Origin of the sequence: Aminobacter carboxidus (genome assembly GCF_014863355.1) — a bacterium.
Lineage (GTDB): Bacteria > Pseudomonadota > Alphaproteobacteria > Rhizobiales > Rhizobiaceae > Aminobacter > Aminobacter carboxidus.
On sequence record NZ_JACZEP010000001.1, the window covers coordinates 742,078 to 857,420 of the forward strand.

At 63.0% G+C, this 115,343-nt stretch carries 93 protein-coding genes and 2 pseudogenes (2 of these 95 only partly in view); 41 read left to right on the forward strand and 54 right to left on the reverse strand.

Features of this window, described 5'->3' with window-relative positions:
* Window positions 1–484, forward strand: partial view of a nuclear transport factor 2 family protein gene (locus tag IHE39_RS31055; RefSeq protein ID WP_343070054.1) — the 3' portion only. Its footprint begins 389 nt before the window's first position; the window shows 484 of its 873 coding nt (coding positions 390–873); the start codon falls outside the window, past its left edge; the stop codon is at window positions 482–484.
* 23 nt (window positions 485–507) lie between these two features.
* Here IHE39_RS31055 and queF read toward each other — a convergent pair whose 3' ends face one another.
* Window positions 508–969 (reverse strand): preQ(1) synthase, encoded by a 462-nt coding sequence (gene queF, locus IHE39_RS03505; protein ID WP_184768720.1) that lies wholly within the window; start codon window positions 967–969, stop codon window positions 508–510.
* A gap of 113 nt (window positions 970–1,082) precedes the next feature.
* On the opposite strand from queF, the gene IHE39_RS03510 reads away from it, so the two are divergent.
* A complete protein-coding gene (locus IHE39_RS03510; RefSeq protein ID WP_192565520.1) occupies window positions 1,083–3,128 on the forward strand; it encodes an oxidoreductase in 2,046 nt (681 codons plus the stop codon).
* Here the strand turns inward: IHE39_RS03510 and IHE39_RS03515 are convergent.
* Window positions 3,118–4,017, reverse strand: coding sequence for a LysR family transcriptional regulator (locus IHE39_RS03515; RefSeq protein ID WP_184768722.1), 900 nt, complete (start codon window positions 4,015–4,017; stop codon window positions 3,118–3,120). The genes IHE39_RS03510 and IHE39_RS03515 overlap by 11 nt on opposite strands.
* A gap of 118 nt (window positions 4,018–4,135) precedes the next feature.
* Between IHE39_RS03515 and IHE39_RS03520 the strand changes: the two genes are divergently transcribed.
* Complete coding sequence (locus tag IHE39_RS03520; RefSeq protein WP_184768723.1) at window positions 4,136–5,338, forward strand: acyl-CoA dehydrogenase; 1,203 nt, start codon at window positions 4,136–4,138, stop codon at window positions 5,336–5,338.
* Window positions 5,339–5,600: 262 nt separating this feature from the next.
* A complete protein-coding gene (locus IHE39_RS03525; protein WP_184768724.1) occupies window positions 5,601–6,074 on the forward strand; it encodes a cupin domain-containing protein in 474 nt (157 codons plus the stop codon).
* Between the two features lie 51 nt (window positions 6,075–6,125).
* Here the strand turns inward: IHE39_RS03525 and IHE39_RS03530 are convergent, their stop codons facing one another.
* On the reverse strand, window positions 6,126–7,241 hold the full coding sequence (locus IHE39_RS03530) for a mandelate racemase/muconate lactonizing enzyme family protein (RefSeq protein ID WP_192565521.1): 1,116 nt from the start codon (window positions 7,239–7,241) through the stop codon (window positions 6,126–6,128).
* Window positions 7,242–7,397: 156 nt separating this feature from the next.
* Here IHE39_RS03530 and IHE39_RS03535 point away from each other — a divergent pair, with 156 nt between their 5' ends.
* The 6 genes from IHE39_RS03535 to IHE39_RS03560 all read left to right on the forward strand — a co-directional run bounded on the left by IHE39_RS03535 (window position 7,398) and on the right by IHE39_RS03560 (window position 12,584).
* Window positions 7,398–8,585, forward strand: a complete 1,188-nt coding sequence (locus IHE39_RS03535; RefSeq protein WP_192565522.1) for a glycine C-acetyltransferase — start codon at window positions 7,398–7,400, stop codon at window positions 8,583–8,585.
* Between the two features lie 54 nt (window positions 8,586–8,639).
* Window positions 8,640–9,674 carry an L-threonine 3-dehydrogenase gene (tdh, locus tag IHE39_RS03540; protein ID WP_192565523.1) on the forward strand — a complete coding sequence of 345 codons (1,035 nt, stop codon included), beginning with the start codon at window positions 8,640–8,642 and terminating at the stop codon, window positions 9,672–9,674.
* A gap of 114 nt (window positions 9,675–9,788) precedes the next feature.
* Window positions 9,789–10,292, forward strand: coding sequence for an HPP family protein (locus IHE39_RS03545; protein ID WP_184768728.1), 504 nt, complete (start codon window positions 9,789–9,791; stop codon window positions 10,290–10,292).
* Window positions 10,293–10,406: 114 nt separating this feature from the next.
* Window positions 10,407–11,276, forward strand: a complete 870-nt coding sequence (locus tag IHE39_RS03550; protein WP_192565524.1) for an MBL fold metallo-hydrolase — start codon at window positions 10,407–10,409, stop codon at window positions 11,274–11,276.
* Window positions 11,277–11,290: 14 nt separating this feature from the next.
* Window positions 11,291–12,034, forward strand: coding sequence for a fumarylacetoacetate hydrolase family protein (locus IHE39_RS03555; protein WP_192565525.1), 744 nt, complete (start codon window positions 11,291–11,293; stop codon window positions 12,032–12,034).
* Between the two features lie 13 nt (window positions 12,035–12,047).
* Window positions 12,048–12,584, forward strand: a complete 537-nt coding sequence (locus IHE39_RS03560; RefSeq protein ID WP_184768731.1) for a DinB family protein — start codon at window positions 12,048–12,050, stop codon at window positions 12,582–12,584.
* A 45-nt stretch (window positions 12,585–12,629) separates the two neighbouring features.
* On the opposite strand, the gene IHE39_RS03565 is transcribed toward IHE39_RS03560, so the two are convergent.
* From IHE39_RS03565 to aztA, 6 genes are all read right to left on the reverse strand, one after another.
* A complete protein-coding gene (locus tag IHE39_RS03565) occupies window positions 12,630–12,968 on the reverse strand; it encodes a protein tyrosine phosphatase family protein (protein ID WP_192565526.1) in 339 nt (112 codons plus the stop codon).
* 97 nt (window positions 12,969–13,065) lie between these two features.
* On the reverse strand, window positions 13,066–14,286 hold the full coding sequence (zigA, locus tag IHE39_RS03570) for a zinc metallochaperone GTPase ZigA (RefSeq protein ID WP_192565527.1): 1,221 nt from the start codon (window positions 14,284–14,286) through the stop codon (window positions 13,066–13,068).
* A 108-nt stretch (window positions 14,287–14,394) separates the two neighbouring features.
* Window positions 14,395–15,594, reverse strand: coding sequence for a zinc metallochaperone AztD (gene aztD / locus IHE39_RS03575; RefSeq protein ID WP_192565528.1), 1,200 nt, complete (start codon window positions 15,592–15,594; stop codon window positions 14,395–14,397).
* A gap of 140 nt (window positions 15,595–15,734) precedes the next feature.
* A complete protein-coding gene (gene aztC / locus IHE39_RS03580; protein WP_192565529.1) occupies window positions 15,735–16,670 on the reverse strand; it encodes a zinc ABC transporter substrate-binding protein AztC in 936 nt (311 codons plus the stop codon).
* 23 nt (window positions 16,671–16,693) lie between these two features.
* On the reverse strand, window positions 16,694–17,560 hold the full coding sequence (gene aztB, locus IHE39_RS03585) for a zinc ABC transporter permease AztB (RefSeq protein WP_192565530.1): 867 nt from the start codon (window positions 17,558–17,560) through the stop codon (window positions 16,694–16,696).
* 8 nt (window positions 17,561–17,568) lie between these two features.
* Window positions 17,569–18,414, reverse strand: coding sequence for a zinc ABC transporter ATP-binding protein AztA (aztA, locus tag IHE39_RS03590; protein WP_192565531.1), 846 nt, complete (start codon window positions 18,412–18,414; stop codon window positions 17,569–17,571).
* Between the two features lie 209 nt (window positions 18,415–18,623).
* Here aztA and IHE39_RS03595 point away from each other — a divergent pair, with 209 nt between their 5' ends.
* Entirely contained in the window at window positions 18,624–18,968 is a 345-nt protein-coding gene (locus IHE39_RS03595) for a RidA family protein (RefSeq protein WP_055979001.1), read from the forward strand.
* A 94-nt stretch (window positions 18,969–19,062) separates the two neighbouring features.
* Here IHE39_RS03595 and IHE39_RS03600 read toward each other — a convergent pair whose 3' ends face one another.
* The 3 genes from IHE39_RS03600 to IHE39_RS03610 all read right to left on the reverse strand — a co-directional run bounded on the left by IHE39_RS03600 (window position 19,063) and on the right by IHE39_RS03610 (window position 21,655).
* Complete coding sequence (locus tag IHE39_RS03600) at window positions 19,063–19,398, reverse strand: hypothetical protein (RefSeq protein WP_192565532.1); 336 nt, start codon at window positions 19,396–19,398, stop codon at window positions 19,063–19,065.
* 127 nt (window positions 19,399–19,525) lie between these two features.
* Complete coding sequence (hutC, locus tag IHE39_RS03605; protein WP_343070055.1) at window positions 19,526–20,290, reverse strand: histidine utilization transcriptional repressor HutC; 765 nt, start codon at window positions 20,288–20,290, stop codon at window positions 19,526–19,528.
* Window positions 20,291–20,302: 12 nt separating this feature from the next.
* On the reverse strand, window positions 20,303–21,655 hold the full coding sequence (locus IHE39_RS03610; RefSeq protein WP_192565533.1) for a formimidoylglutamate deiminase: 1,353 nt from the start codon (window positions 21,653–21,655) through the stop codon (window positions 20,303–20,305).
* Window positions 21,656–21,752: 97 nt separating this feature from the next.
* On the opposite strand from IHE39_RS03610, the gene hutI reads away from it, so the two are divergent.
* The 11 genes from hutI to IHE39_RS03665 all read left to right on the forward strand — a co-directional run bounded on the left by hutI (window position 21,753) and on the right by IHE39_RS03665 (window position 42,565).
* A complete protein-coding gene (hutI, locus tag IHE39_RS03615; RefSeq protein ID WP_184768738.1) occupies window positions 21,753–22,982 on the forward strand; it encodes an imidazolonepropionase in 1,230 nt (409 codons plus the stop codon).
* Window positions 22,979–24,523 (forward strand): histidine ammonia-lyase, encoded by a 1,545-nt coding sequence (gene hutH, locus IHE39_RS03620; protein WP_192565534.1) that lies wholly within the window; start codon window positions 22,979–22,981, stop codon window positions 24,521–24,523. The genes hutI and hutH overlap by 4 nt, the downstream gene beginning before the upstream one ends.
* Window positions 24,520–25,347 carry an N-formylglutamate deformylase gene (gene hutG / locus IHE39_RS03625; RefSeq protein WP_192565535.1) on the forward strand — a complete coding sequence of 276 codons (828 nt, stop codon included), beginning with the start codon at window positions 24,520–24,522 and terminating at the stop codon, window positions 25,345–25,347. The genes hutH and hutG overlap by 4 nt, the downstream gene beginning before the upstream one ends.
* Before the next feature lie 11 nt (window positions 25,348–25,358).
* Window positions 25,359–27,032: a urocanate hydratase gene (gene hutU / locus IHE39_RS03630; protein ID WP_184768741.1), complete on the forward strand. Its 1,674-nt coding sequence runs from the start codon at window positions 25,359–25,361 to the stop codon at window positions 27,030–27,032.
* 71 nt (window positions 27,033–27,103) lie between these two features.
* Complete coding sequence (locus tag IHE39_RS03635) at window positions 27,104–28,429, forward strand: YjiH family protein (protein ID WP_192565536.1); 1,326 nt, start codon at window positions 27,104–27,106, stop codon at window positions 28,427–28,429.
* The gene (locus tag IHE39_RS03640; protein WP_192565537.1) at window positions 28,429–28,998 is read left to right on the forward strand and encodes a HutD/Ves family protein; all 570 of its coding nucleotides are present in this window, start codon (window positions 28,429–28,431) and stop codon (window positions 28,996–28,998) included. Before IHE39_RS03635 ends, IHE39_RS03640 begins: the two co-directional genes overlap by 1 nt.
* A 114-nt stretch (window positions 28,999–29,112) precedes the next feature.
* Window positions 29,113–29,685, forward strand: a complete 573-nt coding sequence (locus IHE39_RS03645; RefSeq protein WP_184768744.1) for an NADPH-dependent FMN reductase — start codon at window positions 29,113–29,115, stop codon at window positions 29,683–29,685.
* Window positions 29,686–30,023: 338 nt separating this feature from the next.
* Window positions 30,024–38,579, forward strand: a complete 8,556-nt coding sequence (locus IHE39_RS03650) for a glycoside hydrolase family 94 protein (protein WP_184768745.1) — start codon at window positions 30,024–30,026, stop codon at window positions 38,577–38,579.
* A gap of 243 nt (window positions 38,580–38,822) precedes the next feature.
* Window positions 38,823–40,589 carry a glucan ABC transporter ATP-binding protein/ permease gene (locus IHE39_RS03655; RefSeq protein ID WP_184768746.1) on the forward strand — a complete coding sequence of 589 codons (1,767 nt, stop codon included), beginning with the start codon at window positions 38,823–38,825 and terminating at the stop codon, window positions 40,587–40,589.
* Between the two features lie 108 nt (window positions 40,590–40,697).
* Entirely contained in the window at window positions 40,698–41,462 is a 765-nt protein-coding gene (locus IHE39_RS03660) for a heme ABC transporter permease (RefSeq protein ID WP_192565538.1), read from the forward strand.
* 26 nt (window positions 41,463–41,488) lie between these two features.
* Complete coding sequence (locus IHE39_RS03665; protein ID WP_192565539.1) at window positions 41,489–42,565, forward strand: NAD(P)H-dependent flavin oxidoreductase; 1,077 nt, start codon at window positions 41,489–41,491, stop codon at window positions 42,563–42,565.
* Between the two features lie 20 nt (window positions 42,566–42,585).
* On the opposite strand, the gene glpK is transcribed toward IHE39_RS03665, so the two are convergent.
* From glpK to IHE39_RS03745, 16 genes are all read right to left on the reverse strand, one after another.
* Entirely contained in the window at window positions 42,586–44,079 is a 1,494-nt protein-coding gene (glpK, locus tag IHE39_RS03670; protein WP_192565540.1) for a glycerol kinase GlpK, read from the reverse strand.
* Window positions 44,080–44,170: 91 nt separating this feature from the next.
* Complete coding sequence (locus IHE39_RS03675) at window positions 44,171–45,895, reverse strand: ABC transporter substrate-binding protein (protein ID WP_192565541.1); 1,725 nt, start codon at window positions 45,893–45,895, stop codon at window positions 44,171–44,173.
* 74 nt (window positions 45,896–45,969) lie between these two features.
* Window positions 45,970–46,251: a DUF2160 domain-containing protein gene (locus IHE39_RS03680; protein ID WP_055979040.1), complete on the reverse strand. Its 282-nt coding sequence runs from the start codon at window positions 46,249–46,251 to the stop codon at window positions 45,970–45,972.
* Between the two features lie 13 nt (window positions 46,252–46,264).
* Entirely contained in the window at window positions 46,265–47,083 is an 819-nt protein-coding gene (locus IHE39_RS03685; RefSeq protein WP_184769187.1) for a carbohydrate ABC transporter permease, read from the reverse strand.
* 112 nt (window positions 47,084–47,195) lie between these two features.
* Window positions 47,196–48,062, reverse strand: a complete 867-nt coding sequence (locus IHE39_RS03690; protein ID WP_115732541.1) for a carbohydrate ABC transporter permease — start codon at window positions 48,060–48,062, stop codon at window positions 47,196–47,198.
* A gap of 2 nt (window positions 48,063–48,064) precedes the next feature.
* Window positions 48,065–49,132 (reverse strand): ABC transporter ATP-binding protein, encoded by a 1,068-nt coding sequence (locus IHE39_RS03695; protein ID WP_192565542.1) that lies wholly within the window; start codon window positions 49,130–49,132, stop codon window positions 48,065–48,067.
* A 9-nt stretch (window positions 49,133–49,141) separates the two neighbouring features.
* Window positions 49,142–50,224, reverse strand: coding sequence for an ABC transporter ATP-binding protein (locus IHE39_RS03700; RefSeq protein ID WP_184768752.1), 1,083 nt, complete (start codon window positions 50,222–50,224; stop codon window positions 49,142–49,144).
* A gap of 37 nt (window positions 50,225–50,261) precedes the next feature.
* On the reverse strand, window positions 50,262–51,791 hold the full coding sequence (gene glpD, locus IHE39_RS03705; RefSeq protein WP_184768753.1) for a glycerol-3-phosphate dehydrogenase: 1,530 nt from the start codon (window positions 51,789–51,791) through the stop codon (window positions 50,262–50,264).
* Window positions 51,788–52,270, reverse strand: coding sequence for a hypothetical protein (locus tag IHE39_RS03710; protein WP_192565543.1), 483 nt, complete (start codon window positions 52,268–52,270; stop codon window positions 51,788–51,790). Before IHE39_RS03710 ends, glpD begins: the two co-directional genes overlap by 4 nt.
* 158 nt (window positions 52,271–52,428) lie before the next feature.
* Window positions 52,429–53,721, reverse strand: coding sequence for an NCS2 family permease (locus tag IHE39_RS03715; RefSeq protein ID WP_184768755.1), 1,293 nt, complete (start codon window positions 53,719–53,721; stop codon window positions 52,429–52,431).
* Window positions 53,722–54,029: 308 nt separating this feature from the next.
* A complete protein-coding gene (locus tag IHE39_RS03720; protein ID WP_192565544.1) occupies window positions 54,030–55,115 on the reverse strand; it encodes an ABC transporter ATP-binding protein in 1,086 nt (361 codons plus the stop codon).
* A complete protein-coding gene (locus tag IHE39_RS03725; RefSeq protein WP_192565545.1) occupies window positions 55,112–56,041 on the reverse strand; it encodes a PfkB family carbohydrate kinase in 930 nt (309 codons plus the stop codon). The genes IHE39_RS03720 and IHE39_RS03725 overlap by 4 nt, the downstream gene beginning before the upstream one ends.
* Window positions 56,042–57,058, reverse strand: coding sequence for an SIS domain-containing protein (locus IHE39_RS03730; protein ID WP_192565546.1), 1,017 nt, complete (start codon window positions 57,056–57,058; stop codon window positions 56,042–56,044).
* A 5-nt stretch (window positions 57,059–57,063) separates the two neighbouring features.
* Complete coding sequence (locus tag IHE39_RS03735; RefSeq protein WP_192565547.1) at window positions 57,064–57,909, reverse strand: carbohydrate ABC transporter permease; 846 nt, start codon at window positions 57,907–57,909, stop codon at window positions 57,064–57,066.
* A complete protein-coding gene (locus IHE39_RS03740) occupies window positions 57,909–58,793 on the reverse strand; it encodes a carbohydrate ABC transporter permease (protein WP_192565548.1) in 885 nt (294 codons plus the stop codon). Before IHE39_RS03740 ends, IHE39_RS03735 begins: the two co-directional genes overlap by 1 nt.
* A gap of 156 nt (window positions 58,794–58,949) precedes the next feature.
* The gene (locus tag IHE39_RS03745) at window positions 58,950–60,185 is read right to left on the reverse strand and encodes an extracellular solute-binding protein (protein WP_192565549.1); all 1,236 of its coding nucleotides are present in this window, start codon (window positions 60,183–60,185) and stop codon (window positions 58,950–58,952) included.
* A 241-nt stretch (window positions 60,186–60,426) separates the two neighbouring features.
* Here IHE39_RS03745 and IHE39_RS03750 point away from each other — a divergent pair, with 241 nt between their 5' ends.
* The 3 genes from IHE39_RS03750 (at window position 60,427) to IHE39_RS03760 (ending at window position 64,677) form a co-directional block, all read left to right on the forward strand.
* Complete coding sequence (locus tag IHE39_RS03750) at window positions 60,427–61,641, forward strand: ROK family transcriptional regulator (protein ID WP_192565550.1); 1,215 nt, start codon at window positions 60,427–60,429, stop codon at window positions 61,639–61,641.
* A 280-nt stretch (window positions 61,642–61,921) separates the two neighbouring features.
* Window positions 61,922–63,274: an 8-oxoguanine deaminase gene (locus IHE39_RS03755; protein WP_115732530.1), complete on the forward strand. Its 1,353-nt coding sequence runs from the start codon at window positions 61,922–61,924 to the stop codon at window positions 63,272–63,274.
* Between the two features lie 68 nt (window positions 63,275–63,342).
* Window positions 63,343–64,677, forward strand: a complete 1,335-nt coding sequence (locus IHE39_RS03760) for a uracil-xanthine permease family protein (protein WP_246470629.1) — start codon at window positions 63,343–63,345, stop codon at window positions 64,675–64,677.
* Window positions 64,678–64,721: 44 nt separating this feature from the next.
* Here the strand turns inward: IHE39_RS03760 and IHE39_RS03765 are convergent, their stop codons facing one another.
* From IHE39_RS03765 to IHE39_RS03805, 9 genes are all read right to left on the reverse strand, one after another.
* Window positions 64,722–65,258, reverse strand: coding sequence for a M20/M25/M40 family metallo-hydrolase (locus tag IHE39_RS03765; RefSeq protein ID WP_192565551.1), 537 nt, complete (start codon window positions 65,256–65,258; stop codon window positions 64,722–64,724).
* 105 nt (window positions 65,259–65,363) lie between these two features.
* A complete protein-coding gene (locus IHE39_RS03770) occupies window positions 65,364–66,170 on the reverse strand; it encodes an ATP-binding cassette domain-containing protein (RefSeq protein ID WP_192565552.1) in 807 nt (268 codons plus the stop codon).
* Window positions 66,163–67,200: an ABC transporter ATP-binding protein gene (locus IHE39_RS03775; RefSeq protein WP_192565553.1), complete on the reverse strand. Its 1,038-nt coding sequence runs from the start codon at window positions 67,198–67,200 to the stop codon at window positions 66,163–66,165. Before IHE39_RS03775 ends, IHE39_RS03770 begins: the two co-directional genes overlap by 8 nt.
* Before the next feature lies 1 nt (window position 67,201).
* A complete protein-coding gene (locus IHE39_RS03780) occupies window positions 67,202–68,098 on the reverse strand; it encodes an ABC transporter permease (RefSeq protein ID WP_192565554.1) in 897 nt (298 codons plus the stop codon).
* Window positions 68,095–69,102, reverse strand: a complete 1,008-nt coding sequence (locus IHE39_RS03785; protein WP_184768768.1) for an ABC transporter permease — start codon at window positions 69,100–69,102, stop codon at window positions 68,095–68,097. Before IHE39_RS03785 ends, IHE39_RS03780 begins: the two co-directional genes overlap by 4 nt.
* Before the next feature lie 57 nt (window positions 69,103–69,159).
* On the reverse strand, window positions 69,160–70,731 hold the full coding sequence (locus IHE39_RS03790; RefSeq protein ID WP_192565555.1) for an ABC transporter substrate-binding protein: 1,572 nt from the start codon (window positions 70,729–70,731) through the stop codon (window positions 69,160–69,162).
* Between the two features lie 82 nt (window positions 70,732–70,813).
* Entirely contained in the window at window positions 70,814–74,665 is a 3,852-nt protein-coding gene (locus IHE39_RS03795; protein WP_192565556.1) for a hydantoinase B/oxoprolinase family protein, read from the reverse strand.
* Between the two features lie 17 nt (window positions 74,666–74,682).
* Window positions 74,683–75,420, reverse strand: coding sequence for an IclR family transcriptional regulator (locus IHE39_RS03800; RefSeq protein ID WP_192565557.1), 738 nt, complete (start codon window positions 75,418–75,420; stop codon window positions 74,683–74,685).
* A gap of 223 nt (window positions 75,421–75,643) precedes the next feature.
* Complete coding sequence (locus IHE39_RS03805) at window positions 75,644–76,798, reverse strand: M20 aminoacylase family protein (RefSeq protein ID WP_192565558.1); 1,155 nt, start codon at window positions 76,796–76,798, stop codon at window positions 75,644–75,646.
* A gap of 159 nt (window positions 76,799–76,957) precedes the next feature.
* Here IHE39_RS03805 and IHE39_RS03810 point away from each other — a divergent pair, with 159 nt between their 5' ends.
* Both IHE39_RS03810 and recQ read left to right on the forward strand, forming a co-directional pair.
* Window positions 76,958–78,136, forward strand: coding sequence for a M20 aminoacylase family protein (locus IHE39_RS03810; protein ID WP_192565559.1), 1,179 nt, complete (start codon window positions 76,958–76,960; stop codon window positions 78,134–78,136).
* Between the two features lie 240 nt (window positions 78,137–78,376).
* Entirely contained in the window at window positions 78,377–80,176 is a 1,800-nt protein-coding gene (gene recQ / locus IHE39_RS03815) for a DNA helicase RecQ (RefSeq protein WP_192565560.1), read from the forward strand.
* Between the two features lie 372 nt (window positions 80,177–80,548).
* Here recQ and IHE39_RS03820 read toward each other — a convergent pair whose 3' ends face one another.
* The 13 genes from IHE39_RS03820 to IHE39_RS03880 form a co-directional block, all read right to left on the reverse strand.
* Window positions 80,549–80,914 carry a helix-turn-helix domain-containing protein gene (locus IHE39_RS03820; protein ID WP_192565561.1) on the reverse strand — a complete coding sequence of 122 codons (366 nt, stop codon included), beginning with the start codon at window positions 80,912–80,914 and terminating at the stop codon, window positions 80,549–80,551.
* Window positions 80,915–81,213: 299 nt separating this feature from the next.
* Complete coding sequence (locus tag IHE39_RS03825) at window positions 81,214–82,161, reverse strand: substrate-binding domain-containing protein (RefSeq protein WP_184768776.1); 948 nt, start codon at window positions 82,159–82,161, stop codon at window positions 81,214–81,216.
* 66 nt (window positions 82,162–82,227) lie between these two features.
* Entirely contained in the window at window positions 82,228–83,232 is a 1,005-nt protein-coding gene (locus IHE39_RS03830; protein WP_192565562.1) for an ABC transporter permease, read from the reverse strand.
* A gap of 3 nt (window positions 83,233–83,235) precedes the next feature.
* Window positions 83,236–84,762 (reverse strand): sugar ABC transporter ATP-binding protein, encoded by a 1,527-nt coding sequence (locus IHE39_RS03835; RefSeq protein ID WP_434781291.1) that lies wholly within the window; start codon window positions 84,760–84,762, stop codon window positions 83,236–83,238.
* A gap of 2 nt (window positions 84,763–84,764) precedes the next feature.
* The gene (locus IHE39_RS03840) at window positions 84,765–85,940 is read right to left on the reverse strand and encodes a Gfo/Idh/MocA family protein (protein WP_192565564.1); all 1,176 of its coding nucleotides are present in this window, start codon (window positions 85,938–85,940) and stop codon (window positions 84,765–84,767) included.
* A 12-nt stretch (window positions 85,941–85,952) separates the two neighbouring features.
* The gene (locus tag IHE39_RS03845; protein WP_192565565.1) at window positions 85,953–87,008 is read right to left on the reverse strand and encodes a sugar phosphate isomerase/epimerase family protein; all 1,056 of its coding nucleotides are present in this window, start codon (window positions 87,006–87,008) and stop codon (window positions 85,953–85,955) included.
* Between the two features lie 165 nt (window positions 87,009–87,173).
* A complete protein-coding gene (xylA, locus tag IHE39_RS03850; RefSeq protein WP_192565566.1) occupies window positions 87,174–88,484 on the reverse strand; it encodes a xylose isomerase in 1,311 nt (436 codons plus the stop codon).
* A gap of 89 nt (window positions 88,485–88,573) precedes the next feature.
* Window positions 88,574–89,599: a LacI family DNA-binding transcriptional regulator gene (locus IHE39_RS03855; RefSeq protein ID WP_192565567.1), complete on the reverse strand. Its 1,026-nt coding sequence runs from the start codon at window positions 89,597–89,599 to the stop codon at window positions 88,574–88,576.
* A gap of 460 nt (window positions 89,600–90,059) precedes the next feature.
* A complete protein-coding gene (locus tag IHE39_RS03860; RefSeq protein ID WP_210327467.1) occupies window positions 90,060–91,661 on the reverse strand; it encodes a GMC family oxidoreductase in 1,602 nt (533 codons plus the stop codon).
* Window positions 91,662–91,674: 13 nt separating this feature from the next.
* On the reverse strand, window positions 91,675–92,424 hold the full coding sequence (cnbZ, locus tag IHE39_RS03865) for a 2-amino-5-chloromuconate deaminase CnbZ (RefSeq protein ID WP_192565568.1): 750 nt from the start codon (window positions 92,422–92,424) through the stop codon (window positions 91,675–91,677).
* A gap of 124 nt (window positions 92,425–92,548) precedes the next feature.
* A complete protein-coding gene (locus tag IHE39_RS03870; RefSeq protein ID WP_192565569.1) occupies window positions 92,549–93,412 on the reverse strand; it encodes a fumarylacetoacetate hydrolase family protein in 864 nt (287 codons plus the stop codon).
* A 118-nt stretch (window positions 93,413–93,530) separates the two neighbouring features.
* Window positions 93,531–94,973: an aldehyde dehydrogenase family protein gene (locus tag IHE39_RS03875; RefSeq protein ID WP_192565570.1), complete on the reverse strand. Its 1,443-nt coding sequence runs from the start codon at window positions 94,971–94,973 to the stop codon at window positions 93,531–93,533.
* Between the two features lie 22 nt (window positions 94,974–94,995).
* Complete coding sequence (locus IHE39_RS03880; protein ID WP_184768787.1) at window positions 94,996–96,156, reverse strand: amidohydrolase family protein; 1,161 nt, start codon at window positions 96,154–96,156, stop codon at window positions 94,996–94,998.
* Window positions 96,157–96,342: 186 nt separating this feature from the next.
* Between IHE39_RS03880 and IHE39_RS03885 the strand changes: the two genes are divergently transcribed.
* The 6 genes from IHE39_RS03885 to IHE39_RS03910 all read left to right on the forward strand — a co-directional run bounded on the left by IHE39_RS03885 (window position 96,343) and on the right by IHE39_RS03910 (window position 102,305).
* Entirely contained in the window at window positions 96,343–97,587 is a 1,245-nt protein-coding gene (locus tag IHE39_RS03885; RefSeq protein ID WP_184768788.1) for an ABC transporter substrate-binding protein, read from the forward strand.
* Between the two features lie 146 nt (window positions 97,588–97,733).
* Entirely contained in the window at window positions 97,734–98,618 is an 885-nt protein-coding gene (locus tag IHE39_RS03890; protein ID WP_192566039.1) for a carbohydrate ABC transporter permease, read from the forward strand.
* Window positions 98,611–99,438: a carbohydrate ABC transporter permease gene (locus IHE39_RS03895; protein WP_192565571.1), complete on the forward strand. Its 828-nt coding sequence runs from the start codon at window positions 98,611–98,613 to the stop codon at window positions 99,436–99,438. Before IHE39_RS03890 ends, IHE39_RS03895 begins: the two co-directional genes overlap by 8 nt.
* A 10-nt stretch (window positions 99,439–99,448) precedes the next feature.
* Window positions 99,449–100,528: an ABC transporter ATP-binding protein gene (locus IHE39_RS03900; RefSeq protein WP_192565572.1), complete on the forward strand. Its 1,080-nt coding sequence runs from the start codon at window positions 99,449–99,451 to the stop codon at window positions 100,526–100,528.
* Entirely contained in the window at window positions 100,522–101,211 is a 690-nt protein-coding gene (locus IHE39_RS31060; protein WP_192565573.1) for a TetR family transcriptional regulator, read from the forward strand. Before IHE39_RS03900 ends, IHE39_RS31060 begins: the two co-directional genes overlap by 7 nt.
* A complete protein-coding gene (locus IHE39_RS03910; protein ID WP_192565574.1) occupies window positions 101,208–102,305 on the forward strand; it encodes a D-TA family PLP-dependent enzyme in 1,098 nt (365 codons plus the stop codon). The genes IHE39_RS31060 and IHE39_RS03910 overlap by 4 nt, the downstream gene beginning before the upstream one ends.
* Before the next feature lie 52 nt (window positions 102,306–102,357).
* Here IHE39_RS03910 and IHE39_RS31205 read toward each other — a convergent pair.
* From IHE39_RS31205 to IHE39_RS03920, 3 genes and pseudogenes are all read right to left on the reverse strand, one after another.
* A pseudogene (locus IHE39_RS31205) lies at window positions 102,358–102,485 on the reverse strand (5-dehydro-4-deoxy-D-glucuronate isomerase); the annotation flags it as partial.
* A gap of 1 nt (window position 102,486) precedes the next feature.
* Window positions 102,487–105,672 (reverse strand): efflux RND transporter permease subunit, encoded by a 3,186-nt coding sequence (locus IHE39_RS03915; RefSeq protein ID WP_192565575.1) that lies wholly within the window; start codon window positions 105,670–105,672, stop codon window positions 102,487–102,489.
* Window positions 105,669–106,907, reverse strand: coding sequence for an efflux RND transporter periplasmic adaptor subunit (locus tag IHE39_RS03920; protein WP_192565576.1), 1,239 nt, complete (start codon window positions 106,905–106,907; stop codon window positions 105,669–105,671). The genes IHE39_RS03915 and IHE39_RS03920 overlap by 4 nt, the downstream gene beginning before the upstream one ends.
* A 50-nt stretch (window positions 106,908–106,957) precedes the next feature.
* Between IHE39_RS03920 and IHE39_RS03925 the strand changes: the two genes are divergently transcribed.
* Together IHE39_RS03925 and IHE39_RS03930 are read left to right on the forward strand one after the other, a co-directional pair.
* Window positions 106,958–107,182 (forward strand): hypothetical protein, encoded by a 225-nt coding sequence (locus IHE39_RS03925; protein ID WP_192565577.1) that lies wholly within the window; start codon window positions 106,958–106,960, stop codon window positions 107,180–107,182.
* Window positions 107,183–107,480: 298 nt separating this feature from the next.
* Window positions 107,481–107,723, forward strand: coding sequence for a DUF1344 domain-containing protein (locus IHE39_RS03930; protein WP_184768797.1), 243 nt, complete (start codon window positions 107,481–107,483; stop codon window positions 107,721–107,723).
* Between the two features lie 126 nt (window positions 107,724–107,849).
* Here IHE39_RS03930 and IHE39_RS31065 read toward each other — a convergent pair.
* Window positions 107,850–108,061, reverse strand: a pseudogene (locus IHE39_RS31065) (Asp/Glu racemase); the annotation flags it as partial.
* Between the two features lie 462 nt (window positions 108,062–108,523).
* Between IHE39_RS31065 and IHE39_RS03935 the strand changes: the two are divergent.
* The 6 genes from IHE39_RS03935 to IHE39_RS03960 form a co-directional block, all read left to right on the forward strand.
* Window positions 108,524–110,101: a nickel ABC transporter substrate-binding protein gene (locus tag IHE39_RS03935; protein WP_184768798.1), complete on the forward strand. Its 1,578-nt coding sequence runs from the start codon at window positions 108,524–108,526 to the stop codon at window positions 110,099–110,101.
* Between the two features lie 11 nt (window positions 110,102–110,112).
* Entirely contained in the window at window positions 110,113–111,048 is a 936-nt protein-coding gene (locus IHE39_RS03940; RefSeq protein WP_184768799.1) for an ABC transporter permease, read from the forward strand.
* Complete coding sequence (locus IHE39_RS03945) at window positions 111,039–111,947, forward strand: ABC transporter permease (RefSeq protein WP_184768800.1); 909 nt, start codon at window positions 111,039–111,041, stop codon at window positions 111,945–111,947. Before IHE39_RS03940 ends, IHE39_RS03945 begins: the two co-directional genes overlap by 10 nt.
* Window positions 111,940–112,935, forward strand: a complete 996-nt coding sequence (locus tag IHE39_RS03950; protein ID WP_192565578.1) for an ABC transporter ATP-binding protein — start codon at window positions 111,940–111,942, stop codon at window positions 112,933–112,935. The genes IHE39_RS03945 and IHE39_RS03950 overlap by 8 nt, the downstream gene beginning before the upstream one ends.
* Window positions 112,932–113,969, forward strand: a complete 1,038-nt coding sequence (locus IHE39_RS03955) for an oligopeptide/dipeptide ABC transporter ATP-binding protein (protein WP_192566040.1) — start codon at window positions 112,932–112,934, stop codon at window positions 113,967–113,969. Before IHE39_RS03950 ends, IHE39_RS03955 begins: the two co-directional genes overlap by 4 nt.
* Before the next feature lie 663 nt (window positions 113,970–114,632).
* Window positions 114,633–115,343, forward strand: the 5' end (the start) of a protein-coding gene (locus IHE39_RS03960; protein ID WP_184768802.1) for an ABC transporter substrate-binding protein. 849 nt of this gene lie beyond the right edge of the window; the window shows 711 of its 1,560 coding nt (coding positions 1–711); the start codon lies at window positions 114,633–114,635; its stop codon lies off the right edge, out of view.

Consider the following 115,343-nt stretch of genomic DNA (forward strand, 5'->3'; position numbering starts at 1 on the left):
GATGATGCGTGCTATTGAGGCCAGCCAACCCAACGCCGAGGCCGCCATGAAAGCTGCTTTTGCAACTGCCATCCTGCCCTTGCTGGTCACCCCGGCACTTGCCGGCACTGCCGTCGAGGCGGTCAAGCCGTTTTATGACCATGTCGGGCTCGAACTCGATCCGGCCGAACGCGGCCGCTTCGTCGATCCGGCCAAGGCGGTGCTTGACGCGCGCGACCAGCTTGAGAAATCGGAGCAGGGTGACTGCCTTGATGCCAACATGCCGCTTGACAGTGCTGTCTACGACAAGGCCGAGCTCGACAAGAGCCTGAAGATCATCGGGTCCGAAACAGGCGACTCAGCAATCGTGGTCGCTGCCTTCACGGCGGCGGGCGAGCCGCATCGCATGCAGTGGAAACTGAAGAAGGTCGATGGCGAATGGAAGGTCGCCGACCTGTTGTCGGTGACCAACGAATGGGCGCTCAGCCAGTATCAATGCCAGTGAGCGCCCAGACCAGTTCGATGCGTTCAGCCGCGTCCGCGATAGGGCGCAACACCCGTTTCGGGCAGCCACACGCCCTCCGGCGGCTTGCCGGTCTGCCAGAACACGTCAATCGGGATGCCGCCGCGCGGATACCAGTAGCCGGCGATGCGCAGCCACAAAGGCTTGGTCGCAGCAACGACGCGGCGGCCGATCATGACCGTGCAATCCTCGTGAAAGGCGCCGTGGTTGCGGAACGAGACCATGAACAGCTTCAGCGACTTGGATTCGACCAAAAGCTTGTCTGGGGCGTAGTCGATGACGATGTGGGCGAAATCCGGCTGGCCGGTCACCGGGCACAGCGAGGTGAATTCCGGGCAGGTGAAGCGTACGATGGCGGGCGGGCCGCCGATGCGGTCATAAGGCACGGTTTCGAGCACCGCGGTCTCGGGCGACGCCGGCGTCTGAACATGGGTTCCAAGCTGGGTGAGGGTGTCGGTGATGGTCATTGGGTGGCTCTTCTGAAGTGGCCTGGCTCATTGCCGGGACAGTGGCATGCGCCAGACTGCCTGGGTCAGATTTTCGAGTGGCGTGTATTAGCGCCTGACAATGCGGGAAGGCAATGACCAGCAACGATCCGCTTCTCCAGCCCTACCAGCTCAAGCATCTGCGGCTCAAGAACCGCATCATGTCGACGAGCCATGAGCCGGCCTATTCCGAGGACGGCATGCCCAAGGAGCGCTACCGGCTCTACCATGCCGAGAAGGCCAGGGGTGGCATGGCTCTGACCATGACCGCTGGTTCGGCCATCGTCTCGCGCGACAGTCCGGCTGCCTTCGGCAACCTGCATGCCTATGACGATGCCATCGTGCCTTACATGGCCGAGCTTGCCGACGCCTGTCACGAGCACGACTGCAAGGTGATGATCCAACTCACCCATCTCGGCAGGCGCACCGCCTGGAACAAGGCCGACTGGCTGCCGGTGCTCAGCGCCTCGCCGGTGCGCGAGGCGGCCCACCGCACATTTCCCAAGGCCGCCGAGGACTGGGACCTCGACCGCATCGTCGCCGACTATGCCTCCGCCGCCCAACGCATGCAGGCGGCCGGGCTCGACGGACTGGAATTCGAGGCCTACGGCCATCTGCTCGACGGCTTCTGGTCGCCGGCGACAAACCACCGCGACGACTGTTATGGCGGTTCCCTCGACAATCGCCTGCGCTTCACCTGGCGGGTGATTGATGCGGTGCGCTCGGCCGTCGGGCCGGATTTCCTTGTCGGCATCCGCATGGTCGCCGACGAGGACATGGACAAGGGTCTTACGCGCGACGAGGGCGTTGAGATCGCCCAGCGGCTGGCTTCGTCAGGAAAATTCGACTTCCTCAACATCATCCGCGGCCATATCGACACCGATGCGGCCTTGACCGGCGTGATCCCTATTCATGGTATGGCCTCTGCGCCGCATCTCGATTTCGCCGGCGAGGTGAGGGCCGCGACGAAGTTCCCGGTGTTCCACGCCGCGCGTATTTCCGACGTTGCCACCGCTCGCCATGCGATTTCGGCTGGCAAGCTCGACATGGTCGGCATGACACGCGCCCATATCGCCGATCCGCACATCACCGCCAAGGTAATGGCAGGCGAAGAGCACCGGATCAGGCCCTGCGTCGGCGCCACCTACTGCCTCGACCGCATCTATGAGGGCGGCGGCGCGCTCTGCATCCACAATGCCGCCACCGGCCGCGAGGCGACGATCCCGCATGTCATTTCCCGCACCGACGGGCCGCTGCGCAGAACCGTCGTGGTCGGCGCCGGCGCTGCCGGGCTGGAGGCGGCACGGGTCCTTGGCGAGCGCGGCCACAAGGTGACCGTCCTTGAAGCCGCGAGCCAGGCCGGCGGGCAGGTGCGGCTTGCCGCCCAGAACCCGCGCCGGCGCGAGCTGATCGGCATCGTCGACTGGCGCCTCGCCGAGCTGGAGCGCCTCGGCGTCGAAATCCGCTACGACATCTGGGCAGGAAGCGACGACGTGCTGGCGCTCGATCCCGACGCAGTGGTGATCGCGACCGGCGGCCTGCCGCAGAACCCGCCGCTCGATGCCGGCGGCGAGCTTGTGACATCGAGCTGGGACATCATCGCCGGCAGTGTCAAACCGGCGGAAAACGTGCTGCTTTACGATGACAATGGTGGCCATCAGGGCATGACCGCGGCCGAACTGATCGGCAAGGCCGGCGCGAAACTCGAGCTGTTGACGCCTGAGCGCTTCTTCGCGCCGGAGATCGGCGGCATGAACCATGTGCCTTACATGGAGGCTTTTCATCGCAACGGCGTGAAGATCACCATCAACACGCGGCTGCAACAGGTCCGGCGCGACGGCAACCAGTTGGTGGCGACGCTGTCGTCCGACTTCGCCAAGGGCTGGAGCGAGGAGCGCCGGATCGACCAGATCGTCGTCGAGCATGGCACGCTGCCGCTCGACGAGCTTTATGTCGAGTTGAAGCCGCTGTCGAAGAACGTTGGCGCCATCGACTACGAGCGCCTGATCCATGGCGGCGACATTTTTCCAGACAAGAACCCGGACGGCCGATTCCTGCTGCTGCGAATCGGCGATGCCGTGCAGGCACGCAACATCCACGCCGCCATCTATGACGGCATCCGCTTCGGCCTCAGGATCTGACCGGCTGGGCCTCTGAAGTCAGCCAGCGGACGAATTCGCGAAGGCCCGGGCGATCCTCGCTGCCGGGGCGGAAAGCGAGCCGGTAGGGCACTTCGCCAGCGAGGCGGTTGGGCGAAGCCATGACCAGTCTGCCTGAAGCGAGTTCGCGCTCGGCCAGCACTTCCGGCACCAGGGCGACGCCGAGGCCGGCGACCGCGGCCTCGACGACCATCGAGAATTGTTCGAAGCGGTGGCCGCGCAATGTGGTGCGCGGGTCGATGCCGGCTGCCTGAAACCACTGCAGCCACAGCGTCGGTCGGGTCGACTGCTGCAAAAGGGGCAGGGCTGCAAGCTCGGCATCGTCGAGCGCGGCGCGTCCGTCGAGCAGGGTCGGTGAAGCCACGACGACGAGTTCCTCGTCGAACAGGCGCACGACACCCGGCTGTCCCGGCTCCGCCGGGCCGCGCTGGATCGCGGCGTCGAAGGGTTCCGTCTCGAGGTCGACCATCTCGAGCCTGACCGCAAGGTCGATGGCGACCTGTTGGTGGGCGGCGTGGAAGCCGGCAAGCCTGGGGATCAGCCAGCGGTCGGCCAGCGTCGGCAGCACAGCGATGCTCAGCACGTCGGACTGGCCGCCGAAGGCCATGGTGCGTACCGCTGCCTGGTGCAGGGCGTCGAGGATGGTTTCGGCATCGCGGGCGAAGCGTCGGCCGGCGTCGGACAGCGCCAGCCGCTGTCTTACCCGGTGGAACAGCGCCACGCCGAGTCGGTCCTCCAGTTGGCCGATCGAGCGGCTAACCGAGCTCTGCGTCAGGCCGAGCTGATCGGCAGCACGAATTGTCGTGCCGAGGCTGGCGCAGGCGCGAAACGCCTCAAGCTCTGCAATCGTTGGGACGTAGCTGCGGCGCATCGCCTGGCCTCAGGTCGAGTTGATCGAATTTACGCATAAACTATGCGAGATTACTTGTTAGCGAAAAGCGCTGAAGCAGTCTAGGATGGCCGGAAATCACCCATTCTCCGGAGGAACCATGAGCGCATCCACACCGGCCGGCGGCGGCAGCTTTGTCTGGGCCGACCCGTTCCTGATTGAAGACCAGCTGACTGAAGACGAGCGTATGGTGCGCGATGGTGCGGCCGCATTTGCTGCCGACAAGCTCGCCCCGCGCATCGAGGAAGCCTATCTCGACGAGAAGACCGATCCGGCGATCTTCCGCGAAATGGGCGAGGCCGGGCTGCTCGGCATCACCGTTCCCGAAGAATATGGCGGCCTAGGTGCCAGCTATGTCACCTACGGCCTCGTCGCCCGTGAAGTCGAGCGCGTCGATTCGGGCTATCGCTCGATGATGTCGGTGCAGTCGTCGCTGGTGATGTATCCGATCTATGCCTATGGCTCCGAGGAGCAGCGCAAGAAGTATCTGCCCAAGCTCGCTTCGGGCGAGTGGATCGGCTGCTTCGGCCTGACCGAGCCGGATGCCGGTTCCGACCCGGGCGGCATGAAGACCCGCGCCGAAAAGACCGCCAATGGCTACAAGATTTCCGGCTCGAAGATGTGGATCTCCAACGCGCCCATCGCCGACGTCTTCGTCGTCTGGGCCAAGTCTGCCGCTCACGACAACCAGATCCGCGGTTTCGTGCTCGAAAAGGGCATGAAGGGACTTTCCGCGCCGAAGATCGGCGGCAAGCTGTCGCTGCGCGCCTCGATCACCGGCGAGATCGTCATGGAAGGCGTCGAAGTCGGCGAAGACGCGCTGCTGCCGAACGTTTCGGGCCTGAAGGGGCCGTTCGGCTGCCTCAACCGCGCTCGCTACGGCATTTCCTGGGGCGTCATGGGGGCTGCCGAAGACTGCTGGCATCGTGCCCGCCAGTATGGCCTCGACCGCAAGCAGTTCAACAAGCCGCTGGCCGGCATGCAGCTCTACCAGAAGAAGCTGGCCGACATGCAGACCGAGATTGCGCTTGGTCTCCAGGGTTCGCTACGCGTCGGCCGCCTGATGGACGAGCACAAGTTCGCTCCGGAAATGATCAGCCTCGTCAAGCGCAACAACTGTGGCAAGGCGCTCGACATCGCGCGTGTCGCACGCGACATGCACGGCGGCAACGGCATCCAGATCGGCTACCACGTCATGCGCCACGCGCAGAACCTGGAGACGGTCAACACCTACGAAGGCACGCATGACGTGCATGCGCTGATCCTGGGCCGCGCCCAGACCGGCCTGCAGGCTTTCTTCTAGGGCTCAGCCACATTCAGAAACCGCTTCAAGCGGCCGCGAAGCAACGCTTTGCGGCCGCTTTTCTTTTTGGGTAGCGAACCGTATTCGAGCGCAATACGAACTTCGCTTTTAGGTTTAGTGGTTGCGAATATATTTCGACTTACGCGCGAATTGTTTCATTGGGTTGAAACAGTAGCCCCGGCTGCCGACCTCAAACGGTTACATCGCGCCGATAACTCCCATTCTGGCCGGCTGTTTCGCCGGGTTGCGGGGAGAACAATCTGTGAGCGCCCAGACCAAGGCTGAGAACGCCAACCAGATCTTGTGGTTCGGCGACAATCTCATGACCATCCGCGTGCCGGCGAGTGCCGGTGACGACCAGATCAGCGTTATCGAATGCCGCATGCCGCAAGGCGAAACCACACCGCTGCATGTCACGCTCAGCGGCGACGAGGTCATTCACATCCTCGAAGGCACGATGCGGTTTCACGTCGACGGCAAGGCCTTCGCCGCCCATACCGGCCAGACGGTGATGGCTCCCAAGGGTCTCCCGCACAATTTTCAGGTCGAATCCACCGACGGCGCCACTTGCCTCATCGTCACCCAGAGTGGCGAGTTCGAGCAGATGGTTCGTCAGATGAGCCTGCCGGCAGAGAGCCTGCCGCCGAGGGCCGAGCGTACGCCTGAAGCAACGCAGCGTTTCTTCGAAACCTGCGCGCAACACAACATCGAGGTCGTCGGCGCCGCGCTACCATAGCGCCGACACCCGGCTGGGCGGGTGCGGGGGCGTGTCCGTCCAGCCATCTCTTCAAACGTTGCAGGCAAACAGCGGTTCGCCGAACACATCAGGGTCGACCTCCAGACCGAGACCCGGTCCGCCGGGAAGGGCCATCATGCCATCGGCAATGGCGAACGCGCCGCGCGCGTTCGAGACCGTCACCCAGTTGTGGAAGTCGACTGTGTGCTGCCTGAGATGTTGGGGCGTCGACAGTAGCAGGCCTGAGTAGGCCGCCGTGTCGATCTGTGCGCCGCCAGTGTCTTCGATCGTCACCTTTAGATTCTTGGCTATCGCAATGTCGCGTAACAGCTTGGCCTTGGTCAGGCCGCCGACGCGCGCCAGCTTGACGGTGATGCCGTCGACAAGGCCGTCGCCGATCGCCCGAATGAGCACGTCAGCGCCGTCGATGGTTTCGTCGAGCACCAGCGGTCGGTCGGTGGCGCGGCGGATGGCCAGGTTCTCCTCATAGCTCGCACATGGCTGTTCCAGCGTGTAGTCGAGGTTTCTCGTCGCCATCAGGAAACGTCGCGTCTCGGCCGTGTCCCAACTCGCATTGGCATCGCAGAACAGCACAGTGTCGGCGGGAACCGATGCGCGTACAGCCTCAAGCCGCGCGATATCTTCATTGACACCCAACCCGACCTTGACCTGCAGGCGGCGATAGCCTTCAGCGATGTATTTTTGTGCCCGTGCCGCCATGGCGTCCGGTGCCTGCTGGGCGATGGAGCGATAGAGCTCAAGGCTTTCGCCTTCGGCCCCGCCCGACAGGGCTGCCAGCGACAGCCCGGACCGCTTTCCGGCCAGGTCCCACAGCGCCATGTCGATCGCCGACTTGGCATAAGGATGCCCCTTGAGCAGCAGGTCCATGCGCCGGTTCAGCGCCTCGATGCCAGATGCGTCGCAACCGAGCAGTTGCGGCGCCAACTCCTTCATCGCCTCGCGGGCGCCGGAGGCGAAAGCGGGATCGTAGAAGCTGCCGAGCGGCGCCATCTCGCCATAGCCCCTGGCGCCGTCAAAGCTGGTGGTCTCGACGATGGTCGAATCGAAACCTTCCGCACTGCGTCCACCGGAGCAGCGATAGGTGCCGTCGCGAAACGGCTGCCATTGCCGGAACAGTCGGATGGTCGAAATTGCAGCGTCGTTCATGCCGTTTCCCACGAATGGCCCAGAAAATCGGATTGAGCTTAGCGCGCGATCGACAGTCCCGAAGCGAGGGAAGCGGCGAGCGGCCAAGTCGTATTTGTGATAGCGTTTCTTCCAGCTTCGGCGGAATTTCCGGCAGCAAGCAGGGAGCAGATGCGCATGAGCGGCAATTTTCTTTCCCATATCTCATCCGAACTTGAGGCACTGAAATCTGCGGGGCTCTACAAGTCCGAGCGCGTCATCACCTCGACCCAGAGTGCCGAGATCGAAGTCGGCGGCGAAAAGGTGCTGAACTTCTGCGCCAACAATTATCTCGGCCTTGCCGACAGCCATGAACTGCGCGACGCGGCCAAGAAGGCGCTTGACCGCTATGGCTACGGCATGGCTTCGGTGCGCTTCATCTGCGGCACCCAGGAAGAGCACAAGGAACTGGAGGCGAAGCTGTCAGCCTTCCTCGGCATGGAGGACACGATCCTCTATTCCTCCTGTTTCGATGCCAATGCCGGCCTGTTCGAGACGTTGCTCGGCGAAGACGACGCCATCATCTCCGATGCCCTCAATCATGCTTCGATCATCGACGGCGTGCGCCTGTCGAAGGCAAAACGCTTTCGCTACGCCAACAACGACATGGCCGCACTCGAGGAGGAGCTGAGGAAGGCCGAGGGCAGTCGCTTCAAGCTGATCGCCACTGATGGTGTGTTTTCGATGGACGGCATCATTGCCAATCTCAGAGGTGTCTGCGACCTCGCCGAGAAATACGGAGCAATGGTGATGGTCGACGACAGCCATGCCGTCGGCTTTGTCGGCAGAAATGGCCGCGGCACGCCCGAGCATTGCGGCGTCGAGGGCAGGGTCGACATTATCACCGGCACACTCGGCAAGGCGCTCGGTGGCGCCTCCGGCGGCTACACCGCGGCCAAACGCGAGGTCGTCGACTGGCTGCGCCAGCGTTCGCGGCCCTATCTCTTCTCCAACACGCTTGCGCCTGCCATCGCCGGCGCCTCGATCAAGGTGCTCGACATGATCGCCGGGGGCGGGGCCTTGCGCGAAAAGCTCGATGCCAATGCTCGGCACTTCCGCTCGGGCATGGGCAAGCTCGGCTTCACGCTCGCCGGCGCCGACCACCCGATCATCCCGGTCATGCTCGGCGATGCGACGGTGGCCCAGGAGATGGCCGCCCGGATGCTGAAGCGCGGCATCTATGTCATCGGCTTTTCGTTCCCGGTGGTTCCCAAGGGCCAGGCGCGCATTCGCACGCAGATGTCGGCGGCGCATTCGACAGCCGATATTGACCGCGCGATAACGGCGTTTGGCGAGGTCGGGCGTGAGCTCGGGGTGGTTTCCTAAGGCAGCGGAACGGTCAAAAGCGATTCCGGATCAAGCGATTCCAAGGACAAGACGATGTCGAACATGATGCGAGCGCTGGTAAAGGCGAAGGCTGAACCGGGTATCTGGATGGAGGAAGTGCCGGTGCCGGAGGTCGGCCCCAACGACGTGCTGATCAAGGTCAGGAAGTCGGCGATCTGCGGAACTGACGTGCACATCTACAATTGGGATCAATGGGCGCAGAAGACCGTGCCGGTGCCGATGGTGACAGGGCACGAATTCGTCGGCACCGTCGCTGATTTTGGCGCCGAGGTGAAGGACTACAAGGTCGGCCAGCGCGTCTCGGGCGAAGGCCATATCGTTTGCGGCCATTGCCGCAATTGCCGGGCCGGGCGGGGACATCTGTGCCGCAACACGCTTGGGGTCGGCGTCAACCGGCCGGGCTCCTTCGCCGAATATGTCGCCATTCCACAGCACAATGTCGTGCCGATCCCCGACGATGTCTCCGACGAGATCGCCGCGATCTTCGACCCGCTCGGCAATGCGGTACACACCGCGCTGTCCTTCGATCTCGTCGGCGAGGACGTACTGGTCACCGGTGCCGGGCCGATCGGCATCATGGGCGCGCTGGTCGCCCAATGCGTCGGCGCCCGAAAGGTCGTCATCACCGACATCAACCCGACCCGGCTGGCGCTGGCCCGCAAGATGGGCATCCATCACGTCGTCGACGCCTCCAGGGAAAAGCTGCGCGACGTGATGCGCGAGGAAGGCATGACCGAGGGCTTCGACGTCGGCCTCGAAATGTCGGGCTCGGCTGTCGCCTTCCGCGACATGATCGACACCATGAACAATGGCGGCAAGATTGCCATTCTGGGCATCGCCCCGACCGGTTTCGAGATCGACTGGAACAAGGTCATCTTCAAGATGCTGCATCTCAAGGGCATCTACGGGCGCGAAATGTTCGAGACCTGGTACAAGATGATCGCGCTGGTCCAAGGGCCGCTCGACGTCACCGGCCTCATCACCCACCGCATCGGCATCGACGACTATCAGGCCGGTTTTGACGCCATGCGCAGCGGCAATTCCGGCAAGGTTGTCATGGATTGGTAGTGAGACTGATCGGGAAAGATTTTTCACTGTGGAGCGAAAAAACCGAATAAAGCCACGTTGCCAGCCGAAGCCGGTATTTGCTATTGAAGCGGGCCCTTCGGCCTGGAAACACAGATGCGCCGTCACATACGCACCCTTACTGCCCGGCATGAGCCGAAAGGACAGATGATCTCGCACGTCAAGTCGGGATCGGGCGCGATTGTCGGCCTGGCGGCTGTCGGCGGCCTGGCATCGGTCACCGGCCTGCCGATGCTGATCGCGCCGCTGGGCGCAACAGCGGTTCTGTTGTTTGGCCAACCGGCCAGCCCGCTGGCGCAGCCGATCAACATTTTCGCCGGCTACTTCATTGCCACGCTGATCGGCGTCGCGGCCGCGATGGCTTTCCCCGGCCTGTGGGAAGTCTCGGCCGTGGCGGTCGGTGTTTCGATTGCCTTGATGCTGATGTTCCGAGTCACCCACCCGCCGGCAGGCGCCATCCCGCTTGTTGCAACAGCCGCGCCCTATCAGGGCAGCACGCTGTTCATCGTCGTGTTGTTGAGCTGCATCAGCCTGCTGCTGCTGGCGCTTGTCCATCACTGGATCCCGCCACGCGCGCAATATCCGCGCCGCGTCGATTGACGCTTTGATCTTGCCTCGGCCATCGCCGGCGCTCTAGCTTGGGCGCAAGGTAGGCATGGGGTATCGCATGAGGCTTGAAATCCAAATCACAGCTGTTCTTTCTGGCTACTGCGCATGAGCGACCGTCTCGTCCTGCTCGGCACCAAGGGCGGCCCGGCGATCAGGCCAGGTGGGCCATGGCCGACATCGACGCTGCTCGAGCTCGGCGGCCGCATGATCGTTGTCGACTGCGGGCTCGGCGTGACGCGTGGAGTGACCGACGCGGGTCTCAGTCTCAAGGCGCTCGACCTGATTTTTGTCACGCATCTGCATTCCGACCACGTGCTCGAGCTCGGGCCATTGATCCACACCGCCTGGACGGCCGGGCTTGCGACGCCGGTCAGGCTTTTCGGGCCTGTTGGATTGAATCGATACTGGCAGAGTTTCGTACAAGCGCTTGAATTCGACATCGAAATCCGGATCCTCGACGAAGGACGTCCCGACCTGCGCGCGTTGGTCGAGGTCGTGGAATTCGGCGAGGGCGATGTCCTGCATGACGGTGATCTGTCGGTCACTGCCTTGCGCGTAGACCACCCGCCGGTGACCGAGTGCTTTGCCCTGCGCTTCGAGAACCGGGGCACGAGCATCGTCTTCTCCGCCGACACCGCATTCTTCCCGCCATTGGCGGATTTCGCGCGCGGCGCCGATATCCTGTTGCACGAAGCGATGCTGGCGGAAGGTGTCGAGCGCCTCGTGGCACGCACCGGCAACGGCGCGCGGTTGCGCGAACATCTGATGGCAAGCCACAGCCTGGCGAGCGAGGCGGGCACCATCGCCGCGCGTGCCGGCGTCGGCCGCCTGGTGCTCAACCACCTCATTCCGGCCGACGATCCCGACATCGGCGAGGCCGATTGGGTCGAAGCTGTCAGGAAAACATGGAATGGTCCCTTGACGATTGGCCGCGACGGGCTTGTTGTGACTGACAAGGGCGAAGACGCCCCCTAACCGGGAGGACGTGCATGAAACTGGCGACGCTGAAGAACGGTTCGCGTGACGGGAAACTGGTCATCGTCTCGCGCGACCTGACGCGATACACCGATGCCTCGTTCCTGGCACCCAACCTGCAGGCGGCGCTCGACGACTGGCGCCGGATCTCCCCGCATCTCGCGGCCCTGGCCGGCTCGCTCGAAATCGGCGCGGTGCCGTCGTCGCGGTTCCACGAGCACGACGCCCACTCGCCCTTGCCGCGCGCCTACCAGCGGCTTGGCGGCGGCGATGCCTTTGCCGGTCCGCGCGACCCGATCGAACTGCCCGGCAAGATCCGTGACGCCAGTATCGAAGCCGCTGTCGCCGTCATCGTCGGCGACGTTGCCATGGCGGCCACCGAAGAGGCGGCGAAGGACGCGGTGGCGCTGATCGTGCTTTCCACTGATACCATTCTGGATGGCGGCCAGGCCGGTACCTCAGCCTTGTCACCTGTCGCGGTCACGCCCGATGAGCTGGGAGACGGATGGGACGGGGCGGTGCACCTGCCGCTGATTGCCGGCGCGCGCAACGTCACCTCGGTCTGGACCAGCTTTCCCAAGCTGATCGCGGGAGCGGCCGCAACCCGCGCGATCGGCACCGGTGCCATTGTCAGGGGCGCGGTCGAAACGCTGTCGGTCTCGCTCGGCGACACGCTGCGCGTCGAGATGAAGGACAAGGCCGGCCACTCGATCTTCGGCGCCATCGAACGCCAGGTCGGCAGGTTCGAGCCGGCCTGAAGCCGCTGCCCGGATGGAGTTGACCAGCCATTTCAGCCGCATGGCGCGGAACAATCTGTGGTCCAACGACCGCATTTATCGCGCTGTGCTGGCCCTGCAGCCAGGCGAGCTCAATGCCGGGCGGACGAGCTTTTTCCCTTCGCTCAAGGAGACGCTGAACCACATCCTGGAAGTCGACCTGTTCTATCTCGACATGATCGAGGAGGGCGGCGAGGGCCAGAAGCTGTTCGACCGATACGTTGCCTACGACACGGCGCAGGCCCTTGCTGCGGCACAGGCCGAATTCGACCGGCGGTTGGTCGCCTGTTGTGATGGTCTGGGCGCAGCCGATCTGGACAGGCGGGTGCTGTCGGATCGCGGCAAGGCCGGCCAGATCCCCGAACGCATCGGCGACCTGCTGGCGCATCTGTTCATCCACCAGATCCATCATCGCGGCCAGGTCCATGCGATGCTATCGGGCACATCGGTTGCCCCGCCGCAGCTCGACGAGTTCTTCCTCGACTACGACCTGCGCTTCAGGGGCGAAGAGGTCGAACGGCTGGGGATTTAGCAGGGCAAGACGCGTGTCGGTGACCGCGTCTTGCCGGTTGGCCGATCAGCCCTTGCTCTGCTGGATCGCCATGTAGAGATTGGTGCAGCGGGTGCCCGAACGGCAATAGGCGAAGACCGGGCCGTCCATCTCGTCGAGCGCGTCGGCCATGTCGGCAACATTGTCGCCGGTCATGGCGCCGCTGATGACGGGGATGTAGCGGAAGGCGAGGCCGGCGGCTTCGACAGCAGCCTTGACGCTGTCAGCGGAAGGCTGGCCGGGCTGTTCGTCGTCGGGCCTGTTGCAGATGACGCTCTTGAAGCCGGCGGCCTTGATGGCGGCAACCTCTTCTGGCGTGATCTGGCCGGAAACCGAGTAGTCGTCGGTGATCTGGCGGTATTCCATTTTCGTCCTCGCAGGTTTTGTTGGCCGCTCTGGCGGCGTGTCGGCGCCAGTCTTGCCACTGCTGGCGCTGCGGGGCAACTCCTGTTGGGCTCTGGTGTCAGGCAGCCGGGCGATGCCAGGACGGGAAGGGGTCAGCGAGATCGCGCCACTTGCCGGGCGTGAAGGACGATGCCTCGACCAGGCAGGCATCGAGTTCGGCCCGGATCCGCACCTCGTTCATTGGATGGCAACCGATGAAGACGATCTCCTGGCGTCGGTCTCCCCAGGCGGGATCGAGATAGGGTTTCATCGCCGCGTGCCATTCAGGATGGTCAGGCCACTGTCCCCGCGGCACAGCCGACCACCACAGCCCTCGCTTGCCGGTGCGCACCAGCGCCCCGGCCTGGCTGATCTCGCCGACGAAATCGGGCCGGGTGGCAAGCCAGAAGAACCCTTTGGCGCGGACGACGCCGGGCCATTGCCGGTTGATGAAACCGTGCAGTTTCACCGGGTCGAAAGGCCGCCTTTCGCGATAGACGAAGGAGTGGATACCGTATTCCTCGGTCTCGGGAATGTGCTCGCCGAAACCGTTCAATTCCTTGAACCACAAAGGATGCTGCTCGGCCTTGTCGAAATCAAACAGGCCGGTGCCAAGGATATTGTCGATCGGCACGCGGCCGAAATTGGTTTCGATCAGCTGGGCATCGGGGTTGAGGGCGCGGACGATCTTGCGCGCGGCGTCGCGGTCAGCGGCATTGGCGGCCGACGCCTTGTTGAGCACGACGACATCGGCAAACTCGATCTGCTCGACGAGAAGGTCGACCAAGGCACGATCATCGCCGGCGCCGGCCTGTTCGCCGCGATCACTGAGGAAGTCGGATGACGCGTAGTCCTTGAGCAGGTTGGCGGCGTCGACAACCGTCACCATCGTGTCGAGGCGGGCGACATCCGACAGGCTGTCGCCGTTCTCGTCGCGGAACTGGAAGGTCGATGCGACGGGCAGGGGCTCGGAAATGCCTGTCGATTCGATCAGCAGGTAGTCGAAGCGGTTCTGCCGGGCGAGCGCACGCACCTCCTGGAGCAGGTCGTCGCGCAAGGTGCAGCAGATGCAGCCATTGGTCATTTCGACCAGTTGCTCGTCGGTGCGCGAAAGATCGGCGCCGCCATCGCGAACGAGTGCCGCATCGATGTTCACCTCGCTCATGTCGTTGACGATGACGGCCACGCGAAGGCCGTCGCGGTTGTTCAATATGTGATTGAGAAGCGTGGTCTTTCCTGCACCGAGGAAACCGGAGAGCACTGTTACGGGCAATCGCGCCGGCTTGTTTGGGACGGGCATTTGTCACTCCCTTCGATGTGGGTGGAATGGTCCGGCGATGGACGCCCCCGCCGGCCAGGATATGGAGGAACGGTCCGTCGGCGGATGCCGCCGCCGGACCAGCGCTGGTCAGTGCGTTTCGCCAGAACCGCCGACGGCAACGAGGTTGAAGGGCTTGCCTTCAAGCGCGATGTCGTCGCCCCGCTTGAAGCTTTCGGCATCGACGACGTGCAGCACGCTCTTGAGCGGGTCCGAAACGACGATCCGGCTGCCGGCGACTGCGATGCGCGGGCGCGGATCGCTCCAGTGGCCGTCCATGCTGTAGGGCTCCGTCAGCTTGAGCGACGCGTCGATCTTGCCGGCGACCACGTCGATGCGGTGAAGCTGGCCATCCTCGGTGAAGACATAGGCGAATTTCGCCCGCACCGGATCGACAGTGAAATGCACCCTGCGCGTCGGCAGTTCGATCAGCCGGAAGGCATCCTCGGATTTCGGGTCGATCAGCACGACAGCACTTGGACCGTAATTGCCGAGGAAATACTGCAGGCCACGTCCGCCGACGAGCGTCGTCGATTTGCCAGCCGGCAGCCGCTCGCCGTATGGCAGCATCTCCATCGACGGCGCACCACCGCTTTCCTTGACCACCAGCAAGCCCTTGGCGCAGGCGATGGCCAGGAGATTGCCGGAAGCCGCCTCGCCATGCAGGTCAGGGCACGCATGCACGTCGCCCACCGTCGCGCCCGAACGGTCGGTGACGCGGATGCCAACAGGCAGTTCATCAGGCTTTTCGAAGTTCGGTTCGGTCGTCAGTGCGTAGTCGCCGATCGCGACCGCAACGCCATGGTGAGGCGCGCTGGTGGCAACCTCGCGCACCGCCGGCTTGCCTTCGAGCACGTTGGTTTCGCTGACGATGCGGGCCACGCCTTCGCCGTCGAAGAACAAGGCGATGTCGCCGCCGTGGTCGACGAAATGCGACGGCTTCTTGCCCTCGAAGGTGACGTCGAGCAGTTTGGGCGCCTCGACCTTGATGTCGCCGTGGTCGCCATGGTCGCCGAACGAGATGCCGCTCGACAAGACCGAGATCGTGTCGCCCTTGCCTTGGACGGCAAAGACCGTGCGTCCGCTGTCGGAACGATAGAGGCTTGTCGGCACTTTGACGTTGAAGGTCTCGATCGCCTTGCCGGTTTCCATGTCGAGGGCATGCACGACCGGCGCGGCATGATCGGAGACAAACAGCCGCCATGCCGTTTGTTCCTCGGCGAAGGCTGGAGCAGCGGCGAGGCCGAGCAGAACGGCAAGCGCAGATGTCGTGGCGAGCAGGTGTTTCATGTTTTCCTCATATAATGTTATTACATAACAAGCAGGGCTAGAGAAACGGCGAGGTTCTTGGCCCCGCCTTCACGCAGGCTGGTTGATGGGTACAGATGGTTGGCGAGGGTGCCGAGGCAGCCCCCGTTGATGGCGTCTGGCTAGCTGCCGAGGATCGCGCCCTTGATGGTGGCGATGTTGGTTTTCATCATGTCGATGTAGGTCGCGGCCGGGCCATCGGCCTTGGACAGCGCGTCGGAATAGAGCGTGCCGCCGACCTTCACGCCGGTTTCAGCTGAGATCTGCTCGACGAGGCGCGGGTTGGTGATGTTTTCGACGAAGATCGCCGAAGCCTTGTCGCCACGAACCTGCGAGATCAGTGCTGCGACATCGGCAGCGGAGGCTTCAGCCTCGGTGGAAATGCCCTCGGGTGCCAGGAAGGTCAGGCCATAGGCGTTTTCGAAGTAGCCGAAGGCGTCGTGCGAGGTGATAACAGTGCGCTTCGCCTCAGGGATCGACGCTACCGCAGCCTTCACCTCGGCTTCAGCGGCGTCGAGTTTGGCGGTGTAGGCATCGGCATTGGTCTTGTAGGCGTCGCAGCCGGCGGTATCAGCAGCGCAGAAGGCGTCGGCGACGTTCTTCACGTAGATCCTGGCGTTGGCGATCGACTGGAAGGCGTGCGGGTCGAGGTCGCCGTGATGGTGGTGATCGCCACCTGCCTCGGCTGCATGTTCATGCTCTTCCTTCATCTTGATCGGTTCGACGCCCTTGGTTAGTTCGACGACCGATGCCTTGGTGGCGCTCGCCTCGACGAGGCGCTGCAGGAAACCTTCGAACTGCAGGCCGTTGACCAGCACGACGTCGGCTTTCGACATCTTCACCGCATCGGCAGGCGAGGGTTCGTAGACATGGGCATCGCCATCCGGGCCGACCAGCGTGGTCAGTTCGATGCGGTCTCCACCAACATTTTGGGCGAAATCGCCGATGATCGAGAAACTTGCCACGACCTTCAGCGGTTCGGCAGTAGCCGAAGTCGCATTCAAGGATGTTAATGTTATAACGCTCATCAGCGAGGCGAAGCCAATTGTCCTGAGCATATGTCTCTCCATGTTGAAGCGGATCAGGCGGTGCGGTGGCGGTGGCGGCGAAGCCGGGTGTTGAAGACGCCGCGGGTGCCAAAAAGGATGGACGCGAGGTAGATCGCGCCGGCCGACAGGATGATGGCCGGGCCCGAGGGCAGGGAGGCGTGATAGGATACCAGCAGCCCGGCAACGCATGAGATGGCGCCGAAGCTGAAGGCCAGCGCACACATTGGTTCGACGCGCGCGGTCCAGAAGCGCGCCGCCGCCGCCGGCAGCATCATCAGACCGACCGAAAGAAGCGTGCCGAGCGCCTGGAACCCACCGACGAGGTTGAGCACGACGAGGCCGAGGAAGATGAAGTGGACTGGCGTGCCGAGCCGACTGACCGAGCGCAGGAACAGCGGATCGAGGCATTCAGCGACCAGTGCGCGCCAGAAGATGGCGAGCGTAAGCAGCGTCAGGCCCGAAATCAGCGCGATCAGCGTCAGCGCGTCGTCGTTGAGCGCCAGAACGGTGCCGAACAGCACATGCATCAGGTCGACGCTCGAGCCGCGCAGCGACACGATCAGCACGCCAAGCGCCAGCGAGATCAGGTAGAACGCCGCCATCGAGGCGTCTTCGCGCTGAACTGTGAAGCGCGACACCGCACCTGCGCCGAGCGCCACGATGACGCCGGCGATCAGCCCGCCGATGGTCATCGGCACGATCTGCAGGCCATAAAGCAGGAAACCGGCGGCGGCACCGGGCAGGATGGCGTGTGCCATGGCATCACCAGTCAGGCTCATGCGACGAAGCATGAGGAAGACGCCGACCGGGCAAGCGCCCAGCGCCAGCATCAGCGAGCCGGCAAGCGCGCGCTGCATGAAGCCAAATTCGACGAAGGGAGCGATCAGGAAATCATACATGGCGAAATTCACGCTGCCCGGGGACCGGATTCGTGGTCTGGATGATCGTGGACTTCGCCGTGATCATGATGGTGATGCTCGTCATGCCCATGTGCGTGTGAATGCGCATGCGCGTGACCGTCGTCCGGCTCACACCAAGGCGCATCGTCGTGCCAGGCCTCATCGAAACGACGGGCCCTGAGCAGGTTTTCCGGCCGCAGCACTTCTCGGGTTTCGCCCCAGGCAACAGGCCTGCGGGCAAGCAGCAGTGTGTGGGGAAAGTGCGTACGCACCAGTTCGAGATCGTGGGCGACGACCATCACCGTGCGGTTTTCGCCGTGCCAGCGCTGGATCAGCTTGATCAGGTCGCCGACCGTCTTGGCGTCGACCGCATTGAACGGTTCGTCGAGTAGGATCAGGTCTGCGTCCTGCACCAGCACTCGGGCGAACAGGGCGCGCTGGAGCTGGCCGCCTGATAGCGTGTCGATGGCGCGCTTTTCGAAGCCTTCAAGGCCAACGGCCATCAGGGCTTTGGAGACGGACTCGCGGTCTTCCCTGGAATGGCGACCAAGCAGGCCGCGCCGGGGCCATAGTCCTAGCGAAACCAGATCGACGACGCGGGCGGGAAAGCTGCGATCGAGCTCTGACTGCTGCGGCAGGTAGGCGACGCGCTTGCCTGACGTGACCGTGCAAATTCCGGCCATCGGCTTCAGCACACCGACAATGCCCTTCATCAAAGTGGACTTGCCGGAGCCGTTGGCGCCAACGACTGCCGTTAGTGAACCGGACCTGATCGAACCGGTCAGGTGATGCACAGCCGGATGGCTGTTGTAGCCAAGTGTCAGGTCCTTGAATGTCAGGCAGGCGTCGGTCATCGGCTCGTCATGCTCTGCGGCTGCGAAGTCGTCATTGGATATGTGATGTTATTACATTAGTCAACGACGCCAGCGGCACTATCCGGTGGATTTGCGCGGCAAACCCGGTGAGCAAGGCGACTGGTCCATGGAATTCGACCATTGCGGCCTTGCGCCGAGGGGTCAGCAAAATCTAAGAAGGCGCCACCCCTAACGGAAGGAGACCACCCATGAGCGTTCGTCGTATCGATGTCGGCCCCCGCATGAGCCAGATCGTTATCCACAACAACACCGTCTACCTGGCTGGCCAGGTCGGCGCCCCAGGCGAAAGCGTTGCCGCGCAGACCAAGGCCATCCTGGCCGAGATCGACGCGCTGCTGGCCAAGGCCGGCACCGACAAGACCAAGATCCTGCAGGCGATCATCTGGCTCGACGACATGTCGACCTTCGCCGAGATGAACTCGGTCTGGGACGGCTGGGTGCCCCAGGGCAACACGCCGGCGCGCGCCACCGGCGAAGCCAAGCTGGCTGGTCCGGAATACAAAGTCGAGATCATCGTCACGGCCGCCGCATAAGCGATTATTGTCGGGCTTGATGCCAACAAATGAACGCCGCGCTTCCTAGGGAAGCGCGGCGTTTCTGTTTCCGGACCTGGGCGGCGTGGACAAACTAACGGTGTCTGGCGAACAGGTCCCGCTGAGCTTGGTTGACCGAGCCATCGTCCCAATCGATTTCGCGCTTCGACAGCGGCATATGGTTTCGCCGATGCTGATTGTCGTAGAACAAGGTGCCATGGATTCCGAGGGCATCGCGCTTCAGGACGGGGCGGCTCCAAAGCTGCGCCAAGACTGAGCCTGCGGTTTTCTTGCCAAGCCGCTCGATCAGGTCTTCGACCAACTCCATATCGCGTCCGGCCGGGAAGATGGCGGCAAACGCCTCCTCGGTTGCCTGGAACACGCTAAAGGTAGTGTTCTCAGCGCCGTCGATGATTTGGATGTTTTTCATGAGGTGCATTTAGACACGCGACATCAACGGCGACAATCGAACCTGATTGGCGTGAGCCCCGTTTTAGCGAGGTACGACTGAACTGCATCTTGCCGCTGCTGGATACTGCTCAAATTGTCAAAACCGCCTAGCTGTCTGACGGAGTGAAGCGGGCCACCACGGCGTGCGCGTTGGCCGGATAGGTGAATCGCACATGGGTGACAGGGCGCTCGGCGCTCCACGTCCGCCGTTCGATGATCAGGCACGGCGCGCCGCTGGCGAGGCCAAGGTCGGCGGCTGTCTCACTGTCGGCTGCCGCGGCACGAATGACGTGTTCGGCCGCACTCCATGGCACCTGTCCGATCAGCCACGGTCCGGGCGCCGACTTCAGGAATTCCTGGTCGGCCGCTTCAGGCACGGCGGCGAGACTGATCAGCCGATCCTCGACGCAGAACGGCCGGACACCGGCATAGTGCAGACACTGCAAAGCCAGAACCTGCCCCGCAACCGAAGGGCCAGGTCCGAGCCTTTCGCGGTCGACGGTTGTGGCTCGTCGTTTGGTCTGCGCCATCAATTCATAGCGATAGGGCAGGCCGAGTGCTTCGACTTCAATACGGATGTCGTGAATTTCAAGCACCGCTGCCTGAGATTGCGGCCGGCGCACGAAGCTGCCGGAGCGGCGGCGGCGCTCGATCAGCCCGGATTTGGCGAGCTGTGACAGCGCCTTGTTCACGGTCATGCGTGAACAGTCATATTCGGCGGTCAGCTCATGCTCGAACGGGATGCGGTAGCCGGGCTCCCACTCGCCGGAGACGATGCGGTCCCTGATGTCGTTGAGGATGCGCTGGTAGAGCGATGTCGATGCATCGACGCCGACCGGCTCTTCAACAACCTCCGCTATCGAATCGGGCACCAATCGCTCCTGTTACGCCGCAGTCAGCTCCATCATCACATTACGAAACCTGGCCGCAATAGCATCGCGGCGGAAATGTGCGCCGTCGGCCACGACTTTGCGGCCATTTGTCCAGACACAGTCGACTTTGCCGCCTCCAGCGAAGATCCAGGCGTCGAGGATGGCGTCTTCCGACTTGCCGGCAAGCGTCGGCTGGGCGGGGTCGAGCGAGACGAAATCGGCAGCCGAGCCCGTTGCAAGTCCTGCCGAACCTGCGCCAAGCGCCTGGGCGCCGCCGCCAAGCGCCGCATCGAACAGGGCGCGGCCTGTCGACTGGCCTGAGGTCGCGAGCACGTTGCGGGCGCGATGGGCGAGGCGCTGCGAATATTCGAGCATCCTGAGTTCGCCGTCGACGCCGATCTCGACATTCGAATCCGAGCCGACGCCATATTTGCCGCCATGCTCGACGAACAGCGGTGCTGCAAAGACGCCGTCGCCGAGATTGGCCTCGGTGATCGGGCACAGGCCAGCAACCGCGCCAGACCTGGCCATCGCGATCGTCTCTGCCTCGGTCATGTGGGTGGCGTGGATCAGGCACCAGCGCCTGTCGACATCGGCGTGGCGCAGCAGCCACTCGACCGGCCGAGCGCCGGACCAGACGACGCAGTCTTCGACTTCCTTGACCTGTTCGGCGATGTGGATGTGGATCGGGCCCGTGGTCAGGGCGGTGACAATGGCCAGTTCGTCAGGCGTTGCGGCGCGCAGGCTGTGCGGCGCAAGGCCAAGAACCGCGCCGTCGATGCCCTTCAGCGCTTCGTCGCACTTCTCAAAAAGCTGTGCGAAGCGATTCGTATCGTTGATGAATCGACGCTGGCCGTCATTGGCAGGTGCGCCGCCAAAGCCGGAATGGGCGTAGAACACCGGCAGCAATGTCAGCCCGATGCCGGTGTCGACGGAGGCCGCGGCGATGCGTTCGGCCATCTCGGCGATGTTGGCATAGGGGCTGCCGTCTCGGTCGTGATGGAGATAGTGGAACTCGCCGACGCGGGAAAAACCCGCCTCCAGCATTTCGACATAGAGCTGTGCGGCAACCGCCTCGACCTGTTCGGGCGTCATGTTGAGCGCGAAGCGGTACATCACCTCGCGCCAGGACCAGAAGCTGTCGGACGAGGGCCCGCGGATTTCGGCGAGGCCGGCCATGCCGCGCTGGAAGGCGTGGCTGTGCAGATTGGGCATGCCGGGCAGGACGATCGCGTGGCGCTCGTCGCCTGGCTGTGCTGCCGTGCCTGTTTCCACCGTGTCGATGCGGCCCCCGGCCAGTGTCATCCGCACGTTGCGTTGCCAGCCGTCGGCCAGAAGCGCCTGTTCCGCAAAGATCGTCGCCACCAGAATCTCCTCACCTCTTTCGTGTCGCACGATAGCACTTGCATCGCGTTCCTGATATGTATATACATAATCGCGGTTGGAGGAAACGAAAAACATCATGGCTGGCGAGCAATCGGCGACATCGGCAAGAATCTGGCGCAATGCGCGGCTGGCGACGCTGGCTGAAGCTGCGGCCGATCTCGGCGTTGTCGAAAATGGCGCGATTGCTGCCCGTGACGGCCGCATCGTTTTCGCCGGAGCTGAGGCTGATATGCCTCGGGCTCTGCGCGACGGCGCCGAGATCATCGATTGCCATGGTCGCTGGATCACGCCGGGCCTGATCGACTGCCACACCCACCTCGTTCACGCAGGCAATCGTGCCAACGAGTTCGAGATGCGGCTTGCGGGCGCGACATATGAAGAAGTGGCGCGGGCAGGGGGCGGCATCGTCTCCTCGGTCAAGGCGCTACGCAGCGCTTCCGAAGCCGATCTAGTCGCCCAGACCTTGCCGCGCCTCGACGCCCTGATGGCTGAAGGTGTGACTACGGTCGAGATCAAGTCGGGTTACGGCCTCGACTTGGAGAATGAAGCAAAATCGTTGCGCGCGGCTAGGAAACTTGCCGAGTTGCGGCAGGTGACAGTGCGCACGACATTCCTCGGCGCCCATGCCCTGCCGGCGGAAGCCAATGGCGACAAGGACGCCTATATCGGCCTCGTTGCCGGCCCGATGCTCGACAAAATCGCGGCCGAAGGCCTCGCCGACGCCGTCGATGGCTTCTGCGAAGGCATCGCCTTTTCGCCAGAGCAGATGGCGCGTGTCTTTGACGCCGCGACGGCAAAAGGGCTTCCGGTCAAGCTGCACGCCGACCAACTGTCCAATCTCGGCGGTGCGGCCCTTGCCGCAAGCTATGGCGCGTTGTCGGCCGACCATCTCGAATACACCGACGAAGCGGGTGCCGCCGCCATGGCGAAAGCAGGCACGGTCGCCGTCATCCTGCCCGGCGCTTTCTACTTCATCAGAGAGACCAAAAAGCCGCCGGTCGGGCTGTTCCGCCAGCACGGCGTGAAAATGGCTGTCGCTACCGACAACAATCCTGGCACGTCGCCGCTGACGTCGCTGCTTCTGACCATGAACATGGCGGCGACCCTGTTTGCCATGACAGTCGAGGAATGCATCGCCGGTGTGACCCGCGAGGCAGCCCGCGCGCTCGGCCTTCAGGCCGAAACTGGCACGCTTGAAGCAGGAAAATGGGCCGACCTTGCCATCTGGGACATCGAAAGCCCGGCCGAACTTGTCTATCGCATGGGGTTCAACCCGCTCCATGCCCGTATCTGGAGAGGGAAATGACCACGCTTGTATTGAACCCCGGCAATGCCACGCTTGCCGACTGGCGCGCCATCTATCGCGGCGCCGTTCCCGAGCTCGATCCGGCCTGCCGCCCCAAAATCAAGGCCAGCGCCGAGACAGTGGCGCGGATCGTCGCCAAGGGCGAGCCGGTCTACGGCATCAATACAGGCTTCGGCAAGCTCGCCAGCGTCCGCATCCCGGCGGCCGATCTCGAAACCCTGCAGCGCAACATCGTGCTCAGCCACGCCGCCGGCGTTGGCGAGGCCATGCCCGTCGCGGTAACGCGCCTGATGATGGCTTTGAAGCTCGCCAGCCTGGCCCAGGGCGCGTCGGGCGTCCGGCCCGGGACCATCGATCTGTTGCAGCAAATGCTTGCCAGGGATGTCATCCCGGTCGTTCCGGCGCAGGGTTCAGTCGGCGCCTCGGGCGATCTGGCACCGCTTTCGCACATGACGGCAACGATGATCGGTGTCGGCGACTGTCACACCCCGCATGGAATCGTTCCGGCCAAGGTCGCCTTCGTCACACACGGCCTTGAGCAGATCACGCTCGGCGCCAAGGAAGGCCTGGCGCTGCTCAACGGCACCCAATTCTCGACCGCCTATGCGCTGGCCGCATTGTTTGAAGCGGAAAACCTCTACCAGTCGGCGCTGGTGACCGGTGCGCTGTCGACGGATGCGGCCAAGGGCTCGGATGCGCCGTTCGACCCGCGCATTCATGTCTTGCGCAAGCACCGCGGCCAGATCGAGACCGCCGACACGCTGCGCAACCTGATGGCGGGCAGCGCCATCCGCGAAAGCCACCGCGTAGGCGACGAGCGTGTGCAGGATCCTTACTGCCTGCGCTGCCAGCCGCAGGTGATGGGCGCTGCCCTGACCTTGCTGCGACAGGCTGCCGACACGCTCGGCACCGAAGCGAACGGTGTCACCGACAACCCGCTGATCTTCACCGAAGACGACACTGCGCTGTCAGGCGGCAATTTCCACGCCGAACCGGTGGCCTTCGCCGCCGACATGATCGCTTTGGCGGTCTGCGAGATCGGCTCGCTGTCCGAGCGCCGCATCGCCATGCTGGTCGACCCGGCTCTGTCGGGCATGCCTGCCTTCCTCACGCCGAAGCCGGGTCTCAACTCCGGCTTCATGATCCCGCAGGTCACCGCTGCTGCCCTTGTTTCCGAAAACAAGCAGAAGGCTTATCCGGCCAGCGTCGACTCGATCCCGACTTCCGCCAATCAGGAAGATCACGTCTCGATGGCCGCCCACGGCGCACGCCGGCTGCTGGGCATGATCGAAAACGCCAATGGCGTGCTCGGCATCGAACTGCTTGCCGCCGCCCAAGGCTGCGACTTCCATGCGCCGCTGGCGTCGAGCGCTGCACTCGAGGCTGTGCGCAAGCTGGTCCGCGCCCAGGTGCCACATCTCGACGATGACCGCCATTTCCATCCCGACATGGAAAAGGCCATCGCGCTGGTTCGCACCGGGGCGGTCGTCGATGCAATCGCCGGCGTTGGCCTACCTGAGATCTCGGGTGGCGAGAGATGAGCGGCACTTCTTGGTTGACGATCCAGCGGGGCGACGCTCCGCTGCTCGTCAGCATTCCCCACACCGGAACGGATTTGGCCGGGCTCGACGATATCTTCGTCTCGCCCTGGCTGGCCCGGCGCGACACCGACTGGTGGATCGAGCAGCTCTACGATTTTGCCGCCGGCCTCGGGGCAACGGTGGTGCGCACGACGGTTTCGCGCTCGATCATCGACGTCAACCGCGATCCCTCGGGCGCCTCGCTCTATCCCGGCCAGGCGACGACCGAACTCTGCCCGACCACGACCTTCGACGGCGAGGCGCTGTACCGGGAAGGGCTCGAGCCGGACGAGGCCGAAGTCGCAAGGCGTCGCGAGAGCTACTATGATCCCTATCACGCCGCGCTGGAAGGCGAGATCGTTCGTCTCAGGACCCTGCACCCCGAGATCGTTCTCTACGACTGCCACTCGATCCGCTCGGTCATTCCCCGCCTGTTCGACGGCAAGCTGCCGCTGTTCAACCTCGGCACCAATTCCGGCAAGAGCGCCGATCCCGTCTTGCAGGAGCAGGTCGCCGCACTGATGGCTGCGAGCGGCAGGCCGTGGGTGGTCAATGGCCGCTTCAAGGGCGGCTGGATCACCCGCCGGCACGGCCAGCCGGGTCAGGGCGTCCATGCCTTGCAGATGGAGCTGTCCTGCCGCGGCTACATGCTGGAGCCGGAAGGCAAGGTCGAGCCGGCCAACTGGCCGACCCGCTACGACCCGGAATTCGCCGCGCCGATGCGCGCGACGCTCACCAAGATCCTCGAAACCGCGCTCGCCTGGGCGGGCAGCCGACACTCCTAGGAGGTTTTCGCATGACCCAACATTCCCGCATCGACAATGCCCGCGTCATCCGCGCCGCCACCGGCACCGAGCTCACCGCCAAGAGCTGGCTCACCGAAGCGCCGCTGCGCATGCTGATGAACAACCTCGACCCGATGGTCGCGGAAAAGCCGGGCGAGCTCGTCGTCTATGGCGGCATCGGCCGTGCCGCCCGCGACTGGGACAGCTACGACCGCATCGTTGCCGCCCTGCGCAAGCTCGAAGGCGACGAGACGCTGCTGATCCAGTCGGGCAAGCCGGTCGGCGTGTTCCGCACCCACAAGGATGCGCCGCGCGTGCTGCTCGCCAACTCCAACCTGGTGCCGCACTGGGCCAACTGGGACCACTTCAACGCCCTCGATAAGAAGGGCCTGATGATGTACGGCCAGATGACCGCCGGCTCGTGGATCTATATCGGCAGCCAGGGCATCGTTCAGGGCACCTACGAGACCTTCGTCGAGATGGGCCGCCAGCATTTCGGCGGCGACCTCGGCGGCCGCTGGATCCTGACCGCCGGCCTCGGCGGCATGGGCGGCGCCCAGCCGCTGGCTGCGACCATGGCCGGTGCCGCGTGCCTTGCCATCGAATGCCAGGCGAGCCGCATCGAAATGCGCCTCAAGACCGGTTATGTCGACGTCCAGGCCAAGGATCTGGACGATGCGCTCGCCATCATCGACAGCGCCTGCAAGGAAAGGAAGGCGATTTCGGTCGCACTTCTCGGCAACGCCGCCGAGATCCTGCCCGAACTCGTCAAGCGCGGCGTCAAGCCGGACGCGGTGACCGACCAGACGTCGGCGCACGACCCTGTCAACGGCTACCTGCCGATCGGCTGGACCGTTGCCGAATGGGAAGACAAGCGCGAGCGCGACCCCAAGGCGGTCGAAAAGGCAGCCCGCGCCTCGATGGCCGTGCACGTCAGGGCGATGCTCGACTTCCACAAGATGGGCATTCCGACCGTCGACTACGGCAACAACATCCGCCAGGTCGCCAAGGAAGAGGGTGTCGAGAACGCCTTCGACTTCCCCGGCTTCGTGCCGGCCTATATCCGTCCGCTGTTCTGCCGCGGCATCGGACCGTTCCGCTGGGCAGCCCTTTCGGGCGATCCCGAGGACATCTACAAGACCGACGCCAAGGTGAAGGAACTGCTGCCCGACAACAAGCACCTGCACAACTGGCTCGACATGGCCGCCAAGCGCATCCATTTCCAGGGCCTGCCGGCGCGCATCTGCTGGGTCGGCCTCGGCGACCGCCACCGCCTCGGCCTCGCCTTCAACGAGATGGTCGCCAAGGGCGAGCTCAAGGCGCCCGTCGTCATCGGCCGCGATCACCTCGACTCCGGCTCGGTCGCGTCGCCGAACCGTGAGACCGAGGCGATGAAGGACGGCTCGGACGCGGTCTCCGACTGGCCGCTGCTGAACGCGCTGCTCAACACCGCCTCAGGCGCCACCTGGGTGTCGCTGCACCATGGCGGTGGCGTCGGCATGGGCTTCTCGCAGCATTCGGGCGTCGTCATCTGCGCCGACGGCACCGAGGATGCCGCCCGCCGGCTGGAGCGCGTGTTGTGGAACGACCCGGCGACGGGTGTCATGCGCCATGCCGATGCCGGCTACGACATCGCGCTCGACTGCGCCAGGGACAAGGGCCTCAACCTGCCCGGCATCCTTTGAAACTGATCGACCTTGCGAGGCGGCACCCCGTGTCACTCGCTTCTTGTTGGCTTACTGGGAGGAGGACCCTCATGACCGATATCACCAGCCATGAAGGCGGATCGCGGGCCGGCGCCGGCCTGAAACTTGTGCTTTTCAGCCTCATTGGCATCATCTTCTTTTTCGTACCGGTCACGATCGGCACTAAATCCACCATCCTCCTTGATCATGCTGCGACCGCGCTGGCAGTCCAGTTGCGCCCCGTGGCGGTTGCCTTCGTCTGTCTGCTGATCGCCTATGGCGCCATCGGCCCGTTCGTCCGCGGTTCCTGGAACAGGAACGTCACCGAAGCGATCTTTTCGGCCCTGCGTGTCCTCGGGCTCGGGCTCTCGGTCATGTATCTCACCGGGGTCGGGCCGGAGACTTTCTTTGCCCCCGACATGTTGCCCTTCCTGTTCGACAAGCTGGTGCTCTCGGTCGGGCTGATCGTGCCGATCGGCGCTTTGGCGCTCGCTTTCCTCGTCGGCTACGGCCTGCTGGAGTTCACCGGCGTGCTTGTGCAACCGGTCATGCGCCCGGTCTGGCGGACGCCGGGCTGGTCGGCCATCGATGCGGTTGCGTCCTTTGTCGGCAGCTATTCGCTGGCGCTGCTGATCACCGACCGTGTCTTCAAGGAAGGCAAATACACCGTCCGCGAGGCGGTGATCATCGCCACCGGCTTCTCGACCGTTTCGGCAACCTTCATGATCATCGTCGCCAAGACCCTCGGCCTGATGGGCAGCTGGAACCTCTACTTCTGGACCACCTTCGTCGTGACGTTCGTCGTTTCGGCAATCACCGCCCGGATCTGGCCGATCACCGGCAAGGATCATCCCGCTGACCGCGACCAGCCGCTACCGGCCGGAAAGTCCCGCATCCAGACGGCGATCGATGTCGGTCTCGACCAGGCCCAGGCGGCTCCGCCGCTGCACGCGCTGCTGCGCGACACCTTCGTCGACGGCCTGCGCATGGCATCGATTATCCTTCCCAGCATCATGGCGGTCGGGCTTCTCGGCCTGCTGGCGGCCAAATACACGCCGATCTTCGACATACTCGGTCTGGCGCTGTATCCCTTCACCTGGCTTGCGCAGTTTAACGATCCGATGCTTGCCGCAAAGTCGATGGCCGCCGGTCTGGCGGAAATGTTCCTGCCGGCGATCCTGCTGAAGGAAGCCGATCTCGGGCTGAGGTTCGTTGCCGCGGTCGTGTCGGTCAGCCAGGTGCTGTTTTTGTCGGCATCGATACCGTGCGTGCTGGCAACGTCCATCCCTCTGTCCTTCCGGGACCTGATCGTCATCTGGTATATCCGCACCGCTCTCAGCATCCTGGTCACCGCTCCGATCGCCTGGCTGGCGATCAGCATGGGCTGGCTGGCGTAATGGCAGCGCGCATCATCCGTCACGCCGACTGCCGCCCCATGCCGTGGAAGAACGGCGGCGGCGTGACGACCGAAATCCTGGCCTGGCCACCCGCGGCCGGGCTCGACGCCTTCGACTGGCGCATCTCCATGGCGCAGGTGGCCAGCGGCGGGCCGTTTTCGGTCTTTGCCGGCATCGACCGGACGCTGACGGTTCTCGCCGGCACAATGCGGCTGACAGCAGGCGACGCCGCGCCGGTGGCACTTTCTCCGCAATCGCAGCCTTATGCTTTCCCCGGCGATGTCGGCACCGAGGCAGCGCTCATCGACGGGCCGGTCCTCGACTTCAACGTCATGACCCGGCGCGGCCGCATCAGCCATGCGGTCGAACGGCTGGCATTTTCGAAGCCGACCGAAATTGCCCAGGGAGAGGGGATCAGCCTGGTCTTCGTCGCCTCCGGCTCGGCGCGCATCGGCGGTCAACCGGTGGCCGCATTCGACACGCTCTACCAGGAAGACGGCACGGCTACGTTGAAGATCGAACCGACTGAGCCTCTGTCGCTGTTGCTGGTCTCCATTCGCCTGATATAACAGGGCAATCTCCAATTTCGTCGTGACATCCGTCTGGAACTGGCAAACTATCCATTGGGGGATGGGTAGGTCAGGCCGGCGATCGATATCGCCAGGCGAAGTGGAGGATGTGCCATGGACACCTACAAGGTTGGCTATTTCATCGGCAGCCTTGCCGCAGGGTCGATCAACCGCAAGCTCGCCAAGGCGCTGGTCAGGCTCGCGCCCAGGCATCTCGAAATGGAAGAGATCTCGTTTCGCGACCTGCCGCTCTATAGCTATGACTACGACGCCGACTTCCCTCCGCCTGCGCGTGCCTTCAAGAAGGCACTTGCCGGCGTCGATGCCGTGCTGTTCGTAACGCCCGAATACAACCGTTCCATTCCCGGCGGCCTGAAGAACGCCATCGACTGGGCGAGCCGGCCTTACGGGACTAATTCCTTCACTCGAAAGCCCTCCGCCGTCATCGGCACCTCGCCAGGCGCGATCGGCACGGCGGTGGCCCAGCAAAGCCTGCGCAGCGTGCTGAGTTTCTGCAACTCGCCGCAGATGAACGCACCCGAAGCCTACATCCAGTTCAAGCCGGGGCTGATCACCGACGACGGCGAGGTGACCAACGAGGGCACCGCCGATTTCCTCAAGAACTACATGGCCGAATTCCATGCCTTTGTGGTCAGGGTCTATACTGTGTTGCCACGAGGCGGGTGAGCCGCTCGGAGCCGTTCTGGTCGCTGCAGGGTTCGGAATTTAGAAGCGAAAACCCCTGTACAACGATGGTTGGCGCGCACCGCCTGAAATATGGCTAAAATTCAGCATGCGAACACGAAAAAGCCCCAATCCTTGCGTTCCGCTCTTCGCCCGGCACTGCTATGAGGCGCGGGGGGAGATTGGCGGCGATGACGCCATATTTTCACTCAATCGCAGTGCAAGAGCGATCAATCGACCTGTTGGTTGCATGCAACCAATTCTTGTTTGAAACGGTTTATGTGGCAGGTCCGCGACGCCGGCAGGCGCTGCGGACTTTCTGTCAGACGGAAATGCTGTACATGAATATTCAGACCGACCCGCGCCGGATCAAAGAAGTAGTGCCGAGCTTTCCGGCCGTGGCCGAACAGCCTATCAGGGCGACGGTCCTGCATGAGGACCGGCTGCGCACGACGGGCGAAAGCATGGCCCGCAAGGAGCTGCGCTCCTATTTCGGTCTCGAGGCATTCGATTTCCACGCCCGCATCCGCGAGAGCGCCAAGAAGATTCTGCAGGTCTATCGCGACACCAATGCCGCGCAGGGCAGGGGCGAGCCTATCACGCCGGCCGCGCAATGGCTGCTCGACAACAATTACCTGGTCGAAGAGACGATCTATCAGGTCAAGCGCGACCTGCCCAAGCGCTTCTACCGCGAACTGCCGACCATCGACCTCGGCAACGGCCAGTCGGTGCCCCGCGCGCTCGCCATCGCCTGGGTCTATGTCGCGCATTCCGACAGCACCGTTTCGGCGCAGATGTTCAAGGCGATCGTCGAGGGCTACCAGGCCGTCGAGCCGCTGCACATTGGCGAGTTGTGGGCGCTGCCGTCGCTATTGCGGTTCGTATTGGTCGAAAACCTGCGCCGCATCGCCGTTCGGGTGAACCGGGCGCGCGAGATGCGGGCCATTGCCAACGACGTCGCCGACCGCTTGCAGAGCGTGCAGGAACAGGACGACGGCCTTGCCCTACTCAGGGCCTATGCGGCGCACGCCCGCGATACGACCTTTGCGACGCAACTGCTCTATCGCTTGCGCGACGGTTCGCAGAACGCCGGCAAGGCCTTGATCTGGCTTGAAAACGAGCTTGAGAAGTCGGGCAGCGACGCCGAAGAGATCATCATCGGCGAACACCACACGCTGTCGAGCGGCAACGTCACCACCGGCAACATCATTCGTGGCCTGCGCCTGATCAACGACCAGGACTGGACCGTCTGGTTCGAGGACGTCAGCCGCGTCGACACGCTGTTGCGCGAGCGCACCAATTTCGCCGAGCTCGATTTCGCATCGCGCGACCAGTATCGCACCGCTATCGAGGAACTGGCGCGTCACTCGAAGCTGTCGGAATTCCAGGTCGCCGAACAGGCAACCGACTTCGCCCTCACCGAAACACCGTCTTCCACCGAGGATCGTGCCGGACTGCAAAAGGAATGCACTGATGTCGGCTTCTTCCTCGTCGGTCCGCGCCGGCAGGAACTGGAGCAGTCGATCGGCTATCGCCCGACCATCGGACGCATCGCCAACCGCGCTTTCCGCAAGACCAACTGGCTCGGCATCGCCCTTCCGGTCTTTGCCCTGACCGTGCTGCTGCTTTTCCTTGCCGGCAATGCCCTGGCGGCACTTGGCCTGCCTACGGCAGCCGTCGTTGTGATGCTGGTGCTGTTTTCGGTGCCGGCCAGCGAGGGCGCGCTCGCCTTCTTCAACACCATCGTGCTGAAGTTCCTCGAGCCGACCCGCCTCATCGGTTACGAATTCAAGGACGGCGTTCCGGCCGAAGCCAGGACACTGGTCGTGGTGCCGTCGCTGATCGGCTCGCGCGACGATGTCGAGGAAAACATCCGCAACATCGAGGTCCATCACCTCGCCAACATGTCGGGCGAGATCCATTTCGCCGTGCTGTCGGATTGGCCCGACAGCCAGGCCGAGATATCGGTCGGCGACCGTGAGATCTATGACTACGCCCGTCGCGAGATCGCCAGGCTCAATCAGCGCTACCCGAGCAAGGGCGCGCCGCTGTTTTACCTGCTGCATCGCCGCCGGCTCTACAATCCGGCACAGGGCTGCTGGATGGGCTGGGAGCGCAAGCGCGGCAAGCTGCACGAACTGAACCTTCTGCTCCGCGGCGACGCCGACACCACCTTCCTGCCGACCGACACGCCGCTGCCCGACAACATCGTCCACGTCATGACGCTCGATGCCGACACGCGCATGACGCGCGGCGTGGTCACCAAGCTGGTCGGCAAGATGTGCCACCCGCTCAACCGGCCGGAGTTCGACGCCGACAAGCGTTTGGTGACGTCAGGTTACGCGATCCTGCAGCCGCGCGTGACGCCATCGCTGACGACGGGTGACGAGGCCTCGTTCTTCCAGCGTGTGTTTTCGGCCCATCGTGGCCTCGATCCTTACGTCTTTGCCGTGTCCGACCTCTACCAGGACGTGTTCGGCGAAGGCACCTTCACCGGCAAGGGCCTCTACCATGTCGACGCGATGGAAGCAGCGCTCAAGGGGCGCATCGCCGAGAACACCATCCTTTCGCACGACCTGCTTGAGGGCGCGCTTGCCCGCTCGGCGCTGGTCACCGACGTCGAAGTGGTCGAGGATTATCCAACCCGCTACTCGGTCGACGCCTCGCGCCAGCATCGCTGGGCCCGTGGCGACTGGCAGCTGCTCGGCTACATCTTCGACCCGAAGTCGGGTGTTCCGGCACTTTCGCGCTGGAAGATGGTCGACAACCTGCGTCGTTCGCTGACGCCGATCTTCTGGGTCATGGCGGCGATTGCCGGCTGGACGCTGCTGCCATTCACCCAGGCCGCCCAGTGGCAGGCATTGCTGATCCTCAGCCTGTTCATGGCGCCGACATTCGACATCATCGATGCCATCTTGCCCAAGAACCGCGAAGCGACTCCGCGCGGCCATTTCAGCGCGCTGGGCCGCGACCTCGCTTTTGGGACGGCGATGGTGGCGCTCAAGGTCGTGCTGATGGCGCATCTGGCCTGGATGATGGGCGACGCGATCATCCGCACGCTCTATCGTCTTTTCGTCAGCCGCGAGAACCTGCTGGAGTGGCGCACGGCCTCGCAGGCACACAAATCGGGCGGCAACGATCTGGCTGCCTACTACCGCATGATGTATGGCGCCGCGATCATCGCGGCGGTCGGCCTGGTCCTGCCTGTCATGACGGATTCGACCGGCGCATTTGTCGCCTTCGCCTTTGCCATCTTCTGGGCCGGTTCGCCGGCTTTCGCCTGGCTGATCAGCCGCTCGGCTGAAACCGAAGACCGGCTGCACGTCGCATCCTGGGACGTCCACACGCTGCGCACCGTGGCGCGCCGCACATGGCACTACTTCGAGACCTTCGTCACGCCGGAACAGAACCACCTGCCGCCGGACAATTTCCAGGAAAATCCAACCGGCGTCATCGCCACGCGCACCTCGCCGACCAACATCGGCGTCTATCTTCTGTCGGTCGTCTCGGCCCGCGACTTCGGCTGGATCAGCCTTGCCGATGCGGTGTCGCGCATCGACGCCACCGTTTCGACCATCGAGAAGATGGAGCGTTTCCGTGGCCATCTCTACAACTGGTACGAAACCACCAGTCTCCGGCCGCTTTATCCGCTCTATGTCTCGAGCGTCGACAGTGGCAATCTCGCCGGTCATCTCGTGGCGGTCGCCGCCGCCTGCTCCGAATGGGCGGAAGCGCCGTCGGTGCACCTCCAGGGCGACTTCGAAGGCATTCTCGACATCGTTTCGATCATCGAGGAGAGCGTTGCCGACCTGCCTGATGATCGCCGCCAATTGAGGCCGCTGCGCCAGCGGCTGATCGACCGCATCGACGGCATGCGCCGTGCCGTGGAAACCATCAAGTCGCAGCCGGAAATGGCCTCGATCCGCACCATCAACCTTGCCGTCTTGTCGGGTGAAATCCGCAAGCTCGCCGGCGCGATCCACACCGAGGCGGCGTCGACCAAGAGCGATGTCCTTGCCGATTGGGCGAGGACACTCGAAATCACTTGCGAGGCGCATGTGCATGACGCGCACAGCGACGACCAGGCTGTGGCGGCGCTGCGCACCAAGCTGATGGAACTGCGCGAGCGCACCCGCAAATTCGCCTTCGAGATGAACTTCTCGTTCCTGATGCGCAACGAACGCAAGCTTCTGTCGATCGGCTACCGCGTCGAGGAGCATCAGCTCGACGAAAGCTGCTACGACCTGCTGGCCTCCGAGGCGCGGCTGACCAGCCTGTTCGGCATCGCCAAGGGCGACATCTCGACCGAGCATTGGTTCCGGCTTGGCCGCCCGATCGTCGAGATCGGCTTCCAGGGCGCGCTGATGTCGTGGTCGGGCTCGATGTTCGAGTACCTGATGCCGCCGCTGGTCATGAAGGAGCCGCAGGGCGGCATCCTCAACCAGACCAACAAGCTCATCGTTCACCGCCAGATCCAGTATGGCCGGTCGAAGGGCATTCCGTGGGGCATCTCGGAAGCGGCCTACAATGGCCGCGACCGGGAGCTGACCTACCAGTACACCAACTTTGGCGTGCCGGGCCTTGGCCTCAAGCGTGGCCTTGGCCAGAACACCGTCATTGCGCCCTACGCGACGGTGCTGGCGGCGCAGTTCCTGCCGAGCGAGGCGACGGCGAACCTGAGGCGCTTGCGCAAACTTGGCGCGCTTGGCCGCTACGGCTATTACGATGCCGTCGACTACACCCCGCAACGCGTGCCCGAAGGCACCGATCATGCGGTCGTCTACAACTACATGGCCCATCACCAGGGCATGTCGATCGTGGCGATCGCCAATGCGATCTTCGAAGGCCGCATGCGCGACCGCTTCCACAGCGATCCCGTGATCGAGGCCGCCGAGCTGCTGCTTCAGGAAAAGGCACCGCGCGACATCCCTGTCGCCACCGTCCGCACCGAAGTTGCCGAACACACCAAGGACGAGACCGCAGATCACAGCGCCGACACCCGCCTTGTGCTCAATCCGATGCGCGCGTTGCGTTCGACAAACCTGATGTCGAATGGCCGCTACTCGGTCATGGTGACTGCAACAGGTTCCGGCTACAGCCGCTGGAACGACATGGCGATCACGCGCTGGCAGCCGGATCCGACCGAGGATCGGCTTGGCACCTACCTGTTTCTGCGTGACACCGAGACCGGCGACTGGTGGTCCGCGACTTCAGAACCGAAGCGCGCCACCGGCGAGCAGACCCAGACCCTGTTCTGCGACGACAAGGCGAGCTTCATCAAGACGGTCGGCACGCTGCGCAGCGAGGTCGAATGCATCGTCGTCTCCGAAGGCAATGGTGAGGCCCGCAAGGTCACCATCTGGAACGACGCTGCCGTCGACCGCCACATCGAGGTGACCTCATTCGCCGAACTGGTGCTTGCGCCGGAGGCCAATGACAACGCCCATCCGGCGTTCTCCAAGATGTTCGTCGAGACCGAGATCACCCACAATGGCAGCGCCATCCTGGCGACGCGGCGCACCCGTGCCGCCAACGAGCCGTCGGTCGTTGCGGCGCATTTCGTCACCGACCAGTCGGGCTTTGTGCGCGACACCGAGGCCGAGACCGACCGCCGCGCCTTCATCGGTCGTGGCCGCACCATCGCCGATCCGGCGGCGTTCGATCCGGGCGCAAAGCTTTCTGGCAGCGCCGGCTTCACGCTCGATCCAGTCGCTGCCCTGCGTCGCCGCGTCCGCGTGCCGGCCAACAAGAAGGTCACGCTGACCTATTGGACGATCGTCGGCTCGACGCGCGAAGAGGTCGAGGAAACGGTCGCCAAGCTCGACCATCCCGAAGGCTTCCAGCGCCAGGCCATGCTGTCCTGGACCCGTTCGCAGGTGCAGACGCGCCATCTCGGCCTCAACCTTGCCGATGCCGCCAATGTGCAGAAGCTCGCGCGTTTCCTGATCTATCCCGACCCGTTCCTGCGCCTGTCGGCAGACGCCATCGCTTCCGGCCTTGGCCGGCAGTCGGCGCTGTGGCCGATGGCGATCTCGGGCGATTTCCCGATCCTGGCGATCAGAATCGGCGACGTCGCCGACATCGAGATCGTCGCCCAGGCGCTGCGTTTCCAGGAATACATGCGCGCCCGCGGCCTCGTTGCCGATCTCGTCATCGTCAATGAGCAGGCGTCGTCCTATGTCCAGGACCTGCAGCAGGCGATCGAGCACCTGTGCGAGAACAGCCGCCTGCGCGGCAAGGAACTCGGACCGCGCCAGCATATCTTCGCCGTCCGCCGTGACCTCATGGACGAGGCGTCGTACCGCACCTTGCTCGCGGTCGCCCGGGTGTGCCTGCACACCCGCAACGGCACCATCTTCGATCAGATCGAACGCGCCGAGGCGGCAGCGCTTCAGGCCCGTGACGCGCTTGCTGCTGCCCAGGCTACCGACCGGTCGGAAACCTCCGCGCTGCAAACCTCGCCTTCGCGCGGCGCCCGCAAGAGCGGCGGTGACGGTCTGTCGTACTGGAACGGTTTCGGTGGCTTCGACGCCGAGGGCCGCGACTATGTCGTGCGTCTCAACGGCACACGGTCGACGCCGCAGCCCTGGATCAACGTCATCGCCAATGCCGGTTTCGGCTTCCACGCTTCGGCCGAAGGCGCTGCCTTCACCTGGAGCCGCAACAGCCGCGACTACCAGCTGACGCCGTGGTCGAACGACCCCGTCACCAACCGTCCGGGCGAGGCGATCTACATTTTCGATCGTGCCAGCGGCAGGACCTACTCGCCGATTGCGGCCGTCGCCCGTGAAGCGGGCGCAAGCTACGAGGCGCGCCACGGCCAGGGTTTCTCGACCTTCCGCTCGAAGCGCGGCACGCTGGCAACCGAGCTGACACACCTGGTCGATCCGAACGATCCGGTTCGCGTTTCGCGGCTGAAGATCGAAAATTCGGGCGCGGTGCCGGCCAAGCTCAAGGTCTATGCCTATGCCGAGTGGGTGCTGGGCAACAGCCGGGCAAAGACGGCCCCCAACATCGTCTCGTCGCTCGATGAGGCGACAGGTGCGCTTTTCGCCCGTAACACCTATGGCCTCGATTTCGGCGAGCGCGTTGCTTTCATGGCCATGGATGGCAAGGCGACCTCGGTAACCTCTGACCGCAATGAGTTCATCGGCAACGGCGGCAACGTCGAGTCACCGCGCGCCGTGACCCTCGGTGCCGAGCTGACCGGACGCGTCGAGGCGGGTGTCGATCCATGCGCGGCGATATCGAGGGATGTCGAAGTGCCCGCCGGCGGCTCGATTTCATTGCTCTGGCTGCTCGGCGATGCCGGGTCGGACGAGGAAGCGAGTGCGCTGGTCTCCCGTCACCTAAAGGTCGATTTCGACCAGAGGCTGGCGGAAAACGAGCGCAACTGGCGTTCGTTTCTGGGCACGATCGAGGTCGAGACGCCAGACAAGGCGCTCGACGCCATGGTCAACAACTGGCTGCCTTACCAGAGCCTGGCCTGCCGCATTCGCGCACGCTCGGCCTTCTACCAGGCAAGCGGTGCCTTCGGCTTCCGCGACCAGTTGCAGGACACGCTCGCGCTGTTGATGCATGATGCAAGCCTCGCCCGTGGGCAGATCCTGAACGCCGCCGGCCGGCAGTTTGCCGAAGGTGACGTCCAGCATTGGTGGCTGCCGCGCACAGGTGCCGGCGTGCGCACCATGATTTCCGACGACGTCGTCTGGCTCGCGAGCGCAACCGCGCGCTACGTCACGGTCACCGGCGACGCGGCGATCCTCAACGAGCAACTGCCCTTCATCGAAGGCCAGCAGCTGAACCCGGGCGAACACGACGCGTTCTTCACGCCGGAGCTTTCCAAGAAGAAGGCCTCGCTCTACGAGCACTGCGCCCGTGCGCTCGACCTTGCCATCAAGCGGACCGCCAAGAACGGCCTGCCGTTGATCCTCGGCGGCGACTGGAACGACGGCATGAACCGTGTCGGCGAAGAAGGCAGGGGTGACAGCGTCTGGCTTGGCTGGTTCCTATTGCGGACGCTGGGCGAGTTCGCCCCGCTGGCCAAGGCCGAGGGCGATTCAAAACGCGCCAACGCCTGGGACAAGCACGCCACGGCATTGAAGCGCGCCCTGGAGAATGCGGCCTGGGATGGCGAGTGGTATCGCCGCGGCAGCTTCGACGACGGCACGCCGCTCGGCTCGCGCAACTCCGACGAATGCAAGATCGACTCGATCGCGCAGTCGTGGAGCGTGATTTCCGGCGAGGGCGATCCCGCACGTTCGCGCACGGCCATGGCACAAGCGACCAGAATGCTGGTCGACGACGAGTTGAAGCTGATCAAGCTGTTCACCCCGCCATTCTCCAAGACCGACAAGGAGCCGGGCTACATCAAGTCCTATCCGCCTGGCGTGCGCGAAAATGGCGGCCAGTACACGCATGCCGCGACCTGGTTTGTCATTGCCTTGGCGGAAATGGGGCAGGTCGACGAGGCCTATCGCTGCTTCTCGATGCTCAACCCGGTCAACCATGCGCTCGACGAGGCCGCTGCCGAGACCTACAGGGTCGAACCCTATGTGGTTGCAGCCGACGTCTATGCCGACTCCTCCAAGGCAGGCCGAGGCGGCTGGACCTGGTACACCGGTTCGGCGGGCTGGCTCTATCGCGCGGCAGTCGAGAGCATCCTCGGCATCAGCCAGCGCGGCAACAGGCTGGTCGTCGCACCGGCCATTCCCAAGCATTGGGAAGGTTATTCGGCGACGCTCCGTTTGGGTGGTGCCGTCTACAGGTTGCGTGTGGTGAGGGACAAAGCCGCTAAAGCTGCGAAAGCAGAGGTCGATGGCGTGAAGGGCAAGGACGCATCTTTTGCCATGCGCGACAGCGGCGAAGTCGACGTTGTGATCCGCATCCCGGCCTAGCCGGGATGCCCCTGCGTCAACTTGGTTGCCGGCTTTGTCATCATTTTGCCGCAACGATGCCTTTTTTCGTTAATTCTCAATTCCTTATCGGATCACAGCAGATTAACGGTCGTAGCCATGTGTTGTTCGATTTTTTTGAACGGAGCGGCTATCTGCGCATTGTCTTGCGGACCCATGACCGCTATTTGTCGGCTATGGTGCAGTGCACAATAAAGGGACGAACGGGACTCAAGGGGTACCAAAGTGTCGTTGCTTGAAGTTTATTGGAGAGCCCTCCGCTATCTTGCCGCCGACGGCAAGAAGGTCGGGCTGATTTGCGCAGCCAACGTCGTGTTGGCAATCGTGACCATTGCTGAACCGATTCTTTTCGGGCGTATCATCGATGCCATCGCTGGAAAGACGGAAGTCGTTCCGACAATGGCGCTGTGGGCGAGCTTCGGCGCGTTCAACATCGTCGCCTTCGTTCTGGTTGCACGCGGTGCCGACCGCCTGGCGCATGCGCGCCGCGGCGAGGTGCTGTGCCAGTCGTTCGAACGCGTCATCACCATGCCGCTTTCCTGGCACCAGCAGCGCGGTACGTCGCATTCGCTGCACACCTTGCTGCGCGCGGTCGAAGCGCTGTTCAGCCTGTGGCTCGAATTCATGCGCACCCATCTGTCGACGGCGGTGGCCCTGCTGCTGCTGATCCCGACGGCGTTTTCGCTCGACGCGCGCATGTCGCTGGTGCTGATCGTGCTTGGCGCACTCTATCTCGCCATCGGCCGGCTCGTCATGCGCAAGACCAAGGAAGGCCAGGCTTCCGTCGAGCGCCACTATCACAAGGTTTTCTCCCACGTCTCGGACTCGGTCAGCAACGTCGCCGTGCTGCAGAGCTACAACCGTGTCGGCCAGGAGACGGAATCGCTTCGTGCCTATGTGAAGGCGTTGATCACTACGCAGAACCCGGTGCTCGACTGGTGGGCGCTGGCATCGGCCATGCACCGCCTGGCTTCGACGATCTCGATGATGGTGGTGCTCTTGATCGGCGCCTATCTGGTCAGCAAGGGCCAGTTGCGCATCGGTGACATCGTTGCCTTCACCGGTTTCGCAGCCCTGCTGATCAGCCGCCTCGACCAGGTCTCGAACTTCGCCAACCAGATCTTCGACGCCCGTTCGAAGCTCGAGGAGTTCTATCGCCTCGAGGACGCGGCCGGCGAGAACCGCGAGCCGGAAGGCTTGCGCGAGCTGGAAAACGTCACCGGTCATGTCCGCTTCGAAAACGTCGGCTTCGAGTTCCCCAACTCGGGGCAGGGCGTCACCGACGTCTCTTTCGAAGTGCGCGCCGGCCAGACCATCGCCATCGTTGGCCCCACCGGCGCCGGCAAGACGACGCTGATCAACCTGTTGCAGCGTGTGCACACGCCGCAGCATGGCCGCATCCTGATCGACGGCATTGATACCCGCACCGTGACCAAGAAGTCGCTGCGCCACTCGATCGCCACCGTCTTCCAGGACGCCGGCCTGCTCAATCGCTCGATCGAAGACAACATCCGCGTCGGCCGCGCCAGCGCGAGTTACGAGGAAGTGCACGCTGCCGCCACCGCGGCCGCGGCGCAGGATTTCATCCTGTCCAAGAGCGAAGGCTACGACACCAATGTCGGCGAGCGTGGCGGCCAGCTTTCCGGCGGCGAACGCCAGCGTATCGCGATTGCCCGCGCCATCCTGAAGAGCGCGCCGATCCTGGTGCTCGACGAGGCGACGAGCGCGCTCGACGTCGAGACCGAGAACCGGGTCAAGGACGCCATCGACATGCTGCGTGACGGCCGCACGACATTCATCATCGCGCACCGCCTGAGCACTGTCCGCGATGCCGACCTTGTCGTGTTCATGGATCATGGCCATGTCGTCGAGATGGGTGGCTTCAACGAGCTGTCTACCCGCAACGGCCGTTTCGCTTCGCTGCTGCGCGCCGGTGGTCTGCTCAATGATGAGGAAGTCCGCCGCGTCACCCATGTCGAGGCCGCGGCCTAGACTTTGCTTCGAACCTGACCTGAACGGGGCGCCTTGGCGCCCCGTTTGCGTTTGTCCGCGACGCTGGAACAGATTGCGAAGAAGAGCGCCCAAGGCTATTTAGCGTCCATGACACAGACGACCTCGCAGGCTTGGCGTTTCAGCGACCTGGCCAATCCAACTCGCTTCATCTCGCTGGTGGACAAGATCGTGCCCTGGCTTGGCGGCGCCTCAGTGTTGGTGCTGGCGATCGGGCTTTATCTGGCCTTTGCAGCACCTGCGGATTTCCAGCAGGGCATCACCGTCCGCATCATGTACATTCACGTGCCTTTCGCCTGGCTCGCCATGATGTGCTACTCGGTGATGGCGATCGCCGCCCTGGGAACGCTCGTCTGGCGCCATCCGCTCGCCGATGTCGCCTTGAAGTCGGCAGCGCCGGTCGGCGCCGTCTTCACCGCGCTCGCGCTGCTCACCGGTTCGATCTGGGGCAAGCCGATGTGGGGGACGTGGTGGGTGTGGGATGCGCGGCTGACGTCGGTCTTCGTGCTTTTCCTGATGTATCTCGGCATCATCGCGCTCACCCGCGCGCTCGATGACCCCACGCGTTCGGCCCGGGCAGCCGCCGTCATCACGTTGGTCGGCTTCATCAACATTCCGATCATCAAGTTCTCGGTCGAATGGTGGAACACGCTGCACCAGCCGGCCTCGGTTTTCCGGATGGACGGCCCGACCATCGATCCGAGCATGCTCTGGCCCCTCATGACCATGGCGCTTGGCTTTACCCTTCTGTTCTTCACTCTGCATCTAATGGCCATGCGCACCGAGATCTGGCGCCGCCGTGTCGTTGCCATGCGCCAGATTGCTGCCCGGAGGGCCGAGCGCCAGCAGGCCTGACGGCTCCTATAAGGAAGGAAGACATCATGTGGCCCGATCGTCGAATTCTTGATCTTCTGGGCCTCGAACTTCCGATCCTGCAGGCGCCGATGGCCGGGCCCGTCGATTCCGAGATGGTGATCGCCGTTTCGGAGGCCGGCGGCCTCGGCGGTTTACCCTGCGCGCTGATGTCGCCTGACAGGGCCCGCACGGAACTCGGCATCATCAGACAGCGCACGTCGCGGCCGATCAACGTCAACTTCTTCTGCCACAACCCCCCGCAAGAGGATCTGGAGCGCGAAGCCGCGTGGAAGAAGCGGCTCGAGCCCTATTACATCGAGCTCGGCCTCGATCCCAAGGCACCTGTGCCGCGCTCGGCGCGTGCGCCATTCGACGACACCTTCTGCGACATCGTCGAGGAGTTCCGGCCGGAGGTGGTGAGTTTCCATTTCGGCCTGCCGGATGCGGCCCTGCTCGACCGCGTCAAAGCGACAGGTGCCAAGGTGCTGTCGTCGGCAACGACGGCAGACGAGGCCGTGTGGCTGGAGGCGAGGGGCTGCGATGCGATCATCGCGCAAGGTGCCGAGGCCGGCGGCCATCGCGGCATCTTCCTGACCGACGGCGTCGCCAACCAGCCCGGCACCTTCGCGTTGGTGCCGCAGGTGGTCGACGCCGTGAAAGTGCCGGTCATTGCCACTGGCGGCATCGCCGATGCACGCGGCATCGTTGCGGCTTTCGTGCTCGGTGCCTCGGCGGTGCAGGTCGGCACGGCCTATCTGTTCTGCCCCGAGGCCAAGGTGGCAGCACCGCACAAGGCAGCGCTGCGATCGGCCAAGGACGATCATACCGCATTGACCAACCTTTTCACTGGCCGGCCGGCGCGCGGCATCGTCAACCGTATCATGCGCGAGGTCGGCCCGCTGTCACAGGATGCACCGGCATTTCCGCTGGCAGGCGGGGCACTGGCACCACTGCGGGCGGCGTCGGAACCGAAAGGTTCGGGCGATTTCATGTCGCTGTGGTCGGGACAGGCGGCGCGGCTCGGCCGCGACATGCCGGCAGCCGAGCTGACACGAGCGCTTGCCGAGGAGACCCAGGCGCTGCTGGCCAGCTTCGCCCGTTAGGCCGTCATCAACGGCATCGCCTACTTCGGCGTCAGCGTCCGGCGCACGGCGTCGTGCCAGCCTTTCAGCTTGGCGGTGCGCAATGCCGGCTCCATCACCGGCTTGAACTGCCGGTCGAGCGCCCAGGCCTTGGCGAACTGCTTGGCTTTCGGCCAGACGCCGGCGCGCGAACCGGCAAGCCAGGCAGCGCCGAGTGCCGTGGTTTCGAGCACTGTCGGCCGGTCGACCGGCGCGTCCAGGATGTCGGCGAGGCGCTGCATCGTCCAATCGGATGCGACCATGCCGCCATCGACGCGCAGAACCGTCTTGCCGTTTCCGGTCTTCCAGTCCTTCTTCATGGCGTCGAGCAGGTCGCGCGTCTGGTAGGCGACGGATTCGAGTGCTGCGCGGGCAAATTCGGCCGGCCCGGTGTTGCGGGTGAGTCCGTAGATCGCGCCGCGCGCCTCGGCATCCCAATGTGGCGCGCCGAGCCCGACAAAGGCCGGCACCAGATAGACATCCTGGGTGTCGTCGGCTTCAGCCGCCAGCTTGCCGCTCTGCTCGGCCTTGCCGATCACCTTGATGCCGTCGCGCAGCCACTGCACGGCAGCGCCGGCAACGAAGATCGAGCCTTCGAGCGCATAGGTTGTCTTGCCGTCGAGCCTATAGGCAATGGTCGTCAGCAGCCGGTTCTTCGAGCGCACTATGTCACTGCCGGTGTTGAGGATGGCAAAGCAGCCCGTGCCATAGGTCGATTTCATCATGCCCGGCTCAAAACAGGCCTGGCCGATGGTCGCCGCCTGCTGGTCGCCGGCAACGCCGAGGATCGGGATTTCGGAGCCGAATAGGGATTTCTCAGTCGCGCCATAGTCGTCGGCGCAGTCTTTCACTTCGGGCAGCAGAGAGGCAGGGATGTTCAGGATATCAAGCAGTTCGGCGTCCCAGGCGTTCTTCTCGATATTGTAGACCAGCGTACGCGAAGCGTTGGTTGCGTCGGTCGCGTGCACCTTGCCGCCGGTCAGGCGCCAGATCAGGAAGGAATCGATGGTGCCGGCAAGCAGTTCGCCGCGCTCAGCCCGCTTGCGTGCGCCCTTCACCTTGTCGAGCAGCCAGGCGATCTTGGTGCCGGAAAAGTAGGGATCGAGCAGCAGCCCGGTCTTTTTGGTGAAACGCGGTTCAAGCCCTTGCTTCTTCAGCTTGGCGCAGAGTGGTGCCGTGCGCCGGTCCTGCCAGACGATCGCGTTGTGGATCGCCTTGCCTGATACCTTGTCCCAGATGACAACGGTTTCGCGCTGGTTGGTGATGCCGATGGCCGCGATATCGGCAGCGTCCTTGCCTGCCTTCTTCAGCGCCGTCTTGCAGGTCGAGACCACGCTTTCCCAGATCTCTTCCGGGTCGTGTTCGACCCAGCCGGATGCGGGAAAATGCTGGGTGAATTCCTTCTGGCCCACGCCGGCGACCTTCATCGCCGCGTCGAACACGATCGCCCGGCTCGACGTCGTGCCTTGGTCGATTGCCAGAATGAAGCCGCTCATCTTCCCCTCCGCAGTCACTTGCATGAATAGGGGAGACGGCGCTGTGCCGTCTCCCCGGATAGTTGGCCGGGCGGATTGTCCGCCCGAACGCTTATTTGCTCCAGCTCTTCACCAGCTCATCGTAGTTGATGGTGACGGGCTTTTCCTTCTCGTTTTCGATCTTCAGCTGCGGCGCGAGATTGCCGGCCTTGACCGCTTCGGCGTTCCAATAGGCGAGATCGTGCTCTTCCGCCATCTTCGGGCCGATGTCGCCCTGGATACCGGCGCGCTCGAGGCGCTCAAGAACCTTTTCCTGCTCGGCGCAGAGCGAGTCCATGGCTTCCTGGGCCGTCTTGGCGCCCGAGGAAGCATCACCGATGGCCTGCCACCACAGCTGAGCCAGCTTCGGATAGTCAGGCACGTTGGTGCCCGTCGGCGACCACTGAACGCGGGCCGGCGAACGGTAGAACTCGATCAGGCCGCCGAGCTGGGGTGCGCGGTCGGTGAAGCTCTTGTGGTCGAGCGTCGACTGGCGGATGAAGGTCAGGCCGACATGGCTCTTCTTCACGTCCACAGTCTTCGAGGTCACGAACTGCGCATAGAGCCAAGCCGCCTTGGCGCGGTCGTCAGGAGTCGACTTCAGGATCGTCCACGAACCGACGTCCTGGTAGCCGAGCTTCATGCCGTCCTTCCAGTAGACGCCATGCGGCGAAGGTGCCATGCGCCACTTCGGCGTGCCATCCTCGTTCATGACAGGCAGGCCGGGCTTGACCATGTCGGCGGTGAACGCGGTGTACCAGAAGATCTGCTGGGCAATCGCACCCTGGGCCGGCACCGGGCCGGATTCGGAGAAGGTCATGCCCTGGGCTTCCGGCGGCGCGTAGGCCTTCAGCCAGTCGAGATACTTGACGATCGAATAGACCGAGGCCGGTCCGTTGGTGTCGCCGCCGCGCGCGACGCAGGAGCCGATGGGTTGCGACTTCTCGTTGACCTTGATGCCCCATTCGTCGACCGGCAGGCCGTTCGGCAGGCCCTTGTCGCCGTTGCCGGCCATCGACAGCCAGGCGTCGGTGAAGCGCCAGCCGAGCGAGGGGTCCTTCTTGCCGTAGTCCATGTGGCCATAGACCTTTTGGCCGTTGACGTCGCGGCCGGTGAAGAACTCGGCGATATCCTCATAAGCCGACCAGTTGACCGGAACGCCGAGGTCGTAGCCGTATTTCGCCTTGAAGTCGGCCTTGTTCTTCTCGTCGTTGAACCAGTCGTAGCGGAACCAGTAGAGGTTCGCGAACTGCTGGTCGGGCAGCTGGTAGAGCTTGCCGTCAGGCGCGGTCGTGAACTTGGTGCCGATATAGTCGGCGACGTCGAGGTTCGGATTGGTGACGTCCTTGCCCTCATTGGCCATCCAGTCGGTCAGGCTGCGTGCCTGCAGATAGCGCCAGTGCGTGCCGATCAGGTCGGAATCGTTGACATAGGCGTCATAGATGTTTTCGCCCGACTGCATCTGCGTCTGCAGCTTTTCGATCACGTCGCCTTCGCCGATCAAGTCGTGTGTGATCTTGATGCCGGTGATGTCGGTGAACGCCTTGGCGAGCGTCTTCGATTCATATTCGTGCGTGGTGATGGTTTCCGAGACGACCTTGATTTCCATGCCGGCGAAAGGCTTCGCCGCATCGACGAACCACTGCATTTCGGCTTCCTGGCCGGCGCGGTCGAGCGCCGACATGTCCTTGATCTCGGCATCGAGGAAGGCTTTCGCCTCGTCCATGCCGGCAAAGGCACTGCTTGATCCCAAAAGCAGGGCGATCACGCTTGTTGATGCTAGAATATGGCGTCGCATTAATTTCCTCCCAAACAAGGTTGCATTGCCATTTGGCTCCGCCGCGGGCTTGCGGCGGCCCAACATTTCCCCCTCTAGACGAAGCGGAATACGCCGATCGCGTAGACCACTGCGAGAGCGAGAGCCCACCACAGGTTGGGCCCGATAAGGCCCAGCCATGCGAGATGAATGAAAGCGCTGCCAAGCAGCGAAACGAAAAGCCTGTCGCCCCGGGTCGTTTCGAAGCGGAGGATGCCGACGCGCGGATTGCCGCCTGGCGAGAAGTATTCCCACACGCCCATGCCTACGAGCATCAGAAAGATGGTGATGAAGAACGCCGCAGTCGGCAGCGTCCAGGCCATCCATGAAAAATCCATCACAAACGCTCCCTCAGACGCGGCCCAGGGCAAAGCCCTTGGCGATGTAGTTGCGGACGAACCAGATGACGAGCGCGCCCGGGATGATGGTCAGGACGCCGGCCGCGGCAAGCACGCCCCAGTCCATGCCCGAGGCCGAGACGGTGCGCGTCATGATGGCGGCGATCGGCTTAGCGTCGGTGGTGGTCAGGGTGCGGGCGATCAGCAGTTCGACCCACGAAAACATGAAGCAGAAGAACGCCGCGACCCCGATGCCGCTTGCGATCAGCGGCACGAAGATCTTCACGAAGAAGCGCGGGAACGAGTAGCCGTCGATATAGGCGGTCTCGTCGATCTCTTTCGGTACGCCCGACATGAAGCCTTCGAGTATCCACACAGCCAGGGGCACGTTGAACAGGCAGTGCGCCAGTGCGACGGCAATGTGTGTGTCGATCAGGCCGAAGGCCGAATAAAGCTGGAAGAAGGGCAGGGCAAACACCGCCGGTGGCGCCATGCGGTTGGTGAGCAGCCAGAAGAACAGGTGCTTGTCGCCCAGGAAGCGGTAGCGCGAGAAGGCGTAAGCCGCGGGCAGGGCGACGGAGATCGAAATCACCGTGTTCATGACCACATAGATGATCGAGTTGATGTAGCCCTTGTACCAGGATGGATCGGTGAAGATCACAGCGTAGTTGCGCAGTGTCGGGTTCTGCGGCCAGAGCGAAAAGGCGCCCAGGATCTCCTGGTTCGACTTGAAGCTCATGTTGATGAGCCAGTAGATCGGCAGCATCAGGAAGATGATGTAGATCGTCGGCACCACCCACCAGAAGCGCGATTCCTCGCCGCGGCGCCGCATCCGCCGGGCAAGCGCTTCGTCGACAACACCGCCGTGGACAGCCCCTGTCGTGGTCGCGGCATCACGCATCATCTTGTCCTTGTCCGCGACGGCTTCCCTTGTCCCCGCCATCTCACTTCTCCACGTCGTAATTTGTCATGACGGTGTAGAAGACCCATGACAGCAACAGCACGATCAGGAAGTAGATGATCGACATCGCCGCCGCCGGGCCGAGGTCGAACTGGCCGACAGCCATCTTGACGAGGTCGATCGACAGGAACGTCGTCGAATTGCCGGGACCGCCGCCGGTGACGACGAAGGGCTCGGTGTAGATCATGAACGAGTCCATGAAGCGCAGCAGCACCGCGATCAGCAACACGCGCTGCATCTTGGGCAGCTGGATGTAGCGGAATACCGCCCAGCGCGAGGCGCCGTCGATTTTGGCTGCCTGGTAGAAGGCGTCGGGGATCGACACCAGGCCGGCATAGCAGAGCAGCACGACCAGGCTGGTCCAGTGCCAGACATCCATGATGATGACCGTCACCCAGGCGTCGAACGGGTCGTTGACGTAGTTGTAGTCGAAGCCGAGCGCGTGCAGCGTGTAGCCGAGCAGGCCGATGTCGATGCGCCCGAAGACCTGCCAGATGGTGCCGACGACATTCCACGGAATGAGCAGGGGCAACGCCATCAGCACCAGGCAGACCGGCACGCCCCAGCCTTTCCTCGGCATGTTGAGCGCAATGAAGATGCCAAGCGGGATCTGGATCGCCAGGATGATCGCTGAAAAGATCAGGTTACGGCCCATCGCCGCCCAGAAGCGGTCGGAGTGCAACATCTCTTCGAACCACTCGGCGCCGGCCCAGAAGAACTGATTGCCGCCGAACGTGTCCTGCACCGAATAGTTGACCACGGTCATCAGCGGGATGACTGCCGAGAACGCCACCAGCACGAGCACCGGCAGCACCATGAACCAGGCTTTGTTGTTCCAGGTCTTTTCCATGGTTACGCTCCCATCTCGACGCGCCAGGACTTGTCGTAGAGGTTGATGCCGGCGGGATCGAAGGTGACGTGCGGATCGGCCGGCACGTGATCGTCTTCGCCGAGGATCGCCGCGATCTCACGGCCCTCAAGGCTGGCGCGCACCACCTTGTGGCGGCCGATGTCCTCGACCTTTCGGATCGTTACGGGCATTCCCTTGGCGCCGAGCCGCACATATTCCGGGCGGATGCCAAGTTCGATGCCATTGCCTTCAGCCTTGGGCGCTCCGGGCAAGTCGATCACCTGCTCGCCGAGCTTGGCACGCTTGCCTTCGACGGCCACCGGCATGACGTTCATGCCGGGCGAGCCGATGAAATAGCCCACGAAAGTGTGCTTGGGGCGCTCAAACAGCTCGGCCGGGGTGCCGATCTGGACGATCTCGCCGTCATACATCACCACCACCTTGTCGGCGAAGGTGAGCGCTTCGGTCTGGTCATGGGTGACGTAGATCATGGTGTAGCCGAAGCGGCGGTGAAGCTGCTTGAGCTGCGAGCGCAGCACCCATTTCATATGCGGGTCGATGACCGTCAGCGGCTCGTCGAACAGGATGGCATTGACGTCGGAGCGGACGAGGCCACGGCCGAGCGAAATCTTCTGCTTCTGGTCGGCGGTGAGCCCGCGCGCCTTGCGCCTGGCCCAGCTGGCGAGATCGATCATGTCCAGCGTCTCGCGCACCTTGCGATCGACATCGGCTTCGGGCACGCCGCGGTTGCGCAGCGGGAAGGCGAGATTGTCGTAGACGGTCATGGTGTCGTAGATGACCGGGAACTGGAACACCTGGGCGATGTTGCGCTCCTGCGTCGACAGCCGTGTCACGTCCTTGCCGTCGAACAACAATTGCCCGTGCGACGCATGCAGCAGGCCTGAAATGATGTTGAGCAGTGTGGTCTTGCCGCAGCCGGACGGACCGAGCAGTGCATAGGCGCCGCCATCCTCGAAGCTGTGATGCACTTCCCTCAGTGCATAATCCTTGTCGGATTTCGGGTTCGCGCCGTAAGCGTGGCGGATGTGGTTCAGGTCGATGCGTGCCATCTCGCCCTCCTATGCTGCCAGCTGCGATGGCGAAGCGGCCGAGCGGCCATTCGCGTCGAAAACCATGACGTGGCGCGGGTCGATGAAGACCTCGATGGCTTCATCGGGCTCGAACTGGTGGATGCCATGCGACAGCATCACCCAGCGCGCGTCTGCGTAGTTGAGATGAACGAAGCTCTCCGAGCCGGTGATTTCGGTCACCGAAACCTTCGCCTTCACGCCCACGGCATCCGCGGTGCGCTTCTCAAAAGAAAGATGGTGGGGCTGGAAGCCGATCGTATAGCTGGCGTCGGCAATGCCGGCGAGCTCCGCCGGCACCGGGAGGTCCACCCCACCATCAAGCTGGAAACTGCGGCCGCTCTTCTTCAACACGATGGTGTTGAGCGGCGGGTCGGCGAAGGTCCGCGCCGTGATCAGGTCGTTCGGCTTGCGGAACACCTCGATCGTCGGGCCGAACTGCGTGATGCGGCCTTCCGACAGCGTCGCGACATTGCCGCCGAGCAGCAGCGCCTCGTGCGGTTCGGTCGTGGCATAAACGAAGATCGCACCGGTTTCGGCGAAAATCTTCGGCAATTCGGCGCGCAGCTCCTCGCGCAGCTTGTAGTCGAGATTGGCCAGCGGCTCGTCGAGCAGGACCAGCTTGGCATTCTTGACGATGGCGCGGGCGAGTGCGGTGCGCTGCTGCTGGCCGCCGGAAAGATTGAGCGGCGTGCGGTCGAGATAGGGCGTCAGCTTGAGCAGATCGGCGGCGCGCTTGACCTCTTGCTCGATCCTGGCCTTGTCGGCGCCGGCAACCCGCAGCGGCGAGGCGATGTTCTCGTAGACCGTCATCGCCGGGTAGTTGATGAACTGTTGGTAGACCATGGCGATGTTGCGCTTCTGCACCGGCACGCCGGTGACATCGACGCCATCGAACCAGACCGAGCCTGAGGTCGGCCTGTCGAGCCCGGCCATCAGCCGCATCAGGCTGGTCTTGCCGGACAGCGTCGGTCCCAGCAGCACGTTCAGGCTGCCATGCTGAAGCGTCAGCGAGACGTCGCGGATATGATCCGCGCCGGCCACCGTCTTCGTTACGTTGCGCAGTTCGAGCATAAATCCTCCTCCCAGAGGCAGACGCAGGCGGTTTTGCCTATTCTGCCGCGGCGTTGTGCACGCCTGGGCTCATTCCTTGCAGAAATTCATCGAGTGACGCGGCCTGCTCCTTGCTGAGCTTCAGGCCCCGCTTGGTGCGCCGCCACAATATGTCTTCGCCGCTCACCGCCCATTCATTGGCAACGAGATAGCGGACTTCCGCTTCGTAGAGGTCGGCGCCGAAGTTCCGCCCGAGGTCGGCTTCCGATCTGGCCAGGCCGAGCAGGACCCTGGCGCGCGTGCCGTAGAGCCTGGTCAGGCGCCGGGCGAGGCGCATGTCGAGGAACGGATAGGCCGCCTTGAGCTTCATCACTTCCGCGTCGAAGCCGTTGGCTTCGAACTCGCCGCCGGGCAGGGCGACCGTCGCGGTCCAGGCCTTGCCCTTCTTGCCCAGGTGCTTCTCGATGATGTCGAGCATGGATTCGGCAAGGCGTCGATACGTGGTGATCTTACCGCCGAAGATGTTGACGATCGGCGCCTGGCCTTCGCTGCCCTCGGATTTCAGCACGTAGTCGCGTGTCGCTTCCTGGGCCTTGCTGGCGCCGTCGTCATAGAGTGGCCGCACACCGGAGTAGGTCCAGACGATGTCGGCTGGCTTCACCGGCTCGGCGAAATACTCGCTCGCTGCATCGCAGAGATAGGCGATCTCGGCCTGACTGATCTTGGCCGTGCGCGGATCGCCATCATAGTCCTGGTCGGTGGTGCCGATCAGGGTGAAGTCTTCCTCGTAAGGTATGGCGAAGATGATCCGCCCATCCTTGTTCTGGAAGAAATAGGCGCGCGGGTCGTCGAACTTCTTCGCCACCACGATATGGCTGCCCTGGACCAGGCGGACGTTGTGGACGTTGTTCTGTCCCACGGTTTCGGTCAGCACGTGGTCGATCCAGGGTCCGGCAGCATTGACGATCAGCCGCGCCTTGACCTCTTCGACCTGACCGTTGCGCAGGTCCTCGACGCGGATGTTCCAGTGGCCGTTGTCGCGGCGCGCGCTCGTCACCTTGGTGCGCGTACGGATGGCGGCGCCCCGGTCGGCGGCGTCACGGGCGTTGAGGACCACCAGCCGCGCATCGTTGACCCAGCCGTCGGAATACTCGAAGGCACGCGAAAACATCGGCTTGAGCGGCTTGCCGGCGACGTCGCTGCGCATGTCGAGCGTCCTGGTCGGCGGCAGGAGCTTGCGACCGCCGATGTGGTCGTAGAGGAACAGGCCGAGCCGGATCAGCCATGCCGGGCGCAGGCCTTTTGCGTAGGGCAGCACGAAGCGCATCGGCCAGATGATGTGCGGCGCATTCTTCCACAACACCTCGCGCTCCATCAGCGCCTCACGCACCAGCCGGAACTCGTAGTGCTCGAGGTAACGCAGGCCGCCATGGATCAGCTTGGTGGAGTAGGACGACGTGCCGGAGGCAAGATCGTTCATTTCGGCGAGGTAGACGGAGTAGCCGCGGCCGACCGCATCGCGTGCGATTCCGCAGCCATTGATGCCGCCGCCGATGACGAAGATATCGTGGATTTCCGGTCTGCTCACGCCTTCGTCGCCTTTTCGCACTGCAGCAATTTAAGCAATTTTCGAAGCTCGATCGTGATTATTTCGAACGTATAACGAATGTCAAACGAAATATATCGATGATTGCCGGCTTTGAGGTGACGTTGTGTCAGATGGCGGATTTTGGCATGCATCCACCAATTTCGGCGGCCAAATGCCCAGAAATGGCAAGAATCTTCTGTCTTTTTGATCACGAAACCGGGAACCTCACGGGCATTGCTGGACAATTCCCGGTTGCGATGTTCGTTTTCGGTATTGAGTGGCGAAAACGAAAGCGCGATAATGTGGCTGCAGATGTGCCTTTTGAGCAGCGTTCGCAGCAGGCAATCGGGGCTGTCATTGGTGGGATCGCGCAGCCAGCGGCGGCTGCTGGTCGAAACCAGTGATGGCAAGTGGGGAGTGGCGGCGCGCGGGGGGGCGGCAACAAAGTCGCAACGAGGGGCAAGCGATGTCGCAGGCATCGATTGCGCTGGCACTCCGGACGACTGTGTCGCCGCTTACGGCGGGGAAACTGAAGTCGCTGGCCACTTATGTGAGACCGTGTCCGCACAGCGGCCAAGGCAAAGAAAAATCGCCGGAGGCTGCGGACATAGCCTCCGGCGATTTGTGATGTTTGGCCTTAGTGGGCGAAGAAGGCGAAGCGGATGATGAACAAGGCTGCCACCAGCCACGTCGCAGCATGAACCTCGCCGGGACGGCCGGTCAAGAGCTTGAGCGCGGCGTAGCTGACGAAGCCGAAGGCCAGGCCGTTGGCGATCGAGTAGGTGAACGGCATCATCAGTGCGGTCAGCGCAGCAGGCGCTGCCTCGGTGATATCGGCCCATTCGACTTCGACGAGCTCGCGCATCATCAGGCAGGCGACGTAGAGCAGGGCAGGTGCCGTCGCATAGGCCGGAACCGAACCCGCCAGCGGCGAGAAGAACAGTGCGGCGAGAAACAGCACGCCGATGACCAGGGCAGTGAGGCCGGTGCGGCCGCCAGCCTGGACGCCCGAGGCGCTTTCGACATAGGCGGTGGTGCTTGAGGTGCCGAGCAGGGAACCGGCGACGATGGCGGTGCTGTCGGCCAGAAGCGCGCGTCCGAGGCGGTTTGGCTTGCCCGGTTCGATGAGGCCGGCGCGCTTGGCGACGCCGATCAGCGTGCCGGTGGCATCGAACACCTCGACCAGCACGAACACCAGGATGACATGGACCAGGCCGGCATGCAGCGCGCCCATGACGTCGAGCTGCAGGAAGGTCGGCAGGATGGATGGCGGCATCGAGACGATGCCGTTGAACTGGCTGACGCCGAGCGCCATCGAGGCGATGGTGATGACCAGGATGCCGATCAGGATGGCGCCGCGCACCTTGAGCGCGTCGAGTGCCGCGATGATGAAGAAGCCGGCGATGGCAAGCAGCGTACCGGTCTGGCTGAGGTCGCCCAGCGTCACCAGCGTGGCGGGGCTCGCAACGACGATGCCCGAGCTTTTCAGGGCGATGATGCCGAGGAACAGGCCGATACCGGCGGCGATCGCGCTGCGCATCGAATGCGGGATGCCGGCGATCAGCCAACTGCGCACGCCGCTGATCGTCAACAGCAGGAAGATGACACCGGAGATGAAGACGGCGCCGAGCGCCTGCTGCCAGGAAAAACCCATGGCGCCGACGACGGTGAAGGCAAAGAAGGCGTTCAGGCCCATGCCCGGCGCCATGCCGATCGGCCATTTCGCCACCAGGCCCATGATCAGCGAGCCGATTGCCGCGGCGAGACAGGTGGCGACGAACACAGCATTGCGGTCCATGCCGGTCGACGACAGAATCTCCGGATTGACGAAGATGATGTAGGCCATCGTCAGGAAGGTCGTGACACCGGCGATCACTTCGGTCCGGACCGATGTCCCTTGTTCCTTCAGGTTGAAATACTTCTCGAGCACTCTTTGCTTCCTCCCATGCGGTGCGGGAGCGGCCGTCCGCCACGCGCAGGGCCGCACTGGTCCATGATCTCCAGTGGATCAAAGAACCCGTGGCCTTGCCGAGCGTTGCTGCTCCTCACACCTGTCGGCTCTGACGCTGTCCCAGCGTGTCCATCCCAAGCCGACCGTGACCGATAATCTGACGCAAGACACGACTGCCTTGAGCAAACCCGGCTAACTTCTGCCCGTTGCTGCCGTCGCACAAGTGGCAGTTGCTAGAAGCAGTTTCGCGTTTTTGTTGATGGATCCAGCCGGTTCGGACGATGTCGTCAGGCGAGGCGCGCCCGCCCGGAAGCCTTGTCGAACAGGTGCAGCGCATCGTCATCGACAAGCAGTACCGCAACGTCACCTTGTCCGAGCTTGGCGCGTGGCGCAAGGCATGCGGTAAGCTTTTGCTGGCCGACACGGGCGGTGGCGACGAGTTCGGGCCCTGTCAGTTCGAGCACCTCGATGTGAACCTGCAAGGCGTGACCGCCCGCTCGATCGTCAGACGACAGCCTCAGGGCTTCCGGCCTTATGCCAAGCGCTAGCTGCTCCCCATCGGAGACGACCGACCTGAACCGTTCCGGCAAAGGCAGCCGCACATCGGACCCTGATATGGCAAGTGAGCCGTTGTCGACCTGGACATCGAGGATGTTCATCGGCGGGGCGCCGACAAAGCCGGCGACATAGAGCGTGGCGGGACGGTTGTAGACTTCATCAGGCGTGCCGAGTTGTTCGATGCGGCCATCCTTCATCACCGCGATACGGCTTGCCAGGGTCATCGCCTCGATCTGGTCGTGGGTGACATAGACGACAGTCGTCTGCAGCATCTGGTGCAGGCGCTTGAGCTCGGTGCGCATCTCGAGCCGAAGCTTGGCGTCGAGATTCGACAGCGGTTCGTCGAACAGGAACACCTGCGGCTTGCGTACCAGCGCCCGGCCGATGGCGACGCGCTGGCGCTGGCCGCCAGAGAGCTGGCTCGGCTTGCGGTCGAGCAGCGGCTCGATCTGCAACAGCCTGGCTGCCTCCTGCACGGCCTTGTCGCGCTCGGCGCCAGGAACTTTGCGCATCTCGAGGCCAAAACCGATGTTCCGGCGGACGCTGAGATTGGGGTAGAGCGCATAGGACTGGAACACCATGGCGATGTCGCGGTCCTTGGGGTGAACGCCGAGGATCGAACGGTCGCCGATCCGGATATCGCCGCTGGTCGCTTCGGCGAGCCCGGCTATGATGTTGAGCAGCGTCGACTTTCCGCAGCCTGACGAACCGAGCAGCACCAGGAACTCGCCGCTCTGCAACGCGATGTCGATGCCTTTCAGCGTTTCTACCGCGCCATAGCTCTTGCGGATATTCTGGATTTCAAGCGCGCTCATGCAATGTCGTTCCTAAGATCCGGCAGGCTGCCATAGCTGCGGGGCAAGGTGGAAATGGCGCGTGACGCGACCTGCACCCCCGCGGCAAGGCAAGCGGCGAGCGGCTGGTCGTTGGCAAGGGCCGCAAGGAAGGCAGCGTTGAAGACATCGCCGGCGCCAATCGTATCGATGACCGTGACGGCTGGCGCTGCCGCCGAGACCAGAGCGCCGTCAGGCCCGATGGCGATGGCGCCATCCGGCCCGCATTTGACGACCAGGGTCGCACCAGTGGGCATGCTCGGCCACAAGGCGGCGGCGGCTTCCGCCGGGCTGCCGAGTCCGGCCAGGGTCGTTGCTTCGACCTCGTTCAACAAGGCGCAGTCGCAATGCGAAAGCCACGCCCGCGTCAAGGCGCAGTTCTGCTCCGTCCAGCCATCGGGCGGCCAGCCGGTATCGAGCACGACTGAAATGCCATGGCCATGCGCCCAGTCAAAAAAGGCGTCGTATTCACGGGCAAGATCGGTGGTCAGGAACGCGCCGCACAGCAAGGCATAGCCGCCAGAAAGGCGACTGCCATCGAGCACCGAAAGCGTGCCGGCAAGACTGAGGCGGGGCAGGTGGCCATGCGTGGTGAAGAAGGTGCGCTCGCCGTCGGGATGGGTGATGCCAACAGAAAGCGTCGTGCGCTCCTGGCTGACCGGCCATCTGGCCGCTCGGTCGCCGAAGGCATCGCGCAGCCACAGGCCGAACTGGTCGTTGCCGACATTGGCCGCGATCTCGAAATCGACCCCAAGCGCTTCCCAGGCGAGTGCCGAGTTCCCAGCCTGGCCGCCGACCCGCAATTCGTCGTGGTCGACGATGATCTCCGTACCGGCCTTGGGCCAAGGTGCGGTAGGGCCCAAAATGAGGTCGACATTGACGTTGCCAATCACCGCAAGCGGACGCATTCATTCGCTCCGCGTGATCTTGGTCGAGCGTACTGGCGTGCCGGCATTGTCGACGCGGGCGTCGGCGAAGGCGATCATCAGGCGCTGCGCTGTCGGCAGCATGGCGAAGATGGCGTCCATCCCGCTGGCTGGCTTGAAGGCAAGCGTCGTCGCGCCCGCCACCGGCGTTTCATCAGAGGAATCGAAGATGACAACAGGTGCGCCGGTCTCGACTGCCGAAATGGCCATGGCTGTTACAAGCGGAGCGGTCGAATCCTTGCCGCGGAACAGCACCACGCCGATGTCAGGCCCCAGCATTTCCATCGGCCCGTGCCGCAACTGACCGCCTTCGAGTGAAAAGCACGGCCGGCGCGACAGCTCGGTCAGGCCAAGCGCGAGTGCTTCGGCAACGCCTTGCAAGCGGCGCCCTGACGTGACGACGCTACTGACCTTTTCCAAAGCAGCGAGGGCTGATCGAATGTCGACGCTTTCGGGCGCCTGGAGCGCAACGAGGGCACCGTTCGGCTGCTCGCCCAATGCGGCAAGGATGGCAAGGTGAAGCGCAAAGCTGACGGTCAGGCTGCGGGTTGCGGCGAAGGCGAGTTCGGTGCCACCGACGCCGACAAGCGAGGGTGCTGTCCGGGCAAGAAATGATCCCGGTTCCAGCGTCAGGCCGAAGGTTTCGGCGTTGCCACCGGTTTCACTGAACCAGCGCACGACCTCGGCACTCTCGCCCGACTGCGATGTCATCAGTACGGTGCGGCCGTCGAGCGCAAGCGGCTGGCCGAGCTGCTCGGACAGCGGCACGGCGATGGCGTCGATGCCGAGCGCGCGATAGAGCGGCTCGACGGCGCGGCCGACGGCGTGCGAGCCGCCCATGCCCAGCAGCAGCAACTGGCCGGTCTTTTCAAGGGAAGCGGCGACCCGGGCTGCCATCCCGGCGTTTTCGGCGAAGGACGCCAGCGCGTCGCCATGCTGGCGCGCCATTTCGCGGTCGATGGCCAAGAGGCCGGCAGGTCTGGGCTTTGGTGAGGTCATGGTCGTCATCCTTTCACGCCGCCGCTGGTGAGGCCCGAAATCAGGGCACGCTGCATGACGAGCCCGATCAGCACAGGCGGCAAGGCCGCCAGCACGCCTGCCGTGGCAATCAGACCGTAATCCGAGACGCGGCCGCCGGCGAGGTCGGCTATGGCGACAGTCAGCGTCTTGGCGCGCAGGTCGGAGGTAAACAACAGCGCATAGAAGAACTCGTCCCAGGCGAGCAGCAGTGCAAACAGCGCCGAAGTGGCGACAACCGGTGCTGCCAGCGGCAAGGTGATGATGCGCAGCGTCTGGAACAGGCTGGCGCCGTCGATCATCGCGGCTGCTTCGATCTCGCGCGGGATCGCGTCGAAACCCGATTTCATCAGCCAGGTGGTGAAGGGGGCGAGGATGGTCAGATAGACAAGCGCCAGGCCGAAGATGTTGTTGAGCATGCCGAAATAGGCCAGGCCCATATAGAGCGGCACGGCGAGCGCCACCGGCGGCAGCATGTAGGTGGCGATCACCACCGACAGCGACCAGCCGACGGCGGGTGTGCGCGACACCGCCCAGCCGGCCGGGATGGCAAGCGCAATCGCTGCAATCGTCGCCATGCCGGCGATCCTCAGGCTGTTCCAGAGGGAGGCGACGAAGGCAGCACCGGCGCTGTTTTCGACGGTCGAAAGCAGCAAGGCGTAGCGGGAGAAGTCGACCTGTTGCGGCCACCAGCGCAACGGCTTGGCCGACAGGTCGGCCGCCGGCGAGATGCTCATCACGAACAGCCACAGCACCGGCGCCAGGATCACCACCGCAAGCAGCAGCGCCGAGGCATAGATGAAAATGGTGAAAGGCAGGCTCTTGCGTTCCATCAGGCGTTGCTCCCCGCGGCTTTCCGGACAAGCGCGGCGTAGGCGACCGCCAGCACAGTGACCAGCAAGGTGACGATCAGCGCCAGCGACGCGCCCGAGCCGGCGCGCTGGAACGAAAATGCTTCCTGGTACACGAGGATCGACAGCGTCCGCGTCGAGTTGGCGGGGCCGCCCCGGGTCATCACCCAGATGATGTCGAACACCTTGAACGCCTCGATGGTGCGCAGCACCAGCGCCACCAGAAGCGGCCCGACGAGATAGGGCAGGATGACGAAGCGGAACCGCGCGATCGGCCCGGCACCGTCGACCATCGATGCTGAGGTGATGTCGCGCGGCACGGCCTGAAGGGCAGCAAGGGCAATCAGTGCGACCAGCGGAAAGTTCTTCCAGCAGTCGGCGACGATCAGCGCTGCAAGCGCGGTGTTGGGTTCGCCGAGCCATGAACGATAGGCGTCGAGCAGGCCGATCTGGGTGAGGGCAGCGTTCAGTGCGCCGTATTCTGGATTGTAGATCAGCCGCCACAGCGTCGCGTTGACCACTGTCGGCAACGCCCAGGGCAGGATCATCAGCGCGCGCAGGACGGTGCGGCCGTAAAACTGCTGGTTCAGCAGCAGAGCGGCGAGCACGCCAAGCACCATCTCCGCCGCCACCGAAATGACCGCGAACCATGTCGTGGTGACGAGCGTGCGCTGGAAGTTCGCGCCGGACAGCATCCTGGCGTAGTTGTCGAGGCCGACGAAGCTGCCCTCGGTGCCGACGAGCCTGGCATCGGTGAAGGACAGGCGAACCGTGTCGACCAGGGGCCAGCCGATGACTGATATCATGACCGCGAGCAGCGGCAGCATCAGCAGCCATGCCCGGGTCGTCATCCATGAGCCCGACATGAGGCGCCTTTTGACTTGATACGACGGGGCCGGGCGGTCGGAGCCGCCCAGAAGTCTACTTGAAACGAACGGGCTGGGCGGCGGCAGCCGCCCAAAAGTCACTTGAAACGAAAGGGCCGGGCGGCCGCAGCCGCCCGGAAATTTGGGGCAGAAACCTTAGAGGCCGCTGTTTTCGGCAGCACCTTTGAGGGCGTCTTCGGGCTTTGCCTGGCCGAGCAGCGCTTCCTGGATCGCCTGCTGCAGCGCCGTCGACAGCTCCTGGTACTTCGGCGTCGTCGGGCGCGGATACATCGCCGCAAGGCCGAGCTTGGCCGCGGCGATCAGCTCTTCCTGGCCCTTGGTGACCGCCGGATCGTCATAGGACGAGGCCCAGATCGGCAGGCTGAGCTTGGCATACTGGTTCTGCGTTTCCTGCGAGGTCATGAAGGTGATGAACTTCCAGGCTTCCTCGGGATGCTTGCTGGCGGTGGTGATGCCGAGGCCCATCGAGCCGTTGACCGCCGAGACCTCGCTCTTGCCCGCAACGCCGGGTGCCGGCACGACACCGACCTTGCCCGCGACCTTGCTGTCCTTGGGGTCGTTGGCCATGTTGTACATGTAGGTCCAGTTGAGCGCGAAGGCGGCTTCGCCGTTCTGGAACACCTTGCGCACGTCTTCCTCGAGGAACTCCTTGGAGTTCGGGTTGGTCAGGCCCGAGCTGTAGCTCGTCACCATGTAGTTCAGCGCATCGAGACCGCCGCCGCTCTGGAAGGCGGGCTTGCCGTCCTTGAGGAACTCGCCGCCATAGGCGCTGACCAAAGTGGTGTAGTCGCAGATCGCGGCCTCCGCCTGCGACCAGCTCCACGAGATCGGCGTTGCCAGGATGCCCTTGTCCTTGATGATTTTGGCCTGCTCGGCCAGTTCATCCCAGGTCTTGGGCGGGCTCTTGATGCCGGCCTTCTCAAGGATTTCCTTGTTGTAGAACAGGTATTTGGTATCGAGAATCCAGGGCATGCCATAAGACTTGCCGTCATAGGCGACGGTGGTCCAGGCGCCTGGAAGCACGCCCTTCTTCATGTCGTCGGTGATGCGCGAGGAAACGTCGACGAGCACGTTGTTGGACGCATACTCGGCTGGCCAGATGACGTCGAACAGCACTACGTCGTAGCCGCCCGAACCCTGCGCCAGCACGGTCTTGTCGTGCAGGCCTTCATAAGGCACGAATTCGAGGTTCACCTTGATGTCGGGATTGGCCTTGCTGAAGGCCTCGGTCATCGCCCGCACGTCCGCCTCGCTATAGGCGGCCTGGGCCATGAACAGCGCGTTGATCGCGGTTTCGGCGAAGGCATGGGGCATGAAGGCGCCGCTGACGAAAGCCGCGCCGAGCAATGTCCTGTTAATCGATTTCAACATTTGATCCTCCATTTTTGACTTATGCAAAAGCCGTTCGACGGCGCGCTTCACGCTGCCGTCTCGCTTGGAAAGAGCGCTGGGCCTCGGCCTCGCGGTCTGTCGCAAGCGGGTGTCCTGGTCGAAAGGCGCGGCGGCTCCAGCCGCCAATCATTCCCCGGAACTCTCGCGGTTCCTTATTAAGTCAACTGACTTGACTTATTACTTCTGCAATTATCTATTTGAGTCAAGAGGGGAAAAAGAGTTGAGCGATATCAGTCCGATCAGAGCCACCAGCGGCACCAACCAGGAGGGCACGAGCGCCCATAACCGCCGTGTCATGATGGACGCATTGCGGCTCAACGGTGCGCTGTCGCGGGCCGACTTGGCGCGGGCGACGCAACTGACCAAACAGGCCGTTTCCAACATCATCGACGAGCTGGAGCGCGACGGATTCGTCGTCTCGCTCGACGCGGTGAGAAAGGGCAGGGGCCAGCCCTCGACGCCCTACAGGCTGGTCCCCGAAGGAGCGTTTGCCATCGGCCTGCAGATCGACCGCCATCTGACACGCGCCGTCGCCGTCGACCTCGTCGGCACCGTACTGGTGCGTGCCGAGGCCAATCTGCCGCCTGACGATCCGCATGGCGGCGTCAGGATCATTCTCGGCGTCATCGAGGGCATCAGGCGCGACCTCGCGGCGATCTCGGCGCAATCCGAAAGGCGCATCGTCGGCCTGGGCGTGGCCATGCCCGGCCCATTCGGGCTGGAAGAGTTCGGCGACAACAAGTGGATGATGCCGGCCTGGCAGAAATATCCACTGCTGGAGACGCTTGCCGCCGGCACCGGCTTCGACGTCAGCCTGCAGAACGACGCTGCCGCCTGCGCCATCGCCGAGCGCATGGTAGGTGCCGCGCATGGGCTCGATCACGCGGTCTGCCTCTATGTCGGCTACGGCATCGGCGCCGGCCTCATCCTCAATGGCGAAAGTTACCGGGGCGGCAACGGCAACGCCGGCGAAATCGGCATGGCGCTGCTCTCGCCGCGCGGCAGCGACGGCGCGGTGCTCGAGCACCGGGCCTCGCTTGCCTCGCTCTACCAGCATCTGGAGCTCGACCCGTCCGAACCGGGCCTTTACGAACATGTCGAGGCGTTGGCCCTGGCCGATGATCCGGCGCTGCTCGCCTGGGTCAGGGACGCGGCGATGGACCTGCGCTGGAGCGTCCAGCTCATAGAAACGCTTTTCGACCCGCAGACGGTGATCCTGACCAGTGGTGCGCCCGAGGCCCTGGCGCGGCTGATCCTTGAAGCGATGCTGCCGCTGCCGTCGTCGATCGCCGACCGTCCGCAGCGGAGCTTGCCGCGGCTGCAGCTCGGCATCACCGACCCCTGGTCGATCGCCCTTGGCGCTGCCGCCGAGCCGATCGGCCGCGCATTCGACCCGCGCTTTTCGGCGATCCTCAAGACGCGTTCGGGCGGCTAGGGATTTTGCGCATCGGTTCCTGATGTGAAAATAATTTGACAGGAAGGCAAATCTGCGTTTGCATCGGCATGCCTGATGATGCGAATGCGCGAGCTTTCGCTCAGGCGGGGAGAGATGCCGCAACAGGGCCGATCTCCCGCAGTGCATGATCAGAGCAGCCCGCTCAACCTACCAGTCGATGACGATCCGGAACTCGCAATTCCAGGGACAGGGCTCATAGCGCGTCGAAGCTGAATGCCAGCTTCGTCGGAGTGAATGAGAACCGACCTGGAGAAGCTGCATGTCCGTAGACCTGCTCGTCCGTGATGCATATGTGTATGTCGATCGCGGCTGGGAAATCGCCGACGGCTGGATCGCCGTCAAAGACAAGAGAGTCCATTCCGTGGGCAAGGCCGGCGACGAGCCGGTCGCCGCAAAGACCATCTCGGCGCGCGGCCGGCTGGTCACGCCGGGCCTGATAAACGCCCACCACCACATGTACCAGAACCTGACGCGGTCCTACGCGCCGGTGACCAACGGTTCGCTGTTCGAATGGCTGACCGGGCTCTACCCGATGTGGGCCGGGCTGACCGAGGAATCGGTCTATGCCTCCACCTATGTCGCGATGACCGAGCTGCTGATGGGTGGCTGCACCACCTCGATGGACCACATGTATGTCCATCCCAGGCCCAGGCTGATCGATGCCCAGATCCGCGCCAGCACCGACATCGGCTTCCGTTTCTATGCGACACGCGGGTCGATGACGCGTTCGGTCGAGGATGGCGGCCTGCCGCCTGCCTCGGTGGTGCAGCGCGAGGACGACATCCTCGAAGACAGCGTCCGGCTGGTGGAGAGCTACCACGATGCCGGGCCGGGCGCGATGACGCGCGTGGCGCTCGCGCCTTGCTCGTTGTTCTCAGTGACCGAGCGGATCATGTCGGAATCGGCGCGGCTGGCCGACAAATATGATCTCAGGCTCCATACCCACCTCGCCGAGGACCCTGAGGAGGACAGATATTGCGCCGAGGTCTATGGCTGTACGCCGACCGAATATTTCGAGCGTGTCGGCTGGGCCAGCAAGCGCTCCTGGGTCGCGCATTTCATCTATCCGACTGATGCCGAGATCGGACGCCTCGCACATGCCGGCGTCTGCGCCACCCAGTGCCCCTGTTCGAACATGCTGATCGGCGGCGGCTCGGCCGACGCCATGGGGCTTCGCGCCCGCGGCATGCGCGTCGGCCTTGGCTGCGATGGCTCGGCTTCAACCGACCATGCTTCCATGTGGCTGGAGGCGCGCACGGCACTGTTGCTCGGACGCTATCGCAACGGCCCCCATTCGATGTCGGCGCGCGATGCGCTCGACATCGCCACGCGGGGCGGCGCCGCCTGTCTCGGCTGGGAGGATGAGATCGGCCATCTGAGGCCGGGTGCCTGCGCCGACCTTGTTGTCTGGAGCATGTCGGATGTGGCGCTTGCCGGCGCCCATAGCGATCCGGTCGAGGCCTGGTTGCGCTGCGGTCCCGCAGTCGCCGGCACCACCGTCGTCTCAGGCAAGGTGCTCGTCGAGGACTGCCGTCCTGTCATGACCGAGCTCGGCGACGTGCTGCGCGAGCATGCCCGCCATTCGCGCCGCATGCAGTGCCTCGAGGCCTGATCGTCACCCGCTCATTTCACCTGATGCCGCGGAGGCGGCTCATACTTCTGGGAGGAGGTAGTATATCAATGACTGATCATGTTCATGCCCATATGGGCGAGCTTGAAGCGGTCGACAGCGCGGTCGGGGATGTCGAGGAGGTCATTCCCGCCAAGCGTCGCTTCGCATTGGGACTTCAGCAGGCGCTCGTATCGAACGCCTGGCTCGATCCCATCTTCATCGCTTCCGTGGCGGGTTTTTCCGCCACGCTGGCGACAAATCTGGTGACCGCCACCTTCCTTGCTGCAGGCGTGGTCACCGTCGTGCAGAGCACCAGGCTGGTCCGCTTGCCGGTGGTGCAGGGGCCGTCCTCAGCCTTTTCGCCACTGGCCATCGGTTATTACAAGGCAGGAACGATCTCCGCGGCAAGCCTCGGCCTGATCATCGGCGCCGCACTCGTCTTCCTTGCCTCCGTCTGCGGCCAGTTCGCCAAGCTCCGGCGCCTGCTGTCGCCGGCCGTCTCCGGAACGATCATCACCCTGGTGGGGGTCGCGCTGGCAGGTTTCACCTTCATGGAGTTCTTCGGCGGCATCGGTTCGCCAAGCTTTGCCACAGGATCGAGCCTGTTCCTGGCCTGTGTGACGACGGCAGTCGTGCTGGTCAGCGCCGCCGTCGGCGGCACCTTTCGTATGTTCGGCTTTCTTACGGCGCTCATAGCAGGCGATGTGCTTGCCCTTGGCCTTGGGCTGCTCGATTTCTCCAGCGTCGGCCAGGCGCCCTGGCTGGCCTTCCCGAAACTGCTGCCCTATGGCGCGCTGACCTTCGATCCGGCGATCACCATCACCATGTGCATCGTCTTCGTCGTTGCCGTCGTCGAGGCAATGGGTATGTATGAGGCGACGGCGCGGCTGACTGGCACCGAACTCGACGACCGCCGCGTCAACGCCGGCATTGCCGGCGAAGCCGGCGGTTCGATGTTGGCTGCGCTGATCGGCGGTTTCGGTACGACTGCATACGCCCAGAATCTCGGCGTCATCAGGCTGACCGGCGTTGCCAGCCGGCATGTCGTCCGCGTCACCGGCTTCATCTTCATCGCCTTGGCATTCCTGCCCAAGGTCGCAGCGGTTCTGGTGGCGACACCGGCGGCGGTTGTCGGCGGGCTGTTCCTGCCGGCGGCGGCAACCGTGGTCATGACCGGCATTCAGATGGCGAGCCAGGACCGGGGTTCACCTGTCAAGAACATGGTGGCTCCGCTCGGCCTGATGGCGGGGCTGGGCATTCCTGCGCTGGCCGGAGCCCTGTCGGGCGGGTTGCCGCAGATCCTCGGCGAGATGCTTGCGCATTCCATCGTGGTCGGTGCGGTGACTGTCATGGTTGCCGAGATCGTCCTGGTTCGCCTTCCCGAGTTCCTGCGCTCGCGCTGAATCAGGAGGAACCCCTCGGGACACGTTCGGGCGCGTCCCGAGGGCTACAAGCTGTTGTCCAGTTTGAGCACCGCATAAAGCAGTGTCTGAACTCCGGCCTGGCACTGCTCTTTCGTCGACGACTCCGCTTCGTTGTGGCTGAGGCCGTCGAGGCAAGGAATGAAGATCATCGATGTCGGTGCGACACGGGCGATGTAGGCGGAGTCTTGACCGGCGCCGGAATGCAGCCTCAGGCTGCTGTAGCCGGCGGCCGCCGCGCCCGACGCAACGGCGTCGATGCACCTGCCGTCGAACTTGGCGGCCGGGCTGCGCCAGATCTCGGTCAGGCTGCAGGTGAGGCGTCCGTCGAAGCGGGCGTGGATCTCCTGCCGCAGCATGGCTTCCATGGTTTCAACCAGGCCGTCTTCGGGGTGGCGCAGGTCGACGGTCATGCTGACCTGGCCGGGTACGACGTTGCGCGAACTCGGATGGACGTCGAGGCAGCCGGCGGTGTCGACCGCCGATGCATGCGACCTGGAGATGCGCTCGACAAGCAGCACGACCTCGGCCGCGGCGACGAGCGCGTCGCGCCGCGCATCCATCTACTGCAGTAAGCGTCGGCTCAACTGCGGCTCCGGCGAAGTAGCGACCATCTCGCCGAAATCCACTTCCGCTGCTGAACCGGCCTGATCTAACCGTCGCGAGCCCTACGCCGGTACCTTCACCTCCGGCATCGCGCCGATCAACATGCGGGCATACTCGCTTTTCGGCGCGTCGAAAATCTGGGCGCAATCGCCTTGTTCGACGATTTCGCCGCGGTTGATCAGGGCCACCCGGTCGCAGAGGTAGCGCACGACGGCGAGGTCGTGGCTGATGAAAAAGTAGGTCAGGCCGAGGCGATCTTGCAACTCGCACAGAAGATTGAGCACCTGCGCCTGCACCGAGACGTCGAGCGCCGAAGTCGGCTCGTCGAGAAGCAGCAGTTCCGGGCCCGATGCGAGGGCGCGCGCTATGCAGATGCGTTGGCGCTGGCCGCCGGAGAATTCATGCGGATAGCGGTGTAGGTGCTGCGAGCCCATGCCGACGAGCGAAAGCAACTCTGCGGCGCGGTCGCTGCGCTGCCGGTTCGTCAGGCCAAGGGTCTCATGGTGGATGACAAGCGGCTCGGTGACGATATCGTAGACCGACATGCGCGGGTTGAGAGACGCATAAGGATCCTGGAAGACGATCTGGACGCGCGAGCGCAGGCGACGCAGTTCGGCCTCCGAAAGCTTGCCGAGGTCCTGGCCTTGCACGCGGATGCTGCCCGAAGTCGGCGTTTCCAGATGCAGAATGGAGCGGGTCAACGTCGTCTTGCCCGAGCCACTTTCGCCGACGAGGCCAAAACTCTCGCCCTTGCGCACGCTGAGCGAGACGTTTTTCAGCGCGTGGACTTCTGGCGATGTCCCGAAGATGCCGCGACGCCCCGGGTAGATTTTCGAGACGTTGTCGATCTCAAGCATGATCTCAGTCATCGACGAGCGCCTCCATTTCATTGACGCGGATGCAAGCGGCAGCATGGTTGTCGCCGACCGAAACCGGCGCCGGCATGGCCGTGGTGCAGGCGGGTTGGGCAAACTGGCAGCGTGGGGCGAAGCGGCAGCCCGGCGGCGGCGTGATCAGGTTCGGCACCGAACCCGCCAGGCCGCGAAGCTCGCCGCGCCTGGTCTCGCGGGTCGGGATCGCCGACATCAGGGCGCGTGTGTAGGGATGGACCGGGTTGCCGATGACGGCCGCGACCGGGCCGCTTTCGACGATGTTTCCGGCATACATGACGGCGACATGGCTGCATGTCTGGGCAACGACGCCGAGATTGTGGGTGATCAGCACAACGCCCATGTCGAAGTCCTTGACGCTGTTCTTGATCAGCTCAAGAATCTGCGCCTGGACCGACACGTCGAGCGCCGTCGTCGGCTCGTCGGCGATCAAAAGGTCCGGACGGCCGATTAGCGCCATGGCGATCAGCACGCGCTGGCGCATGCCACCGGAAAACTGATGCGGATAGTCGTCGAGCCGCGCCAGTGCGTTGGGGATGCCGACGCGGGTCAGCATCTCGCCGGCCAGCTTGCGCGCGGCCTGGCGGCATTCGCGCCGGCCGGCATTGGGCGCGCATCCGATCACCTCAGGATCGCGGTCAGCCGCAGCCAGCGCCACGTCGACCAACTGCTCGCCGATGCGGAAGGCCGGGTTGAGGTTTGTCGTTGGGTCCTGGAAGATCATGCCGATGCGCTTGCCGCGCAGGCGCTGCATCTGGGATGGGCTGAGCTTGAGCAGATCCTGGCCTTCGAGCAGGATCTCGCCCGCCGTGTAATGGGCCGGCGGCGTCGGCTGCAGGCGCGACACCGACAGGCCGGTGAGCGACTTGCCGCAGCCGCTTTCGCCAACGAGGCCCCAGATCTCACCCCGGTTCACCGTGAGATTGATGCCATTCAGGACATGCGCCCGGCCGTCGAAGCTGGACATTCTGAGGTGCAGGTCGCGGATTGAAAGGAGAGGGGCGGTCATCTCAGCGCCTCGCTTTCGGATCGAGGATGTCGCGCAGACCGTCACCGAGCAGATTGAAGCCAAACACCGCAAGGAACATCGCCATGCCAGGGGCCATGGCCGTCCACCAGTAATCGGGCATGTAGGAGCGCGATATGGACAAAAGCGTGCCCCATTCCGGCGTCGGTGGGCGAACGCCGATGCCGATGAAGCCGAGGCCCGCAACGGTGAGGATGGCGAAGCCCATGTCGAGCGACATCTTGACGATGATCGGCGAGACGACATTGGGCAGGATGTGACGGAAGAGGATACGCTTGGGCGTGGCGCCGAGCGCGCGGGCGGCGGTCACGTAGACCTCTTCGCGCGCTGCCAGCACTTCGCCGCGTACCAGCCTGGCATAGCCGGGCCACCATGAGAGGGCGATGGCGATGACCATGTTGCCGAAGCCCGAGCCAAGGGCGGCGGCAATCGCCATGGCGAGGATCAGCCCGGGAATGGTCAGCGTGAGGTCGGTCAGCCGCATCAGCACCTCGTCGACCCAGCCACGGGCGAAGCCGGCGACGGCGCCGACCAGCGTGCCGATCACCGAGCCGATGAGCACGACGCCGAAGCCGGCGAGCACCGAAACGGTGGTGCCGGCCATAACCAGCGACAGTACGTCCTGGCCGAGTTCATTGGTGCCGAAGGGATGGGCGGCCGATGGGGGAATGAAGCGTGAGGCGGTGTCGACGCCACCCGCGACGTGATTGGGGTAGGGGGCAAGTACGGCGCCGAAGACGGTGAAGAAGATCACCACCGCAACGATGGCAGCCCCCAGCATCGACAGTTTGCTCTGTGAAAAGCGGAAGAAGGCGCGGCGCAGCCTGTCACGGCGCGGCGTGGCGAAGTCGTCCGCGCTGTTGTGCTCGGTCGTGGTCATGAGTAGCGGACCTTGGGGTTGATGACGCCGTAGAGCAGGTCGATGACGAGGTTGGCGAAGACGAAGAGCAGGCCGATGACCAGAGCGACGCCGATCACCGGCATCATGTCCTGCGAGACGATGGCCTTGGTGGCGTAGAGGCCGAGGCCCGGCCAGTCGAACACCGTTTCAACCAGCACCGTGCCGCCGAGCAGCCAGCCGAAATAGAGGCCGATCACGGTCAGCGTTGCCGAGACGGCGTTGCGGGCGACGTATTTGGTGATGATCTTGCGAGAGGGCAGGCCGAGCGCGCGTGCGGTCATCACATAGTCCTGCTGCATCACCTCGATCGTCGAGGCGCGCATCATGCGCATGATCGTGGCAAGCGGAGACAGCGACATGGCGATGGCCGGAAGTGCCAGGTGGCGGAGCGACATGAAAAAGGCATTCCAGTTGCCTGCGATCAAGGAATCGATGGTTAGGAAGCCGGTGACGAAACGCGGCGGGATGACCACGATCGGCAGGCGGCCACCGAGCGGCAGCCACATCAGCCACATGGCAAAGCAAAGCTGCAGGAGCAGGCCGAGGAAGAAGCGCGGCATCGAGATCGCGCCGATGGCGCCGACCTGGGCGAGATAGTCGGGCCAGCGGTTACGCCACACTGCGGTGACGAGGCCGAGCGGGATGCCGACCGCGACCGCGATGAACATCGCCGCGAAGACGAGTTCGAGGGTCGCAGGCAGGTAGGCCTTGATATCGGCGGCGACGGGGCGGCGCGTCAGCAGCGACGTGCCGAGGTCGCCATGGACCAGGCCGGAAACATAATGGCCGTATTGCACCCAGATCGGCTGATCCAGGCCGTACTCCACGGCAAGTGCGGCGATTTCGGCTTGCGTTGCGTTCGGACCTGCGGCGAGCGCCACCGGATCGCCCGGCAGAAGGCGCGCGATGGCGAACATGATGATCGTCAGTCCGACGATGACCGGTATGAGCAGCAGAAGCCGCCGCAGGATGAAATGCAGCATTGCCGATGTCCTCTGTTTGGAGCTTTGGCGGGCCCGAAGGCCCGCCAAATGTTCGACTTAGCCGAGCGACAGGCCCCAGGCCTCGATCGCGTTGGAGGCGACCGGCGTGAAGTGATAGTCCTTCACGTTGTCGCGCATGGCGAGCTTGCGACGCTCCAGCACGCCGAAGACATCAGGTGCGTCCTCGACGACCTTCTTCTGGAATTCGCCGTAGATCGCCACGCGCTTGGCCTGGTCGATCTCCTTGCGGCCGGCCTCGATGAGAGCGTCGACTTCCGGGTTCTTGTAGACGGCGTTCTGCCAGGCGCCGTTGCGCGACGAGTGGTAGGCGGCATAGGCGATGTTGTCTGGATCGCCGTAGTTCGCCGTCTGGTAGACGGGGAACAGGTCCGGGAAGGTTTCGGCCGACTTGCAGGCGCTCACCATGTCGGGCCAGTTCATCGGCACGATCTCGAGGTCGATGTTGAGCTGCTTGAGGCTGTCGAGCATGATGAGTGCCCACCGGCGCTGCTGCTCAAGGCCTGAGACATGGTACATCTTGAGCTTGAAGCCGCCCTCGGGCTTGGCCGACTTCGCCATGTATTCCTTCGCCTTGGCCATGTCGGTGCCATAGGCGACGAGATTGGCGTCGAAGCCGAGGATGCCGCTGGGCAACGGGCCGTTCATCGGGTCGGCATAACCCGCAGCGTCGAGGATCGCCTTGTAGTTGGTGGCGTATGAGATCGCCTTGCGCAGGTTGATGTCGGCGCAATGACCGTGCTGCGTGTTCATCTTGATCGAGAAGGTGCGGTATTCCGGCTCGATGACGCTGACGACGCCGGGTGCATCCTTCAGCGCGTCCATGTCCTCGCTGGTAAGGTCGGTGGCGATATGGGCCTCGCCGCGCTGGATCATGAGCCGCTGGGTGGCCGTTTCACGCACGATCTGCCAGATCACCCCTTCGAGGTTGCCGCCGCCGGCCTGCCAGGCTTCGGGAGCACGGGCCAGTTGGTAGAGCGTGCCGACCTCGAAGCGGGCGACGGCGAACGGGCCGGAGCCGGCAGCATTGGTCATGAGATAGGTTTCGCCTGAGTCACTGCCGAGATTGGCCTCGACCACCGCCTTCTCGACGATGAATATCCACGGCAGCACCTGCAGGAACGGCGCGAACGGCGTTGCGAGCTTGAACTTGACGGTACCTGCGTCAACGGCGGTCACGCCTTCCGGGGTAACGATGTCGCGGATCATCCACGAATTGCCCTTGGCGAGCTTCAGCGCGCGGGCGAACGAGTAGACGACGTCGTCGGCGGTGACAGCACTGCCGGAGTGGAACTTGGCGGCCTTGTTCAGCACGAAGGTGTACTCGGTGCCGTCGGCGCTGACGGTCCAGCTCTCGGCGATGCCAGGTGCCGGCACCGGCGGGTTGCCGGAGATGCGCACCAGCGGATCATAGACGTTGCGCATGAAGAACGAGGCCGAATAGCCGGTCGCGGTGTGCGGGTCGAAATTGGGGATGTCCTGGCCGGCCGCGATGATCAGGACGCCGCCCGACTGGGCGAAGAGCTGACGCGGGAAAACCGTGGTGGCGAGGCCCACGCCGGCGAGGGCCAGCAGGCCGCGCCGCGAGATGTTGAACTGGTCAGAGGTCATTGCATTGCTCCTGTCGAATGTCTGGTCGTCGTTGCAAATGGGCGGCGCCGGTTGGTCGGGCGCCGCCGGATCTCGGAGGGGCTCACGCCCAGGCCACGTTCTCTTGCGGCGCCACGGTTCCAGGTGTGCCTGGTTCCTTGCGGTAGTTGAGCGCCACGTGATCAGGCGTCACGAAGCCGAGCGCGAGATCGCGGGAGATCGCAGCGTGGTCGCGCTCGGCGGAGTTGCCGTAGCCGGAGCCACCGGCGAGGACGAGTTCGACCACCTGATCGGTGCGGTGCAGCGACACCAGCTCGCCGGTGCCGCAATCGCGCAGCACGCGACCGTCGGTTGACAGCACGCGACCGCGAGCGCCGCCGCCGGCCTTGCCGCCGAACAGGCCGTCGATCGGATTGTCGACGCCCTCGGGATAGACGGAGACGAGCATCTCAAGGCCGTCTTCTTCGAGCTTGCGGAAGCGCACGACCTGGCCAAGCCCGCCGCGCGTCTTGCCTGCGCCGCCGCTGTCGGCCCGGAACGCCTTTTCCAGCACCAGCACGGGTACCCGGCTTTCCATCAGTTCGATGGAGGTGTTGGCCGCGGACGTTGGCCACAGCAGCGAGGAATGACCGTCGCCGCGTTCGGAGCCGCCCTGGCCGCCACCACAGAAGAGCATGTCCGAGTAGAACTGCCCGTCCTTGGTCTGGCCGTAGACATTTGCCGCGACCGCGAGCCCGGTGAACGACTGGACCATGTCGGGCGAGGCGGAGGCGAGCGCCGAAAAGATGTTGGGCGCGAGATACCAGCCGGTGCGGGTCCGCAGGTTCACGGCAGCCGGGTAGGTCGGGTTGAGGATCGAACCCTCGGGCGCGGTCACCGTGAACGGACGATAGCAGCCGGCATTGCCCCGCACCGCTGGCGTCAGCATGCATTTCAGCGGGTAGGTGGCATGGGCCGCCGTGTAGTTCAGCGTCGAGTTGAGACCACCTTGCGGCAGCTGCGGTGGCGCGCCGGCGAAGTCGACTGATATGCTGTCGCCCTCGACCTTGACCAGAACAGGGTAGCTGATCGTCTCGCCCAACGGGTTGTTGGTGATGACCGAACGGTATTCGCCATCGGGCAGCGCGCGGATTGCGTCGCGCATCGCCTTTTCCGACAGACCCTGGACGACTTCGGCAAGGGCGCCGAGGTCATGCATGCCATAGTCATGCATGAAGGCATCGAGCCGCTCCGCGCCGAGCTTGTTGGCCGCGACGAAGGAGAAGATGTCGCCCAGCACCTGCTCGCCGTTGCGGACGTTCTGGCGGATGAGCTGAATCAGCGTCTCGTTGGGCCGTCCCTCCTCGAAAATCTTCATCGGCGGGATCTGCAGGCCTTCCTCGTAGATCTCGCGGGCATGGAGCGAGTCCTTGGTGCCGCCAATGTCGGAGACGTGGCCGACAGTGCCCATCAGGCCCACCAGCTTGCCATTGCGGAAGGCCGGCGTGACGATGGCGATGTCGAACAGATGGCCGGCGCAGAGCCACGGATCGTTGGTGATCAACACGTCTCCGGGCTTGAGCGTCTCGGCCGGATAGCGTGCCAGCAGCGCCTTGACCGCGCGCGGAAGCGTCAGGTTGAAGACCGGCATGGCGCGCGGGCTGTGGGCCAGCGTTTCGCCGTCCTTGTCGAGCAGTTCGCAGGCAAAGTCCTGCGCCTCGGCGATGACGAGCGAGAATGCAGTCCGGCAGACGGTAAGCCACATCTCCTCGACGACATTGACGAGGCGCGACCACATGATCTCGAGGCCGATCGGGTCGCCCTTGATGCGGGCGACCGCCTCGGCACGGGTCATGTCGTCGGTGACGAACGCATCGGCGGCCTTGAGTGCACCGACCTGGACGCAGAGGTTCTGGCCGGCGTCGATCGTGACGCTGTCGGATGGACCAACGACGGTGGTGGACTCGCGTTCTTCGATGATCGCAGGGCCGGGAATGATGTCGCCGCTGCGCAGCGCGTAGCGGTCGTAGACTGCCGTTTCGAACCTGCCCTCGTCGAACCAGCAGATGCGGTGACCCTTGATCCGGGCCGCCGTATCGCCGCCACCGGTGGCGCCGGTGAGCGAAAGCTGCGGCGTCGGGCCGGCGACGCGTGCGCGGAAGTTGACTGATTCGAAGCGCGCGCCCTCGAAAGGCTCGGCATAGCGGGCGGAATAGGCGCGAACGAAGGCCTCGCGGATGGCGGGCAGGTCGGCTTCGCCGAGCGTGGTGGCGGGGAGCGGCACGCTGATGTCATGCATCTGGCCGACGAGGCGCATGTCGGCGCTGCGCTCGACCACGATATCGGCTGCCGCGATACCCGAACGGGTAAGCTGGTGACGTCCCTCATCTTCGAGGGCCGTCAGCACGCCATTGACGGCTTGCGCGTCAAAACCTGTCTTCAGCTCGACACGCAGCGACCGCACGCCTTCGAAGGACAGGGGCGCTGCGAGGAAGCCGAGCGCCGATGCCGCGCCCGATGCGGGCGGGATCAGGACGGAGCTGATGCCCATGGCACGCGCCACGTCGACTGCATGTGCCGGACCGGCGCCACCGAAACCGACCATGGAGTATTCGCGCGGATCCTTGCCGCGCTCGACAAGGTGCACACGCGCCGCCGAGGCCATGCTCTCGACGACGACCTTGTGGATGCCGAGTGCAGCTTCTTCGATGGTCAGGTTCAACGGCTCAGCCACGCGCGCAATGGCAGCGCGTGCCGCCTCGAGGTCGAGCTTCATGCGACCGCCGAGGAAGAAGTTGGGATCGTAGTAGCCAAGCGTGAGATTGGCGTCGGTGACTGTCGGCTGCTTGCCGCCCATGCCGTAGCAGGCCGGGCCTGGGTCGGAGCTGGCGGAATGAGGGCCGACCTTCAGCAGGCCGACGTCGTCGATGGCGGCGATCGAACCGCCGCCGGCGCCAATCTCGATCATCTCGATGACAGGGGCCTTGATCGGTAGGCCGGAGCCCTTGACGAAACGGTGGACGCGCGCGGCCTCCATCATCGGCGAGATCTCGGCGCGGCCGTCCTCGATCATGCAGGCCTTGGCGGTGGTGCCGCCCATGTCGAAGGAAATGACGTCGCACAGGCCGGCAGCCTTGCCGAACAGCGCGGTGGCGAGGCCGCCGCCCGCCGGGCCGCTTTCCAGCAGCCGGATCGGGAAGTCGCGTGCGGTTTCCAGCGACATCAGGCCGCCGGCGGAATGCATCAGCCGCAGCGCACCCGCAAAACCCGCGCCGCGCAGCGACCTCTCGAGCTTGGTCAGGTAGCGGTGCATCAGGGGCTGCACGAAGGCGTTGGCGCAGGTGGTGACCGTGCGCTGGTATTCGCCCATTTCGGCGACGACTTCGCTTGAAATCGAGATCGACAGCTCGGGGAATGCGGCGCGGATGATGTCGGCGGCGCGGCGCTCATGCGCTGAATTGGCATAGGAATGGATGAAGGCGATGGCCACCGCCTCGCAGCCCTGCGCGACAAGCGCCTTGGCGCCCAGCAGGACCTGTGCTTCGTCGAGCGCGGTTTCCACGTCGCCCGAGGCGGTCATGCGCTCGTCGACCTCGAGGCGCAGGTCGCGGCTGACCATCGGATCGGGGAACGAGACGAACAGGTCATAGATGTCGTAGCGCTGCTCGGTTCCCATTTCGAGCAGGTCGCGGAAGCCGCGCGTCGTGATCAGGCCGACAGGCGCGCCCTTGCGCTCGATGACCGCGTTGGTGACCAGCGTCGTGCCGTGGACGATCTCGCTGACGTCGCTATGCTTGATGCTCTGCAGATCCAGCAATTCCTGCAGGCCAAGCAGCGCTGCCTGGGACGGATCGTGCGGCGTTGTCAGTCGCTTGTGCAGCGTGACGGAATGGTTCTGGCTGTCATAGAGCACGAAGTCGGTGAAGGTTCCACCAATGTCGAACCCGACGCGCCAGCGGTTGGGCAGATCACTCATTACTGATGTCCTTTTCTTCAAATCCGGGGGGCGACGAAGGCGCTGTCGCCCAGGTCCTCGGCGATGCGGGCCGCCCCTTTGGCGAGGGCGGCGATCATCTCGTCGCGGCCTTTGGTGTCCACGAGTGCGTGGGGGTAAACGATGCAGAGGCTGACGGCTTCGTCGGTGCGCGGGTCGGCGACCGATATGGCGATGGCGTCCACCCCAGGTGTCGCCTCCTGGCTCGAATAGGCGAAGCCTTGGTGCCGTACTTTCGAGAGTTGTTCGCTGAGATCGGTAAGTGCGCCGTGTCCGGCGTAGAGCGCATGGACTGCTTCCTCGCCTAGCCTCGCCAGCAGCGACCGTCCGGTCGCGCTGAGATGGGCGGGCAGGCGCCGGCCGATATTGCTGACGACGCGCAGTGCATTGGTGCCCTGGAAATCAGCAACGGCGGTCACTTCCTTGCCGTCGCGGACGGAGATGTAACCAGTGTGGCCATAGGTGGCGCTGGCTTCGGCGACCACTTCGCTGGCGCGGCCGATCAGTAGCGAGGAACGTCGGTAGGCCGCGGCGAGGTCGAGCATCAGGCGGCCCGGGCGATGCCGGTGGCTGTCGCCGATGGTCTCCAGCATGTTCGCCTCGCGCATCGCCTTCAGCAGGCGGGAGGCGTTGGCTTTGGGCATGCCGAGCAGCCTCACGACGTCCGAGACCGTGAGGTCGGGACAGTCGTTGCCGAAGCACCTCAGCACATCCGCGGCATTGTTCAGGACCGACATTGCTCCTCCGAGTCGTTCCATTAAATGGAACTTGAGTTCCACTTTATGCAACTAATGCTCTCGCCTGTTCATTCGGTCAAGCTCAAAAATGAGCCGACTTCCCGATGCCGCCGGGCAGGCGGCATCGCGGATCGCAAAGGCAATGCTCCGCCCATCCCGGCAGCTATGCCGGGATCGAGCGAAGTCCTCAGATCAAGAATTTGATTTTATTGGCGCAGTCGCCTCAGGCGGCGCCGCGTACCTCGACGAGCCGGGCCAGAAGGCTGGCGCCGACGGGCAGGATCGTGTCGTCGAAAATGAATCCGGAATTGTGCAGCGGAACGGTTCCGCCATGCCCCAGATTGAAGAAGGCACCTGGAACCACGCGCAGCAGATCGGCCATATCCTCCGATCCCATCGTCAGGTCGGCGCTCGGTTGCGCCTTGTCGCCGACGATCTCCTGCGCCACCTCGATGAGGTTGCCGACCCGCTCCGGATCGTTGGACAGCACGTCGAAGATGTTGCGGATATCGGCCACGATCTCGATTTCGTGGGCAAGGGCGAAGCCGGCGCAGAGCTTGCGGATGCGGTCTTCGATCATCACGCCGTCGGCTTCGTCGAAATAGCGGAAGGTGCCGCGCAGCACAGCGGTTTCCGGGATGACGTTGTAGGCGGAGCCGGCATGGAACTGCGTGACCGAAACGACGGCGGGATGCGTCGGGTCCATGTTGCGCGAGACGATCTCCTGCATCTCCTTGATCAAGCCGGAGCCGATGGTGATCGGATCGCGGCTGGCCTGGGGCATGGCGCCGTGGCTGCCGCGGCCATGCAGCGTGATGTCGAAGAAACTGGCGCCTGCCTGTGCCTTGCCCGGCCGGATCGTCAGCTGGGAATGGCCCTGGTAGGGCGAATTGTGCATGCCATAGAGTTCGTCGCAGGGGAAACGGTCGAACAGGCCGTCGCGCAGCATGGCCCGGGCGCCGCCGAGACCTTCCTCCGCCGGCTGGAAGATCAGCACGGCGCGACCGGAAAAATCGCGATTGCCGGCGAGGTAGCGCGCGGCACCGAGCAGCATGGTGGTGTGCCCGTCATGGCCGCAGCCATGGAACACGCCGGGGTTTCTTGACGCATAGGGCAGGTTGGTCAGTTCATCCATCGGCAGTGCGTCCATGTCGGCGCGCAAGCCGATGCTGCGCCCTGGCCGCGCGCCTTCGATGATGCCGACAAGGCCGGTTCCGCCGATGCCGCGCTCGACAGCGACACCCCAGCTTGCAAGCAGATCCGCCACGCGCTGGGAGGTGCGATGCTCTTCGAAGCCGAGTTCGGGATGCTGGTGGAAATCCTGGCGTATCGCGGTGAGATCGTCGGCGAACTGGGCAATCTGTTCAATCACAGGCATGGTGGACCGTCATTTTTGGCTTTGGCCAGTCTCTGGCACTGGCGCCTTGTGAAGGCAAGCGTTTCGTCCTAGGCCTCGAAGATGTGAACGCAGGCGTCGGCCGACCGACCGTCGCGCGCCGACGCATCCAGATTTGATAGACGCCTGAAAGAGGAAAAGATGCCAGTACAAGAGACGATCGAGACGATTGCGGAAGAAGCCGGGCAGTGGCGCCGCCATCTCCATCAGCATCCCGAACTCTTGTTTGATCTTCCCGCGACGTCGGCCTTCGTCGCCGACAAGCTGCGGTCGTTCGGCTGCGACGAGGTCGTCACCGGCATTGCCAAGACCGGTGTCGTTGCGGTGGTGAAGGGAAAGCTGGGCGCCGGCCGCACCATCGGCCTGCGCGCTGACATGGATGCGCTGCCGATCGCCGAACAGACCAATTTGGCCCATGCTTCGAAAAACCCGGGCAAGATGCATGCCTGCGGCCATGACGGCCACACCGCGATGCTGCTCGGCGCTGCGCTTCACCTTGCTTCGACGCGGGATTTTGCCGGCACGGCCGTGCTCATCTTCCAGCCGGCCGAGGAGGGCGGTGCCGGCGGGCGCGTCATGCTCGAGGAGGGGCTGCTCGAGCGCTTCGGCATCGAGGAGGTCTTCGGCATGCACAACGAGCCCGGCCTGCCTGTCGGTTCGTTCGCCATTCGGCCAGGCCCGATGCTGGCCGCCGCCGACCGCTTCGTTGTGATGCTGCATGGCAAGGGCTCGCACGCCGCTTCGCCGCATGAATCGCGCGACCCCGTTCTGATTGCAGCGCATCTGGTTACGGCGCTGCAGTCGATCGCCTCGCGCAACGTCGATCCATTCGACCCGGTCGTCGTGTCGGTCACCTATCTTGCCGGCGGCAGTGAAGCTGCGCTGAACGTCATTCCGGAAACGGCGATAGTCGGTGGCACGATCAGGACCATCGATACGAAAACGCGCAAGGCCGTCGAGCAGCGTTTCAGGGATATCGTGACCAACACCGCGCGCCTTTTCGAGGCCCAGGCCGAGATCGACTGGCGCCCGGGCTACCCGGTGACCGTCAACGACCCGGAAATGACGAAAGCAGCGATCGCGGTTGCCTCCGATGTCGCAGGAACCGACAAGGTCAATGGCGAATGCCAGTGCACGATGGGCGCGGAGGATTTCTCCTATATGCTCGAAAAGCGCCCCGGCGCGATCATCTGGCTGGGCAATGGCGACTCCGCCGGGCTTCACAACCCTGCCTACGACTTTAACGACGACGCCATCGTCCACGGCCTTCGCTACTGGACGACGCTGGTAAATGACCGGCTGGGCAAGCCGGCGGTGTGATGGGCTTCTGGCTGGTCCGCATATCATCCACGTCCAAGCTTCGGGCGCGACCTCATGGTCGTTGCCGATAGACATCGTCAATCCTTAGCATTCGCCTGACGAAATCCGTGTTCGTCAGGCGACGGCGATCGTCCAGTTCGGCTTTCTGCAGCAAGGAGACGGATACACGGCGCGTCAACCATCGCTAGCACGGCGAAGCTGCTATGAAAGACGTTTCCATGATTCTCCGTTCTGCAGCCGATGACCATGACCGCCCTCGAAATCCTCAAGACCGTCTATGGCTACGATGCGTTCAGGGGACCGCAGGCGGACATCGTCGAGCATGTCATCGCCGGCAACAACGCCTTCGTGCTGATGCCGACGGGCGGCGGCAAGTCGCTCTGCTACCAGATTCCCGCGATCGTCCGTCCCGGCATGGGCCTCGTCGTTTCGCCGCTGCTGGCGCTGATGGCCGACCAGGTGGCAGCTCTGCGTCAGGCGGGGGTGCGGGCGGCCGGGCTCAACTCCGACCTGTCTCTTGACGACCGCCGGGCTCTGTGGCGCGATATCCGCGCTGGTGCGCTCGACCTTCTCTACGTCTCACCTGAAACCCTGCTGCGGCCTGATGTTCTGGAACTGCTGGATGGCGTGAAGCTTTCGCTGGTCGCCATCGACGAGGCGCACTGCCTGTCGCAGTGGGGACACGATTTCCGTCCGTCCTATCGCCAGCTCGACGCGATCGTTTCGCGCTTTGCCGGCACCCCGCGCATGGCGCTGACGGCCACGGCGGACGAGCCGACGCGCGCCGAAATCCTGTCGCATCTCGCCATCGACGAGAACGACGCCTTCGTCGCCGGTTTCGATCGGCCCAACATTCGCTACGCCATCGAGGAAAAGGACAATCCGCGCGCCCAGCTCAAGGAATTCCTCAAGCGCTACGAGGGCGAGAGCGGCATCGTCTACTGCCTGTCGAAACGCCGGACCGAGGAAACCGCCGCCTGGCTAAAGGGTCTCGGTTACGATGCGCTCGCCTATCATGCCGGCATGGACAAGGCAGCGCGCGAGGCCAACCAGATGCGCTTCCAGCATGGCGAGGCGGTCATCATGGTCGCCACCGTCGCTTTCGGCATGGGCATCGACAAGCCGGATGTACGCTTCGTCGCCCATATCGACCTGCCGGGCAGCATCGAGGCCTACTATCAGGAGACCGGGCGCGCCGGGCGCGACGGCCTGCCGTCCGACACGCTGATGCTTTACGGCTATGACGATATCGCGTTGCGCAGCCGGTTCATCGAGGAGTCGGAGGCGCCCGACCAGCGCAAGCGCATGGAACGGCAGAAACTCGACGCGCTGCTGGGATTGGCTGAAACGGCAAGCTGCCGCCGCCAGGTTCTGTTGTCCTATTTTGGCGATCACTGCGAACCGTGCGGCAATTGCGACACCTGCGCGGAGCCGCCAAAATTGTTCGACGGCGCCATTGCGGCGCAAAAGGCGCTGTCGTGCATCTACCGCACCGGCGAGCGTTTCGGCCAAGCCTACATTGTCGACGTGCTTTTGGGCGTGGAAAACGAGCGCATCGCCCAGTTCGGCCATAACAGCATTTCCACCTTCGGCATCGGCTCCGAGCACGATAACCGTACATGGCGGGCGATCCTGCGCCAGCTGATCGCGCTGCGGCTCATCGACGTCGATCTCACTGGTCATGGTGGCCTGGCGATCGCGCCCGCCGGGCGTGACTTCCTGCGTGACAAGCCGACCCTGATGCTGCGCGTACCGGCGCCAGCGCGCGCCAAACGTGGCAAGGTCGCACGCAGTGCGGCGCAAACAGCCGTCACCGATGCGGATCAGGACCTGTTTCAGGCATTGCGGCGGAAACGCACGGAAATCGCGCGCCTGCAGAACGTGCCGCCCTATGTGATTTTCCACGACAAGACGCTGATCGAGCTGGCAGCGGCGCGCCCCGCCTCGCGCGCCGAGATGGCGAGCGTGCCCGGCGTCGGCGAAGCCAAGCTCGACCGCTACGGCCCCGCCTTCCTTTCGGTGATCGCCGAGCACGTGTAACGGAGGGACGGCAAGCTATTCCGCTTCGGTGCGGAAGAGCGCTTCGATCTTGTCTTTTTCGGTAGAGGTCTGGCTGGGGAACCATGATTCCCAGCCAGACAAATGCAATGCCTTAGCTAAATCGTTATGAACTGTGTGCCCAGACCCGCGGGCGGCATCGCTTACGGCGATTTGGGGCGCATTGCTGCCATTCAAAACGCAGACGACGATGGTTACCGATAGGTCATTTAGTGAGACGGGCAAAGCTTGCCGATCGACAATTCTCACACCCTGACGACTTCTCGGGGGCACTCAAACACGCCGTGGACGCTCTGCAATGCTGGCCATTGATGAGACCATTGCCACTGCCTGAAGCAGGTAAGGTTGGGCCAATCAAGCTTCTCGCGCGTTCTCAACCGTCGAGATCCCATAGCCCTCTCGAAGCCTAAGCTCCGTCGGCGACCTGCCAAAGTGCAACCTGATCTGACGCGAGAAATGGTAGGGGTTCTTGTAACCGCACCGCTCGGCTATTTCCATCACCGGCAGATCGCTGTGAAGGAGCAGTTGCCGGCCATGGGTAACCGTCAGTTCTTTCGCGAAATTTTCTTCCAGATAGCGGCGGGCGCGATGAATGGAGCGAGGCGTGTGTCGTTCGCGCTCCGATATCTGCGCCTCATGGAAATATGCGGCGAGCGGCGACTGTCCCAAAGTGTCGCAAAGAACATGGATATCCTCTTTGCGCCCTTGCGTCAGCGCCATGCCCAATCGCTGGATCGTCCGTGAGGAGATTGGAATCTTGCTGACCGCAGTGCGCAAGCTCAGCGCGGCAGATTCTGGAAGGTTCGCAGGAAACGCCTCGCATCAGCCTACCTTGTTGCGCGTACCTTTCTGATGCTCGAACAAGGAAAGCTGCGGGCCCAGAAACAAGCCGCATTCACCAGCTTCGCGGGTCGATCACGTCCATCACCAGTGAAGGGTCATCTGGGCACCTATAGGGCCAAAGCAAAACGGGGAGGCTAAGCCTCCCCGTTGCACAAGTTATCTCCTGCAACCGTCGATCAGAACGGCGAATCCGGGAAATGGTAGTTGGCGGCGTTGTCCTTGGTCACCAGCGTGGCGTCGAGGATGTAGGTGCCGTGAACCGGAACCTGATCGAACAGCTGTGCTGCCGTCAGTTCCATCGCGGTGCCAACCATCGCCGGTGGATAGAGAACGTCAACCGGGACCATCTTGTCGCCGTCCATGACCTTCTTGATCATGTCCTTCGAGCCGGCGCCGCCGACGACGTACTGAATGTCGGTGCGCTTGGCCTGTTCGATGGCTTCGAGGATGCCGACGACCATGTCGTCATCCTGCGCCCAGACCACGTCGATCTTCGGATATTTGGTCAGGTAGTCCTGCATGACCTTGAAGGCGTCGTCGCGGTTCCAGTTCCCGAACTGGCGGTCGAGAATCTTGACACCGGAGCCGGCAATTCCCTTATCAAAACCATCCTGGCGCTGCTGGTCGATCGGGATCGGCATGCCGCGCACAATGACGACTTCCGCGTTCGGGGTGGTGGCGGCAATGTACTTGCCGGCGACTTCGCCCAGCGCCGGATTGTTGCCGGCAACATAGAGGTCGCGGACCGAATCGTCATTGCTAGAGGGCGCACGGTCGACGAGCGCAACGAACTTGCCCTTGGCCTTGATTTCCTTGATCGCGCTGACGAGCGGATCGGGATCGGTCGGCAGGATCACGAGCGCGTCAATGCCCTGCGTTTCGAGATCCTGCACGGCATTGGCCTGCGACGCCGGGTCGGGCGAAGTCTTCACCACGACGTTCAGGTTCGGATATTCCTCCATCAGCTTCTTGGCGACGCGTTCGGCATGAAATACCACACCAGCGGTCCAACCATGGTCCGCGGCGGGGATCGAGACGCCGATGGTCTTTTTGTCTTGCGCCAGGGCTGTGCCCATGGTCGCGGCGAGCGCAACGGCCGCCAGTCCCAGTAGAATTTTACGCATTCATCTCTCTCCCAAAAATGCAGGCCTGTCTTGTACCGACCGGGCGACCCGCAGCCCCGATTTACGTCACGATTTTCGCGTCAGCGAACGCTGCACCAACATCGCGACAATGACGATTGCTCCCTGGATCGCGCCGAGCAGATACTCGCTGACATATGTCGTCAGCAGCATGATGTTGCCGATGATTTCCAGGATGAAGGCGCCGGCTACGGTTCCCCAGACGCGACCTACGCCGCCACGCAAGGCGGTGCCACCGACCACGACGGCCGTGATCGCGTTCAGTTCCCACATAGTGCCCGTCGTGGCCGTGGTGGAAGAAAGGCGCGGAATATAGATCAGGCAGGCACCCGCCACGCATAGCCCCTGGATCAGGTAGGTCATGGTGCGCACGCGCGCAACCGAGATGCCAGAATAGCGCGCGACGTCCTCATTGGAGCCGACCGCGATCACATGGCGGCCAAACGAGGTGCGGTACAGGATGAATGCCGCAATGGCCGCCGTGACGAAGATTGCAAGCACGGGGTAAGGAATGCCGAAAAGATTGCCGAAATAAACCGGGCGATAGATCGCCTGCACATCCGGATTGCGCAGCGTGATCGCGCCGCCTTGTGAAAGCCAGGTGGTCAGGCCGCGATAAATGCCCATCATGCCAAGCGTGGCGATGAAAGGCTCGATCTTGCCCAAGGTTATGACCAGTCCATTGGTCAGCCCACAGGCCATGCCGATTGCCAGCATCAGCGCCGTGGCAGCCAGAACCATCGTCAACGGATTGGCGATGCCGTCCGAATTCATGAACATGATAGCGAGCGAGGCGATGAAGGCGGTCATTGCGCCGACAGAGAGATCAAGTCCTCCGGCGGTGATGACAAAGGTCGCGCCAATCGCAATGATCGCGATATAGGCCGAGCGCGTCATGACGTTCAGCAGGTTGTTGGCCGTCAGGAAGTTGTCGTGGGCAAACGAGCCCAGCACCAGAAGCAGCGCCAGCGCGATGAAGGGCGCGACGGCGCGCAGGTCCACATCCCGCCAGAGGTTGCGCCTTTGTGGAGTGGTGGTCGTCGTGTCAGTCATGTCTCAAGCCGCCTCAGAAGGTTTTACGCCCGTCGCAAGCACGACGATCTCTCGCTCGTTCATGTGTTTGCCGCTCACCTCATCGGCGATCACGCCCTCGCGCATCACAATGATGCGGTCAGAGACGCCGATCAGTTCTGGCATTTCGGAAGAGACCACGATCACCGACTTGCCCTGCCGGGCGAGGTCGGCGATGAACATGTAGATCTGCTCCTTGGTGCCGATGTCGATGCCGCGCGTCGGCTCGTCGATGATGACGATGTTGGGCTTCAGCAGCATCATCTTGGCGATGAGCAGTTTCTGCTGGTTGCCGCCGGAAAGCTGGCCGGCCAGCAGGTCCTTGTTGCGGGTGCGAATGTCGAATTCGGCGATCGCCTGATCGAGAGCGGCGCGTTCCGCCTTGCGGTCAAGCATTATGCCGCGCACGAATTTCTTCAGGCCGGCCAGCGTCAGGTTCACGCCGAGGGCCTCTTGCAGCAGCAAGCCCTTGCCCTTGCGATCTTCGGAAAGATAGACGATGCCCGCCTTCATGCTTTGCCCGGCATTGGCGAAGGAAACCGGCCTTCGGTTCAGACGGATCTTGCCCTTTGCGGGACGCAGGCCGACGATGCCCTCCATCAATTCGGTACGCCCGGCGCCGACAAGGCCGGCGAAGCCGAGGATCTCGCCGCGCCTCAGTTTGAACGAGGCGTTGCGGGCATAACCGGGCACATCCATGTTCTCGACTTCGAGGACATAGTCCTCGCCCTCAGGCGCGACATGATCCGGATATAGCTTGGACACGTCGCGGCCCACCATCAACTGCGCCATGTCCAGCGGTTCAAGGCCGGCTGCCTCACGAGTGGTGACCAGCTTGCCGTCGCGCAGCACGGTGACACGGTCGGCCAAGGTCTTCACTTCCGGCAGGCGATGGGAAATGTAGAGGACCGCCGCACCCGATTTGCTGATATCTGAAATCACCTTGAGCAGCGCATCGGTTTCAATCGGCGTCAGCGACGCCGTCGGCTCATCGAAAATGACCAGACGGTGCGGCACCAAAAGCGCGCGGGCAATCTGCACCAATTGGCGCTGGGCGATCGAAAGGCGGCCGACGACGGTTTTCGGATCGATATTGGCGCCGAGGTTGCGCACGGCCTTGGCGGCACCCGCATTCATGGCCTTGTCGTCGACGCTCAAGCCCTTTTTGATCTCGCGACCAAGATAAATATTCTGCGCCACCGTCAGGTCCGGCGCCAGCAGGATTTCCTGATGCACCAGCACGATACCACGATGCTCGGCGTCCACCGGTCCGCTCAAGGCGACGGTCTCGCCGTCAATGGTGAGCGATCCGCGCGTCGGCGCAAGATGGCCCGCGAGGATCTTGAGCAGGGTGGATTTGCCTGCGCCGTTCTCGCCGATGATGGCGTGCACTTCACCGGAGCGGATATCGAGCGAGATGTCCTTCAGCACCTCAACACCACCAAATGTCTTAGCCAGCCCATGTCCGGCCATGAAACCCTTGTGGTCCTGCGACGGAGAGACGACGGACATGGTCATCCGATCTTTGTCCACACGTTGCCGGCTTTCGATGAGGCGACGGAGGCTTCGATGAACTTCATACCGTCAATGCCGTCGTCGACGGTCGGGTAAATCACATCGGCGTCGGGCTTATTGCCTTCGCGCGCTGCGCGGATGGCGCGGGCTGCTTCTGCGTAGATGGTGGCGAAACCTTCGAGATAGCCTTCGGGGTGGCCGCTCGGAATGCGCGTGACGCGGGTCGCAGCGGGGCCCGCGCCGGACCCGGCACGGGTGAACAACTGCTTCGGTTTGCCGAAGGGCGTGAACCAGAGATAGTTCGGGTCGGCCTGCGTCCATTCCAGGCCGCCCTTTGTACCGTATACTCGCAACTTCAGCCCGTTTTCGTTGCCGACAGCCACCTGGCTTGCCCACAGCATGCCGCGCGCGCCTCCATGGTAGCGAAGCAGGATTTGCACATCATCGTCGAGAGGGCGGCCCTCGACGAAGGAGGTCAGTTGCGCTAGCACCTGTTCGCTCTTCAGCCCGGTTACGAAGGCCGCCAGGTTATAGGCGTGGGTGCCGATATCGCCGATCGCACCGCCAGCGCCGGAGCGCTTGGGGTCGGTGCGCCATTCGGCTTGCTTGGAGCCTAAGCGTTCCGCGGGCTCGGTCAGCCAGTCCTGCGGGTATTCGGCCTGCACGACGCGGATTTCGCCGAGGTCGCCATTGGCGACCATTTCGCGCGCCTGCCGTATCATCGGATAGCCGGTGTAATTGTGTGTCAATACAAACAGCTTGCCCGACTTCTTCACCAGCGCGGCGAGTTCTTCGGCCTCCTTGACGGTGGTGGTGATCGGCTTGTCGCAGATCACATGGATACCAGCCTCAAGGAAGGCTTTGGCAGCAGGCGCGTGCATGTGGTTCGGCGTCACGATGGAGACGGCCTCTATGCCATCGGGGCGGGCAGCCTCTGCTTTGGCCATTTCTTCAAACGAACCGTAGGATCGGTCGGCGGGAAGGCCGAGATCGGCAGCCGAGGCCTTCGCCTTTTCGACGCTGGACGACAGTGCGCCGGCGACCAGTTCATACTGGTCGTCGAGCCGCGCGGCCATGCGGTGGATAGCGCCGATGAAAGCGCCCTGTCCGCCGCCAACCATACCCAGGCGAATGCGGCCGCCGCCAGCTTCTTTGTTACTTGCTTCAATGGCCATGTCGCGCTCCCCTCAGCTCAGGCCGAGCATCTTGCGATTTGCGGCGTCGTCTGTGCCGGCATTGGCGAAATCGTCAAAGGCGTGTTCGGTGACGCGGATGATATGCGCCTTGATGAACTCGGCGCCTTCACGCGCGCCGTCCTCGGGGTGCTTCAACGCGCATTCCCATTCCAGCACCGCCCAGCCGTCGAAATCGTTGGCGGTCAGCTTGGAAAAGATCGAACCGAAATCGACCTGGCCGTCGCCCAGCGAACGGAACCGTCCAGCGCGGTTGACCCAACTCTGGAAGCCGCCATAGACCCCCTGCCGACCCGTCGGGTTGAACTCGGCGTCCTTGACGTGAAACATTCGAATACGATCGTGATAGATGTCGATGTAGTCGAGATAGTCGAGCTGCTGCAGCACGAAATGCGAGGGATCATAGAGCAGGTTGGCGCGGGCGTGGTTGTTGACGCGTTCGAGGAACATCTCAAAGGAGACGCCATCGTGCAGGTCTTCGCCCGGGTGGATTTCGTAGCAGACGTCAACGCCATTATCGTCGGCATAGTCGAGCAGCGGGGTCCAGCGCTTGGCCAACTCATCGAACGCGGCCTCGACCAAACCGGCCGGACGCTGCGGCCAGGGATAGACATAGGGCCAGGCGAGCGCGCCAGAGAAGGTGGCGTGGGCTTTGATCCCCATATGCCTGGAGGCGCGCAGTGCGCGCTTGACCTGGTCAACCGCCCATTCCTGACGCGCCTTCGGATTGCCACGAACCTCCGGGGCCGCAAAGCCGTCAAATGCGGTGTCATAGGCGGGATGAACCGCAACAAGCTGACCTTGCAGGTGGGTTGAGAGCTCTGTCACTTCCAGACCATGTGAGGCGGCGACGCCTTTGATCTCGTCGCAATAACCCTTGGAGTCTGACGCCTTGTTCAGATCGATCAGCCGCGCATCCCAGGTCGGAATCTGGACACCCTTGTAACCAAGGTCAGACGCCCATTTGCAGATTGAGTCGAACGAGTTGAACGGCGCTGCGTCGCCGGCGAACTGCGCCAGGAAAATGGCGGGGCCCTTGATCGTCTTCATGAACTTCCTCCCGTGGCGCGCTCGCGCCGAAACCTCGCTCCAGATTGGGACAGCATGCCCAGTTCACCCTGCGAGCGGAATTGATGTCATCCTAAAGCCTGCGACCCACCTTCACCTTCCATGCCGCCAGCTCGCATACGCGCGTGTGACACCGTCTATTGCACCTTACACGTAGCGGTTGACGATGTTTTCGAGCAGTTCCTGTCGGCCGGACTTGGGCTGCGGCTGAATCCTCTCCTTGACGACGCGCTCGGCCACTTCCTCAAGCGTGCGCTTGCCCGACAGCATGGCCTCACCCTCGGCGGTCTTCCAGCCGGCATAGCGCTCGGCCAAAGGCCCTGAGAGAGCCTTGTCCTCGATCATGCGCGCCGCAGCCTTGAGGCCGCGGGCGCAAGCGTCCATGCCGCCGATATGGGCGATCAGCAAATCCTGCGGATCGAGCGATTGGCGGCGAACCTTGGCGTCGAAATTGGTGCCGCCCGTCTTCAGGCCACCGGCCTGGAGGATATGATAATAGGCCAGCGCCATTTCCGGCACGTTGTTCGGGAACTGATCTGTGTCCCAGCCCGACTGATAGTCGTTGCGGTTCATGTCGATCGAACCAAGGATGCCAAGCGAGCCGGCCAACGCCAGTTCGTGCTCGAACGAGTGGCCGGCGAGGATCGCGTGGCCTTGCTCGATATTGACCTTGACCTCGTTCTCCAGTCCGAAGTCCTTCAGGAAACCATATACCGTCGCGACGTCATAGTCGTACTGGTGCTTGGTCGGTTCCTGCGGCTTCGGCTCGATCAGGATGGTCCCCTTGAAGCCGATCTTCTTCTTATAGTTGACGACCATCGAGAGAAAGCGGCCGGCCTGCAAGCGCTCCTGCTTAAGGTCAGTGTTGAGCAGCGTCTCGTAACCTTCGCGCCCGCCCCAAAGAACATAGTTCTCGCCGCCAAGCTTCATGGTGGCATCCAAGCAGGCCTTAACCGTGGCTGCCGCATAAGCAAAGACGTCAGGATCAGGGTTCGTCGCTGCGCCCCCCATCCAGCGCCGGTTGGAGAACATATTGGCAGTGCCCCAAAGCAGCTTCACGCCGCTCTGGGCCTGCTTCTCTGCAAAAATGTCGACGATCTCGTCGAGCCGGTCCTTGCTTTCGGCGAAGCTGTCGCCTTCGGGACGTACGTCAGCATCATGGAAACAGTAGTAAGGCGTGCCGAGCAACGAAAACATTTCGAAAGCGACATCTGCTTTCAGTTTGGCGTGTTCCATGGTGGGGCCAAACCAGGGACGGTCAAACGTTTGGCCGCCGAAGGGGTCGCCGCCTTCCCAGGCAAAGGAATGCCAGTAGGCAACGGCAAAGCGCAGATGGTCCTCCATGCGCTGGCCGAGTACCAGCTCGTCCTTGTTATAGAAGCGGTAGGCCAAGGGACTTGCCGAGTCCGGCCCCTCATACTGGATCGGCTTGATGTCACCAAAAAATCCGGTGGTCATGTCCTGTTCGGTCCCATTTCTGCAATTTCTGATGTACGTATATCAGGAATGATCGAGCGCGCCAGAGGGCGCAGCCAAGAATCCGCCGATCAGGGTAGATTGTCGCGCAGGTATACCTCGATCCGAATATGCTCCTGCCCCTCAATGAGGGTCCGCTGATCGGTCAGCGAACGGAGCGTCCGAATGGCGCTGCGGACCTCATGGCCGGCATCCTGATTGATGATGGCGTGGAACAAGCCGCTTTCCAACGCGGCTCGCGTATGGACGCTCAGTTCGTGCGCCACCACCATCGGACGCCTTTCGGTTGGCCGTTCGGACAACGCTTCGATCAGACCGAGATTGCCCGCGCCGATATTGTAAAGGCCGACAATATCCGGGTCGCGATCCAGGCACTCCTCCACAATGCGCCGTGTCGAGGGTCGGTCGTCCCGACCCTCGACCACCGGCAGCGCTTCCAGATTGGGATACTCGGTGCGGATGACCTGATCGAAACCCATGCGGCGCTCCACATGGTCGCGCACCAGCATGGAGCCGGCGACCAGCGCGATCTTGCCGCTCACGCCGCGCAGGAAGCGCCCGAGCAGGCTCGCCGCCGTGCGTCCCGCCGCGACATTATCGATGCCTACATAGCGATGGCGCTGAAAGGACGGCGCATCGGAGACAAGGGTGACAACGGGAACATTCGCGCTATGCAGCCGCGCCAAGGCCTGACGCACCGGCGGCGCTTCGGTTGCGACCAACGCCACGCCGCCAATCTCGTTGGGGTCCAGCCCGTTGAGGATGTCGGCCAGTGCCTGCCCGTCAAAGGCGGGCGCCGTGACGACGCAAAGTTCGATCCCGTCTGGCGCCATCTGGCGACCGGCTTCGCGCGCTTCGCTCTCGAGCCTGCGCATGAAGGTGTTTGCGCCTTCGGGTATGATGAAGACGATGCGGTAGACGCGGCCCTTGGCCAGATTGGCCGCCGCCTGGTTGCGGACGAAGCCAAGTTGTCGGATGACTGCTTCCACGCGCTGCACTGTCGAGGCCCGAACACCTTCCCGGCCATTGATGACACGATCGACCGTTGCGAGGCTGACGCCGGCTGCGTGGGCGACGTCATGGACCGTGGGGCGCATTGCGACTTCCATATTTGAGTTACGTACATCATTACATTCGTTTGGATGTTTGCGTCAACGACGCAGCCAAAAGACAAATTATGCACGATGTCGGGCATAGCTCACATAAAGGACTCAGCAACCCAGTGGAGAATTCGCATATGGCGGGTCGACGTCGGGAACGAGGTGTGATCCGGTTCAATTCGGCACAACAATGTCAGTGCCTCGAGCCCAGCCACGTTGGGGTTGGGTTTGTGCATGATGAACTCACGCGTTGAACGATAGCTGAGGACCTTGCGCGGATGAAGTCTATGTAGTGTCCGATCCACAAGGGTCGCTCTCAGGATCCCGCAAACCGCCTTCATCGGGAGCCGTGCCTCGGTCACGATAACGACCTAAACATCTTTCTTCTCTCGCCGCAGAATTTCATCGGCGCCAGCACGTCATGCGGCTTATCCAATCTTCGACCGCAGCCAGAAATTCACGCGATCAACTTAGCTGCCTTTTCAGCGATCATCACCGCCGGAGCGTGGGTGTTGCCGGAGACGATCGTCGGCATGATCGAGCAATCGGCAACGTAGAGTCCATCGATCCCGCGCACGCGCAGTTGAGGATCGACCACCGCCATGTCGTCGCGGCCCATTCGTGCAGTACCGACGGGATGGAAGATCGTCGTAGCGATGTCGCCGGCGGCGCGGGCGAGCTCCTCGGGCGCCTGGATATGGGCGCCCGGCTTGAATTCCTCCGGGCGGAACTGGGCCATTCGTCGGGTTTCCATCAACCGGCGGGCGATCGTGATCGACGCAGCCGCAATCTCGCGGTCTCCTTCGGTAGAGAGATAGTTAGGGGCTATCTCTGGATGATCGTCGGGTCTGGGTGAGACGATGCGCACATGGCCGCGCGCCTCAGGCCTGAGATTACAGACCGAGACGGTGATCGCCGGGAAGCTGTGCAGCGGCTGGCCAAAGGCTTCCAGCGACAGCGGTTGGACATGGAACTCGATGTTGGGTGTCGAGAAGCGCGCGTCCGACTTCATGAAGATGCCGAGCTGGCTCGGCGCCATGGACATTGGGCCGGTACGCTTGACCGCATATTCGAGCGCAATCAGTGCCTTGCCGGCAAGGCTTGCTTGGCGCTCATTGAGCGTCTTTGTTCCCGAAACCTTGAACGCCGTCCGGATTTGCAGATGGTCCTGGAGGTTCTCGCCGACACCGGGCAAGTGGTGCACGACTTCGATGCCGTGACGTCCGAGCAGGCCGGCTGGCCCCACGCCCGACAGCTGCAGCAGCTGCGGCGTGCCGATGGCACCGCCTGACAGGATGAGTTCACCGGTTACCTTCACATGGGCAGGTTTGCCGGCGAGGCGCAGTTCGAGCCCAGTGGCCCGACGACCGGAAAACAGAATGCGTTCGGCCTTCGCATGGGTGAGGATGGTCAGGTTCCTGCGGTGCCGAACAGGCTTGATGAAGGCGCGCACGGCATTGAAACGGAAACCGGATTTCTGGTTCACCTCGAAATAGGATGAGCCAAAATTGTTACCGTCGTTAAAATCCTCGACCTTCGGCACGCCGAGTTCTTCGGCAGCCTCGCGCACGGCGTCGAGGATCGGCCAGCTCAGTCGCTGGCGTTCGACCCTGAGTTCGCCGCCCTGGCCGTGAAACGGACCGGAAAAGCCGTGGTGGTCTTCCGACTTCCTGAACAGCGGCAGCACGTCGTCCCAGCCCCAGCCTGGATTTCCGAGCTGGCGCCAGTGGTCGTAGTCGGCGGCCTGGCCGCGCATGTAGATCATGCCGTTGATGGACGAGCAGCCGCCCATTACCTTGCCGCGTGGATAGGCGAGGGAGCGGCCGTTCAGGCCGGGCTCCTTCACTGTCCGGTAGCCCCAGTCCGTACGCGGATTGCCCATGCAGTAGAGGTAGCCGACCGGGATGTGGATCCAGTGATAGTTGTCCGAACCGCCGGCTTCCAGAAGCAGCACGCGCTTGCCGGGATCGGCGCTCAGCCGGTTTGCCAACACGCAACCGGACGAGCCGGCCCCGACGATGACATAGTCATAGCTGCCGATGTCAGTACGCATGGTCATCCCATGAACGCTCTTAGACGACATGTTCCGCGGCAACGCCCCGCAGATCCATCTCGTATTCCAGATCCACGACGGGCGGATTGTTGTAGTGCCAGGTCAGGCCGGTGCGCGCAGCACCGCGCTTGACGATTTCGTCGGCCAGGAACGGGTAGAGATTGTGCACGGTGTAGACTTGGACCGCCGTCGCGTTTTCCCATCCGAAGCCCAGCGTGGCGGCACGACGCTCCATTTCCTCCAGCACAAATTGTGCCTTGGTGCGCAAGCCGTGGGCGGAGAGATCGCCACGGCTGACGATATGCTCGCGATAGGCCGCATGGCCTTCGGGCACCTCGGCGGATCCGGAGATGACGAAGGAAGGCGTGGCTTCGGTGGTCGGCACCGTAAACGAGAACGCATAGATCGACGGCACCGGCGGCGGTGCGATCTGGGGACAGACATTGCTGCGCGCCACGGGATTGTGACCCGTCTCAAGCAGGCCCCACGCCTTCAGCGTCTTCGTGTAGCTGCTGTTGAAGGCAACAAAGCCCTCTTCGCTAAACGGTGCCGGCGAGCGCAGTTCACATGCGGCGAATGCCGTGAGGGGGCGGTCTGCGGCCGTGATGATCTTCTCGATCTCGGCAAAACCTTCCGCAAGAGGCAATGGCTGGGTAAACCGCACGCGTTCCAGCCGAAAGCCGGGTAATGCCGCTACGCCGCCCGAATATTGCGACACACCCTTGATGAACCGGTAGCCGCCAGACGTAAATTCAATCACTTCGCCCATAGTGTCTCTCCTGAAAATGAAAATGCCAGATGGGCCTGTCGCCATCGGGATAAACAAACGCACCCCTCGCCAAATGCCGGGCTGAGCCGACACGGCAGTCACAGTCTTCTTGCACGCATTGCCGCTAGGCGCTTGGCACGGTTTCCCGCGCAACCTTGTTGCTCAGCAGTCCGACACCTTCGATGTCGACTTCGACAAGATCGCCCTCCTTCATGAACAGGGGCGGTACGCGCGCGAAGCCGACACCGCCGGGCGTGCCTGTTACGATCACGTCGCCGGGGGAGAGCGGGGTGATGCGCGAGATGTAGGCAATCAGCTGAGCCACGGAATGTATCATCTGGCCGGTGCACGCCATCTGGACGGCTTCGCCGTTCAAGCGGCAGCTGATCGCAAGGTCCTGCGGGTCCGGAATTTCGTCTGATGTGACCAGGAACGGTCCGAACGCGCCCGTCGCCGGGAAGTTCTTGCCCGGCAAGAACTGCGATGTGTGGACCTGCCAGTCGCGAACCGAGCCATCGTTGTAGCACGAGTAGCCGGCGACATGATCCAACGCTGCATCAGCAGGGATGTTACGGCCGCTTCTGCCGATGATGACGGCGAGTTCCGCCTCGAAGTCGAACTGGGTGGACACCGATGGCATCAACATCGGCTCGCCATGCGCGCATTGGGAATCGGCGAAGCGGGCAAACAAGGTCGGATGCTGTGTCGGCGCATGGCGGGTCTCGACCATGTGGTCGTGGTAGTTCAGCCCGACGCAGATGATCTTTCCCGGATTGGGAATCGGCGCCTGCAGCACGATGCCGGCAAGCGGCAGCTCGGGGCTGCGGCCGATGGCCTGCGCGCAGATGCCAAGGAAGTCCTCAGCGACCAACAGATTAGCCAGCGTTGGAAAGCTGTCGCCAAGGACGCTGCTGATGGCGATGACGCGGTCGTCCGCCACCACGCCATATCCGGCTCGGCCGTTGTGGAGATAACTACAAATTCGCATCGTTCCTCACTGCGATTGGCTGGAGTTTGGTCCGGGAACCGGGTGGCCGGCGCGATGCCGGCGCGAGTTTGATTGTCGGCATGGCGGACCGGGTGGACACAGCCGCCCGGCCTGTTCCTCAGCTGATGTCGAACGTGATCGTCTTGACGTCGGTGACTTCGCGCAGCGTGTGCTTGCCGCCGAGGCGGCCCAGGCCACTGGCCTTGCCGGAGGCGCCGCCAAACGGCAGGTGAAGTTCCCAGTAGCAACTCGCGCTGTTGATGTTGACGAGACCGGCCTGCAGCTTTTCACCGAATGAAAAGGCGCGGCTCAAGTCGCGAGTGAACACACTGGCGGCGAGACCGTGCGACGAAGCATTGGCGGTGTCGAGCAGGTCGGCGTCATCGGCACAAACCACCAGTGGCGCCACGGGACCGAAGGTCTCGGAGGTGTTGAGCAGCGCCTGGCGGTCGACGCGTCCCATCACCGTGGGGTGGTACAACAGGCCCGCCCCCTTCTTTCCGCCGGTGAGAAGGTTTGCCCCGCGAGCCAAGCCGTCCGCCACATGCTGTTCGACCTTGGCGACCACCTGGGGGTTGTTCAGCGGCCCCATCGTCGTCTCGGCGAGCAGCGGATCGCCAAGACGGATCGTCTCTGCAATGCCTGCGATGCGGGCCGCGAGCGTGTCGTGGTTCTTTTCGGTGACGAGAATTCGGCCGGTCGCAGCGCAAACCTGCCCGGCATTGAAGAAGCAGCCAAAGGCGGCGGCCTGCGCCGCACGATCCAGATCTGCGTCATCGAGCACGATGACTGGTCCGTTGCCGCCGAGTTCCAGCAGCATTGGCTTGCCGGCTCCACGCTTTGCGATGGCGCTTCCGGTCTGCGGACTGCCGGTGAACCCGATACCATGCGTGCCGGGGTTGGAGACGATCTCGTCGCCGACAATCGCGCCGGGGCCGAGGACAAGGTTTACCGCCCCATCGGGAAGGCCAGCTTCGGCGATGCATTCCATCAGCTTGACGGCACAAAGCGATGTCGTCGGCGCAGGCACCCACACCACCGCATTGCCTGCGGCTAGGCAGGGGGCGAGGTACTCGACTGGAATGTTGATCGGAAAATTCCAAGGTGTCACGATCGCGTAGACGCCGCGTGCCTGGCGGAAACTTATGGCCCGTTTGCCGGGCGTCTCGACCGGGATGAACTCGCCTTCGAGCCATTTGATCAGTTCGGCAGCTTCCCGAAATCCGGTAGCGGCGGCATCGATCTCGCCATAAGCCTCCGACGCCAGCGGCTTGCCTTGTTCGCGGGCAAGGATAAGGGCGAGTTCGCCACGTCGCTTCTCGATGACATCGGCGACGCGATTGCAGAGACGTGCTCGATCCCATGCCGACATTTGCGACAACGCATTGTGACCGGCTTCAGCCGCTTTGATCGCATCCTGCGCGTCGGAGCGGTCGCCCTCGGCAAGCACTGCCAGGAGACTGCCGTCGTAAGGTGACCGCGCTTCAAACGTTTGACCGCTGTGCGAGGGCGTCCACTTGCCCGCTATGAAATGGTGCGCCTGAACTACGCTGTGTTGCATCGTCATTGTTCCGCTTGGATTCTTACTGGGACTGCATGGGATGGCTGCCGCCCGCCGGGTCGATCTGGCGACCCTTCACGATCAGGCGATCGCATACCAGCCTTGTGGAGACGTCGAGGCCTTCGCCGGCCGCGTCCCTGAAGGTCCAGGGCTCGTCGCGCCATTTCAGCACGGCAACATTAGCTTCGTCGCCGACGGCGATGCGGCCGAGGTCGGGACGGCCGATGACCTTCGCCGGGTTGGTGCTGCCGGCGGCAAGGGCGGTCGTCAGGTCCACGCCGAGCGCAATCATCTTGTTGATCGTGGTCAGAAGGTCGTAGGCAGGACCGTTGACCGAAAGGGAATGGATGTCCGAACTGATCAGGTCGGGCACAAAGCCTTCGGCCAACATCTCGCGGCAGACACGGAAGGAAAAGCCGCCCATGCCATGGCCGATGTCGAAGTGTACGCCGCTCTCGCGCGCCCGCCATACCGCATCTCGGACGCGGCCATTTTCAGTCGCGGCATTCGGATCCGGCCTGCAACAATGGGTGATGATGTCACCGGGACGCAGGCGCTGCAGGACCTCCTCGATGCTCGGAGGGTCAAGGTCGACGTGGCACATCACCGGCAGGTTGAGCCGCTCGGCCACCTCAAGTGCAATTTCGAGCGCTGCGCCGCCATTTTCGCCGGAAGCCTTGCGGCCGGCCCGCACCTTGATGCCGACGATTTGCTCTGGATAGGCCTGCGCCGCCTCGATGCAGCTTTCAGCATCGACGAGGCGCATGTCGCAGCATTCGCCGACCATCACGCGCTTGGAGAAACCGAAGATTCCCGGAAACGAGATGTTGAGGAAGGCAAAGGCGTGGAAGGGCAGGGGTTCGAAGATGAAGGTTTTCAGGCCTTCGAAGTTTCCCGCTCCGGCCGAACCGGCGTCAACGAAGGTACCGGTCGCGGATCGATGCGCAACAAGTTCGGGCCGCACGCCCAGCGAGGTGGCGCCCCAGTAGATGTGCGTGTGGATGTCGGTCAGCGCCGGCAGGACGATTGCACCTCGCGCATCGACGACGACATCGTCCGGGCGCGACAGGTCGGTGCCGATGGCGGCAATGCGACCGTCGGCGATGGCGACGTCGGCAATTGCACCCGGTGTGTCGCCGAAGGCCAAGACATGGCCGCCCTGTAGAATTGTCCGTCGTGCCATTGGCGAGTTCGTCTCCGGTGGGGCCCTCTTGCTGCACCTGTAGGTGGGCTCGGGCCGTTCAAATGGATCAGCGATCTGTCGGCAAAAAAGCACATACTGACTGGTCAGTCAATATTGACAACGGCACCATTTTCATTCCAGATGGCTGCGTCATTCGACATCTGCAGCGCCATATGGGAGGTACTTATGGGCAAGAAGTTTTTGGCCGCGTTGATTGTTGGTACGGCCACCGCAGCGGCATCGCTGCATTCTGGTAGCGCTTGGGCCAAGGAAACGGTTCGGGTCAGAGTTGCGGAATACAGCACCAAGACGGGGCCGTTTTTCCAGGGCCTGGCGGAAAAATTCAATTCGGCCAATCCTGACATCGAGGTCAAGATCGAGCATCTGCCCTGGCCGGAGATGCAGCAGCAGCTGGTGAGCGACATTTCCGCCGGCACCGCGCCTGATGTCTCGCATATGGCGACGCGCTGGATGGCGGGTTTTGCCAAGGACGGGGCACTCGCCCCGATCGAGGGGTTGATGTCGCCCGGCTTCGCCGACACCTTCGTGCCGACCTATCTCGACCTTCAGAAGCAGGGCGACCATACTTGGGGGCTGCCGATTGCTGCATCCGCGCGGGGGCTGTTCTACAACAAGAAGCTGCTCGAGCAGGCGGGGGTCGCAAATCCGCCGGCAACCTGGGACGAGGCATTCGAGGCGGCCAAGAAGATCGATGCGCTGGGCGAGGGGGTCTACGGCATCGGCGTCCAGGGGCGGGACCTCGATACTGAAGGCTATTGGTTCTACAGCCTCTGGACCCATGGCGGCAGCATCCTGGGGCCTGATGGCAAGAGCGGGTTCGCCTCGCCTGAGGCTGTGACGGCGACCAACAACTATCTGCGCATGATCAAGGCGAATGTCACCCAGCCGGGCGTCACCGGTTCCAGCCGCGAGGACCTGCAGAATCTCTTCGCCGCCGGAAAGATGGGCATGGTCCTGTCGGGTCCCTGGTTCAATGCGCAGCTCGCCGAACAGGGCAAGGATGTCGAGTACGGCATCAGCCGAATCCCGGTTGCCACGACCGAGGCGACCTATGGCGTCACCGACACCATCGCGGTCCTTGAATCCTCGAAGGTTAAGCCGCAGGCGATGAAGTTCCTGGAGTTCATCTTCAACAAGGAAAACCGGCTTGAATTCGGCAAGCTCGAAGGCTTCGTGCCGGTCCTGAAGGCGGAATCGACCGAGCCCTTCTTCACCGAGAATCCGAACATGTCGGTGTTTCTGGAAATGGGATCGGTGGCAAAGTTCGCGCCGCTGTTCCCGCGTTGGGAAGAGATGGCGGATGGCCTCAAGACCGAACTGTCCAGGATTTACGCGGGTGAGGTTTCGGCTGAGGAGGGGCTGAAGCAGGCCGCCGCGAAGATGGACGCGATTCTCGCAGAAGAAGAATAGATCCTGAAATCATCGCCTGCGAGCGATCCCATCTACTGAGGTGGCGTGACGACCACGCCACCGCCTTCCTCAAAGGTAAAGCGCGTATGCCGGGAATTGAAAAGACCGCTCCCAGACGGGCCTTAAGCGCAGGCCGGTCGAGCAAGATGGGGCTGCCGGGGCCGGCTTTCGCGCTGATCCTGATTGCGCCTTGTCTGCTGCTTTCGGTCGCCGTGATCGGCTATCCGATATTCGACGTGATCCGCATGTCGCTCTTTGACGTCAGCCGCACGGGTGTCGTCAGGGAGTTTTCTGGCCTGGCCAATTTTGCCAAGGCGTTCGCCGACCCGGTTTTCCTGCAGGCCGCGCGCCAGACAGTGATCTGGACAGTTTGCGTGGTCGCAGGAACGCTGCTGGTTTCGGTGCCGATTGCCTTGATCCTCAATGAGGATTTCTACGGCCGGACAATCGCCCGAACGATCGTGCTGCTGCCGTGGGCCATCTCGCTGGCGATGACGGCGGTGGTCTGGCGTTATGTCGTAAATGGTGATTTCGGCACGCTCAACATGACGCTGGCCGCACTTGGCCTGCCATTCGAGAATTATCCGTGGTTGGCCGATGCCAGAATGGCATTCCTCATCGAGATACTGATCGGAATTCTGGTGTCGGTGCCATTTACCGTGACCATTCTGCTCGGTGGGCTGACGTCCATTCCAGAGTCCTTGTACGAGGCGTCCGCCATCGACGGAGCGGCATCTACCAGGAGTTTCTACTACATCACGCTGCCGCTGCTGTGGCCGTTCATGCAGATCGCGCTCGTCCTCAACGTCATCTATGTTTTCAATTCTTTCCCGATCATCTGGATCATGACCAATGGCGGTCCCGCCAACCGGACCGACATTCTGATCACCTACGTCTACAAGCAGGCTTTCGCATTCGGCAAACTTGGCAATGCAGCCGCCGGCTCCATGGTCATGTTCGCGATTCTCCTGGTGTTTGCCATCGTCTATCTGTTTCTGACCAGAGCACAGGGAGCGAAAAACGATGACTAAGGCGAAGAAAAGTCTCGTTTGCTGGGCGCTTCTTTCGCCTTTCCTGCTGGTCGTTCTGTTTCCCTACGCGACGATGCTGTCGACTTCGTTGAAGCAGAAGGACGAAATATTCACCTTCCATCGCACCTGGTTGCCGCGAGAGCTCTATCTGGGCAACTTCGCGGAACTCATCTTCGAGAAAGGTTTTGGACGGGCATTGGCGAATTCGCTGGCGATCAGTGTCGGGGCGACCGTGCTGTCGTTGGCCGTGGCCATACCTGCCGCCTATGCGCTCACCCGGATGAGAGTTCCCGGCAAGGGGGCGCTGACCAACTACCTGCTCATCACCCAGATGATCTCACCGATCGTCCTGATTGTCGGCCTGTTTCGAATGTTTGCCTATTTCGGCCTGGTCAACAGCCTGCTGTCGGTGATCATCGCACACAGCGCCTTCTTCATGGCATTTGCCGTGTGGATGCTGCAGAGCTATTTCGCGACTATTCCGAAGGATCTCGAGGAGGCAGCGTGGATCGACGGAGCCGGCCGGTTCAGCGCCTTCATCCGGGTCTTCCTGCCGCTGTGCCTTCCCGGGATCGTCGTCACGGCAATCTTCACCTTCGTCAATTCCTGGAACGAATATGCGATGTCGCTGACGCTGTTGCGTCAAGTCACCCAGCAGACCGCGCCGGTTCAGATCGCATTCCTGACAGGCACTCTCTACCAAATTGAATGGCATCTCATCATGGCCGCGACGTTGCTTGCGTCGGTGCCCGTCGCAATCGTCTTTGCTTCCATCCAGCGCTATCTCATCGGGGGAATGGCGCTTGGTGGGGTCAAGTAGGAGGAGCTGAATGGCTTCGATCAATCTCACAAATATTCGCAAGCAATATGGCGCGGTCACAATCATAGACGACGTCAGTATCGCAATCGAGGATCGCGAATTCGTCGTCCTGGTCGGTCCGTCCGGATGCGGCAAGTCTACGCTCTTGCGGATGATCGCTGGACTGGAAACCATCTCGGCAGGCACCATCGCCATCGACGGCGAGGTCGTGAACGACATCGGGCCGCAGAGACGCGATCTTGCGATGGTGTTTCAGACCTATGCGCTTTACCCGCACATGACGACAGCGCAGAACATCGGCTTTCCCCTGAAGCTGCGCGGCGCCAGCCAGGACGAAATTGGTCGTTCTGTCGCCGAGGTTGCCAACACGCTGCATCTCGATGCGCTTCTTGACCGGCAGCCGCGTGCCCTGTCGGGGGGACAGCGCCAGCGCGTCGCGATGGGCAGGGCGATGGTGCGAGAGCCGCGGGCTTTCCTTTTCGACGAACCGTTGAGCAATCTCGACGCGAAACTCAGGCACCACATGCGCATCGAGCTCCGGCAACTGCACAAGTCGTTGGGCGCCACGTCGATCTATGTCACGCACGACCAGATCGAGGCGATGACCATGGCCGATCGCATTGTGGTGATGAACCGGGGCAAGGTCGAGCAGGTCGGCACGCCACTCGAACTTTTCGACAAGCCGGCAAATGTTTTCGTCGCCGGGTTTCTTGGCTCTCCGACGATCAACCTGGGCAACGCAACCTTGGCGGCCCAAGACGGATCAGCCACGCTCGAATTCCATGCCGGTTCAGGTCCGATCGACCTTGCCAACGTACCGCCATCGCCCCACAAGGAGGTTGTGGCCGGGGTGCGGCCACAACACTTGGAAGTTGTTTCTCCCGAGGGCGTCAAGCTCACCGGCACGGTCGATCTCGTCGAGCATACCGGGTGCGAAACCAATGTTATCCTCTCAGTCGGTTCCGAAAAGTGGACGGTCCAGTCCCGGACCCGCCAGCATCTCACACAAGGAGAGAACGTTGGGCTCGTCTTCGACCCGACCAACCTCCATCTCTTCGCAGCTGACACGAAGGAGCGTATCCGGTGGTAGAAAAGCGCAAGCGCGACTCCGCAAGCGACGCAAAGCCGGTTGGCAAGAAGCGTGACGCCGAGCGTACAAGGCTCGTGATCATCCAGGCGGCTCGCGAGGAATTCGCCGAAAATGGCTACGATGGTGCGCGAACCGATCGCATCGCCGTCCGTACTGGCATGAGCAAGGGCGTGCTTTATCACTACTTCAATTCGAAAGACGACCTGTTCGTGGCCGTCCTGGAGGACATCTATCTGGAGCTTCGCTCGCAGAATGAGGCTCTGGTTCTCGATGACTTCGAGCCGGAAGCCGGCATCCGCGAACTCATCGCTCACACATACAACTACTTCGTCAACCATCCGGAATTCATCGTGCTGGTGAACTCCGAAAATCTGATGAAATCCCAACACCTGGAGAGATCGCAGAGTGTCCGCAGCATGTTTGCGCCGCTCTCCCATCGCCTTGGCGAATTGATATCTCGTGGCCAGGAACAGGGTATCTTCCGGGCAAACGTCGATATTATTGAGCTTTACATCTCGATAGTTGGCCTGGGCTACTTCTTCTTGTCCAATCGATGGACACTCAGCGTGGTTTTCAATCGTGATCTTCTGGCAGAGGGAGCGGAGGAGAAGCGGCTCGCGCATATGACGGAGCTCGTTCTCGACTATCTGCGCAACGTCAAGCCAATGGATGGACTGAAATGAGCGACAACCCGTTGAAGCTGCCGGCGGCCGGAGCTTTGCGCTGGCGCGAGGTTGTCGAAACACCGGCGGTCCTGATCGATCTCGATGTCGTTGAGCGAAACATCAGGCGCTGCCAGGATCAGTGTGATCGGCTGGGCGTTGCGATCAGGCCCCATATCAAAACGCACAAGTTGCCGCTGCTTGCCCACGCGCAGCTGGCGGCTGGAGCGATCGGCATCACCGCGCAGAAGATCGGCGAAGCTGAGGTGATGGCCAACGAGGGTATCGATGACATCCTGATTACCTTCAACATCGTTGGTGAGCGCAAGCTTGAGCGTCTCAGACGTCTCGCGGAAAGGTGCCGCCTGTCGGTGGTTGCCGATAGCGCTTCAGTCATCGAGGGGCTGGCCCGCGCATTCGCCAATGCCAGCAGCGAAATCGACGTTCTGGTAGAATGTGATACCGGAATGCACCGTTGCGGGGTGTTGACGCCGGAAGAAGCCCTCAATCTCGCCCGGTTGATCTCGGATTCTCCGGGCTTGCGCTTCGCCGGCGTGATGACGTATCCGGCTCCAGGACAGGGCAACGCGGCCTGCGAATGGCTAGACCATGCCGCGCGCCTCATTCGCGAGGCGGGCATCGAGACCCGGACCGTATCCAGCGGTGGGACCCCCGATCTCTATGCAATGAAACGACACACAAGTCTGAGCGAATACAGGCCGGGCAGCTACATCTACAACGATAGGTCACTCGTTAACGCCGGCGCATGCGGCGTCGAGGATTGTGCGCTGACGGTTCTCACCACCGTCATCAGCGCGCCGGCGGATGGGCGTGCCATCGTAGACGCAGGGACAAAGGTGCTGACTTCCGACCTTTTCGGCATGAGCGGCTACGGCATGGTACTGGAGCGTCCAGATTGCGCGGTCATTTCTCTCAACGAGGAACATGGACGGATCGAGTACGCCGGCGAACAGGCGTCTGTCGTCGGCGAACTTCTGCGCATTGTTCCCAACCACGCCTGCGTCGTCAGCAACATGGTCGATTCCGTGCATCTCGTCAGGGGCGATTATTATGTCCGGGCGGAGCCGGTGGCAGCGCGGGGGCGGATCACTTGAATTCCTGAACGGAATGTCGGCATGCGTTCTAGCTGAGCCACCCGCTACGCCAAAGAAGGACCCCTTCGTTGGCGATGACAATGTGGCACGTCTCGGGAACGCGCAGGCAGTGTCGGCCAAACCGAAACAGAGGCAGGCCTCCACGCGCCGGTCATGGATGTGGCATGGCATCGTGTTCCATCTAGCGAACGAGATCGCTTTCGGAGGCGGCGATCGCCTCTCTGGTGCTGCGGTCACGCCGCAGCACCAGCCGTCTGATCGCGACGTAGAAGACCGGCGTCAGAACCAGTCCGAATACCGTAACGCCAAGCATGCCGGCGAACACGGCGATGCCCATGGCATGGCGCATCTCGGCGCCAGCGCCGGTCGCGATGACCAGAGGCACGACGCCGGCAATGAAGGCAAGCGACGTCATCAGGATCGGTCTGAGGCGCAGGCGTGCGGCTTCGAGTACCGCCGCCAGAGGATCCCGGCCTTTCTTTTCCTTCTCATGGGCGAACTCCACGATGAGGATCGCGTTCTTGGCAGCAAGCCCGACAAGCACGACAAACGCGATTTGCGTGAAGATGTTGTTGTCGCCGCTGGAGAGCCAGACGCCGCCGATGGCCGAGAGCAGCGCCAGCGGCGCGATGAGCAGGACAGCAAAAGGCAAGGACCAGCTGTTGTATTGCGCTGCCAGGATCAGGAAGGCCAACAGGACCGCTAGCGGGAACACGATCATGGCCGTGTTGCCAGCCTGCTTCTCCTGGAAGGTCAGGTCGGTCCATTCGAAGGCCATGCCAGCCGGCAGCGTCTCGCGCATGATCCGTTCAATTGCAGCCGTTGCCTGCCCGGACGAATAGCCTGACGCCGGCCCTCCGGTAATGTCCACCGACGGATAGCCGTTGTAGTGCATCACACGGTCGGGGCCTGAGCTGGTTGTGATGGTGGCGAGTGCCGCAAGCGGCACCATTTCACCTGCAGCGTTGCGAACTTTCAGGCGTGCGATGTCATCCACTTCGGCGCGGAAGGGAGCATCGGCCTGTACGATGACGCGATAGGTGCGGCCGAAGCGATTGAAGTCGTTGGCGTAGAGGGAGCCGAGATTGACCTGAAGGGTCTCGAAGATCCCCGTCAGCGGAACATGCTGCGTCTTTGCCTTGACGCGATCGAGATCGACATGGACCTGCGGGGCATTGACCTGAAAACTCGCCATCATGCCGGCGAGTTCAGGTGCGGCGGCCGCCTTTGCCATGATCTCGCCCTGCACCGTGGCCAGGGCCCCGAGGCCCATGCCGGCGCGATCTTCGACCTGAAGCTTGAAGCCGCCTGTCGTGCCGAGCCCAGGGACCGGCGGCGGCGGGAAGATGCCGACGAAGCCGTCGGGGATCTGGCTGTATCTGCCCATCAGGCGTTCGGCGATGGCGCTGGCTGAAAGCGACGGATCCTTGCGCTGATCGAAGGGGTCGAGCATGGCGAAGACGACGGCGGCGTTGGGCAGGTTGACGAAGCCGTTCACCGAGAGGCCGGGGAAGGCGACGATGCTTTCGACTCCGGGTTCGGCCAGCGCGATCCTGGACATCTCCTTGACGACAGCTTCGGTGCGGTCGAGCGAAGCGCCAGAGGGCAACTGCGCGATGCCGACGAGGTAGTACTTGTCCTGAGCCGGCACGAAGCCGCTCGGGATGCTCTGGAACCCGAAATAGGTCGCTCCCAGCAGCCCCGCATAGATGACGAACACCACACTGCTGATGCGGATGGCGCGACGCGTGGTTCCGACATAAGCATTCGACGCCTGGTCGAAGAAGCGGTTGAACAGCCGGAAAAACCTTCCGAACATGAAGTCGATGCCACGGGTCAGCCAATCGCGGCTGCCACCGCCGTGGTGCGGTTTCAGGAGCATGGCGGCCAATGCCGGCGAAAGCGTCAGCGAATTGATCGCCGAAAGCACCGTCGAAATCGCGATCGTCACCGCGAACTGGCGGTAGAACTCACCTTGTAGCCCCGACAGAAATGCGGATGGAATGAACACGGCGGCAAGAACCGACGTGATCGCGATGATCGGTGCGGTCACCTCATCCATCGCCTTGCGGGCCGCTTCCTTCGGCGTTTCGCCAAGGCCGATGTGTCGTTCCACATTTTCGACCACAACGATGGCGTCGTCGACCACGATGCCGATCGAAAGGACCAGGCCGAACAGCGACAAGGTATTGAGCGAAAAGCCCATGAGATACATCACCGCAAGCGTGCCCACGAGCGATATGGGCACGGCAACCAGCGGAATGATTGAGGCACGCCACGTCTGCAGGAACAGGACGACGACGATGACGACCAGAACGATCGCTTCGAGCAGCGTCGTCATGACGGCGGCCAGGGACGCGCGTACGAAGACGGTCGGATCGTAAGCCACCCGGTACTCCAGACCCTCTGGAAAACCTTTCTGCAATTGCTCCATCTCGGCGCGCACGGCGTTGGAAACGTCCAGCGCATTTGCGCCGGGGCGCTGGATGATCTGCAATGCAACGGCCGGTTCACCGTCGAGCAGGCTACGCAATGCGTAGCCGTCGGAACCAAGACCAATTCGCGCAACATCGCGCAGCCGCACGATCTGCCCGTCATCGCCTGTCTTGACGACGATCTCGCCGAATTGCTCCTCGCTGGACAGCCGCCCCAGTGTACTGACAGTGACCTCATAGCTGGCCGCCTCCGATGGCTGCTGGCCAACCGAGCCGGCTGCGACCTGGACGTTTTGTTCGCGAATGGCTGCGACGACATCGCCTGCCGTCAGGCCACGTGCAGCAACCTTGGCGGGGTCCAGCCAGACGCGCATGGCGTATTCGCCGGCACCCCAGATGATGACATCGCCGACCCCGGGCAGGCGGGCAAGAGTGTCGCGAATTTGGAGAGTAGCAAAATTGGAGATGTAGAGCGGATCGTAGCGTTTGTTGGGCGATACAAGGTGCACCACCATCAAGATGTCGGGGGACGTCTTTTGGGTGACGACGCCGATGCGTTGAACTTCTTCCGGCAGGCGGGGCAGGGCGCGTGACACGCGGTTCTGCACCTGGATCTGAGCCATGTCAGGATCTGTACCCTGTGCGAAGGTAACGGTGAGCGTCATCCGGCCGTCGGTCGCGGCCTGTGAGCTCATGTAAAGCATGCCTTCAACGCCGTTGATCGACTGTTCGAGCGGCGATGCGACTGTCTCGGCGATCACCTCGGGATTGGCACCCGGATAGCTTGCCGACACCTGCACGGTGGGCGGGGTGACGGACGGATACTCGCTCAGGGAGAGCCGGAACAGCGCCATCGCGCCGGCGATCAGCATGAGAGCCGACAGCACGATCGCAAAGATCGGGCGATTGATGAAAAAGTGCGGCAGGCTCATCGACGTGCCTCCTGGCTATTGCCATTGGCAACGCCGTCGACCGAACGCCGGTCGGGCGTCATCGCGATCCGTTTCGGGGCAACCCGCATGCCAGGTCGGACGAGCCCTTTGATGATGATCGTGTCGCCAGAGTTGAGGCCGCTTTTTACGACGCGCAACCCCGCGTTCATCGCGCCCAATTCGACCGGCCGGTATTCGACCATGTCACCGGCACCCAGCACCAGGACGTAGCGGCGTCCCTGATCGGTCCCGACTGCTTGATCGTCGATGAGAACGGTCTCTTTGGGCGCGCTCGTGGCAAGTTTCACCCGCGCAAACAGGCCCGGTGTCAGCCGGCCGTCGGGGTTGGCCAGCACGGCTCGGGCGCGGATCGTCCCGGTGCCTGGATCGAGCCGATTTCCGAGGAAGTCCAAGGTGCCCGAATGGGGGTATCCGCTCTCGCTGGCAAGCCCGACCTCGACCGGGAGCGAGACGCCCTTGCGCCCGACATCCTCCGGGCGGGTTTGGCTCAGAAAGCTCAGATAGGTCGATTCATCGATATCGAAATAGACATGAACCGGGTCGACCGAAACGATCGTGGTGAGCAATGTCGCCGCGGCTCCTGACGCGCCGGTGACGAGGTTTCCTTCCGTCACGAGTACCCTGTCGACGCGTCCGGCGATCGGGGCGATCACGCGGGAATAGGATAGGTCGAGGCTGGCTGCGGCCCTTGCGGCCTTTGCCTCCAGCACCTGCGCTTGCCGCTCCTGCTTGCCGGACACGTCATCATCATAGGTCTTGCTGGCGATGGCGCCGCTAGGCAGCAGCCGCTGCGACCGATCGAGGTCGGTCTCGGCCCGGGAGAGCAGAACCTCGGCCCGTTGCAGCTGCGCGTCCGCATTCTGGAGCGCGACTTCGAAAGCCCTGGGATCGATCTGGAAGAGCAATTGGCCGCGATCGACAAGTCCTCCTTCGGGAACGCTCACCGTTTCGATTGTCCCACCGACGCGGGAGCGGAGCTCGACGGTCCTGGCGGCTGCAACGACGCCGGTAAACTCCGACGACGGTGCAAGCTCACGGGTGACCACTTCTGCCACCGGCACCTGCGGAGGAGGGGGCATTAAGACGGGCTGGGTTGCCTCTTCCGAGGCCAGAGCCTGCCTGACATAGGCTGGTACGCCATCGATGTATGCCAACCATGCGGCGCCACCGAACGCTGCCGCGGCCAGCAGTATTGTTCTCGTCTTCCCAGTCATTCGATACGATCCCGTCGACAATAATGCGGCGTCTGCGACGACACCGCTGGATGATTTTCGGCGACGCTAGGGTTTCCGGTGACTGGAAGGTCAACCGTCTTTTGTTGCTGGAACCCATTTGCATGGATTGCCGCAACAAACCTCTGATCGGCAACGAATCGACCGCGCTCGCATCCTCACGAAAATGGCCAGATGCCCTCGCATCGCGGTGCTTGGTGCTGATCTGCAGAGAGGTTTCTGCCGAACGCGCCACCACCCTGCACGCTCCAGAGTGACGCGCGGTGCCGAGTTTTCTGCCGGCAAAGCCATCGGAAAAAGCCGCCCATCACCACGCTTGACTTGCCAGTAACTGGAACGCGCAGCCTTCAACAACGGCTCGAAAAGCCGTCAACCAGGAAGGAGGCAGAAATGCCCTGTTGATAGTCGAACACGGTTTGCGGCCAAGCTGCGAGCCCGCTTCACCGGTCATCAGACCGAAGTCAAATCTTTATGAAAAGCACTGGCGTGGACGGCCCAGCATCGAGTGATGCCGGGTAGCGCCCCTCCATTGTCCAAAAACTGAAGGCACCCAAAATGAAGACCATCCTCCTCATCGCTTCGCCTCTCATCTTACTTGCTGGCGCGGCAATCGCATCCTCCTCCGACGGCGTTGTTGCCAAGTACAACCACGACGTACGCGTCATCACGCTCGAGAACGGCAAGAGCTACACAGTGCCGCGCGACGTTGCCTTGCCTCCACTCCAGGCCGGCGAGAAGGTGTCGATCATCTTGAACGGCGAAGGGGACCGTGTGACTGCGGTGCTGAAGTCGTATTAGTCGGCACGGCCAAGCCACCAACAAGACAACCGCCACGGGAACCACCCGTGGCGGTTGTCGTTGCCGTATGAACCATCGACGTGGGGGACGCCATCTCGGGCAGATTGGCGAAATCGAGATCCATGGTCAGCTCCGCCGGATCGCTAGACAGGCGGGGCCCTCGCGCTCCTTGGCTGGAAACAGCGTTGCCGGCGCATAGGCGGTGAGCTTGTCCAGGTACAGTCGGGGGAGCGGATACGCCAGTCGCCAGCTTTGGCCGTGCGCAGCCGCATGCCCACGATTGCCTCGGCAAATTTGATTGCAGCGGCCACGCCGTCGATCACCGGCACGTGGAGCCGCTCTGCTTCGCCCATAAACTCGGTCATCGATGCAGCGGTATCGGGGTTCATCAGCTTAATTGGAGATCAGTTTCTCCATTAAAGTATACGGTATTGTGCACAATGCGTATTCACATTCGAACGGGAGTGTTCGCTTCCGTATCCGTGTCGATGACTGCGTTCCGCTCCGTTGCGACATGGACAGGCTCCGAAATTCAGGCGATTTTAGGCCAAGTCCCAGCGTGAGCCTGAAGGCTTCCAATCCTTCGCACTTCGTTCATCCGCCTCATTGGCGTGAGCTGGCACCCCTTCCAAGTGGCTGCCGCACTGATAGTTCGCTCACGAAACTTCATTTCAAAAAATACGATATTGACGAAAGATTGTATACATGCCTAGAATGATATGTCTATACAAGTGAGCGCCAATTTCCGTTGCGGAAGTTTCAAGGCGCCAGGGAACGACAGCAAAGAGAGGAGCTACCCAATGACACTGAACAGGCGTTCATTTTTGCAGGTCTCGTCCGCGGCCGTAGGGCTGGTCATGGCCGAGGCCGCATTCGCCAGGATCGCCTATGCCGAGGGCGCAGCAGGCACGCTCCGCGTCGCGATTGCCAAGCCTGCGGGCAATCTCGATCCACAGAGCCACTACGCCATCTGGGCGATCCAGGACCTGATGTTCGAGCCGCTGGTCAAGTACGGCAAGGGCGGTCAGATCGAGCCCTGCCTTGCGACCGACTGGAAGATCGAGGATGGCGGCAAGACCCTTCATCTCACGCTTCGGCAGGGCGTAACCTTCCAGGACGGCACGGTGTTCGATGCCGCGTCGTGCAAGTGGAATCTCGATCGCTGGCTGGGCAAGGAACAGTTCAGCTGGATGAATTGCTCCAAGTACTTCGACTCCCTTGATGTGGTCGACGACTATCACGTCACTCTCCATTTCAAGGAGCCAGTCCTCGCGCTCATGCAGGAGCTCTCCTACACTCGCCCCGTCCGCTTCCTGAGCCCGAAGTCTGTCGGCGCCGACGGCAAATTCGGCGAACCGGTCGGTACCGGGCCATGGCGCCAGGTCAGTGCCGACGACACCCAGAGTGTGTTTGAGCACCACGAAGGCTATTGGGGCGAGATGCCGTCTTATGAACGGCTCGAAGCCAAGGTCATCCCGGACGCGCGGTCGCGGGTTGCGGCACTGCGCGCCGGCGAGATCGACCTGATCGGCGGTTTCTGGATCGCGCCGTTGACCCCGGAGGAGGGCAAGCAACTCGAGGCGGCAGGCTTCAACGTCGCCATCGACCCGGGCAACGTCTCACTGGTGATGGCCTTCAACCCCGACCGTGCGGAGGCGCTGAAGGACCAGCAGGTTCGCAAGGCAATCAGCATCGGCGTCGACCGGGCGGCCATTTCCCAGGCTCTCTACCACGGCTATGCGAAGCCCGCCGGCAACCTGTTTTCGTCGGCGCTGCCTTATGCAGGCAAGCAGCACGACGCTCCTTTACGCGACGTGGCTGCTGCTTCGGCGCTGCTGGAAAAGGCGGGTTGGACGGGCAGTCCCATCCGCTCCAAGGATGGCAAGTCGCTGACGCTCGAGATGGTCGTCAGCCCTGATGCTATTCCCGGCTCTCGCGTGATCGCCGAGGTGATCCAGTCCGAGATGAAGGAGATCGGCATCGACCTCGTCGTTCGTTCCGTCGACCATGCCTCCAAGCACACCGACATGCTCGAGAAGAAATACGATCTCGGCTTCTTCCTGACCTATGGCGCTCCCTATGATCCTTTCGGATCTGTTGTGGCACTCTGCCTGTCGACCTTCAAGAACGACGTCGAAGGCAAGCTGGTCACTGACGCTGCCAATCTGGACCCGCTGATCAATGCGGCGACGGCGGCGAGCGGGGATCAGATCGAACCGACGATCCAGAAGGTCTACGACTGGCTCTATGACAACGACGCGATCGCGCCGCTGGTCTACGTTCCCAGCATCTGGGCGCATTCCAAGCGTGTCCAGGGCTTCACCAGCCCGGTCACCGAATACGACATGCCGTACGAAAAAATCGTCCTGGCCGACTAAGGGAGGGTGCTTTGATCCACTTCATCAGCAAGCGGCTGAAGCATTCCCTGGTGCTGTTGTTTCTGGCTTCCGTGGTCTGCTTCACGCTCGTCGTCTCGGCCCCGGGCAACGTCGCGGTTCTGATTGCCGAACTGCGCGGCGCGGTTGCCGTCCCGGGATACGTCGCTCAGGTCGCCGAAGAGATAGGACTGAACAAGCCACTGCTGATGCGCTACGTGGATTGGCTTGGTGATGCCGTTACAGGAGATTTCGGCATCTCCTACAGGACGGGCCAGGCGGTCAGTGCGGACCTGCCACAGCGCATGATGGTCACCGGGACACTTATCGCGGGCAGCGCTTTGATTGCGACCCTGCTCAGCCTGCTTCTCGGCTTCCTCGGTGCCTTCTGGCCCTACAAACTGCCAGACCGCGTTTCGCGCGGTCTGGCGCTCATCGGGGCGTCGACACCGACTTTCTTCGTCGGTGCGCTGATGATCTACGGCTTCTCCGTTACCTTTCAGCTGTTCCCGTCCTTCGGGTTCAACGGCCCAATCAGCTGGGTGCTGCCATGGCTGACCGTTGCGGTCTTGCCGGCAGCCGTGCTCAGCCGTGTCGTGCGTGTCGGACTGGAGGAGGCCATGACCAGCCCCTACGTGCTGACAGCCAAAAGCAAGGGACTGGGGCGCACCGCCATCCTGTTCCGCGAAGCGCTGCCAAACATCACGCCTGTCTTTATCAATGCGCTTGGCACCCAGGTGGGATTGATGACGGCCACGGGCATCATCGTCGAGCCGCTCTTCGCCTGGCAGGGTGTTGGCGACTACTTCCTCGCCGGCGTGCGCTTCCGCGACTTCATGGTCGTGCAGGCATGCCTGCTGATCTTCCTCACCTTCTTCATCGTGGTGAACCTCGTCGTCGATCTAGCGGTCCTGATGACCGATCCCCGCATCCGGCGCCAATGGAGCTGATCATGGACAAACTCAATCCACTTTTCGCCCGACTGAACAAGTTCCCCCGCGCGGCGCTGATCGTCATCTGCCTGTTCGTTGCCCTAGGCACCTTTGCCCCCTGGCTCGCCCCACAGGACCCTAGCGCGCAGAATCTGCTGGAGGGAAGTGCCGGGCCAAGTGCCGCCCACTGGCTCGGCACCGACCATCTCGGGCGCGATACCCTCAGTCGCCTGATCATTGCCGCCAACACCTCGCTGGTCAGCGTCGGTTCGGTCCTCATCATTGCGATGACGATCGGCATCCTGATGGGCACGATCGCCGGCTATCACCGTGGCTGGGTCGATGATCTGCTGATGCGTGTCGTTGACGTCGGCCTGTCGGTCCCCAGCCTGATTGTTGCGCTGGCGGTCATTGGTATTGTCGGCCCCGGCTACTGGACCATGGTGCTGGCACTTGCGCTTGCCTGGTGGCCGATGAGCGGTCGCATCAGCCGGGCGGTTGCGGTGAGCATCATGAGCAAGCCGCATATCGAGGCCCTGCGTGTGCTTGGCGCCAGCCCCTGGCGCATCTATTTCGGCCATCTGCTGCCCGGCACCATCGGCGCGGTCATGGTCTATGCGACGGCAGATGCCGGCACGGCCGCGCTTGCCGTCGCGACGCTCAGCTTCCTTGGCCTGGGCATCCAGCCGCCGACACCGGAATGGGGGCAGATGCTTGTCGACGCGCTGCCTTATCTCGAGTCCGATCCGCGACAGGTCATCCTGCCTGGCCTGGCCCTGACGGCGGCGGTCATTGGCTTCAACACGCTCGGCGAAGCTATCGCGCTCAATCGCATCCCCAAACCATTGACGCGCCGCATGCTGGCCATACGGCGGATCGAAGTTGCCGGCTGGGGCAAGGAGAATTCCGATGCATGACGAACCGCTTCTGAACGTCAGCAATCTGACTGTCGATCTGCTGACGGCCAAATCCGCCATCCGTCCTGTAGACGGGGTCAGCTACACCGTACGCCAGGGCGAGTGCCTTGCCATCGTCGGCGAAAGCGGCAGCGGCAAGACCGTGATGAATTTCGCTCCTCTCGGTCTCATGCCGACGGGCGTGACGACGAGCCTGTCCGGGTCGGTGCGCTTTGGCGGGCGTGAGCTGATCGGACTGCCGGAACAGGAAGTCCGCAAGATACGCGGCAAGTCCATCGGCTTCATCTTCCAGGATCCGATGAGCGCCCTCAATCCGGTGCGGCGCATCGGTCGCCAGATTGCCGAGATGGCGGAGCTTCACCTCGACATGACACCGCGTGCGGCAGAGGCGCGCGCGCTGGAACTCGTCAAGCTCGTCGGCATCTCCGATCCGGCCGCCCGGCTGCGCCAATATCCTCACGAGCTGTCGGGTGGCCTCAGGCAACGCATCGTCATTGCCACCGCGCTGGCGGGCGAACCCAAGCTCCTGATCGCCGACGAGCCGACGACCGCTCTCGACGTGACGGTTCAGGCCCAGATCCTGCGCCTGCTCAAGGACCTGCAGCGCCGGCTCAACATGGCCATGGTGCTGATCACTCACGACATGGGCGTGGTCGCAGGCGCTGCCGACAACATCGTCGTCATGTATGCGGCACGGGCAGCAGAACGCGGGCCGGTGGACAAGGTCCTGGTCAAGCCTCGCCACCCGTACACGCGAGGCCTTATCAATGCGATTCCGAAACGGGAGGACCCGATCGGCTCGCAGTTCCGTGGACTGCCTGGCATTCCACCGACGCTCGGAGCTCCGTTCAAGGGTTGCGCCTTTGCGCCGCGCTGCGACTTCTCGGTTCCCACATGCACGGCCAGCCGGCCTCCCTTGGTGCCTTCGGCGGATGGTTCGGTTTTTGTCGCTTGTCCCGTCGTCAACGAAGGAAGGGCAGCAGCATGACGCACAGACCCGTTCTCAAAGTCGAAAATCTGCAAACCAGGTTCAAGAGCGTCCAGCGCGGCAAGTTTGTGCATGCGGTCGACGACGTTTCCATCGAACTCTATCCGGGTGAAATCGTTGGCTTGGTCGGCGAGTCCGGCTGTGGCAAGTCGACGCTCGGGCGCACGATCGTCGGGCTCGAGAAAGCAACATCCGGGCGGGTGCTGCTCGATGGTGTCGACCTCAGCACGCTTTCAGGCGGAGCACTCCGCGACAGCCGTCGCGCTTTGCAATACGTGTTCCAGGATCCCTATTCGTCGCTCAACGATCGCCAGACGGTCGGGGAGGCCCTTGACGAAGCCCTCCAGATTGATGGGATCAGATCCCGGACCGACCGCGACCGCCGCACCAAGGAGCTTCTCGACCAGGTCGGTTTGGCCGATGTAGTCAAGGATCGCCATACGCGCGAGCTCTCCGGTGGCCAACGCCAGCGTGTTGCCATTGCGCGTTCACTTGCGGTCAATCCACGGGTGTTGATCTGCGACGAGCCGGTCAGCGCGCTGGACCTTTCGATCCGTGCCCAGGTGATGAACCTGTTCCTGCGATTGCAGAAGGATTTGGGTGTGGCCTGCCTGTTCATTGCCCACGACCTCGAACTCGTCAGGCAGGCCGCCTCGCGCGTCTATGTCATGTATCTCGGCAAGATCGTCGAGCATGGACCGTCGCAGGAACTCTACGACCATCCCAGCCATCCATACTCGCAGATGTTGCTCGCCTCGGTGCCCGAGGCTGACCCCATCGCCGAGAGACAGCGCAAGGTCCCGCTGATGGTGGGGGAGGTGCCGAGCCCGACCAATCCGCCGTCCGGCTGCAGGTTCCGCACCCGCTGCCCGATGGTGGTCGACGACTGCAAGCAGCAGGTGCCGCCTGCCTTCAAGCTGTCCCCTGGACACGATGCGGCTTGCGTGTTTGCCAAGGATCTGCACCGGGGCAAGCGGTCGGCCCTGCTCGAGGCCGAGGTTGCGGCAACACGAGTTGCTGCCTTGGCTTCCTGATCCAGTCGCATAGAAACGCCTGGTTTTCCGCGGCGCGCTACCACTCCCGGCGCGCCGCGTGTTCCCAACTCCAGGCGTCTGCCGGCAGTGCGTTTGAGCCCCTATCTCAAAAGAGCGCACTGCCGGCTCCTAATCAAATTTGCCGCAATGCCGGGTCTGCCTCTTGGATGGGGCCGCTGATCAGGCTCCGCTTTTGCCGTCTGTCAAGATATTGATCCTCGAATTGCTGCGGGCTGCGATACATCGCAGCCCAGTGGTGCTTGCTCAAGCGCCTTTCAGCCAAATTTTCCCACTCTCGCAACGTTCGCCGCCTGTGTGCCCCCTGGCACCCTTTGGGGCCAGACTGCATGCTGACAGGTTGCTGCCCCATAGTCAGGCCAGTTGCCGACGGACCTGGTCAATATGATCGTCCAGATATGTTGGCAAAAATGGACCACATTGTCGACAATATGGTTGACAAGGCAGGGGTGACTTCGTAGCTTTTGGGAAGCAGGCGCCAATGACAAAGAAGCAAGCGCCAGTCGACAACGCCTTGAGGTTCCGGCGCAGACAGCACTGCTGGTTGATACAGCGATCGGATTAAGGGCCTTCGTACACCGTCGCTTCACGTACAAGATCCCCGCCAAGGGGACTGGGGTAACAAAGAGAAATGGGAGAACTGACATGCTGAGGAAACTGACCCTCGCGGCCATCGTGGCTGCGGGTTTTTCGACGCCCGGCCTTGCGGAGACCCTCAAATGGGGTTCTTCGCGCGACATCTACTCGCTCGATCCCTATTCATATGGCGACAGCTACACGCTGTCTTTCCTCAACCACGTTTATGAAGGCCTTGTCCGCTACGACGCCAATCTGGAGATCGAGCCGGCGCTGGCGACGTCCTGGGAGACCGTGTCAGACACGGTCTGGCGATTTCATCTGCGCGAAGGCGTAAAATTCCACAACGGCGCGGATTTCACCGCGGATGACGTGATCGCTTCGCTTACCCGCGTCAGCGATCCGGTTTCGCCGCTGCGAGGCAACCTCCCGGCCTACAAGGGCGCCAAGAAGGTCGACGATCACACTGTCGACATCGAGCTGGTCGGCCCCTATCCGCTGCTGCTCAACGACCTGACGAACATTCACGTCTTCGACCTGACCTGGCTGACCGACAACAAGTCGCTGAAGCCGACCGATGTCGGCGCCAAGGTCGAGGGATATGCAACCTACAACGCCAACGGAACCGGCGCCTTCAAGGTGGAAAGCCGGGTTCCAGACAGCAAGACCGTTCTGGTGAAAAACCCCGGCTGGTGGGACGCATCGAAATCCAACATCGACCGCATCGAATTCACGCCGATCACCTCGGCGGCGACCCGCGTTGCAGCGCTCCTGTCCGGC

Bases quoted from the DNA above. Each gene is read 5' to 3' on its own strand.
- IHE39_RS03860 (WP_210327467.1), bottom strand. From the start codon at position 91,661: ATGACCATGCGTACTGACATCGGCAGCTATGACTATGTCATCGTCGGG.
- IHE39_RS03735 (WP_192565547.1), bottom strand. From the start codon at position 57,909: ATGGAACGCAAGAGCCTGCCTTTCACCATTTTCATCTATGCCTCGGCG.
- IHE39_RS03510 (WP_192565520.1), top strand. From the start codon at position 1,083: ATGACCAGCAACGATCCGCTTCTCCAGCCCTACCAGCTCAAGCATCTG.
- IHE39_RS03635 (WP_192565536.1), top strand. From the start codon at position 27,104: ATGACCGATATCACCAGCCATGAAGGCGGATCGCGGGCCGGCGCCGGC.
- IHE39_RS03640 (WP_192565537.1), top strand. From the start codon at position 28,429: ATGGCAGCGCGCATCATCCGTCACGCCGACTGCCGCCCCATGCCGTGG.
- IHE39_RS03660 (WP_192565538.1), top strand. From the start codon at position 40,698: ATGACACAGACGACCTCGCAGGCTTGGCGTTTCAGCGACCTGGCCAAT.
- IHE39_RS03880 (WP_184768787.1), bottom strand. From the start codon at position 96,156: ATGGCACGACGGACAATTCTACAGGGCGGCCATGTCTTGGCCTTCGGC.
- IHE39_RS03890 (WP_192566039.1), top strand. From the start codon at position 97,734: ATGGGGCTGCCGGGGCCGGCTTTCGCGCTGATCCTGATTGCGCCTTGT.
- IHE39_RS03855 (WP_192565567.1), bottom strand. From the start codon at position 89,599: ATGCGCCCCACGGTCCATGACGTCGCCCACGCAGCCGGCGTCAGCCTC.
- IHE39_RS03930 (WP_184768797.1), top strand. From the start codon at position 107,481: ATGAAGACCATCCTCCTCATCGCTTCGCCTCTCATCTTACTTGCTGGC.
- queF (WP_184768720.1), bottom strand. From the start codon at position 969: ATGACCATCACCGACACCCTCACCCAGCTTGGAACCCATGTTCAGACG.
- IHE39_RS03765 (WP_192565551.1), bottom strand. From the start codon at position 65,258: ATGGATGCGCGGCGCGACGCGCTCGTCGCCGCGGCCGAGGTCGTGCTG.
- hutI (WP_184768738.1), top strand. From the start codon at position 21,753: ATGGCTGGCGAGCAATCGGCGACATCGGCAAGAATCTGGCGCAATGCG.
- IHE39_RS03700 (WP_184768752.1), bottom strand. From the start codon at position 50,224: ATGCTCGAACTGCGCAACGTAACGAAGACGGTGGCCGGCGCGGATCAT.
- aztC (WP_192565529.1), bottom strand. From the start codon at position 16,670: ATGCTCAGGACAATTGGCTTCGCCTCGCTGATGAGCGTTATAACATTA.
- IHE39_RS03945 (WP_184768800.1), top strand. From the start codon at position 111,039: ATGGAGCTGATCATGGACAAACTCAATCCACTTTTCGCCCGACTGAAC.
- IHE39_RS03520 (WP_184768723.1), top strand. From the start codon at position 4,136: ATGAGCGCATCCACACCGGCCGGCGGCGGCAGCTTTGTCTGGGCCGAC.
- IHE39_RS03835 (WP_434781291.1), bottom strand. From the start codon at position 84,762: ATGTCCGTCGTCTCTCCGTCGCAGGACCACAAGGGTTTCATGGCCGGA.
- hutU (WP_184768741.1), top strand. From the start codon at position 25,359: ATGACCCAACATTCCCGCATCGACAATGCCCGCGTCATCCGCGCCGCC.
- IHE39_RS03845 (WP_192565565.1), bottom strand. From the start codon at position 87,008: ATGAAGACGATCAAGGGCCCCGCCATTTTCCTGGCGCAGTTCGCCGGC.
- hutG (WP_192565535.1), top strand. From the start codon at position 24,520: ATGAGCGGCACTTCTTGGTTGACGATCCAGCGGGGCGACGCTCCGCTG.
- IHE39_RS03725 (WP_192565545.1), bottom strand. From the start codon at position 56,041: ATGCGTCCGCTTGCGGTGATTGGCAACGTCAATGTCGACCTCATTTTG.
- recQ (WP_192565560.1), top strand. From the start codon at position 78,377: ATGACCATGACCGCCCTCGAAATCCTCAAGACCGTCTATGGCTACGAT.
- IHE39_RS03830 (WP_192565562.1), bottom strand. From the start codon at position 83,232: ATGACTGACACGACGACCACCACTCCACAAAGGCGCAACCTCTGGCGG.
- tdh (WP_192565523.1), top strand. From the start codon at position 8,640: ATGTCGAACATGATGCGAGCGCTGGTAAAGGCGAAGGCTGAACCGGGT.
- aztD (WP_192565528.1), bottom strand. From the start codon at position 15,594: ATGAAACACCTGCTCGCCACGACATCTGCGCTTGCCGTTCTGCTCGGC.
- IHE39_RS03790 (WP_192565555.1), bottom strand. From the start codon at position 70,731: ATGACCTCTGACCAGTTCAACATCTCGCGGCGCGGCCTGCTGGCCCTC.
- glpK (WP_192565540.1), bottom strand. From the start codon at position 44,079: ATGAGCGGCTTCATTCTGGCAATCGACCAAGGCACGACGTCGAGCCGG.
- IHE39_RS03885 (WP_184768788.1), top strand. From the start codon at position 96,343: ATGGGCAAGAAGTTTTTGGCCGCGTTGATTGTTGGTACGGCCACCGCA.
- IHE39_RS03555 (WP_192565525.1), top strand. From the start codon at position 11,291: ATGAAACTGGCGACGCTGAAGAACGGTTCGCGTGACGGGAAACTGGTC.
- IHE39_RS03810 (WP_192565559.1), top strand. From the start codon at position 76,958: ATGCCAGTACAAGAGACGATCGAGACGATTGCGGAAGAAGCCGGGCAG.
- IHE39_RS03650 (WP_184768745.1), top strand. From the start codon at position 30,024: ATGAATATTCAGACCGACCCGCGCCGGATCAAAGAAGTAGTGCCGAGC.
- IHE39_RS03545 (WP_184768728.1), top strand. From the start codon at position 9,789: ATGCGCCGTCACATACGCACCCTTACTGCCCGGCATGAGCCGAAAGGA.
- IHE39_RS03795 (WP_192565556.1), bottom strand. From the start codon at position 74,665: ATGAGTGATCTGCCCAACCGCTGGCGCGTCGGGTTCGACATTGGTGGA.
- xylA (WP_192565566.1), bottom strand. From the start codon at position 88,484: ATGACCACCGGATTTTTTGGTGACATCAAGCCGATCCAGTATGAGGGG.
- IHE39_RS03595 (WP_055979001.1), top strand. From the start codon at position 18,624: ATGAGCGTTCGTCGTATCGATGTCGGCCCCCGCATGAGCCAGATCGTT.
- IHE39_RS03935 (WP_184768798.1), top strand. From the start codon at position 108,524: ATGACACTGAACAGGCGTTCATTTTTGCAGGTCTCGTCCGCGGCCGTA.
- IHE39_RS03690 (WP_115732541.1), bottom strand. From the start codon at position 48,062: ATGGAAAAGACCTGGAACAACAAAGCCTGGTTCATGGTGCTGCCGGTG.
- IHE39_RS03840 (WP_192565564.1), bottom strand. From the start codon at position 85,940: ATGGCCATTGAAGCAAGTAACAAAGAAGCTGGCGGCGGCCGCATTCGC.
- IHE39_RS03530 (WP_192565521.1), bottom strand. From the start codon at position 7,241: ATGAACGACGCTGCAATTTCGACCATCCGACTGTTCCGGCAATGGCAG.
- IHE39_RS03665 (WP_192565539.1), top strand. From the start codon at position 41,489: ATGTGGCCCGATCGTCGAATTCTTGATCTTCTGGGCCTCGAACTTCCG.
- IHE39_RS03565 (WP_192565526.1), bottom strand. From the start codon at position 12,968: ATGGAATACCGCCAGATCACCGACGACTACTCGGTTTCCGGCCAGATC.
- IHE39_RS03900 (WP_192565572.1), top strand. From the start codon at position 99,449: ATGGCTTCGATCAATCTCACAAATATTCGCAAGCAATATGGCGCGGTC.
- IHE39_RS03825 (WP_184768776.1), bottom strand. From the start codon at position 82,161: ATGCGTAAAATTCTACTGGGACTGGCGGCCGTTGCGCTCGCCGCGACC.
- IHE39_RS03515 (WP_184768722.1), bottom strand. From the start codon at position 4,017: ATGCGCCGCAGCTACGTCCCAACGATTGCAGAGCTTGAGGCGTTTCGC.
- IHE39_RS03805 (WP_192565558.1), bottom strand. From the start codon at position 76,798: ATGCCTGTGATTGAACAGATTGCCCAGTTCGCCGACGATCTCACCGCG.
- aztB (WP_192565530.1), bottom strand. From the start codon at position 17,560: ATGTATGATTTCCTGATCGCTCCCTTCGTCGAATTTGGCTTCATGCAG.
- IHE39_RS03695 (WP_192565542.1), bottom strand. From the start codon at position 49,132: ATGGCACGCATCGACCTGAACCACATCCGCCACGCTTACGGCGCGAAC.
- IHE39_RS03875 (WP_192565570.1), bottom strand. From the start codon at position 94,973: ATGCAACACAGCGTAGTTCAGGCGCACCATTTCATAGCGGGCAAGTGG.
- IHE39_RS03775 (WP_192565553.1), bottom strand. From the start codon at position 67,200: ATGACCGCCCCTCTCCTTTCAATCCGCGACCTGCACCTCAGAATGTCC.
- aztA (WP_192565531.1), bottom strand. From the start codon at position 18,414: ATGACCGACGCCTGCCTGACATTCAAGGACCTGACACTTGGCTACAAC.
- IHE39_RS03770 (WP_192565552.1), bottom strand. From the start codon at position 66,170: ATGACTGAGATCATGCTTGAGATCGACAACGTCTCGAAAATCTACCCG.
- IHE39_RS03820 (WP_192565561.1), bottom strand. From the start codon at position 80,914: ATGGCGCTGACGCAAGGGCGCAAAGAGGATATCCATGTTCTTTGCGAC.
- IHE39_RS03780 (WP_192565554.1), bottom strand. From the start codon at position 68,098: ATGACCACGACCGAGCACAACAGCGCGGACGACTTCGCCACGCCGCGC.
- IHE39_RS03740 (WP_192565548.1), bottom strand. From the start codon at position 58,793: ATGTCGGGCTCATGGATGACGACCCGGGCATGGCTGCTGATGCTGCCG.
- IHE39_RS03680 (WP_055979040.1), bottom strand. From the start codon at position 46,251: ATGGATTTTTCATGGATGGCCTGGACGCTGCCGACTGCGGCGTTCTTC.
- cnbZ (WP_192565568.1), bottom strand. From the start codon at position 92,424: ATGGGCGAAGTGATTGAATTTACGTCTGGCGGCTACCGGTTCATCAAG.
- IHE39_RS03685 (WP_184769187.1), bottom strand. From the start codon at position 47,083: ATGCGGCGCCGCGGCGAGGAATCGCGCTTCTGGTGGGTGGTGCCGACG.
- IHE39_RS03755 (WP_115732530.1), top strand. From the start codon at position 61,922: ATGTCCGTAGACCTGCTCGTCCGTGATGCATATGTGTATGTCGATCGC.
- IHE39_RS03895 (WP_192565571.1), top strand. From the start codon at position 98,611: ATGACTAAGGCGAAGAAAAGTCTCGTTTGCTGGGCGCTTCTTTCGCCT.
- IHE39_RS03910 (WP_192565574.1), top strand. From the start codon at position 101,208: ATGAGCGACAACCCGTTGAAGCTGCCGGCGGCCGGAGCTTTGCGCTGG.
- IHE39_RS03560 (WP_184768731.1), top strand. From the start codon at position 12,048: ATGGAGTTGACCAGCCATTTCAGCCGCATGGCGCGGAACAATCTGTGG.
- IHE39_RS03915 (WP_192565575.1), bottom strand. From the start codon at position 105,672: ATGAGCCTGCCGCACTTTTTCATCAATCGCCCGATCTTTGCGATCGTG.
- IHE39_RS03920 (WP_192565576.1), bottom strand. From the start codon at position 106,907: ATGACTGGGAAGACGAGAACAATACTGCTGGCCGCGGCAGCGTTCGGT.
- hutH (WP_192565534.1), top strand. From the start codon at position 22,979: ATGACCACGCTTGTATTGAACCCCGGCAATGCCACGCTTGCCGACTGG.
- IHE39_RS03870 (WP_192565569.1), bottom strand. From the start codon at position 93,412: ATGCGAATTTGTAGTTATCTCCACAACGGCCGAGCCGGATATGGCGTG.
- IHE39_RS03950 (WP_192565578.1), top strand. From the start codon at position 111,940: ATGCATGACGAACCGCTTCTGAACGTCAGCAATCTGACTGTCGATCTG.
- IHE39_RS03600 (WP_192565532.1), bottom strand. From the start codon at position 19,398: ATGAAAAACATCCAAATCATCGACGGCGCTGAGAACACTACCTTTAGC.
- IHE39_RS03730 (WP_192565546.1), bottom strand. From the start codon at position 57,058: ATGACCTCACCAAAGCCCAGACCTGCCGGCCTCTTGGCCATCGACCGC.
- IHE39_RS03800 (WP_192565557.1), bottom strand. From the start codon at position 75,420: ATGTCGGTCCTGAACAATGCCGCGGATGTGCTGAGGTGCTTCGGCAAC.
- IHE39_RS03925 (WP_192565577.1), top strand. From the start codon at position 106,958: ATGATTTTCGGCGACGCTAGGGTTTCCGGTGACTGGAAGGTCAACCGT.
- zigA (WP_192565527.1), bottom strand. From the start codon at position 14,286: ATGCCCGTCCCAAACAAGCCGGCGCGATTGCCCGTAACAGTGCTCTCC.
- IHE39_RS03720 (WP_192565544.1), bottom strand. From the start codon at position 55,115: ATGAGCGCGCTTGAAATCCAGAATATCCGCAAGAGCTATGGCGCGGTA.
- IHE39_RS03675 (WP_192565541.1), bottom strand. From the start codon at position 45,895: ATGCGACGCCATATTCTAGCATCAACAAGCGTGATCGCCCTGCTTTTG.
- IHE39_RS03535 (WP_192565522.1), top strand. From the start codon at position 7,398: ATGAGCGGCAATTTTCTTTCCCATATCTCATCCGAACTTGAGGCACTG.
- IHE39_RS03710 (WP_192565543.1), bottom strand. From the start codon at position 52,270: ATGCCTGCGACATCGCTTGCCCCTCGTTGCGACTTTGTTGCCGCCCCC.
- IHE39_RS03785 (WP_184768768.1), bottom strand. From the start codon at position 69,102: ATGCTGCATTTCATCCTGCGGCGGCTTCTGCTGCTCATACCGGTCATC.
- IHE39_RS03645 (WP_184768744.1), top strand. From the start codon at position 29,113: ATGGACACCTACAAGGTTGGCTATTTCATCGGCAGCCTTGCCGCAGGG.
- IHE39_RS03745 (WP_192565549.1), bottom strand. From the start codon at position 60,185: ATGTTGAAATCGATTAACAGGACATTGCTCGGCGCGGCTTTCGTCAGC.
- IHE39_RS03760 (WP_246470629.1), top strand. From the start codon at position 63,343: ATGACTGATCATGTTCATGCCCATATGGGCGAGCTTGAAGCGGTCGAC.
- IHE39_RS03550 (WP_192565524.1), top strand. From the start codon at position 10,407: ATGAGCGACCGTCTCGTCCTGCTCGGCACCAAGGGCGGCCCGGCGATC.
- IHE39_RS03955 (WP_192566040.1), top strand. From the start codon at position 112,932: ATGACGCACAGACCCGTTCTCAAAGTCGAAAATCTGCAAACCAGGTTC.